This is a genomic window from Comamonas trifloxystrobinivorans, assembly GCF_043359985.1.
GTDB lineage: Bacteria > Pseudomonadota > Gammaproteobacteria > Burkholderiales > Burkholderiaceae_C > Comamonas > Comamonas trifloxystrobinivorans.
Genome location: NZ_JBHZGV010000005.1, coordinates 113,282 through 226,227 on the forward strand (window position 1 = coordinate 113,282; position 112,946 = coordinate 226,227).

The following is a 112,946-nucleotide window of genomic DNA, read 5'->3' on the forward strand; positions in this document are numbered from 1 at the left end:
GATGAACGGCGGCTACGCCTCCACTGTGGCCTGGCTGGCGCCGTTCTACCAGGGCCATGGCTGGTCGGCCACGCAAAGCGGTTCGCTGCTGGCCATTTTGTCGGTGGCGCAAGCGGCGTCGGCCTTGCTCATGCCTGCGCTGGCGCGCCGCAACCCGGACCGGCGCCGCTGGTTGCTGCTGGCCTTGCAGCTGCAAACCCTGGGCTTTGCCGGCCTGGCTTTGTGGCCTGATGCCTGGCCCATCAGCAACGCCATTGTGCTGGGCTTGGGCCTGGGTGGCGGCTTTGCGCTCTATATGCTGGTGGCGCTGGACCACTTGCCGCAACCCACACAAGCAGGCGCGCTGAATGCTTTGATGCAAGGCGGCGGCTTTATCTTGGCCGCGTTGGCACCGCTGGTGATGGCGCAACTGCACCAGCTCAGCGGCAGTTGGCTGGCCAGCTGGCTCTACCAGGCCGGCGTGGCTGTGTTGGTGGCTTTGCTGGTGCTGCGCTTTGTGCCCAAGCACTATGCGCGGGTGATGCAGGTACCGCTGAGCATGCGCTAAAACGCAAGTCGGGCATCACCGATATGATCGGTGCTGCCCTCTTGTTTTTGGTTTGCTGGTTTTTGCATGTCTGTGTTTCCGTTCTCCCGGCCCGATGAGCGCCGGGCTCCTTGGCTTTGGATTGCCGCGCTCGCCCTTTTGGTGGTGGTGACGCGCATGCTGATGTCGCCCGCCGTGTCCTGGGACCAGAACGAGCAACTCGTCTGGTCGCAAGAGCTGGCGCTGGGCTATGGCCCGCAACCGCCGCTCTACACCTGGCTGCAGTGGGCGCTGAACCTGGTGCTGGGGCCGAGCACGCTGTCGGTGGTGCTGCTCAAAAACCTGCTGATCGCGCTGAGCTTTGTCTTCATGCTGCTGGCGGCCCGCCAGGTGCTGCCAGCCCGTACGGCCTGGCTGGCAGCGGCCGGCATGGCCTGCCTGCCCGGCATCGGCTGGCAGTTGCTGCGCGACCAGACGCACACCGTCATGCTCACTTGCGCCATCTGCGCTACCTGGTGGCTGGTGCTGCGCCAGCTGCGTGCGCCCACGCCCATCGGCTTTGTCTGGATAGGGCTGGCGGCCGCCTGGGGCATGTTGTCCAAATACAGCTATCTGATGGTGGTGCTGGCCTTGCTGGGCGCTGCGCTCAGCCTGCCTGCCACGCGCCGCGCCCTGCTCTCCAAAGGCTGGTGGCTGGCGCCGCTGATCGGCGTGCTGCTGGTGGCACCACACGCCTGGTGGGTGCTGGAGCACTGGCAGCAAGCCAGCAGCGCCACGCTGAACAAGCTGCAACCGGCACAGACAGTTTCGCGCTGGCACGGCCTGGCCACGGGCAGCGGCTTTCTGCTCAGCTTTTTGGCGCTGGCCGTGTTGCCCTGGTTGGCGGTGGCGGCGCTCAGTTTTGGCAAGTTTTGGCGTGCGCCGCGTGGTGATGACGCTGCATGCACGCCAGCGTGGTTGCTGCCGCTGCTCAAGCGTTATGTGTTGCTGGTGGCCCTGGGCCTGGCCTTGGTGGTGCTGGGTGGCGCCTCCAAACTCGACGGCCGCTGGATCCAGCCTTTGCTGCTGGTCGTGCCTTTGTGGCTGCTGGCACGCTGGCCCGCCATGGGCAGCAACAGCGCGTGCGCACGCCGCTATTTGCGGATTTGCCTCTTCCTGTTTTTACTGGTGTGGTCTGTCGCGCTCTACGCTCCGCTGCACAAGGCCCGCGCCGGCCACGCCGACCGGCTGAACTGGCCGTTGGAGCAAATCGGCGCCACCTTGCAGCATGGCGGTTTCCAGGGCCAAGGCGTGGTGATTGCCGAGCACCACACCACCGCTGGCGTGCTGCGTTTGCTGTTTCCCCAAGCCCGCATCGTGGTCTGCGATATGCTGCTGGCCAGCGCCGATGGCTGCGTGGCACAAAGCATGCAAAAAGCGCGGGCACAGCGCCAGATGGTCTTGCTGATCACCAGCGACGACCCGGCGCCAGACTCCTGGTGGCGCGCCTCCACCACCGACCGCAGCGTGCCCGCCACCACCGAGGTACGCCTGCCTTTCCGCTGGACCGACCCGGCCAAAGCCGCACTGATTCTGGAATACTTTGTCACCGACACCGCCCAACCATGACCACTGCTGAGAGCCGCACCCAATCCCACTGGATCCGCTTGCCCCGAGGGCGCATGTTCGCCCAATCGTGGACGCCAGCCACGCCAAGCACACAAGGGTCGCTGCCACCGCTGGTGCTGATGCACGATTCGCTGGGCTGCGTGGCCATGTGGCGCGATCTGCCCGAGCTACTGGCGCAGGCTACCGGCCGCACCGTCTACGCTTACGACCGGCTGGGCTACGGCCAATCAGATGCAGTGAGCGAGCCACCGGGCACGGATTTTGTCGCCGCCGAGGCCGAACAATCCTTCCCCGCCGTGCGCGAGCAATTGGGGCTGGAGCGCTATGTGCTGCTGGGCCACAGCGTGGGCAGCGGCATGTCGTTGGAGATTGCAGCACGCGCTGCCGTCGCATGCGAAGCCGTGGTCACCATTGCCGGCCAGGCCTTTGTCGAAGAGCACACGCGCAGCGGCATCCGCGTGGCGCGTGAGCAGTTCCAGAACCCCGAGCATCTGGCGCGGCTTGCCAAATACCATGGCGACAAGGCCCGCTGGGTGGTGGATGCCTGGACCGAAACCTGGCTCAGCCCCGAGTTTGCCAACTGGTCGGTACAAGCAGCGTTGCCACGCATCCACTGCCCGGTTTTGGCCATGCACGGCGAGCTGGACGAATACGGCACGCCCGAGCACCCGCAACGCATCGCAAGCGGCGTTAGCGGCCCAGCGCAGGCGCTCATCATCCCGGGCGCGCACCATATGCCGCACCGCGAGATGCCAGAGCTGGTGATAGAGCAGGTCGTGCGCTTTCTGGCGCAGTTGCCCGGTTGATCTCTGCACTGTTGCCAGCCAGCGCTGGCAGCTGACCGGTTGGCGGCCTGCTTGCTGACAGCGCTGCGGAGCCACTCTGGGCAAGATGCCCGCCACAACCTACAAGCACTGCCACCATGCCCGAAACCCTGCTGATACCTCCGCTCAAGAGTTTCACCATCGCCATCGTGCTGATGTTTGTGGGCCTGAACCTGGGCAAGCGCCTCGCGTTTGTGCAGCGCTACAGCATTCCCGAGCCGGTGGTGGGCGGCTTTCTATGCGCCGCCGTCGTGGGCCTGGTGTATTGGTGGGCAGGTGTGCGCATCGTGTTCGAGCTGCCCATGCTCAACACCTTGCTGCTGTACTTTTTTGCGGCCATCGGTCTGAACGCCGACATCAAAACCCTGCGCCAAGGCGGCAAACCGATGGTATTGCTGCTGGTGCTGGCTTCGGTCTTCATCGTGCTGCAAAACCTGCTTGGCATGGGCATGGCCAGCCTGTTTGGCCAGCCGCACCAGGCGGGGCTGATGACCGGCTCAGTCTCGCTGACCGGCGGCGTCGGCACCACCCTGGCCTGGGCGCCCACCTTTGTGAGCCAGTTGGGTATTGGCAACGCGGCCGAGCTGGGCATGGCCAGCAACATGGTGGGTTTGATTGCCGCCTGCCTGGTGGGCGGCCCGATCGCCAGCTATTTGCTGCGCCGCCACCACATCACCGACAGCCACGCACAGCCGCTGGATGTGGGTGTCTCCGCCAAGCTGACCCAGGCACCGCTCGATTATTTTGGTGTGCTGCGCGCCTGGCTGTGGCTGAACGTGGCGCTGATTCTGGGCGACTTCATCACGCCCGTGTTCCAGGCGCTGGGCTTGCGCCTGCCCAGTTTTGTCGGCTGCCTGATGGCCGGGATCGTGCTACGCAACAGCATCGGCCTGTGGCTGCTGCGCCCCAACGGCAACCCCTGGGCCCAGCAACACTGGCAAACCATGCAAGCCGGTCTGGCCTTGATCTCAGACCTGTGCCTGGGCCTGTTTCTCACCATGGCCTTGATGGGCCTGCAGCTATGGGTGCTGCAAGGCTCGCTGGTGTTTGTGGGCACGGTCTTGGCGTTGCAGATACTGCTGGCCGTGGGCTACAGCATCTTGGTGGTCTTCCGTTTTACTGGCAAAGACTATGAGGCCGCTGTCATCTCAGCCGGCTTTGGCGGCATTGCGCTGGGCTCCACCGCTACCGCCATCGCCAATATGACGGCCGTCACGCGCCAGCACGGTGCAGCGCACCGCGCCTTCATCATCGTGCCGCTGGTGTGCGGGTTTTTTATCGACTTGGTGAATGCGCTGGTGATTCAGACTCTGGCGCGCTAGCTCGGAAAAAAGCTGCCAGCGGCCCAGCCAAGGCGCTGGCTGTTCTCTATCAATAAGCCACGGTAAAGCGCGCCTTGAGGTGCGCTTTCTTCTCCAGCGCATCGACCAAAGCCACAGCCAGGTCTTGCACCGAGATATCGCCAGGCTTGCCGTCAGCCTGCATCAAAGGCTCGTTCTGGCCGCTGCGGTACTGGCCGGTGCGGCCTTGGGCTTGGGCGGCCGAGCCGCCGTGGAAGCCAACGGGCGGGCTCAGCAAAGTCCAGTCCAGTGAGCTCTCGCCTTGCAGCTCGGTAAACATGTCACGCGCAGCGCTGGCGCCGGGTTTGATGGCGGCGGGGAAATCGGGCGAATCCACCAGTTGCTGGCCGTTCACATACAGGCTGCCAGCGCCGCCCACCACCAGATAGCGCGAGATGCCAGCGGCCTTGACGCCTTGCACGATGGCCCGCGAACCGCGCATGAAATCGTCGTAAATATTGGGGTTGGTCCAACCGGCGTTGTAAGCGCTCAGCACGGCGTCGCTGCCAGCCACAGCCTTTTGCACGGCGGCGGCATCCAACACATCGGCCTGCACCGCACGCAGATGCGGCTGGGCAGCGATTTTTTCGGGCTGGCGGGCCAAAGCCACCACCTGGTGGCCGCGTTGCAGCAGTTCATTCAATACGGCAGCGCCGACAAAACCGGTAGCGCCAATCAGTGCGACTTGCATGTTGTTTCCTTTTTCCCAAAGTGTTTGCGATGGGTGCTACTGTAAAACGCGCCGATTCATTTGATAATCCTGCCAATCCCACAATCACTTTGAAGCACAGCTTCACAATTACCCGATGGAAGACCTGAACCGCATGGCCGTGTTTGCCGCCGTGGTCGAGCAAGGCTCGATGAGCGCCGCCGCCCGCCTGCTGGGCATGACAGCCTCGGCGGTGAGCCAACACATCCGCCAGCTCGAAGCGCAATCGGGCGTGCCGCTGATGCACCGCACCACGCGCAAACTCAGCCTGAGCGAGGCCGGCCAGCGCTTTTATGCGCAATGCGCGCTGATGCTACAGGCCGCCCGCCAGGCCCGCGCCGAGCTGGAAGCCGAGCGCGAAGAACCCGTGGGCGAGCTGCGCATCGCCGCCGTGCTGGGCCTGGCCGCACCGCTGGGCAGGGCACTGGCACCGCTGCTGCACGCCTACCCGCAACTGCGCCTGCAGTTGCTGCTGGACGATGCGCACACCGACCTGGTGGCCGAGCGCGTAGACATGGCCATCCGCCTGGGCTCACTGCCCGATTCGAGCTGGGTCGCGCGCCCCTTGGCCCGCCTGCCCTGGTGGATTTGCGCCGCCCCCAGCCTGCTGGCCAGCCACGCCAAGCCCCAGCACCCGCAGCAATTGCTGGCCCTGCCCTGGATAGCCCGCAACACCGGCGTCAGCATTACCAGCAAGCTGCACTTGCAAGCGGCCAGTGGCGAGAGCGTGCAACTGCACACCACGCCGCGCATCATCTGCAACCAGCAACAAGGCTTGCAGCAACTGTGCAGCGAAGGCCTGGGTCTGGCCAAACTGTTCTCGCTCGACGTGGCCGAGCCGGTCGCCAACGGCCAGTTGCTGCGCCTGCTGCCCGAATGGGACTGCGGCAGCCTCGACATCTGGGCGCTCACCCCACAGCGCGACGCCTTGCCCGCCCGCGTGCGGCTCGCGCTCAAAGCTCTGCAGGCGCAGTTTGCGCCGTTGGCGGCGTAGGCAAGCAGCCGAGCGCAAGGCCACTGAGCAGCCGACCGCCGGCGCCGCTCTCGCAGGCTGTGGGCTGTTCGGGCCACTCACTCGCCCTTCAGCCAGCTCCCACGCAAAAGGCGTATCTCCCAACGCAGGAATCCCCGCCCTCTACAATCTGCGCCTCAGTGGTCGGTGTACCACCTATGGTCAGTCTTATCGCCCTGCGTGCTCAGTTTGTGCGTGCAGGGCCAACTAAACCGCCGTGTATCCGGACGGCGGTGGCTTTTTGAACGGAACCACCATGACAACTTCATTCGCACGCCGCGCAGCGCTGCGCGGCTTGGCCGTTGCTGCTTTTGCCTCTTCCACGCTGCTGGCCAGCGCCCATGCGGATACGCCTGCGGTGCTCAAGGTCTCGGCCATTCCCGACGAAGCGCCTACCGAGCTGCAGCGCAAGTTCAAGCCCCTGGGCGAATACCTGTCGCAAGCCACCGGCATGAAAGTGGTGTTCACACCCGTGTCGGATTACGCAGCCGTGGTGGAATCGCTCGCTACCAAAAAGCTCGACTTGGCCTGGCTCGGCGGCTTCACCTACGTGCAGGCCAAGATCCGCACCAATGGCACGGCCATCCCCATCGTGCAGCGCGCCGAAGATGCGGTCTTCACCAGCCAGTTCATCACGGCCGATCCCAACATCAAAACCCTGGCCGATCTGAAAGGCAAAACCTTTGCCTTCGGCGCGCCCTCGTCCACCTCGGGCAGCCTGATGCCACGCTACTTTCTGCTCAAGGACGGCCTGAACCCCGAGAAGGATTTCAAGACCGTGGCCTACTCTGGCGCGCACGACGCGACCGTGGCCTTTGTGGCCGCCGGCAAGGCCGAAGCCGGTGTGCTCAACACCTCGGTCTGGGACAAGCTGGTCGAATCGAAAAAAGTCGACACCAGCAAAGTGCGCGTGTTTGCCACCACGCCCCCCTACTTTGACTACAACTGGACGGTGCGCGGTGATCTGGACCCGGCCATCATCAAAAAGCTGACCGACGCCTTCCTGGCGCTCGACCCGGCCAAGCCCGAGCACAAGGCGATCATGGATTTGCAGCGCGCCTCCAAGTTCATTCCCACCCAATCGTCCAACTACGACGGCACCGAAACCGCTGCCAAATCGGCTGGCCTGCTGAAGTAAAGCCCAGCGTTCGTGTCTGCTGCCGGTGCTGAGCCGGCAGCCCTGTTTTCCCTCAGAGATACCGCCCATGAGCTTCGTGCTGGACGATGTGGGCCTGACCCAAGACAACGGCTTTGTCGCCCTCTCGGGCATTTCGCTGTCTGCGGCGCAAGGCGAGAGCATTGCGCTCATCGGCCCGTCCGGCGCGGGCAAAACCTCGCTGCTCAGCACCATCGGCACCGGCTACCTGCCCAGCAGCGGCCGCCTGCAAGTGCTGGAGCAAAGCGCGTCGGCGCAGTCTTCGGCGCGCGAGCTCAAGGCGCTGCGCAGCCGCATTGGCAGCGTCTACCAGGCCGCGCCGATTCCGCTGCGCCAACGCGTGGTCACGGCCGTACTGGCCGGCAAACTGGGCCAATGGCCGCTGTGGAAAGCGCTGGCTTCGCTGGCCTATCCGCAAGACATTCCCGGCGCTGCCGAAGCCTTGGCCCGCGTGCAATTGCAAGACAAATTGTTTGCGCGCTGCGACCAGCTCTCCGGCGGCCAATTGCAGCGCGTAGGCATTGCCCGCGTGCTCTACCAACAGGCCGAACTGATACTGGCGGACGAACCCGTCTCCGCGCTCGACCCCAGCCTGTCGCTGGCCACCGTGCAGCTCTTGGTGCAAGAGGCCGCTGCCCGCCAAGCCACGCTGGTAGCCAGCTTGCATGCGGTTGATCTGGCCTTGGGCTGCTTTGCGCGCATTGTCGGCATTCGTGATGGCCGCGTAGCTTTCGATCTGCCTGCCGCCCAGGTGAGCGATGCGCAACTGCAAGCGCTCTACGCCAATGCCGATGGCAGCACCGCGGCGCTGCCCACTTTGCACAATGCCGTGCCACCAGCCGCTGCAGCGCTCGGCGCAAACCTGCCAGCGGTGATCGCATGCCGGTAAGCGCTGAAGCCTCTGCCGCCGTTGCCTTGCACAGGCGCGACCCGGCTGCACGCGGGCGGCTTACTTGGCTGCTGCTGGCGCTGGTGCTGCTCTGGCCTTTGCTGCAAACCTCGGGCTTCACGCTCCGGCCGTTTTTTGATGCAGACAACCTCCAGGTCATCGGCAATTTTCTGCGCCAGTTTCTGCCGCCAGAAACCGGCAGCGAGTTTTTAGGCTACCTGGCCGAGGCCAGCTTGCAAACGCTGGCCATCGCCACGGCAGGCATGGCGCTGGCTTTTGTCATTGCCGTGCCCATGGCCTACCTGTCTACCGGCGCAGCCCGCGAGCGCGTCACGCTCAACCCCATTGCACGCGGCGTGCTCACCATCTTGCGCGGCGTGCCCGAGCTGGTCTGGGCGCTGGTGTTTGTGCGAGTGTTCGGTTTGGGCCCGGCCGCTGGCGTGCTGGCGCTGGCGCTCACCTACGGCGGCATGCTCGCCAAGGTGTACGCCGAGATTCTGGAATCCACCGACCCGGCGCCCGCCCGCGCACTGCGTGCCAGCGGCGCCGGGCGCGTACAGGCGCTGCTCTACGGCCTGCTGCCGCAAGCGGCCAAGGAGCTCACCTCGTACACCATCTACCGCTGGGAATGCGCTATCCGCGCCTCGGTGGTGATGGGCTTTGTCGGCGCTGGCGGCCTGGGCCAGCTGATGGACCAGGCCATGAAAATGCTCAATGGCGGCGAGGCCGCCAGCGTTCTGCTGGCCTTCATGCTGCTGGTGACCGCTGCCGATCTGCTGTCCTGGTGGCTGCGCCGCGCGCTCGACAGCGCACTGGCCGAGCGCGCCCTGCCCTTTGGCTGGCGCACTGCGGCCTTTGTGCTGGCCTTGGGTGCTGGCTTGTGGGCCAGCCTGCGCTTGCTGGACATGGATTGGGCCGCGCTGTTCACACCACAAGCGGCGCAAAGCATGGGCGATTTTGTGCGCGGTTTTTTCCCACCCGATCTGAGCCAGCCCTGGCTGCTGAAAGTACTGCGCGGCGTGTGGGAAACGCTGGCCATCTCCATCGTCGGCACCTTGCTGGCCGCTGCCGCCGGCCTGCTGCTGGCTCTGCCGCGCTGGCGTGCACCATGGAACCTGCTGCTCAATGTGCTGCGCTCGGTGCCCGAGCTGGTCTGGGCCACCATCACCGCCTTGGCCGTGGGCCTGGGCCCGTTTGCCGGCGCTCTGGCACTGGCTTTGCACACGGCCGGCGTGCTGGGCCGCCTGTACGCCGAAGCCTTGCAAAACGCGCCCGCCGCGCCTGCCCGCGCCCTGCGCCTGGCCGGCAGCAACCGCTTGTTGGCCTTTTGCTATGGCACCTTCGCCGGTGCCGCGCCGCAGCTGCTCGCCTACACCTTGTACCGCTGGGAAATGAATATCCGCATGGCCGCCATCCTGGGCTTCGTCGGCGCCGGTGGCCTGGGCCAGCTGCTGTACTTCGAGCTCTCGCTCTTTCACTACGCGCAGGCCAGCACGGTCATCATCGCCATGCTGCTGCTGAGCATGGCAGTGGACTGGAGCAGCGCTGCCTTGCGCCGGGCCATGCGGTGAGCAGCACACTGCAGCGCTTCTGCGCCGCAGTGACAGCCGCCAGAAATCAGCCCTGGTATGCAGACTATGATGGCCGCTTTTTAAGAGCGTGTTTACGATCTCAACGCAGTCGCGTTGTGCTGCAATCGCGTCCGAGTTCGCTGTGATGGGTTGCAGAATGCACCCATGTGCATTCAATGCCCAGCGCTGCGAAATCGGCCGATTTCAGTGCAACCCTTGTGGACAGTGGTTTTGCGATGCTCGAGCACGGCAGCAAGATGGGATCTTGGCCGCTGCAAAGGCAAACCTCACCAACAAGCAGCTACTTCGCAAAACCGCTGTCGCGGCGCGAGGAGATCGTAAACACGCTCTAAAACTTCAAACATTGCCATGATCACCTGCTACCTGCGCTACGTTATCGACCCGTACAAGCTCGCGGAATTCGAGCACTACGGCAAGCTTTGGATTCCCCTGGTCGAGAAATTCGGCGGCCAACACCACGGCTACTTTCTGCCCTCGGAAGGCGCCAACAACATCGCCTACGCGATGTTCAGCTTCGCCAGCCTGGCAGCCTACGAGGCCTACCGCACGGCCTCGGCCAGCGATGCAGATTGCCAGGCCGCTTTCCGCTATGCAGAAGAAACGCGCTGCATTGTGAGCTATGAGCGCAGTTTTCTCCGGCCGGTGTTTCGTTGATTTTGAAAAATTACTCAGCGCCGAATTGCAAGCTCTGAGTAAACGGGAGTTTATTGCGGGAGTTTAGTGACGCAGCTCTCGCAGGCTGTTCGGCTGTTGGCTGCCCACCTCCCTTTCAGCCAGCGCCTGCGATCGCAGCAAATGCCGGCGGTTTGGCTGCCGCAGGACAGCCAAACTTCGTGAACTGACTTGCGCCAGCTGTTTGAACGCAGCGCCTTGGCGCGGAGTGAGTTTTGGCGCACGCCGGTATTTGCTGTGAGCGCAGGTTGCCCCGAAAGATTCGCTACGCGAAGCTTTCGGGGACGCTGGATGTGGGCACGCTTCTTTGCTTACTTTCTTATCGTGCGATAAGAAAGTAAGTCGCCCGCCGGGGCGAGACCCGGCCAGCTGCTGCAAGCAAAGCAGCACAACGCCAGTTGAAAAGCTGCCTCAACTTCAATCATTGACCAATAACCGCAGACCATGTGCCTCGGTCGGCAACGGCACCTCCCATTTATGCAACATGCCCAGCAGCGCTGCATTGCTCAGCGTGGTGTCGCGGTTGCTGTTGCGCGACAGCAAGGTTGCGCGGCTGGCCTCGATATGCACCAGCTCTACCTGCGCGCCATAGGCCAAACACAGATCGAGCGTCTTGCCGCGCATCTGGCGTGACAAATGCGTGGCGTTCCAAACGAACGGTGCCTTGGCGCGCAGCAAAACTTTGGCCTTGTCGACGGCGCGGTGCGCGGCAGCACCTTCGTTCTCGCCGTGGCGCAAGCCCAGCTCGGCACGCGCATCGTCAAACGACACCACCGGCAAATCGCCATGGTGGTGCGCCACCCAGGTGTTTTTGCCCGATGCAGGTAAGCCGCACATCACGATGACCGATGATCCCGCTTGCTCGTGCAAGGCGTAATCCGGGTGCAACTCCGCACCGCGAAAATAGCGCACGGCCGTTTCTGCCGAGGCAAATTGGCGCGGTGTACGCAGACAATTCTCTTCCAGCGCCAGCTCGCGAAACAGCTCGATATTGAGCAGCACGCCATCCACATCCGGGCAGATGCGGCCGCGAATATCGGCCCGCGCCAACAGCACCAGCAATTGCAGATCCACCTGCCAAGACAGCTCACGCACGATGAACTCGGGTGAGACGCCTCGGCGCGAATCCGCAAACGCGAAAAACGGCACCTGGTGCACGGCGATCAAGCGGCAAATGGCTTCGCGCTGGGCCACGGGCGCACCCGCTTGCCACAACGCCAAACGCGCATCGAGCGCACCACGGCGCGAATGGCCGGGCTGCGAAATACGGCCTTGCGCATCCACTTGCGTGGTCGAGCATTTGGCCACATCGTGCAGCAGTGCGGCCAGAAAAACCGTCTCGCGCTCGCTGCGGCTCAGCTGCGCGTAATCGGCATCGGCCAACAGCTCGCGCAGCACCATCTGCGTATGCGTCCAGACATCACCTTCGGCGTGGTAGACCGGGTCTTGCGGCGTGGTCTTGGCCAGTTCCAATTGCGGAAAAGCATCCAGGCAAGCGGCCCAATCCACCTCGGCGCTGGCGCCTTGCGGCACCAGGGCCGCCATCTCTTTCCAGCTCCACATATAAAACTCCTTTCTCGCCACCGCCCAGCGGCAGTGGCCATGCGGGCATCCAGGCTTACCAGCCTTTGTGAATGCGCTCCGCAAAAATATCGACACCTCGGCGCAAGCCGTTGGCGATGATGGGCCGCTCGCTGTGGTGCGAGCCCGAGTCGAGAATCGTCTGCACAAAGTCGGAGCGCACAAACTTGTAGCGCGCCACGGTTTGCCCCGCTTCCTCGACCTTGATGTACAGGCCTTCGGCCAGCTCCGAAGCATCGGTTTGCTGCCACACTAAAGGCGCGTGCAGTTGCTGCTTGGCCGCTTGCTGCTCCAACACCGTGCGCCACTGCGCAGTGCGCGCCAGCGAAGGCGCCAACAGCGCCAGCAAATCCTGCAAGCGCTGCGGCGCCACGCCGCTGTAGAGCACAGGCACCGACACCACAGGCACGCCAGCCAGCAAGGCATGGCGGCACGGCGTATCGAGAAACTGCTGCGCCGAGCGGTCCCACACGTCGAACTCGCAAAACCAATGCGGCAGCGCGTCGTAATACAGCGAATGCTTGGCATACAGCCACTCGCCAAACACGATGTAGCGGTCGTCGAGCAGTTGCATCAGCGCCGCTTCATGCGCTCGCGCCCACTGCTTGTAGGCGTTGAACTGACGCTCGCGCCCGCCCATCTGATCGGCTTGCAGATAGTGGCCGCGCGATTGCAGCAGCAAGCTGCCGTCGCTGGCAAAGCTCAGCGCGGCATTGGCGCCGTCGAGCTTTTCCTCGACCACGATATGCCGGCCGGCCAAGGCCGCATAAGGCACGTCGTCCGCCGAATCACCGGCTTGTAAACGCGAGCCGCGCAGATGCGGCGTGCGTGGGTATTTGAGAATCTCCAGATTGAATAGATGTTGCGAAGTCATGGTGTGCTTTCGAGCAATGGCAAAAGCCCGGGCGGCGAACCACCCCAGGCAGGAAAGCCGACGACAACGACCAGCGCCGCAATGGAGCAAAGACAGGCCATGCTCTGCGCGCCATAACCGCGCACATCAGAACAAGGCAGGAACCGGGTAGAGAGAGAAGATGGACAGGCGAGGAGCCAAGCCCGCCAGCCGTATTTCCGAGAGCAGAGGCCTCGGACAACCCACCACCACGCACCGCAGCGCACACGCTCTAAGAGCGTGTGACGAAGTCGTTCAGCAAAAACGAGTGCGGCGAGACATGGTGCACCTCAGCAGGTGAAGGTTGAAAAAAGGAAAAACGAGTGTAGTGGCAGCTGCCGCCATTGGCTACTTTGGGCGCGCAGCTTGTTGCATGCTTGCATCAGGATGTTTGCCCAAAGCCTGTCGCTCAAGGCCACGATCCAGGCAGCACAAGCTGAAAGAATGAAGCATCGCCACACAGGCTCAGCAACAGGAGACCCCATGATCCAACACCAAATGTGCGAGCAGCGCTATTTTGAAGATTTCCAACTGGGCGAGAAGTTTCTGCTGCCCTCGCGCACCATGACCGACGCGCTGTTTGCCGCCTTCCAGTTGGCCAGCGGCGACAACCACCCGGTGCATTACGACGTGGAATATTGCCGCGCCCACGGCATGCCGCATATGCTGGCCCACGGCTACCAGGTGGTGATACAGACGGCTGCCGGTGCCGGGCTTTTTCCGCACATGGTGGAAGAATCGCTCAAAGGCTTTCTGGAACAAGGCAGCCGCTTTCTGTACCCGGTGTTTGTGGGCGATACCTTGTATTGCACGCTGACCGTGTCCGAGCTCAAACCCGGCAACACCACCGGCGTGCTGAGCTTGAGCACCGAAGTGAAGAACCAGAAAGGCGTGGTGGTGATGGACGGTTTTCAGCGCTATCTGCTGCGCAAGCGCCAGCCTGCAAACGCTAAACCGGCCTGAACCAAGCCACGCTTGCCCACAAAAAAACCTGTGATGTCCGTCACAGGTTTTTTGCTTTACACCGGCTTGATCTGCGCCACCGGCGGAACAAAGGTGCTGCGCGAAGAGCAGCTCCATCCATGTCACAAAGCACTACCGACTGCATCACAATGCACCGCCATGTGGACAAAAGACAACGTCTTACTCAGCCCAAGCAAAACAACGACCACATATATTTCAACAAGTTAGCGAGAAAAAAGGTGGCATTCAATCATAGTCAACGCAGCAATTTAGTCGAACATTCATAGTTGTAAGCAATGCGCAAAGTTGGTGCAGCAATAATCAAAGTGTTGCAAAAAATGTCTGATTTCAGGGGTTTACCATGCGTTTGCCACTTTCCATGGCGTCGGGAGCAGTTCTGCTTTCGGCTCTTTTTTTGAGCGGCTGTGCCGTTCAAACACCGCCTGTCGAAGCCAAGGATGCTGCGCCATCCAACGCAGCCCAAACCGCTGCCCAGCAGCAGGTGCTGAACCAGGCGCCAGCGGCGCCCACCCTCAAGCGCAAGATTGCGCTGGGCCGCATCTCCAACGAAACCTCTTATGGCCAATCGCTGTTGCGCGACAAGCAAGGCGATCCGCTGGGCAAGCAAGTCACGGATTTGTTCAGCAAGGCTCTCACGGAGTCGGGCGCCTATCTGGTCTTTGAACGCCCCGACATTGGCCGCCTGGAATCTGAAAGCCAGCTCAGCCAGCAGAAGCTCAACCTGGTGGGTGTGGATGCCTTGGTGATTGGTTCGCTCACCGAGTTCGGCCGCAAAACGCTGGGCAGCTCGGGTTTCGCCTCGTCCAGCAAGCGCCAGGTGGCCTTTGCCAAGATCGACATCCGCGTCGTGGACGCCAAGACGGGCCATGTGTTCTTTGCCACATCCGGTGCCGGTGAAGCATCTACGGAAACTTCTTCCACTTTTGGCTTTGGCTCACGTGCGGGCTACGACGGCACGCTGAACGACACGGCCATTCGCCAAGCCGTGTCTGAGGCCGTGAGCAAGCTGTCTGCTGAGATGAACCGCCGCCCCTGGTCCACTGCCATCCTGAAACTGGAAGGCGACCGCGTCTTCATCAGTGGCGGCGCCTCGCAAGGCCTCAAGCCCGGTATGCGTCTGGCGGTACAAACCGCTGGCGAGCAGATCAAATCGCCACAAACCGGTGCCATGGTCACACTGCCAGGCCGCGAAGTGGCACAGATTCAGGTGGAGTCGAGCTTTGGCGACAACGAGCTCAACGAAGGCTCGGTAGCCCAGGTGGTGGGCGGCAGCCTCAAAGGCAGCTCCCTTGACAAGCTGGTCGTGATTTTCGGAGGCCAAAAATGAAGCAGCACCGTTTTTGCAGCGCTCTGCTCGCTGGCGTACTGGCCAGCCTCTCGCTGAGCGCCTGCGTGCAAATGCCTACGGAAAAGCAGCAAGTGGTGGATTTGAAGGCGCAGGTCTCCTTTGCCTATACCAACGCCGCCCTGGCCAATGCCCAAGTGGTGGTAGACGGCCTGCCCATGGGCGTTGCCGGCAGCTACCAAGCCGGTGTGGCAGCCCTCAAGCTCAAGCCTGGCACGCACCACATCCAGGTCAACCTCGGAGCCCAGCGCCTGCTGGACGAGAAAATCTACGTCGGTGACGGCGTGAGCAAAACCTTCGATATCCGTTGAACCCATGTCTCGCAAATTTCCACTTCAACGTCCGCTCGCGCTGCTGGCCTTGGCCGGATTGAGCACCATCCTCAGCGGCTGCGCCAACAACCAGGCCCTGTACCAATGGGGCGGCTATAACTCTGCGCTGTACTCGTCGTACAAAGATCCCGAGCAAGTGGCCGCGCTGCAGACCAAGCTCGAAACGCATATCGCAGCCATGAACAGCAGCAACCAGAAGGTGGCCCCTGGCCTGTATGCCGAGCTGGGGTCGCTCTACCTGCAAACGGGCAAAACCAGCGAAGCCATCAGCCAGTACAAGAAAGAGCGCGAACTGTGGCCCGAGAGCCGCGGCCTGATGGATGCCATGATTTCCACATTGGAAAAACGCCAAGCCAACGGCAGCAAGGGATAAGCCATGATTTCTCGTCTTTTCAGTATCGCTTTGGCTGGCTGCGCCGTGTTTCTGGCCGGCTGCCAGGCCACAGCCCCTCAAAAACGCGATGTCGCTGCTTTTGAAGCTGCAGCCCCACGCTCCATCGTGGTGGTACCCGTCGTCAACAAATCCCTGGACGTGGATGCCCCTAACTATGTGTTGGCGGCCTTGCCGATTCCCATTGCGGAGAAGGGCTACTACGTCTTCCCGGTCAACACGACCAAGATGGTGCTGGAGCAAGAGGGCTTTTACGAAAGTGATCGCATCCACCAGCAGCCCGCCGAGAGCATAGCCAAGCTGTTCGGTGCCGATGCCGTGCTGTTTGTCACCATCAACCGCTGGGACGCGCAATATGCCGTGCTGTCCACCACGGTAACGGTGAGCTTCGACTACCGCCTGGTGAACAAAACCGGTGAAGAGCTGTGGCATAACACCCAACAGATGCAGTACTCGCCTTCGCAATCGTCGGGCTCACCCATGGCCATGCTGATCTCGGCGGCCATCAATGCGGCAGTTGCGCGTGCCGCGCCCAACTACATGCCGCTGACAGAGCAAGCCAACACCTATGCCCTGCAGTCCGGCCCGAATGCCTTGCTTGACGGCCCTTATCGCCCCAAGAAACCCTGAACTCGCTCGCGCTCATGCCACAAAAAAACCTGTGATATCCGTCACAGGTTTTTTTGCTTTATACCGGCTTGATCTGTGCCACTGGCGGCACAAAGGTGCTGCGCCAGTACCAGCCGGCAAAGGCGCACCAGAGCACGCCGACAATGGCGATGCTGCCGCCAACCGGGCCCAGCCATTGCAGGCCGGCGTGGGTGCCGATCTGGCTGCCCAGCAAGGCGCCGGCGCCGATGCCCACATTGAACAAGCCCGAGAACAGCGACATGCCCACATCAGTCGCATCCGATGCCAGGCGCAGCACCTTGGCTTGCAAAGGCAGCACCATGCACAAGATGGTGACGCCCCACACTGCACACACCACGTACAGCGCCAACGGCCAGCGTGCGCTGGGCAGCAGCAGCCACAGGCACGCGGTCAGCGCAGTCATGGCCGTCAGCAAAAAGCCGCGTGGCCAGCGCATGCCGAAAGCGCCAAAGCAGATGCTGCCCAAGATGCCCATGCCGCCGTACAGCAGCAAAACCCAGGTGGTGACGTCGTTCGACAAACCTGCCTGGCGCTGGATCAGTGGCTCGATGTAGCTGTAGACGGTGAACTGCGCCGTCACCATCAAGATCAGCAAGGCATAGGTGGCAGCCAGCGCCGGGCGCTTGAACAACACCGGAATGCTGCTGGCCGAGCCCGCGTTTTCGCTGGGCAGCAATGGCAGCAAGCGCCACAGCACCATCATCACGGCCAGCGCAACCAAACCGATGCCGCCAAAGGTGGTGCGCCAGCCCAGCGCCTCGCCCACCACGCGGCCCAGCGGAATACCCAGCACCATGGCCAAGGTGGTGCCCGTGGCCAGCAAGCCCAGTGCTTGCGGGCGCTTGCCTTCGGGCGCAATGCGCACCGCCAGCGAGGCGGTGATGGACCAGAACACCGCATGCGCCAGCGCAATGCCCATGCGGCTGAGCAGCAGCACCGGGTAGTTCCAGGCGATGGCCGACAAGCCATGGCTCACAACAAACAGCGCGAACACGCCCATCAGCAGTTTGCGCCGCTCGACGTTTTTGGTGAGCAGCATGCAGGGCAGCGAGGTGAGCGCCACGATCCAGGCGTAGATCGTGAGCATCAGGCCGACGCGCTCGGTCGTCATGCCAAAGCTGCCGCCAATATCGGACAGCAGGCCCACAGGCACGAACTCGCTGGTGTTGAAAACAAAAGCGCCCATGGCCAAAGCGATCACGCCCAACCAAGCCTGACGGCGGGTCAAAGAAGAAGAATCAGTCATTGAAAACAACAAGGGTTCATTGCGGATTTCCGGCTGCGCAAGTGCAGTGACCACAGCGGCAGCAGTGCCGGTGTTGGGAGTCTTCGTCTGAAGGTTGCGTCAACAACACCCAGGCCCGCTACGCTGCCAACGCAGCAGCTCCGACATCCCTACGTCGTTCCGCGATGAACAACAAAAAAGCCGCTGCTCCAAGACGGAGAGCGGCTCGCCAGTGTGCCAAAAATCGACGCTGTACAGCGCCATGGCAGCCAAAAGCCCCACTGCCAAGGCTTGTGCAGTGGCGCGGCCCTGATCAGGCAGCCAGGCTTTGCTGGGCTTGTGCCTCTAGCGTGCGGTGCAGCGCGATGGTGGTGGCGCAGGCGTTGGCCAGTTCGGCGCCCTTTTTGACGAAGTGTTGGTGGAAGAAGTCGTGGTGCTCTTGCGAGTCGTGGAAATCACGCGGCGTGAGTACGGCCGAGAACACGGGTACGCCGCTGTCCAGCTGCACGCGCATCAGGCCGTCGATGACGGCAGTGGTGACGAATTCGTGGCGGTAGATGCCGCCGTTGACGATGAGCGCGCAAGCCATCAGGCCAGCGTAACGGCCGCTGTCAGCCAGGCGCTTGAGCACCAGCGGGATCTCCAGCGCGCCGGGCACGTCGATGAGATCGATCTGGTCGCGGCGCCAGCCTTGTTCGAGCAGACCGGTAATGGCGGCGTCGCGTGCCTGGTGCACGATGTCGGCGTGCCATTGCGCGCTGACGATGGCCAGGCGTTGCGCTTTGCTGATGGAGAAAGTGGAGGAGTGGGTCTGATTCATGGTCAAGAGTTCCAAAGTTACCTGAATCAGGGCACGCGCACGGGCCCGCACGCACCCACACAGCCCGCAAAAAACGGCTGCGCCGGCGCTTGCCTGCCCGCGCGCGATTCTCTTTCATCCGGACTGTGACCGTCGGCTCTGGCATCGCACCAGATCTGCTGACCCTGGCAAACATGCATGCCGCCAGGCGCTCGCGGGCTGCTGCAACCCAGCATTGCTGGCCACAGATACCGCCGGTGGGGAATTGCACCCCGCCCTGAGAATTGCGTTGTTGCCTTGCGTTGCACTGCAACAACCCTGCCATTGTAGGCGCGCACGCAACACCCGCCCGCGAGTGGTGTCACCGAAGCGAAAGTCCCCTATGCCACCTGTTGCAGGGCCCTAAAGAGGAAAAATATCTTCTCGTATTTATAGGGAAGACCCGAGCTTGGTTGACGGGTATTCAAACTGCACCATTTTGCAGAGAAGCGTGCGCTGGAAACGCTCGCCCCAATGGCGAGATAGCCGCTTAGGCGCGGCGTCGGGGGCGCAGACAGTACCTTGGTACGGCAAGCCCCCGCAACAAAGCATAAGCGGCTATATCGTCATCCCAAAACGAAGACTGCCAACACAGGCATTACAGCTGGTTTCGTCACCACGCTTGCGCATCTCAGTACCCATGAAAATACCAAAAAGCCCGTAGACCGAGGTCTACGGGCTTGCACACTCCAGTGTTGCTGTTGGTTTATTCGCCGATCGGGGTCTTCTTGCCGGCCACGTAGTTGCTCAGCGTGTACAGAGGCACCTTCAGCTCGCCGTTGTCTTGGAAGGCGATCTTGGCGGTGACGCCGTTGTATTCGGACTTCTTCAGCTCGGGCAGGAATTTCTTCGGATCGGTGGAGTCAGCACGCTTCATGGCGTCGACGATCAGCATGGTCGCGTCGTAGAAGTAAGGGCTGTACACCTGGAACACGCCAGGGTTCTTGGCGTCGTAGCGCTTCTTCCACTCGGTGCCGCCTGGCATCTTGGCCAACGATGCACCGCCGTCGGCGCAAACCACGTTTTCCAGCGTCTTGGAGCCGGCGGTCAGCTTGGCCAGTTCGGCCGTGCAGATGCCGTCGCCGCCGAAGAACTTGATGTTCGTCATGCCCAGCTGCACCATCTGGCGCAGCATCGGGCCGGCTTGGGCGTCCATGCCGCCGTAGAAGATCGCGTCAGGCTTTTTTGCCTTGATCGAGGTCAGGATGGCCATGAAGTCGGTGGCCTTGTCGTTGGTGAACTCCGAGGCAACGATGTTCACGCCCTTGGCGCCCGCGTCCTTCTTGAACACATTGGCCAGGCCTTGGCCGTAAGCGGTGCGGTCGTCGATCACGGCCACATTCTTGAGCTTGAGCGTATCGGCAGCGTAGCCAGCCAGTGCAGCGCCCAGGGCGTTGTCGTTGGCGATGATACGGAACACGCCTGGGTAGCCAGGGCGGGTCAGCTCAGGGTTGGTGGCAGCGCCGGTGATGAAGGGCACGCCGCAGTCGTTGAACACCTTGGACGAGGGAATGGCCACGCCCGAGTTCAGGATACCCGCCACAGCCGCCACCTTTTCGTCGCACAGTTTTTGTGCGGCAGCGGTGCCTTGCTTGGGATCGGCGCCATCGTCTTCGGCTACCACTTCGAACTTGATCTTCTTGCCGCCGATCGTCACGCCCTGGGCGTTCAGATCTTCTACCGCAAAGCGCACGCCAGTGACGTTGTCCTTGCCGTAGTGGGCCTGGGGGCCGGACAGAGGGCTCATCGTACCGATCTTCACCACCTCTTGCGCGCTGGCTGCGACTGCGACACCCGCCACCAGCATTGCCACTGCAGCTTTGATACCTTTATCCATTGCGTAGTACTCCATCATCCGTTGATCGCCACCACTGCCCGGCTGCGCTGCAAGCACCATGCCAACAGCTGCGCCGGGATTTCCGATCGCGTGGGCCACATTCTTGATCTGCCGGTACCTGCACCGGTATTAGGACAACTCCGGTAAAAAAAGCGACACCGAAACAAAAAAAATCGCGTATAAACCGCACGCCTGCGTGCTTTGCGCGTGATTGGTGCAGCGCAGCATTTGATCAACAAAAGTCAACCGCACTTGGCTGCCGCCAGCGCCTGCATCGGCGCTTGAATACCGGCAAATCCCCCTCATCTGTAGACAAAACCCCACGTTCCGGCTTCCGTAAAGTTCGGCAAACCTGGCCTGTAGCGCACTGCCAAAGTCAACCCCCGCCGGGCCTGAAACGTCTTTAGAGGCACGGCGAATGTTCGCCAAGCCCGTGGCGGAGCGGGTAGCATGGAGGCAGGCGGCGCTTGCAGCCCGTCACCGAACCGCCCCGCCACCCGCAAGAAAGGTCTATGTCTATGAATCGTCGTCACCTGTTGAGCCTGGCCGCCATTGCTGGCACCGCGGTACTCACCTCGGGCTGCGTGGCTACGGCCAGCGATGGCTATTACGGCGACAGCGGCTATGGTGGCTATGGTTATGGCTACAGCCGCCCGGCCGAAACCGTCTACTACCAGAACGATCCCTACTACAGCCGCCCTGGCAGCACCATCTATGTAGAGAACGACCGTTACTACCGTGACCGCGATCGTGAGCGCGACCGCGATCGCCAGGCCCGTGAAAGAGAGCGGGAGCGTGATCGCCAAGCCCGCGACCGTGAGCGCGACCAACGCGCCCGCGACGCCGACCGCCGCCGCGACCTGGAGCGCCAGGCCCGCGAGCGCGACCGCAACAACCGCGATCGCAACCAAGGCGGTCTGTTTGGCCGTTCGTCCTCGCACCAGGCCGAGTGCGACCGCTACGCCAACCAAGTGCGCTCGGGCGGCGATATCGTCAACACGCCCTCGCGCCCCTGCTGAGCCGGGCTGATTCGCTGGCGGGTTTTATCGGCTTGAGTGCCGAAAGGAGAAACAAGAGATGACCATTGCACGTTTGAGCGCCCTGGCAGCCACCGTGGCCAGCGCCGTGCTGATGACGGGCTGTGTCGTCGCACCCGCTGACGGCGTGTACTACGGTGACGCCTACTCCACCTATTCCACGGGCTACGGCTACGGTTATGGCAGTGGTTACAGCTATGGCGGCTATCCGTACTACGGCGGCAGCTCGCTGGTAATTGAGAGCTCGCCCACCTATGTGTATGGCGGCGGGCGCCCTTATTACCGACCCGGCGGCTACTACCGCCCTGGCGGAAGCTACAGCAACAACCGCCCCAACAATCTGGGCCGCCCCGGCATCCAGGGCAGTCGCCCCACGCAAATCTCCCCTGGCAGCGGCGCTGCGCTGGGCCGGCCTCTGAACAATGGCGGCGCCCGCCCGGCACCGCCCTCGCGCCTGACCGACGACGGCCGCGGCCGCCTGTTCCAGCGCTAGTTACCGGCCATGACGAGGACAGCCACCCGCTTTGCCCCCGGCAGCCCGCTGCCTCGCATGCTGCGGTGGCTGGCGCTGGCAGGCTGTGCCGTGTTGTGCCTGGGCGCACAAACCGCATCCGCCCAGGTGGTGCGTTGCACTGATCCGGTCTCTGGCCGCGTCACCTATACCGACGGCGAGTGCGCTCGCGGCAGTGCCGGCACCGAGATTGAGCGACGCCGCACCAGCGAAGAAATTGCAGCCGATCAGGCCCGAGCTGACGCCGCTTTGCGCGCCAAAGCCGAGAGGCGCGAACAAGCGCTGGAAAAACGCCGCTTAGAGGCGCAAGAAAGAGCGCTGGACGCTGCCGCCAACCCCACGCCACAGCAGCCCAGCCGAAACGACTACGCCAATTCCCAGGCCTGCCAGCAATCGCGCGAGCGCTATACCGAGGCCAGCGACGAGGCGGCTGACCGCATCATGGGCAGCCGCGAGCGGGCAGAAAATGCCAAGCGCCAGATGGAGTTGGATTGCATGGGCCCCGATGCTTACAGCCGCCTGGAGGCCAGCCGCCCGGCGCCCACCATCGTGCGCCAGGTCGATCCGTATTGGTACGGCCCGGTAGTGCGCCCTCGCCCGCAGCGCCCGTACCCGGAGCGTCCCGTTGATCCGCCGCCTCGCCCCCGCCCGCCCGTGGCGCAGTGCGAAGGTGCCCATTGTGCTGGCACCGTCAAGCCGCCCGCCAGCAAACCCCGCCCACGCCCGCAAGAAGAAAGCAGCCAGCCCAGCACCTCGCCACGCCCGGCCCAAAGCGGCCTGGGGCGGCCCTGCCGCAACCCTGGCGGCTCGCCGTGCTGATCAGCGCCTGAGGGCCAGCGCAGCTGCCAAGCCCTCGTGTACGGTCGGGTAGCGCAAACGCAGCCCCAGTTCTTTTTGCATGCGCTGGTTGCGCAGGCGGCGCGATTCAGACATGAAACTCAGTAACATCGGGCTCAGCAGTTGCTCCGCCTCGGCCCGGCTCACGCGAGCCGGGCGCGGCAGCTGCCACAGGTCAGCAGCCAGATCGAAATAATCGCCCATGCGCAGGCTGGAGTCATCGCTCACATTGCTGCTGCGCTGCGGCTTGCCACGCCACAAAGCCAGCGCCACGGCGCGCGCCAGATCATCTGCATGGATATGGCTGGTATACACATCGTCTTCGCGCCGCAACACCGGCGTGCCGCGTTGCAAGCGAGCCACGGGTGTGCCGCCTTCACGATCGCCCGCATAAATGCCGGGAATGCGCAGCACATGCACCCGCGCAGCGCTGGCCACAAAACGGCGCGCCCATTGGCGCAATTGGGCTTCGGCATCCACCCGGCGCAAAGCCCGCGCCGTGCTGGCCCGCAGCGGCCAGGTCTCATCCACCCACTGGCCCTGGCAATCGCCGTAAACACCGGTGGTGGAGCCGTACACCAGCGTCGGCATCTGCAAGCCCAGCGCCAACACCCGCAACAGCCTTTGCGTACGCAGATCGCGGGCCGCAGCAGCCCCTTCGGCAATGGCCGCAGGCGGCGCCAAGTGCACTACACGTTGCCCCAAACCGGCCAGGCGGCGCAGGCTGCGCGCATCGTCCAGATTGCCCAGCAATGGCGTAATACCTTGCGCACGCAAGGCGGCACGCTTGTCGAGCGACGAAGTCAGCGCCCGCACCAACGGCAGGCGCGACGCACCCGCGCCTTGCCACAAGCGGACCACGCGCTGGCCCACATCGCCGCAGCCGATGATCAGCACCCTTTGGCGCTTGAAACGGGCGGGCAGCGAGCGGGGGCGCCGCATAGCACTCTGCGGGCTTTGAATTGAGGGCACAATCAACCTTTCCGGGGTGGGCGCCGCCAAAGTGGCGCCAAGGCAAAACCAGGCAGCAGTCTAGCGCCTGACCAAGCCAGCACCCACCATTTGAACCGGGCGCTGGCAGCAGCGCCCTTGTTGTGTTTCGATAAGGAATTTTGGTGCAATGAGCTCTTCTCCCAGCGCGTTTCAAATCTCGGTACAGCCCAGCGGACGCGCCTTTGTCACCCAAGCCTCGGAAGCCATTCTCACCGCCGCCATCCGCAGCGGCGTCGGCCTGCCCTACGGTTGCAAGGACGGCGCCTGCAGCTCCTGCAAGTGCAAGAAGCTCAGCGGCAGCGTGGTCCACGGCCCGCACAGTGAGCGCGCACTGAGCGCCGAAGAAGAAGCGGCCGGCCTGATCCTGCCTTGCTGCGCCGTACCTACCTCGGACGTGGTGATCGAGTCGCGCCATGTCACCGACGAGAGCTCGTTCCCGATCAAGAAAATGCCGGTGCGCGTGCAGGCACTGGAAAAGCTCTCGCCCGATGTGATTCGCCTGCGCCTGCAGTTGCCGGCGGCCGACAGCTTCCGCTACCACGCGGGCCAGTACATCGAGTTTTTGCTGGCGGGCGGCGCACGCCGCGCCTACTCGATGGCTGTGGCCCCGCACCAACAGGAAACCGCGCCAGGGCTGGAGCTGCATATCCGCCACATGCCCGGCGGCCTGTTCACCGACCATGTCTTCAGCGCCATGAAAGAGCGCGAGATTCTGCGCATCGAAGGCCCGTTCGGCAGCTTCTTCCTGCACGAGAGCGACAAGCCCATCGTGCTGCTCGCCTCGGGCACCGGCTTTGCGCCCATCAAGGCCTTGATCGAGCATATGCAGCACAAGGGCATTGAGCGCCCGGCCGTGCTGTACTGGGGCGGCCGCCGCCCGCAAGACCTGTACATGAGCGATTGGGTGGCTGCGCGCTGCGCCGAAATGCCGCAATTGCGCTATGTGCCTGTGGTGTCCGACGCTTTGCCCGAAGACGGCTGGACTGGCCGCACCGGTTTTGTGCACCAGGCCGTGCTTGATGATTTTGCCGATCTCTCGGGCCACGAGGTCTATGCCTGCGGCGCCCCGATTGTGGTGGACTCCGCCCGCGCCAGCTTCAGCGCCGAGCGCGGCCTGCCCGAGGACGCCTTCTTCGCCGATTCCTTTGTCAGCGAAGCCGACAAACAGGCCTGAAGCCCACGGGCACAAAAGCTGCTTGGCTGAGCCCGCTCACCCCTTGTCATGGCCCTGTCCCGGCCGGCCGCTACACTCTGGCAACGGAGCGAAGGCCAGCGGGGCTGGTGCCGCCCCCTTTTTTACAGCAACCAAGAATTAGCATGCAACGCAGAAATATCTTGTTGTCGGCCGTGCTGGCCGCATCCACCTTGGCAGCGCCCGCTGCCTTTGCCGCCGAGCCGGTGATCCGCCTGGTGGTTCCCTACGCGCCTGGCGGCCCGCTGGACGTGACCTCGCGCGTGCTGGCCGAGCGTGTCAAAGACAGCCTGGGCGCCGTGGTGGTAGACAACAAGGCCGGAGCCGGTGGCAACATCGGTGCCGACATCGTCGCCAAGGCTGCGCCCGATGGCCTGACCATCGGCCTGTCGGCCACCGCCACGCACGCCGTCAACCCCTGGCTCTACAGCAAGATGCCGTTTGACGCCTCCAAGGACTTTGCCGCCATCACGCAAATGGTGCGCGTGCCCAACGTGCTGGTGATGAATGCCCAGCGCGCGCAAGAGCTGCACATCAACAGCGTGGCCGACCTGATCGCCTACGCCAAGAAGAACCCCGGCAAGCTCAACTACGGCAGCGGCGGCAACGGCAGCGCTGGCCACCTGGCCGGTGAGATGATGAAGCGCCAGGCCGGCATCTACGCCGTGCACGTTCCCTACCGCGGCGCCAACCCCGCGCAGCTGGCGCTGTTGTCGGGCGAGGTCGATTTCAACATCGACAACCTGGCCGCCGCTTCGGCCAATATCCACGGCGGCAAGCTCAAGGCCCTGGCCGTGACCAGCCTGCACGAGAGCCCCATGCTGCCCGGCGTGCCACCTTTGGCCAACACGCTCAAGGGTTTTGAGATCGACACCTGGTGGGGCCTGGTGGCCCCCGCCGGCACGCCCGCCGACGTGATCAACCGCCTGAACAAGGCATTCACCGACGCGCTCAAGGACCCTGCTACCAAGACCAAGTTCGCCAGCCTGATGGCCGAGCCCGTGCCCACCACGCCCGCGCAGTTTGACCGCTTCATGGCTGCCGAGCGCAGCAAGTACGAAGCCGTGGTGAAGATGTCGGGCGCCAAGGTCGACTAAGAAACCCGCCACATCCCACCGAACCAGCCTATGGCTTGCCATGGGCTTTTTCATGCGCGCAAGCACAGTGTGGCGGCACTGCTCCGAGCGAGTTCTGGCTGAAGCACTGCACGCCGATTGCTGGTTATGATGCGATAGCTTTTTGCCATAAGCATCGCCAACAGCGTGCAACCAGAACCGGAATGACCGCCACCCCGCCCCAGCCACACAACAACGCGCCGGCACCGGCCAGTGCCGACGAAAAAGCCCTGCACGAGCTGCGCCACCGCAGCATCACGCTGGCCTTGATCGGCATGACCGGCCTGTTTCTGGTGTTTGTGCTGGGCGATCTGATGGCGCGCGCGCATTACGCCTGGATGCAGGCCACCTCGGCCTACCTGTTCTGGTTTGGTGTGGTGCTGCTGGTGTTTTATGTGGTGGCCTATATCGGCCATTCGCCACTGTCCAAGATGGTGGGCGGGCAGTGGTCGTCGCAGGCCGCACTGGCGGTGTTTGTCTGGTTCATGTACACGCAGGCTTCCATGCAGGCCGGCATTTTGCTCAACAGCGTGTACGGCGTGGACCCGTCGGTGTTCAGCAGTTCCTCGCAGATTCTCACCTTTGTGCAGATGTTCATCCTCAGCCGCCCGCTGATGGTGATCGCCGTACTCTGGAGCCTGGTGCACGTTCTGCGCTACGTGCGGCAAAACCGACACCAGCGCTCGCCGGTGTCCAAACTCAAGGCCGCCATCATGCTTTCGGGCGCCTTGATTGGTTTGCTTTCGCTGCTCTTCATCCACCTGCGCTTTAGCGACGACCTGATGGCAAAGAAAAGCTATCTGATCGCCAAAGAACAGGATTTCAACCCGCGCGTGCGCTGCGGCAATGCCGATGTGCCGGGCATTGGCCTCTTCCTCGGCCCCATGCAAAACCGGGTGTTGATGGACAACACACCGTCCACCATGTCTTGGACGGCGTCGATTTACGCCACCAGAGAAGACCTGGCACAGCTGCAGTTGCCCAAGGATTTTCGCATTCTCGATTGCCCGGCGCCTGCAGCGCCAACAACACCGATGGCGCCTGCCAGCGCCGGTTAAGCCGCCGCGAATCCAGCCCAGGCCGGGCCTTGCGCAGGCGCAACGCCTTGCTCCAGCAAGGGCTGCAATTGCTCTGCGCTGACCCAGGCGGGCTGCAGCTCTTGCAAAGGCGCCAGGACAAAAGCACGCTGCCACATGCGCGGATGCGGCACCAGCAAATCAGGCATGGCAATGGCTGTATCCCGGCTGGCGTACAGCAGCAGATCGAGGTCCAAAGTACGTGGCGCGTTGCGGTACGGGCGCTCGCGGCCAGCATCCAATTCCAGCCGCTGCAGCACCAGCAAGAGCGCATGGGCCGAGAGCGTGGTGGTCAGCTGCGCCACCGCGTTCAGGTAGTCTGGCCCATCCGAATCTACCGGCTTGCTGGCGTACAGCGATGACACTTGTGCCACCGCTACACCGGCCTCTTGGTGCAAATGCTGCAATGCCTGGCGCATGGCCAAGCCACGGTCGCCCAGGTTGGCGCCCAGGCCAATCCAGGCACGCACAGCCTGACCGGGCGCAGGTGCTGCATCGCCAGCGTCTGCGGGCAGAGCCAAGCTGGCTGCTTCAATGTTTTGGGGAATCATGGTTTTGCAAGCTGCCAACGCCCGCCCAGCAAGCGTTGGCAACAAAGGCCTGGGCTGGCTTACTCAGCCGCAGCGCCAGCGCTGCCCGCGCCATTGGGCTTGCGGCGGCGACGGCGGCGCTTTTTGGCGGGAGCATCGAGCGGACTGCCATCGTCCAGCGCGTTCTGCACCACCGCGTCCAAATCGCCGCTTTCGGCATCGGCGCTCGGCGCCTTGGCAGGAGCCGCTTTCTTGGCGGGGCGCTTGGTGCCGCCGCCAGCGCTTTTTTGTTTGGCGCGTTGCTCTTCGCGCACCTGGGCAATCAGGTCTTCGCGGCGCGCTTCGTCGGCCTGCTGGAACTCTTGCCACCAGTTGGCCAGGGCTTCGTCCACCTCGCCCACATCGGCGCGCAGGCGCAGAAAATCAAAGCCGGCGCGGAAGCGCGCTTGCGCAATCATGCCGAACGGCGTGCTGCCGGTGCGCTTTTCAAAGCGCGGCTGCATCACCCAGATCTCGCGCATGTCGGCGGCCAGCTTGCCACGGCCCGACACATCGCCGATGCGGTGGTTGAACACATCGTCAATCGCGTCTTGCAAGGCCGGATACGGATGTTCGCCCCGGTTCATGCGCGAATCCCAGCCGGCCTTCACGTCTTGCCAGAGCACGCAGGCCAGCAGGAAGCTCGGCGCCACGCTCTTGCCTTCGCCCACGCGGCGGTCGGTGTCCATCAGCGCGGCTTGCACAAAGGGCAGATCGGCACGCTCCACCACCACATCGAGCAGCGGATAAATGCCTTTGGCCAGACCCAGGCCGCGCAGTTGCTCGATCGAGGCCAGCGCGTGACCCGTCTGCAGGAGCTTGAGCATTTCGTCGAACATGCGGCTTTGCGGCACTTCTTGCAGCAAGGAGGCGCACTCGACCAGCGGCTTGGCGGTTTTGGGATCGATCGTGAAGCCCTTTTTGCTGAGCTTGGCGGCAAAGCGCACCGCGCGGATGATGCGCACCGGGTCTTCGCGGTAGCGCGTGGCCGGGTCGCCGATCATGCGCAGCACGTGTTTTTGCGCGTCGCGGATGCCCTTGTGGTAATCGACCACGATCTGCGTCTGCGGGTCGTAGTACATGGCGTTGACGGTGAAGTCGCGCCGCGCCGCATCTTCGTTTTGCGGGCCCCAGACGTTGTCGCGCAGAACGCGGCCGCTCTCGTCCACCGCCAGCTTCATGCCGGCCAGTGCGGCCTTGCTGGTTTTCTCATTGCCCTGCACATGCTCGGCCTTGGAGCTGTCGAGGAAAGCGCGGAAAGTGGTGACCTCGATCACCTCGTTCTCGCGTCCACGGCCATAAACCACGTGCACGATGCGAAAGCGCCGACCAATGATGAAGGCACGGCGGAACAGGTTTTTCACCTGCTCGGGCGTGGCGTTGGTGGCCACGTCAAAATCCTTGGGGCGCAGGCCCAGCAGCAGGTCGCGCACGGCGCCGCCCACGATGTAGGCCTCAAAACCTGCTTCCTTGAGCGTGCTGCACACATCGATGGCGCGGCGATCTACCAGCTTGGGGTCAATGCCGTGCACTTCGACCGGCACTTCCTCGCGCTTGCCAAACGGGTTTTTCGGTTTGGCAGAAGCCGTGCCTTTGCCCAGCAGTTTGTCGATGATGGTCTTGATCATGCTTGCGGCTCCAGCAAATCCAGTACGCGCCAGCCGCGTTCGGTGGCCAGTTGGCGCAGACGCGCGTCGGGGTTGGTGGCCACGGGTGTGTTCACTTTTTCGAGCAGCGGCACGTCGTTCATCGAATCGCTGTAGAAAGTGCTTTCCACGCCGTCCCAATCCAGGCCGCGCTCGGCCAGCCAGGCGTCCATGCGCGTGACTTTGCCCACACGCATGGTGGGCACGCCCACGATCTCGCCGGTGATCCAGCCCGATGCATCGCGCTCCAGATCTACCGCCAGCAAGTGCTCCACACCCAGCGCCTTGGCGATGGGGCGGGTAACAAACTCATTGGTGGCCGTGACGATGACAATGGTGTCGCCCGCATCGCGGTGCTGCTGCAGCAGCGCACGTGCAGCGGGTTGAATATTGGGCTCGATCACTTCGCGCATGAACACTTCATGCGCAGCGTCGGCCTGTTCGCGGCCCAGCTTGCGAATGGCTTCGGTGGCAAAGCGCACGTACTCGTGGATGTCGAGCGTGCCTTTTTGGTAGTCGGCAAAGAAAGCCGCGTTGCGGCTGCCGAACTCTTGCTTGTCGCACCAGCCTTGGCGCAGCGTGAACTCGCCCCACTCGTAGTCCGAATCAAGCGGCAGCAGGGTGTGGTCCAGGTCGAACAGCGCGAGCCGTGGGCGGGTACCAGCAGTGGTATTCATCAATTCATCTCGGTTGGGCCGGGGCCGGAATCATTCCGTCTCCAGCATGTCTTTGAGCAATGGGATCGTCAGAGCCCGTTTGTTGCGCAGCGCAAAATTGTCCAGATGGTCGAGCAGCTGCATCAGGCTGCCCAGGTCGCGCGAGAACCGCTTGAGCATGTAGTCCATCACATCGTCGGGCAGAGTCAGCCCACGCTGTTGCGCCTCGTCCTTGAGCACGCCCCGGCGCTGCTCCTCGGTCAGCAGGTGCAGCTGGTAAATCTCGCCCCAGCCCAGCCGGGTGCGCAGATCGTCGCGCAGCTTCAGGTCCGAAGGCGGCAACTCGCCCGCCGCCAGCACCCAGCGCCGCGCGCCAGTGGCCGGGCTGGTGGCGTTGACGAACCAGTTGAAGGCCGCCGCCTGCTGCACCGGGTTGTAAAAATGCACCTCGTCCAAAATCACCGCCGACCAGCGCTCGTTGAAAGCACTGGGGAAACGGGTCGAAGCATCGAGCCAGCCCACGCTGCCGCCCTGCTCACGCAAGGCTTCGGCCACGGCACGCAGCAAATAGCTTTTGCCGCAACCGGTCTCGCCCCACAGATAAGTAGGCACCGGCGAGCGCGGCATGCCCCAGCCTTCGCCCACCTGCAGGCGCAGGTGCTCCAGCGCCGCCTGGTTGGAGCCGGGGAAAAATCGGCTCAGGCTCGGCCCGGGGGCCAGTCCCAGATCCAGAGCCATTTGCTTCATGCCCGCGCTCCTGCATGGCACACAGCCCCCTGCAAGGCAAGGCCTGCACGGGCAACAATGGGCAAAGCGAATGGAACACGCATGAAAGCGTTGATGAACAGCGGTAAGGTCAATCGGGGCGCGAGCCGGCCAGCGGCTGCACGCAAACCCGTTGATTTTAGACGGATGCGGGCCGCCACCAAGGCAAAAGGCCGATTTCCGTGGCGAAAGCGGGGCCGGCGCGGCGATCCGCACACATTGCACGGGCTTGTGCTGGCATAGGGTATGCCCGGCGGCATAGAATCGCAGCTTCGGGCCCGCAACCGACGGGATTCCGCCATTTTGCCTTTGTTGTTGCCTCCATGAGCTCCTCTACTACCTCTACCCCTCTCTCGTACAAAGATGCCGGCGTTGATATCGACGCAGGCGACGCGCTGGTGGAGCGCATCAAACCGCTGGCCAAGAAAACCATGCGCGAAGGCGTGATGGCCGGCATCGGCGGCTTTGGCGCCCTGTTCGAAGTGCCCAAGCGCTACAAGGAGCCGGTGCTGGTGTCGGGCACCGACGGCGTGGGCACCAAGCTCAAGCTGGCTTTTGAGTGGAACATGCACGATACGGTGGGTATCGACCTGGTGGCCATGAGCGTGAACGACGTGCTGGTGCAAGGCGCCGAGCCGCTGTTCTTTCTGGATTACTTCGCCTGCGGCAAGCTCGACGTGGACACGGCAGCCGCCGTGGTGGGCGGCATTGCCAAGGGTTGCGAGCTCTCGGGCTGCGCACTGATCGGCGGCGAAACCGCTGAAATGCCCGGCATGTACCCTGATGGCGAATACGACCTGGCCGGCTTTGCCGTCGGCGCAGTCGAAAAGAGCAAGATCCTGAGCGGCCAGAACGTGCAAGCCGGCGACGTGGTGCTGGGCCTGGCCTCGCACGGCGTGCACTCCAACGGCTTCTCGCTGGTGCGCAAGTGTATCGATCGCGCCGAAGCGCAAGGCAGCATTCCTGCCACGCTGGACGGCAAGCCTTTCAAGAACGCCATCATGGAGCCCACCCGCCTGTACGTGAAAAACGTGCTGCAGGTGCTGGCCGAGCAGCCCATCAAGGCGCTGGCCCACATCACCGGTGGCGGCCTGCTGGAGAACATTCCACGCGTGCTGCCCGAAGGCCTGGGCGCGCAACTGATCAAGGGCAGCTGGCCCCAGACCGAGCTGTTCGCCTGGCTGCAAAAGACGGCCGGCATCGACGATATCGAGATGAACCGCACCTTCAACAACGGCATCGGCATGGTCGTGGTGGTGTCCGCTGAGAGCGCAGAAGCCGTGAAGCAAGCCTTCGCCGCGCTGGGCGAGCAGGTCTACACCATCGGCAGCATCGGCCCCCGCGGCGAAGGCGCTGCCGTCACCGTGCGCTAAGCTGCGCGCCACCGGCAGGCGGCTGAAAAGCCACCTGCCCCGGTGGGCTGGCCGCATCCAGCCCACGACCTTTATCTTGGCAACCATGCATTTGGATTCCGCCGTGCCACCCACTCCTCCCACCGGCAACCTGCCCAGCAGCGGCATGGCCGAGGCGCATGAGAGCCCGCATTTCTGGCGCCCGCCGCCGGCCCATTGGGGGGTCCGCCTGGCGTCCTATCTGCTGATGGGCGGTGCGCTGCTGCTGATCATGCTCAATGGTTTGCTGGTCGGCCTGCTCGCTGCCTGCGTAGGCTATACGCTGACCCAGTTTCTGGTGCGCAAAATCATCGAGCTCAGCCGCCAGCCCCGCTCTTTGCATGTACCGCCGCCGCGCTGGACCGAGTATCTGGCCGTTACCCTGGTGCTGGTGGTGCCCGTGGTGCTGGTCACGCTGGGCCTGATCCACTCGCAAGGCTATCTGCTCAATGCGCCCGCACAGTACCGCGAAATGCTCGACTCCATGTCCCGCACCTTGCTGGACCTGCGCGGCAAGCTGCCCCCAGAGATAGCCAGCATCCTGCCCGACGGAGCGCAAGAGCTGCAGCAGCGCGCAGCCGAATACCTGAGCACCAAAGCCGGCGCCATTGCCATCATGGGTCGCTCCTGGCTGGCCGGTTTGCTCTACGCTTTTGTCGGTTTGCTCATTGGCTCCTTGGCCGCCGTGCGCCACGGCCGCCATTCGCATGCGCCGCTCTCTTACCAATTGCAGTTGCGCGTGCAGCGCTTTGGCGATGCTTTCCGCCAGATTGTGGCCGCCCAGTTCTGGATTGCCGCTTTCAACACGGCGCTGACTGCCATCTTCCTGCTGGCCATCTTGCCCATGCTGAACATGCGTCTGCCCTACAGCGGCGCGCTGATCATGCTGACCTTTTTTGGCGGCCTGATCCCCATCGTCGGCAACCTGATCTGCAATGCCGTCATCACCACCGTCGGCCTCTCAGTCTCGCCGCTGACCGCCGTGGCCTGCCTGGCTTTTCTGGTGCTGATCCACAAGGCCGAATACCTGATCAACGCCAAAGTGGTGGGCGCCAAAACCCATATGGGCGTGTGGGAGCTGCTGAGCGTGATGTTCGTCGCCGAAGCCATTTTTGGCCCCGCCGGCCTGGTGGCGGCGCCACTGTTCTACGCCTACTTGAAAAAAGAACTGTTTGCAGCGCGGTTGATTTGAGCCACCGAGCAGCTTCCAGCAGCCCCAAACAAAACGCCTCGTCACTTGACGAGGCGTTTTGCTGTGCAGCTGCTTAAGCCAGGCAGGCTCAATAAATCTCAGGCACGTACATCGAGGCGGGCACCGGCTGGCGCGTGTAATCGGGGTGGCGTACACGGTCGGGCAGCACCACGTTTTCGTGCTCCACCTCTTGGTAGGGCACTTGCGACAGCAGGTGGGCAATGCAGTTGAGGCGGGCCGTTTTCTTGTCGTCGGCATGCACCAGCCACCAAGGCGCTTCGGCGATGTGGGTGCGCTCCAGCATCACCTCTTTGGCCTTGGTGTACTCTTCCCAGCGTACGCGGCTTTGCAGATCCATCGGCGAGAGCTTCCACTGCTTGAGCGGGTCGTGGATGCGGCCCAAAAAGCGCAGGTGCTGCTCTTCATCGCTGATCGAGAACCAGTATTTCACCAGCCGGATGCCTGAGCGCACCAGCATCTTCTCGAACTCGGGCACGGAGCGGAAGAACTCTTCGTACTGCTCGCTGGTGCAAAAGCCCATGACTTTTTCTACGCCAGCGCGGTTGTACCAGCTGCGGTCAAACAGCACGATCTCGCCGGCCGCCGGCAAATGCGCCACATAGCGCTGGAAATACCATTGCGTGCGCTCTCGGTCGTTGGGCGCGGGCAAGGCGGCCACGCGCACCACGCGGGGGTTGAGGCGCTGGGTGATGCGCTTGATCACGCCGCCTTTGCCGGCCGCATCGCGCCCTTCAAACAACACCACCACTTTTTGGCCGGTGTGCTGCACCCAGTCTTGCAGCTTCACCAGCTCGCCCTGCAGGCGCAGCAGCTCGCGGAAATACTTGTAATCAGCTTCGCCCAAGCTGGCAGCGAACGGCGCGCCAAGCAAGCCGTCTTCCATCTCCAGCTCCAGCGACTCGTCGTAGTCGTCCATGACATCACGCGCAATTTTGTGCATGACATCTTCCGGTGCAATTCCAAATCGGTCCTTCATAGCAGCACTCATTTCCCCTGATGGCAGCTATATTGCCGTTTTTGCATGACAGATACATGACAGTCTCATGTCAAAAAACCGGCGTTTGTTACATTCGTTGTAACTCCAGCAAGGCGGCGCGAATTTGCGCTGCATCCTCGGGTGCGCCGCTCTGGTTCAGGTATTGCTGCAGGTCTTCGCGCGCCCGGTCGTGCACGCCCAGTTCGGCATAGGCCAGACCGCGGTCGCGCAATTCCGTCCACTCGGTCGGTTGCAAGATCACCAATCGGTTTTGCACCTCGATCAGCTTGGCCCAGGCCTTGTCACTGCGGTAGATTTCTTTGAGGTTGGCCAGCATGCGCACCAGAATGTCGCGCGAGCTGGCCGCCTGCAGATACAGGCCCAGCGGCACATCGTCCTCATCGACGCGGTGGAAAGCCTTTTGCATGGGCTCGAGCATTTCAGCCAACATGCTGCTGGAGAAAGACTGGCCCGAGAGCGGATCGAGCACAATCTGCCCTTCGGCCACGCTGACCTTAAGCAAGAAATGACCTGGGAAGCAGATGCCATGCGCCGGCAACTGCAGCTCGGCCGCCAGCTCCAGCCAGATCACCGCCAGCGACACCGGGATGCCACGGCGGCGGTGCAGCACCGCGTTCAGGCAGCTGTTGTCGGGTGCATAGAAATCATTGGGATTGCCTTGAAAGCCCCAGTCGGCATAGAAATGGTGGTTCAGGGCTTTCAGGCGGGTCAAGGCGCTGCGGCTGTTGGCGTCACGGCTGGCGCGCAATTGGCCGAGCAACTGGTCGACCTCGTTGACCACTTGCTGAATATCGAGTTGCGGATACTCGATGCAAGCCACGGCCGCCGCCGCTTCGAGCAGCGGGAAATGCTCGTCGCTTTGCACCAGCGACTCGAAATGCTCCAACGGGGTGGGGACGGAAAAGCTGAAATCCATAGACATCCCAACTGCAGCGCCCCGGTGCCATCACCGCTTGCTGGCGCGCCTGCTGCGCTGCTTGCGCCATAGCCACAATGTATAGCATCGCATGCGCAGCCGAACGCGACAACTGTCACCAACTGTTGCGTGCGCGCCCCATCCAGCGCGCTGGGTACGCGGTTCAGCGCTTGAGCAGGCTGCGCAATTTCATGCCCGACAAGGCCAGCACGCCAAAGTACAGCAGCACCGAGCCACCCAGCCACAGCACCAGCCAACCCACGCGCTTGAGCCGCTCGGCGCCCAGCGCCACCCAATCGAGGGTTTGCGCGCCCCAGAGCAAAAAGATGGCCAGCAGCGCCGCTGCCAGCACCACGCGAGCAAAAAAGATGGCCCAGCCTGGCTGCGGTTGGTAGCTGCCGCGACGGATCAGGCCGAACAGCAGCCACAGCGCGTTCACAATGGCGCCCAGGCCGATCGACAGCGCCAGACCGGCATGCGCAAAGCCCGGCACAAGGGCGATATTGAGCAGCTGGGTGATGACCAGCACGCAGATGGCGATCTTCACCGGGGTGCGAATATCCTGGCTGGCATAAAAGCCCGGCGCCAACACCTTGATGGCCACCATGGCCAGCAGGCCGATGCCATAACCTTGCAAAGCCAGTGCAATCTGACCTACATCAGACGCCTTGAGCGCGCCGTAATGGAAAAGCACCGCCACCAAGGGCTTGGCAAATGCCAGCAGACCCACGGCACAAGGCATGGCCAGCAACACCACCATACGCAAGCCCCAATCGAGCATGGCGCCATAGCGCGCATCGTCGCCGGCCGCCTTGGCCGCCGAGAGCTGCGGTGTCAGCACCACGCCCAAAGCAACGCCCAGCAAGGCGGTGGGAAACTCCATCAGGCGGTCGGCATAGAACAGCCAGGTGACACTGCCCGGCGTCAAATAAGAAGCGATCTGGGTGTTGATCATCAGCGAGATCTGCGCCACACCCACGCCCAGCAAGGCCGGCGCCATCAGCGCCAGAATGCGGCGCACGCCGGCATCGCGCCACGCCTCGCGGATTACCGATGGGCGGCACGACACACGCGGCAGCATGGCGATTTTGCGCAGCGCCGGAAACTGGATGGCCAGTTGCAGCACGCCGCCCACCATCACGCCCACCGCCATGGCATAAATGGGCTCGATACCGCGGCTGCGCATCCACGGCGCCAGGGCCATGGCGGCCACGATCATGCTCACATTGAGCAGCACCGGCGTGAAAGCCGGCACCACAAAGCGCTTCCAGGTGTTGAGCACGCCAGCGGCCAGCGCCACCAGCGACATGAAGCCGATGTACGGAAACATCCAGCGCGTCATCTGCACGGCCGCGTCGTAGCTTTCCGGGTTTTTGCGCAAACCGCTGGCCAGCAGCCACACCAAAGCAGGCGCGGCCACCACACCCACAACGCAGGTGACCACCAGAATCCAGAACAGGACCGTGGCCACGCTGTAGACCAACTGGCGCGTGCGCTCTTCGCCTTCTTTGGCCAAAGTGGTGGCCAGCACCGGCACAAAGGCTTGGCTGAAAGCGCCTTCGGCAAACAGCCGCCGGAACAGATTGGGAATGCGAAATGCCACATTGAAGGCATCGGTCAGCGCGCTGGCACCAAACATGGTGGCCATCAGCAGATCGCGGGCGAGCCCGGTCACGCGCGAGAGCAGCGTGAACAAGGAGACGGTGGAGGCGGCTTTGAACAGAGACACCCGCGCAGTGTAGCCGGGCAGCGTGGGGTTATCAGCAGGCTTCTGGAAATCTGTAGTGTGGCGCGCTATAATCGCAGGCTCTCTGTCATCATCCACAGACTTAAACAAGGAATAGAACATCATGGCATCTAAGCCAGTCAAGAAGAACCCCCGCCTGGCATCTGGCCGCAAGCGCGCCCGCCAGAACGTCAAGCTGAACGCAGCCAACACCTCGCTGCGTTCGAAGTACCGCACCGCAGTGAAGAACGTGGAAAAGGCTGTTGCCGCTGGCGACAAGACCAAGGCCACCGAACTGTTCGCGAAGGCTCAATCGGTGATCGATACCATCGCCGACAAGGGCATCTTCCACAAGAACAAGGCCGCTCGCGATAAGAGCCGCATTGCCGCCAAGGTGAAAGCCCTGGCCCTGGCCGCCTAATCACTTAGGCCATCGCTCGGGCAGGACCCCTGCCCGCGTTTGACCGGGTGCGCTGACAGATACGAAAAAGCCGTCGAAAGACGGCTTTTTTCATTGGGGCTCGGGAATACTGGATGCAGAGCGCTACATCCACCAAGTCATGCTGGTCTTTCAAACTCACCCAAGAAAAGGCACTTCCCGAATCGCCGGTGAAGACAAGTCCTCCATAACCCGGTATTCAAACAACATCGCTTTGCAGTGAAGCGGGCACTGGAATCACCCACCACAGTGGTGAGATGGACCCGTAGGCGCGACGTCTGGCGGGGCCGGCCACCCGGGCGCAGACAGTACATCTGTACGGCAAGACCAGGATGGCCTGCCCCGCAGCAACAAAGCATACGGGTTCATATCACCAACCCAAAACGAAGACTGCCCAAATAGGCATTGAGACCGACTTCGCCGCCACACTTGCGCGCCCCAGAAATCCTTGAAGCGCCTAAAAAAACGGCCTGACGGATCAGGCCTTGGTGACGGGGGTTTCTTCGGGGATCAGGCAGGCCTCGCTGGTCTGCAAATCATTGTCGCGGGCAAAGTTCATCACAAAATCCCAGGCCATGGGCTCGTGCGCCTGCAACTCGCGCTTGACGATGACGCACTTGGCGCCGTTCATCGTGGTGGGAATGCACCAGGGCGAATAGCCCAGATGGCTGCCTGGGCGGGCGCCGCCGGGACGAAACTGGCTCATCACCCCCGCCAAGCGCTCCGCCCAGTCGCTGGGGCGGAATGTCTTGCCATTTTGGGTGATGCCCAAAATGAAAACCTCTGGAGATGACGGAGAAACCATGTGCCGGGAGCCTCTATAGTGACCTGCAAGACAGGATCGCTGCCTTGGGGGAAAGTGCTATTTTAACTCTTATATAAGAGATAAGCATACAAGGTCTATAAGACCAGAACATGACGAAATGCAAGTCTTGCATAGATTGCATGGACAACAGAGCGCTCTCGCTCGCCACCCTCCATCATCAGAGCCCAGGCCCGCACCATCTACACAATGGGCGGATGCCGCCGGGCTTTATTGCCGCACAGCGTATAGACACCACAAAAAGCACTTGCGCAATGCAGTGATGCGCATTCTTCACTAGTGCAAGCCCGGTCAGCCCCTAGAATGGGTCATCCGCTGGCAGTCAGGGCCGCATTGTGCCGTCTCCGGCGGATTTTTATTCATTTTTTTGTGGAGATTCCCCATGAACGACATCGTCAAGCCTTCCGAGCCCCATGTGATGACTACCTATGGCCGCGTGCCAGTCGCACTGGAGCGAGGCCAGGGCGTGCGAGTCTGGGACGTGAACGGCAAGGAATACCTCGACGCCCTGGGCGGCATTGCCGTCAACACCTTGGGCCACAACCATGCCAAGCTGGTCGCAGCGCTGCACGACCAGATGACCAAGCTGATCCACACCAGCAACTACTACTACGTGCCCGGCCAGGAAAAGCTGGCCGCCCTGCTGGTGGAACGCTCGAAGATGACCAACGCCTTCTTCTGCTCCACCGGCCTGGAAGCGAACGAAGCGGCGATCAAGATCGCGCGCAAGTTCGGCGTGGACAAGGGCATTGAAAAGCCGGTGATCGTGGTGTTCGACCACGCTTTCCACGGCCGCTCCATGGCCACCATGAGCGCCACCGCCAATCCCAAAGTACGCAACGGCTTTGGCCCGCTGCTTGAGGGCTTTTTGCGCGTGCCCGCCAACGACATTGGCGCACTGAAGGATGCCACCGAAGGCAATCCCAACATCGTCGCCGTGATGATGGAGCCCATCCAGGGCGAAGGTGGCCTGCACCCCATGCGCGCTGATTTCATGAAGCAGGTGCGCGAGCTGTGCGACGCCAAGGACTGGCTGTTCGTGGTGGACGAAATCCAGGCCGGCATGGGCCGCACCGGCAAGTGGTTTGCCCACCAATGGGCAGGCATCCTGCCTGACGTGATGTCGCTGGCCAAGGGCCTGGGCTCGGGCGTGCCTATCGGCGCGGTTGTGGCAGGCCCACGTGCTGCCAAGGTGTTCCAGCCTGGCAACCACGGCACCACCTTTGGCGGCAACCCGCTGGCCATGCGCGCTGGTGTCGAAACCATCCGCATCATGGAAGAAGAAAAGCTGCTGGAAAACGCCACCAAGGTGGGCGACTATCTGAAGGCCGCGCTGAACAAGGCGCTGGCCGGTACCGACGGTTTTGTGGAAGTGCGCGGCCAGGGCCTGATGATCGGCGTGGAGCTGAACAAGCCTTGCGGCGAGCTGATCACCCGCGGCGCGGTCGAAGCCGGTCTGCTGTTCAGCGTGACCGCCGATACCGTGATCCGCCTCGTGCCTTCGCTGATCCTGACGGAAGCCGAAGCCGACGAAATCGTGGCCAAGCTGGTGCCACTGGTCAAAGCATTTTTGGCAGGCAAATAATCAGAGCCTGAGCCTTATGAAACACTATCTGCAATTCCAAGACTTCACCGCCGACGAGTACGACTACCTGCTCAAGCGCGCAGCGCTGATCAAGCAAAAGTTCAAGGGCTATGTGACCCACCACACGCTGGCGGACCGCACCCTGGCCATGATTTTTGAAAAGGCCAGCACCCGCACGCGCGTGAGCTTTGAGGCTGGCATGTACCAGCTCGGCGGCTCGGTCGTGCACCTGACCAGCAACGACAGCCAGCTCGGCCGCTCCGAGCCGATCGAGGACAGCGCCCGCGTCATCAGTCGCATGACCGACCTGGTGATGATCCGCACCTTCGGCCAAGACCGCATCGAGCGTTTTGCCGAGTTCTCGCGCGTGCCCGTCATCAACGGCTTGACCAATGAGTTCCACCCCTGCCAGATCCTGGCCGACATCTTCACCTATGTGGAGCACCGCGGCTCGATCGCCGGCAAGACGGTGGCCTGGGTGGGCGACGGCAACAACATGGCCAACACCTGGCTGCAGGCGGCCAACCTGCTGGGCTTCAAGGTGCACGTGAGCACGCCCAGCGGCTACGAGATCGATGAGAAGCTGGCCTTCAGCGGCCGTGCCCACAACAAGGATTGCTACCAGATCTTCGACAACCCGATGGACGCCTGCAAGGACGCCGATCTGGTGACCACCGACGTCTGGACCAGCATGGGCTACGAAGAAGAGAACGAAAAGCGCAAAAAAGCCTTTGCCGACTGGTGCGTAGACCAGGAGATGATGGCCGTCGCCAAGAAGGACGCGCTCTTCATGCACTGCCTGCCTGCCCACCGCGGTGAAGAAGTGATGGCCAACGTGATCGACGGCCCGCAGTCCGTCGTCTGGGACGAAGCGGAAAACCGCATGCACGTGCAAAAGGCGCTGATGGAGTATCTGCTGATCGGCAAGCAAGGCTGATCGCGCCCTGCTCTCACGTACCTAAACGGCCTGCGGGCCGTTTTTTTGCGCCTGTGCTTCCGGTGCCGCAAAAAAAAGGGCTGCAAATCTGCAGCCCTGAAAAGAGTGTGTTTATGCCTGTTTCGACCGCTGCCAGCACGCCCTCAAAGCATGCCCGGCAGCTGCCTCTGCCTTAGTGGCGAATCAGGTGGTCAAAGGCCGACAGTGCAGCGGTGGCACCAGCGCCGGCAGCGATGATGATCTGCTTGTACGGCACGTTCGTGCAGTCGCCAGCCGCAAACACGCCGGGTACATTGGTTTCGCCCCGGGCGTTGATCTCGATCTCGCCAAAACGCGTCAGGTTGACCGTGCCCTTGAGCCAATCGGTGTTGGGCAGCAAGCCGATTTGCACAAAGATGCCTTCCAGCGCCACGTGCTTGATCTCGTCGTTGGTGCGGTCCTTGTAGGTGATACCGTTCACCTTTTTGCCGTCGCCGTTCACTTCGGTGGTTTGGGCGTTCAGGATCACCTTCACATTGGGCAATGTGGCCAGCTTTTTCTGCAGCACCGCGTCGGCCTTGAGCTCGGGAGCGAACTCCAGCACCGTCACGCTCTTGACCACACCGGCCAGGTCGATGGCCGCCTCGATACCCGAGTTGCCGCCACCGATCACCGCCACATCCTTGCCCTTGAACAGCGGGCCGTCGCAGTGTGGGCAGTAGGTCACGCCCTTGGTGCGGTACTGCTCTTCACCGGGCACATTCATGTTGCGCCAGCGGGCACCGGTCGAGAGGATCACGGTCTTGGCCTTGAGCGTGGCGCCGGTCTCGGTCTGCACTTCGATCAGGCCGCCTTCGGTGCTGGCAGGCGTCAGCTTGGCGCCGCGCTGCTGGCCCATGATGTCCACTTCGTAATCGCGGATATGGTTTTCCATGGCGGCAGACAGCTTGGGGCCTTCGGTCTTACTGACCGAGATGAAGTTCTCGATGTCCACCGTGTCCAGCATCTGGCCGCCAATGCGGTCGGCAGCGATACCGGTGCGGATACCCTTGCGCGCTGCATAAATGGCAGCCGCTGCGCCAGCAGGGCCACCGCCGATGACCAGCACGTCAAACGCCTCCTTGGCGGAGATTTTGGCGGCTTCACGGGCAGCAGCACCGGTGTCGACCTTGGCCACGATCTCGGCCAGTTCCATGCGGCCTTGGCCGAAGTTCTTGCCGTTCACGAACACGGTGGGCACGCCCATCACGCCACGCTCTTCCACTTCTTTTTGGAAGATGCCACCGTCAATCGCGGTGTGCGTGATCTTGGGGTTGAGCACGGCCATCAGGTTGAGCGCCTGCACCACGTCCGGGCAGTTGTGGCAGGACAGCGAGTAGTAGGTCTCGAAATGCAGCGGCGTGTCGATGTTCTTGACTTGCTCGAGCAGATCGGCCGATTCCTTGGATGGGTGGCCGCCCACATGCAGCAGCGCCAGCACTAGCGAGGTGAATTCATGGCCCAGCGGCACACCGGCGAAACGCACACCGGTATCGACGCCAGGGTTGGTGATCAAGAAAGACGGCTTGCGCTCGTCGGCGTCGTTCTTCTCGACCACGGTAATTTTGTCGCTCAGTTCCTTGATGTCGGCGAGCAGCTCGCGCACTTCTTGCGACTTGGCGTCATCGCCCAGGGTTGCCACCAGCTCGACGGGCTTGGTCAGACGCTCCAAGTACGCTTTCAATTGGGTTTTCATGGTGGTGTCGAGCATGGATCTTCCTTTGACTTTTCTACGAACGGACAGTGATTTCTAGTTTTTTGAAAAAACAAAGCCCGGGCGCCAGGCACCCGGGCGTCAATAGCTACTTACGGAATAGCTGTGCGTAAACGCTTAGATCTTACCGACCAGGTCCAGCGAAGGAGCCAGGGTCTTCTCGCCTTCCTTCCACTTGGCGGGGCAAACTTCACCAGGGTGCGAAGCCACGTACTGAGCTGCCTTGACCTTGCGCAGCAGGTCGTTGGCGTCGCGGCCAATGCCTTCGGCGGTGATTTCCATGGCTTGGATCACGCCTTCTGGGTCGACGATGAAGGTAGCGCGGTCTGCCAGACCTTGGCCTTCACGCAGGCAGTCGAAGTTCTGAGCGATTTGCCAGGTAGGGTCGCCCAGCATGGTGTACTGGATCTTGCCGATGGTTTCCGAAGCGTCGTGCCATGCCTTGTGCACGAAGTGGGTGTCGCAGGAGACGGAATACACTTCCACGCCCATTTTTTGCAGTTCTGCGTAGTGATCAGCCACGTCGCCCAGTTCGGTGGGGCACACGAAGGTGAAGTCAGCAGGGTAGAAGAAGAACACGGCCCACTTGCCCAGGACGTCCTTCTCGGTCACTTCGATGAACTTGCCGTTCTTCAGGGCTTGCGCGGTGAATGGCTTGATTTTGCTGTTGAGTACGGACATTGCTGTTTCCTTCTGGTTAGTAAAAACGTTTGACAGGGATTAGTGTAGGGAAAAGCAGAAAATTAATCTATTCAATTAAATTGATTACATTAATTTGTAAAAGCTATTTTCAAAATCACCAAGCCCAGCAGCTTTCTATATGGGGGCGCTTGCCAAATTTGCAAGCCTGCACGGGCCGCTGCGGCCTGCGGTGCAAGTTAGCACAACGCTGTGACAGCAGGATTGCTTTTTGACAAACCACGGCATCATGCAGGCGCGCCTGCGCACTGTCAAATGAGAACACGACTCAGGCTTACACGCAGCCCAACCGCCAGCCTGCGGGATTAGGCGGCGCGCGGTTTGGCGCACGGCGTTTTCAGCCGCACAATAGAGCCCATTCCCAGAACCCCCAACGAGAAGGAGTCCTCCATGAAAGGCGATCCCAAGGTCATCGGCTTTTTGCAAGCCCAGCTGAAAAACGAACTCACCGCCATCAACCAGTACTTTTTGCACTACCGCATGTACAAGCACTGGGGCTTTGACAAGCTGGCCAAGAAGGAATACGAAGAGTCGATCGGCGAGATGAAGCACGCCGACTGGCTGATGGACCGCATCTTCATGCTCGACGGCCTGCCCAACCTGCAAGACCTGGGCAAGCTGCAGATCGGCGAAGACGTGCCCGAAGCCCTGGCCTGCGACCTGCGCCTGGAGCTGGCCGCGCAAGCCACCATCAAGGACGGTATCCAGCACTGCGAATCGGTGCGCGATTATGTCTCGCGTGATCTGCTGCAAAAGATCCTGGACGACACCGAAGAGCACATCGACTTTTTGGAAACCCATATCGACCTGATCGAAAAGGTCGGCGTGCAGAACTTCCTGCAGTCGATGATGGGCGAGATCGAGTAAGCCAGCAGCAAGCGGCAATTGCCAACCGGCAAACAGCCGCTGCCAACAGCACAAAGGGCGCACCAGGCGCCCTTTGCTTTTTTCTGCCCTGCTTGGACTTATTGGTCGGAGGTCGCCAAAAAATCAGCGCTGATGCGGCCACCCAGCGCGTGAACGCGTTCCAGAAAATGCACCAGATAAGCGTGCAAGCCGGTAGCCAGCAGCTCGTCGATGCGGCCGTATTGCAGCTCGGCCAACAGCAAGCCGGCCTGGCGCTGGGTTTCGGCCGAGTGGTCGTTGGCCACGGCCTCCAGGTTTTGCACCACCTCGGCCATGCAGGCATGCAAGGAGCGCGGCATGTCGCGCCGCAGAATCAGCATCTCGGCCACCCGCTCGGGCGTGATGACGTTGCGGTAAACCTTGCGGTACACCTCGAATGCCGAGACGCTGCGCAAGATGGCGCTCCAGTGGTAGAAGTCAAACTGCGCATTGCCTTTGCCCGGCAAGTGGTTGCCGTGGTAGTCGCTCTTGATGGCATGAAAGCGCACATCCAGCAAGCGCGCCGTGTTGTCGGCCCGCTCCAGGAAAGTGCCCAGGCGCACAAAGCGGAAAGCATCGTCTTGCAGCATGGTGCCCAAAGACACGCCACGCGAGAGGTGCGAGCGGTACTTCACCCACTCAAAGAACTTGGCCGGATCAGTCTCGAACTTCTTGGCCTTGAACAGGCGGTTCATATCGAGCCAGGTCAGGTTCTGCGTCTCCCAGACTTCGGTCGTCAGCGCGCCGCGCACGGCGCGGGCGTTCTCGCGTGCCGCCTGCAGGCAGCAGTAGATGGACGAGGGGTTGGTCTCGTCGCGCACCATGAAGTGCAGCACGCCTTCCAGCGTTACCTCTTCATGGCGCTGGTAATAGGCGGGCAGCAGCTCGCTGATCGAAAGCACGCTCTGCCAAGCCTTGGTGGCAGCAGAAGCAGACTGCGGCAGCATCGAGGTTTCGTAGCTGACGTTCAACATGCGAGCGGTATTCTCCGCTCTCTCCGTATAACGAGACATCCAATAAAGGTGGTCAGCGGTTCTACTCAGCATAGGCAAATTCTTTCTGTCTTCTTGTATGTTGGCGGGGGTGGCAACAGGCCCTGGGCTTATTGCGGCCCGCCCTCCCATTCGCTGTAATCGTCGTCCGGGCTGCGCAACACCCAGGTGTCTTTGGTGCCGCCGCCCTGGGACGAGTTGACGACCAGCGAGCCCTCTTTGAGCGCAACGCGCGTCAGGCCGCCGGGGACCATTTGCACCTGTTTGCCGCTGAGCACAAACGGGCGCAGGTCGATATGGCGCGGCGCAATGCCGCTTTCCACATAGGTCGGGCTGCTCGACAGGCTGAGCGTGGGCTGCGCAATGTAGCCGCTCGGCTTGGCCAGCAAGGCAGCGCGGAACTCCTCGATCTGCGCACGCGTGGAAGCTGGGCCGATCAGCATGCCGTAGCCGCCGGCGCCGTGTACTTCTTTCACCACCAGCTCGTCCAGGTGGTCGAGCACATAGGCCAGATCGTCGGGCTTGCGACACATCCAGGTGGGCACGTTTTTCAAGATGGCTTCTTCGCCCAGGTAGAAGCGAATCATGTCCGGTACATACGGGTAAACCGATTTGTCGTCCGCCACACCCGTGCCCACTGCATTGCAGATGGCGACATTGCCCTTGCGGTAAGCCTGCATCAGGCCGGCGCAACCCAAGGTGGAATTGGGGCGGAACACGGTCTGGTCGAGAAAATCGTCGTCCACTCGGCGGTAGATCACATCGACCCGCTGCAGACCTTGCGTGGTGCGCATGTACAGCACATCGTCGCGCACCACCAGGTCTTGGCCTTCCACCAACTCCACGCCCATTTGCTGGGCGAGAAAGGCGTGCTCGAAATACGCACTGTTGTACATGCCCGGCGTCAGCACCACCACCGTCGGGTTGTTGACGGCATGCGCCGGCGCGCTGGCACGCAAGGTGTCCAGCAGCAAATCCGGGTAGTGGGCCACCGGCGCCACTGCGTGGCTGCTGAACAGTCCGGGGAACAGGCGCATCATCATGCGGCGGTTCTCCAGCATGTAAGACACGCCGGAGGGCACGCGCAAGTTGTCTTCCAGCACATAGTAGGTGCCGCTGCCATCTGCGTCGGCGGCGCGCACGATGTCGATGCCGGCAATGTGCGCGTAAATGTCGAGCGGCACGTTCACGCCCTGCATCTCGGGCCGGTACTGGCTGTTGTCCAGCACCAGATCGCGTGGCACGATGCCGGCCTTGAGAATCTCCTGCTCGTGGTAGACGTCGTGGATAAAGCGGTTGAGCGCGGTCACGCGCTGCACCAGGCCTTTTTGCATCTGCGCCCACTCGTGCGCGGGGATGATGCGCGGAATCAGGTCAAACGGAATCAGGCGCTCGGTGCCCGAGCCGTCCTCGTCCTTTTCGCCGTACACCGCAAAGGTGATACCTACCCGGCGGAACACCAGCTCAGCCTCTTCGCGCAAGGCCTGCATCCGGTCGAAAGGCTGCTGCTGCAACCACTTGGCATAGCTCTGGTAATGCGCCCTCTCCGCGCCCGCTGCGTATGGCAGGCCCTGGTACATCTCGTCGAATTTCTGCATCGGCTTGTCCTTTCTCGCCCAAAGAGCTTAGCAAGTTTCAGGCCAGCCGCCGGTAGGTACTAACCTTCATCGTCCTGCAAAGCAGGATTGAAATTAACAATTTCCGACACAGGTGTTGCGTGCACAGCACCACCTTGGTGCACGCCCTGCTCTGGTGCCAACTGGTGCTGCCAGTAGTGGCGTCGCTGCCAACGCTGGCACTGCAAGGCTTGCGGCTCGTCCGAGCGCCACCATGCCGCACCACACTGCACTGTGCTGGTGAGCGGAATCTGCGCGTCGGCATAGCGCTGCACTATTTTGGGCGTTGGGTGGTTGAAGCGGTTGCGGTAGCCGCTTTGCACCAGTGCCCAGCGCGCCTGCACGGCCGCCAGAAAAGCAACGCTCGACGAGGTGTTGCTGCCATGGTGCGGCACCAGCAAAAAATCAGCGCGTAAAGCCTGGCTTGCAGCCTCTGCTTGCTCTGCCTGGGCAAGCAACAATGCACGCTCTTGCGGCGCTTCCAAATCGCCCACTAGGAGCGCCACAGACCCCGCCTGGCTTGGCGTGGCGGGGGCAGCTTGCACGCGCAGCACACAACTGCTGCCATTGCCGGAGCGCAGGCCATCGCGCCCGCGCCGGGCAGCCCCTGCCTCGCCAGCCGGCGGCTCCACCTCGGGCAAGACACTGAATGGGTGCAGCACCGAGAACCGCACGCCATCCCAATCCCAGGCCATGCCGGCCACGCAATCCTGCCAGGGCCGCAGTTGCGCCAGCCCCAGGTGATCGCGCTCGCTGGCCAACAACGAGCCCATGGCTTGCACCGGTTTGAGCTGTTCCAGCACTGCCGCAGCGCCGCCAGTGTGGTCGGTATCGGCATGGCTGAGTACCAGCATGTCGAGCCGGCCCGACGCCGTGGCTTCCGCGCCCACGGCACGCAAGGTGGGCACCACCACGCGGTCGCCCGCATTGCTACTGGGGCCATAGGCAGGGCCGGCGTCGTACAGCAAGCTGTGCCGGGCGGTTTGCACCAGCACGGCCTGGCCCTGGCCTACATCGAGCGCCAACAAGCTGAACTGGCCAGGCGCCGGCCGCAGCGGCTGCCACCACAGCGCTGGCAACAACAAAGGCAAGCCCAGACAACGCAAACGCCAAGGCTGCGGCAAGGCCATCCACACGCCACCCAGCACCGCTGCCGCTGCGGCCCACCAGGGCGCCACCGGCAACCAAAGCGCTGCATGTGGCCAGCTGGCAAACCACTGCAAGGCGGCCATCAAAGGTTGCATGGCAAGCGCTGCCGCATCCCACAACACGGGCACGGCAACGCCCAGCAAAGCCAACGGCGTCACCACCCAGGTGACCCAGGGAATCGCCAGCAGATTGGCCAGCAAGCCCACCACGGACAACTGCCCGAACAACAGCAACGACAAAGGCGTGATGGCCACCGTGACAATGCCTTGCTCGCGCAGCAAGCGCCGCATGGCGCCCCAAGTCGCCTGGCGCAGACCTGCATCAGCGCGCGCCAGTTGCGACACATCGGACGCAAACAAAATGCCCACCGCCAAAAAACTGAGCCAAAAGCCCGCTTGCAGCAAAGCCGCAGGCTGCACCAGCACCACACACGCGCAGGCCAGCAGCCAGGTCACAGTCCAAGGCCATTGCCGGCCGCTGAGCCTAAGCGCCACCACGACGGCCAGCATCAACACCGTGCGTTGCGCCGGAATGCCCCAGCCGCTGAAAACCGAATACGCCAGCGCAGCCAGCACGCCGCCTACCAAAGCTACGCGCGGCGCTGGCAGCCACAGACACAGCCGCGCACTGCGCCGCCAACCCCAGCCCAGTACCGCCGTAGCCACCCAGGCAAAAAGCGTGATGTGCAGGCCCGAGATGGCCATCAGGTGCGCCACGCCGGTAATGCGAAACACCCGCCAATCGTCGCGGTCGATGGCGCGCTGCTCGCCCGTCACCAAGGCCACCAGCACGCCGGCAATGCGGGCTTGCTCACTTTGCGGCGGCGTGGCCTCTGGCAGCAAGCGCTGCACCATCGCATCGCGCACCCGCTGGCGCAATTGCTCTACCGGATATTCCGCCGTGCTGGCCAGCAGCTGCGGCTGCGGCGCCTCGGCCTGGCGCGGCATGCGAACGTAGCCGGTGGCTTGCACGCCCTGGTCCCACATCCACAACTCGTAGTCAAAACCATGCGGATTGGCGCTGCCGTGCGGCGCTTTCAAGCGCACGGGCAAGCGCCAGCGCTGCCCAGCAGAAAGGCGCGGCAGCTCCGCCGGTTCCGCATCGTCGCCCACTGCGGTGCGGCTGCGGTACCAGGCCAAATCCACCAGCGGCGGCACCGCCACGGCTTGGCCCTGCATTTGCGCGCCCGTGACCGCCAGGCGAAAACGCTGGCCGATGGCGATGGGCAATGGCATGGCCACTACCGTCCCCTCCAGCACCAGATCCACGCCTTCCAGGGCCGGCTCCAGCACGGTTTGCATCTGCAGCTCTGCCCGCCAACCCACCTGGCCCAGCGCCAACACCGCTGCGGCAGCCAGGCACAGCAGCCGATCAGCAACAGCGCTTTGCACCGCAGGCCGCAACAGCAAAAGCAAAAGCACGCTGAGCAAAACGCCCAAGGCCAAGCAGCCGATATAGATAAACGCAGGCCACAATGCTGCTTGCTGCAACTGCCAGGCCGTTCCCAGCAACAGCCCGCACAGCCAGAAGGTTGGCCGCCAATACGCACGCACCGGGGCGAAGGGGTGCGCGTACGCAGGCAAAACAGGCTCGGTTAAAGGCATGAGCCATGCTAGTGGGGGCCGCAGCGCCTCACTTTGCGCCAGTTGGGCATGCGGCGCTTTTTATGCCACACTCGCAGATCCGCATTCCACCACCGCCGCTCTGCCGGCGCAGCCTTTTGAGGAATCCATGAGCGTTTACGACAAACTCCAAGCCCTGAACATTTCCCTGCCGCCGCTGGCTGTGCCCGCTGCCGCCTATGTGCCCTACGTGCAGACGGGTAACACCGTGTTCCTGAGCGGCCACATCGCCCGCAAGGATGGCAAGCCCTGGGTGGCCCAGTTTGGCCGCAACATCACCACCGAAGAAGGCAAGCTGGCCGCACGCGCCGTGGCCATCGATCTGCTGGGCACGCTGCAACACGCCTGTGGTGGCGATCTGAACCGCGTCAAGCGCATCGTCAAACTGATGAGCCTGGTCAACAGCACCGGTGACTTCACCGAGCAGCATCTGGTCACCAACGGCGCCAGCGAGCTGTTCGCCGAAGTGTTTGGTGCCGACAAGGGCGCCCACGCCCGCAGCGCTTTTGGCGTGGCACAAATCCCCATGGGTGCCTGCGTCGAGATCGAGCTGATCGCCGAGCTGGCCTGACAGCGCCCCACCCCGCCACTGCGGCGCCAATGCCTAACCGGCATGGCGCCGCTGCTTTTTTGCATAGCGCCAACGCCGTTGGCGCTGCTAGGATCGGCGCTTCGCGGCCCGAGCGACAGCCATCGCTTGGTGCCAGCCTCTTTAGCCCTGATCCGAGACAAGCCATGAGCGTTTACGACCAACTCCAAGCCCTGAACATCACCCTGCCGCCCGTGCGCACGCCGGCTGCCGCCTACTCGCCTTTCGCTCAAACTGGCCAGCTGGTTTTTATCAGCGGCCACACCGCCAGCAAAAACGGCCAGCCCTGGACGGGCAAGCTGGGCAAGAACATCAGCACCGAGGAAGGCCAGCAAGCTGCGCGCTCGGTGGCCATCGATCTGCTGGGCACCTTGCAAGCCGCCGTGGGTGGCGATCTGAACCGCGTCAAGCGCATCGTCAAGGTCATGAGCCTGGTCAACAGCACTGAAGACTTCACCGAGCAACACCTGGTGACCAATGGTTGCAGCGAGCTGCTGGCCCAGGTCTTCGGCCCCGAAAAAGGCGCCCACGCCCGCAGCGCCTTCGGCGTAGCGCAAATCCCCCGCGGCGCCTGCGTCGAGATCGAGCTGATCGCCGAGGTGGAATAAGCCCGCCGGCCATCGCTCCTTCGCACAACGCGCCGCTGGCGCGTTTTTTCATGCCCGGCAGATTGTCTTTTGAGTGACAAAGTGTTTCCCCGCTGCCTCCCACAATGGCTGTCTGCTTTGCTGCACCCACGCTGAGGTCTCCATGAACGCTCCCCTGCCTGCCAACACACAGCTGCTGGCCGCCGTCGAACAGATAGCGCCCGAGTTCGTCTCCATCCGCCGGGCCATCCATGCCCACCCCGAGCTGGCCTTTGAAGAGCGCCAAACCAGCGATCTGGTCGCGCAAAAGTTGGAACAATGGGGTTACCGCGTGCACCGCGGCCTGGGCACCACCGGCGTCGTCGGCCAACTGGTCAAAGGCAATGGCAGCAAGCGCATCGGCATCCGCGCCGACATGGATGCGCTGCCCATCCAAGAGCGCACCGGGCTCGATTACGCCAGCACCTTGCCGGGCAAAATGCACGCCTGCGGGCACGACGGCCACACCGCCATCTTGCTGTGCGCGGCCAAGTACCTGGCCGAGTCGGTCGATTTCGATGGCACCTTGAACCTGATTTTTCAGCCCGCCGAAGAGAACGAAGGCGGCGCACTGCGCATGGTTGACGAGGGCCTGTTCGAGCTCTTTCCCTGTGACGAGATCTACGCCTTGCACAACGCGCCTGGTTTGCCGGTGGGCAAAATGGCCATCAGTGCCGGCCCGGCCATGGCCTCGTTCGACCGCGTTACCGTCACCCTGCGCGGCCGCAGTGCGCACGGCGCCATGCCGCACCATGGCATTGATTCCATGCAATGCGCCGCCAGCATCGTGCTCGGCCTGCAAGCCATCATCACCCGCGAGATAGACGCACTGCACTCCGCAGTCATCACCGTGGGCTCCATCCAGGCCGGCGAGGTCTATAACATCGTGCCGGAATCGGCCTTGCTCAAAATTGGCGTGCGTACGCTCGATCCTGCCGTGCGCAGCCTGGTGGAAAAGCGCATCCGCCAGTTCATCGAAGGCCAGGCCCAAAGCTACCAGCTCAGCTGCGAGATCGACTACCAGCACAAATACCCGGTGCTGGTGAACCAGCCCGCCAAAACCGAGTACGCCCGCCAGGCCGCCATTCGCCTGCTGGGCGCAGACAACGTGAGCGAACGCACGCCCACCATGGGCAGCGAAGACTTTGCCTACATGCTGCAAAAACGCCCCGGCGCCTACATCCGCCTGGGCAATGGCGTGGGCGAAGACGGCGGCTGCATGGTGCACAACCCTTTGTACGACTTCAACGACAAGGCGCTGGCCATTGGTGCGGCTTTCTGGGCGCACCTGGTGCAAAGCTATCTGCGCTGAACTACACCAACCGCACTGCGCAAGGATTGCCATGCCCACATTGAACCGCCGCCATTTTGTCCAGAGCCTGAGCGCCAGCGCGGCGCTCTCGGCGCTGTCCTCATCCGTCTGGGCGAGCGATGCTTTCCCCAGCAAGCCACTGTCGCTGGTGGTGCCCTACCCCGCTGGCGGAGCCAGCGATGTGGCAGCGCGCATCTTTGCCGAATCGATGAGCAGGACGCTGCAGCAGCAAGTGATTGTCGAAAACATCGGCGGCGGCACCGGCTTGCTCGGCGCCGGCAAGGTGCTCTCGGCGCCCAACGACGCCTACACCTTCTTCCACGGTTCGGCCAATGAGGTCTTTCTGGCCCCGATGCTCAACCCCGCCGCCCGCTACAAGCCGCAAGACTTCAGCTTGGCCTGCCCCACGACCGAGGCGGTGATCGTCCTGATGGTGAAGAATGACATCCCGGTCAAAACCTATGACGAGTTCATCGAATTCGCCAAAAAGCGCCAGGACAAGCCGCTCACCTATGCCACGGTAGGCATCGATTCCATGTACAACCTGATGGGCGACGCCTTGGCGGCGCAGCTCCAGCTGCCTTTTCTGCATGTGCCCTACAAGGGCGCAGCGCCGGCTTTGCAAGACGTGGCCGGTGGCCAGGTGGACTTTGCCATCCTGCCGTACCAGACCAGTTTTGACGGCATGCAGCAGCAAGGCCGCTTGCGCATTCTCACCAGCTTCTCCAAATCGCTGCCCGAACCCATCAAACACCTGCCGCTGATCTCCGCAAGCCGCTACAGCCCCGATTTTGAGCACACCATTGGCGGCGGCTACTTTGTGCGCAAAGGCGCGCCGGCCGAGCGCGTGGCGGTGCTGCGCAAAGCCATATCAAGCGCCTTGGCGACGCCGGAAATTCGCAACAAGCTCGAATCCGAAGGCCGCAACGTGCGCCAACCCATCAGCACACAAGCGCAGGCAGATGAGGTGTTTCAACAGCAATACCAGCGCCTGCAAAAGCTGATCCAAACCGTAGGCCGCAAAGCCCTGGCCTGAACCCGATCAGGCCCTGGATAAGCCGCAGCGATGCGGCTTTTTCTTGACCAGTATCATGGTCACCATGAGTGACCGACCACCCCCTTCCTCCGCACCAGCCACCAGCACAAGTACCTCCCGCAGCGGTTTTCAGCGCCTGCGCAGCGGCTGGCTGGTAGCCACGGCCTGCTCGGTGGCCGCATGCGCCGCAGGGCCGGATGCCGACAGCCTGCGCCGCTACCAGGCTTCGCCGCAGTATTCGGAGCAATACAAGCGCTTTCGCAATGCTCCCAATCCCGATACCAAGCCGCATGCCGGCGGGTTCCAGATCTGGTCGCGCTTTTTGTTTGGCGATAAGACCGGCACCGTGCCGCAAGACCCGATTCCGGTGCGGCAGGTCACGCCCGCGCAACTGCAGGCTTTGCCTGCTGATGCCAACCACCTGATCCGCCTGGGCCATTCCTCGCACCTGCTCAAGCTGCAAGGCCAGTACTGGCTGATCGACCCGGTGTTTGGCGAGCGCGTCTCGCCGTTCAGCTTTATCGGCCCCAAGCGCTTTCACCCCACGCCGCTGGCCTTGCAAGACCTGCCGCCCATCGCCGGCCTGGTGCTCTCGCACGACCACTATGACCACCTGGACGAGCCGACCATCCAGTTTCTGCACGGCAAGGTAGAGCGCTATTTTGTGCCGCTGGCCGTGGGCCAGCGTTTGCGCGCCATGGGCGTGGCGCCCGAGCGCATCACCGAGCTGGACTGGTGGCAAGCCGAGCAGCATGCCGGCGTTACCGTTACTGCCACGCCCTCACAGCATTTCTCCGGCCGCACACTGAGCGACCGCAACAGCACCTTGTGGGCATCGTGGGTGCTGCAAACAGGCGGGCAGCGCATTTTCTACAGCGGCGATTCCGGCTATTTTCCCGGCTTCAAAACCATTGGCGACACGCTCGGCCCGATGGACGTGGCACTGATGGAAAACGGTGCCTACGACGCCTATTGGCCCTCCGTCCACATGACGCCCGAAGAAACCGTGCAAGCCTTTGTCGATGTGCGCGGCCAGTTGCTCTACAGCGTGCACAACAGCACCTTCGCCCTGGCCATGCACGCTTGGCGCGAGCCGCTGGACCGTTTGTCCGCACTCACTGCCCAGCGCGGCCTGGCTTTGGCCACGCCCGAGATTGGCGAGGTGCTGACCGTTGGCCAGCCACGCGAGAACGCTTTGTGGTGGCAAGGTTTGCGGTAGATTTGGCGCGGCAGCGCCTGGCTTGCCGTTTACAGCGGGCAGTTTATCTAACTGGCGTTGGCTGCTTTGCTTGCCGCAGCTGGCCGGGTCTCGCCCCGGCAGGCGACCGTCTTTCTTGCTGCACGGCAAGAAAGTCGGCAAAGAAACGTGCCCTACATCCAGCGACCCCGAAAGCTTCGCAAAGCGAATCTTTCAGGGCAACCTGCGGCCACAGCAAACGTCGGCGTGCAGACGAACTCACTCCGCGCCAAGGCGCTCCGTTCAAACAGCGTCTGCAAGTCAGAGCACGAAGTTTGGCTGTCCTGCGGCAGCCAAAGCGCCGCCGTTTGCTGCGTCCGCAGGCACTGGCTAAAGGGGTGGAGAAACAGCCAACAGCCTGCGAGAGTTGCGCCGTTTGACTACCCTACATGGCGCTGGAGTAGGCTGCCTGTGACCTTGCATCTTGGATGCTCCAAACGGTTAGTGCCACTCCAACGCCACGCACCAAGCACTCAGCACTCAGCACTCCGTAACGGTGCCAACAAAAAGACCAGCACAAGACAGGTCTTGGCTGGTCTTCATGTTCAGACTCAAGCGTCAGGCTCTTATTCCAGCCGCTCGATACCCGTCGGCTTGAAGGTCCAGCCTGTGGCCTTGCCCTTGCTGGCGCGCTTGCCGGCGGCATTGTTGAGGCTGCGGATCTCCAGGGTTTCTTCCTTTTCCTTGCCGCCTCGGCCGGTGCCGCTGATCTGCACGCTGCGGGTGTAGGCGGCAGCGCCGGCCAGCGTGTCCTTGCCTTCCAGCTTCATCAGCTGCAGGCCGCGGCCGCCGGTCATGGTTTTGAGCTCGGACAGCGGGTAGGTCAGCACATTGCCGCCGGTGGACAGGCAGGCCACGTGCGTGGCTTCGGCCAGCTCCACGCTGCCGTTGGTGCCGCCGATCAGCGATGGCTGGCACAGCGTGTCGCCCTCGTTCAGCGTGACAAAGGCCTTGCCCGCCTTCTGGCGCGAAACCATGCTTTCGACCAAGGCCACAAAGCCATAGCCGGCGCTGCTGCTGACCAGCAGACTGGCGCTGACCGGGCCGGCAAAGTAGAACTGGATTTGCGTGCCCGCTTCCAGGTCCATCATCGTCGTGACCGGCTGGCCGTCGCCGCGCCCGCCGGGCAAGGCGGACACCGCGATCGAGTAGACGCGGCCATTGCTGCCGAACACCAGCAGCTGGTCGACCGTGCGGCATTCAAAAGTGCCGTACAGGCTGTCGCCGGATTTGAAGCTGAAGCTGCCCGCCTCATGGCCATGGCCGGTGCGCGCACGCACCCAGCCTTTTTCCGAGACCACCACGGTGACCGGCTCGTCGACCACCTTCACTTCGGCCACGGCTTTTTTCTCTTCTTGGATCAGCGTGCGGCGGGCGTCGGCGAACTGCTTGGCATCGGCCTCGATTTCCTTGACCATCACGCGCTTGAGCGAGTTCGGGTTGGCCAGAATGTCTTCGAGCTTGCCCTTTTCATCGCGCAGCTCTTTGAGCTCTTGCTCGATCTTGATGGCTTCCAGTCGTGCCAGTTGGCGCAGGCGGATTTCCAGAATGTCTTCGGCCTGGCGTTCGCTCAGGTCAAAGCGCGCCATCAGCGCCGGCTTGGGCTCGTCGCTGGCGCGGATGATGGCGATCACCTCGTCGATGTTCAGCAAGATGAGCTGGCGGCCTTCGAGGATGTGGATGCGGTCCAGCACCTTGTTCAGGCGGTGCTGCGAGCGGCGCGTGATGGTGTGCTGGCGGAACTCGATCCACTCTTCCAGCATCTGGCGCAGCGATTTTTGCGTGGGCTTGCCGTCGATGCCGACCATGGTCAGGTTGATCGACGACGAGGTCTCCAGGCTGGTGTGCGCCAGCAGGCAGGTGATCAGCTCGGACTGCGGCGTCTTGCCCGTCTTGGGCTCGAACACCAGGCGCACGGCCGCGTCCTTGCTCGATTCGTCGCGCACGCCGTCCAGCACCGACAGCACCGTGGCCTTGAGCTGGGTTTGCTCTTGCGACAGGGTTTTCTTGCCGGTCTTGACCTTGGGGTTGGTCAGGTCCTCAATCTCTTCGAGCACTTTTTGCGACGAGACACCGGGCGGCAGCTCATTCACCACCAACTGCCACTGGCCGCGCGCCAGCTCTTCAATCGTCCAGCGCGCGCGCACTTTGATCGAGCCGCGGCCGCTGCGGTAGGCATCGGCAATGTCCTTGTCGCTGCTGATGATCTGGCCACCGCCAGGGTAATCCGGGCCGGGAATGATGGCGTGCAGATCGGCATCCGTCATCGCCGGCTTTTTGATCAGCGCCACGCAGGCGTCGGCCACTTCGCGCAGGTTGTGGCTGGGGATTTCGGTGGCCAGACCCACGGCAATGCCGCTGGCGCCGTTGAGCAGCGAGAACGGCAGGCGCGCTGGCAACTGGGCCGGCTCTTCTTCCTTGCCGTCGTAGTTGGGCACAAAGTCCACCGTGCCCATGTCGATCTCGTCGAGCAGCAAGGTGCTGATCTTGGCCAGACGCGCTTCGGTGTAACGCATGGCAGCGGCGCCGTCACCGTCGCGGCTGCCGAAGTTGCCCTGGCCATCGACCAGCGGGTAGCGCTGCGAAAAATCCTGCGCCATGCGCACCATGGCGTCGTATATGGCCGAGTCACCGTGCGGGTGGTACTTACCCATGGTGTCGCCCACCACGCGGGCGCTCTTGGCCGGAGCCGCGCCGTGCGTGGCGTTGGCGCCCGAGAAGCCCAGGCCCATGCGGCCCATGGTGTAGAGAATGCGGCGCTGCACGGGCTTTTGGCCGTCGCAGACATCGGGCAGCGCCCGGCCTTTGACGACCGAGAGCGCGTATTCGAGGTAGGCGCGCTGCGCGTAGTTGCCCAGGTCCAGGCTGTCGCCGTTGCCCGGCGGGGTGGTGGAGGAGAACTCCAGACCGGTTTGTTCACTCATCTTGTGCTAGCTTTCTGTGCTTGCTGGCGAGCCAGGTGCTGCGCTTGTGCTTTGCTTTTTTGCAGCAGCAGGGCCACCAACGGGCTTCGCTTGGGTGTGTTGGGTAGGTGGGCCTCAGATGTCGACGTCGACCTCGTTGCCGTGCAGCTCCATCAGGTCGCGGCGCGCAGCGGCTTCGCCCTTGCCCATGAGCTGGCCCATGACCTGCCGGGTCTGGTCCAGATCGGTCTGCGTCAGCAGCACCGGTTGCAGGCGGCGGGTGTCGGGGTTAAGCGTGGTGTCCCACAGCTGCTCGGCGTTCATTTCGCCCAGGCCCTTGAAGCGGCTGACCTTGCATTTGTCGCGCGCCACGCCGTCTTTGGCGGTTTTCTCGAAAATGCCTTTGAGCTCGGCCTCGTCCAGCGCGTAGACCTTGGCGGCCGGCTTTTTGCCACGCGCCGGCACATCCACGCGGAACAGCGGCGGCCGCGCCACATACACATGGCCTTGGTCGATCAGCTTGGGAAAGTGCTTGAAGAACAGCGTCAGCAGCAACACCTGGATGTGCGAGCCGTCCACGTCGGCATCCGACAAGATGCAGATCTTGCCGTAGCGCAGGCCGCTCAGATCGACCTCGTCGTCCGGGCCATGCGGATCGACGCCGATGGCCACCGAGATGTCGTGGATTTCGGTATTGGCGAACAGGCGGTCGCGGTCTACTTCCCAGGTGTTGAGCACCTTGCCGCGCAAGGGCAGCACGGCCTGGGTTTCTTTGTCGCGGCCCATCTTGGCCGAGCCGCCAGCCGAATCGCCCTCGACCAGGAAGACCTCGTTGTAGGCGATGTCGCGGCTTTCGCAATCGGTCAGCTTGCCGGGCAGCACGGCCACGCCCGAGCCCTTGCGCTTTTCCACCTTCTGGCCGGCGCGCTGGCGCGTTTGTGCGGCCTTGATGGCAATTTCTGCCAGCTTCTTGCCGTATTCCACGTTCTCGTTGAGCCAGAGCTCCAGCGCCGGGCGCACCATGCCCGAGACTAGGCGCACCGCGTCACGCGAGTTCAGCCGCTCCTTGATCTGGCCTTGGAACTGCGGATCGAGCACCTTGGCGCTGAGCACATAGTTGGCACGGGCAAACACGTCTTCGGGCATGAGCTTCACGCCCTTGGGCAAGAGCGAATGCAGCTCGATAAAGCTTTTCACGGCCTGGAAAAGGCCATCGCGCAAACCGCTCTCGTGCGTGCCACCAGCGCTGGTGGGGATCAGGTTGACGTAGCTCTCGCGCACCGGCTGGCCTTCTTCGGTGAAGGCCACGCACCAGGCCGCGCCTTCGCCTTCGGCAAAGTGGTCGTCGTGCTTGCCGGCAAAGCCTTCGCCTTCGAACACCGGGATCACCGGATCGACCGGCAAGGTCTGCAGCAAATAGTCTTTGAGGCCGCCCTTGTACTGCCAGGTCTGCGTGTCGCGGGTTTTGTCGTTGGTCAGCACCACGCTCACGCCCGGCATCAGCACAGCCTTGCTGCGCAGCAGGTGCACCAGCTCGCCCATCGGCAAGTTGCTGGACTCAAAGTATTTGGGATCGGGCCAGGCGCGCACCGTAGTGCCCTGCTTGCGGTCGCCGCTGGTCAGAGCGCGCACCTTGAGCGGCTCCACCACATCGCCACCGGCAAAGGCCAGCGTCGCCACCGAACCATCGCGGTGCACCGTGACTTCCATGCGCGTGGACAGCGCGTTCGTCACCGACACGCCCACGCCGTGCAAGCCGCCCGAGAAGCTGTAGGCGCCGCCCTGGCCCTTGTCGAACTTGCCGCCGGCATGCAGTCGGGTAAAGACCAGCTCCACCACGGGCGCATGCTCTTCGGGGTGCAAGCCGAACGGGATACCACGGCCGTCGTCCTCGACGCTGATCGAGCCGTCGGTGTGCAGATAGACGCGGATTTTCTTGCCATAGCCAGCCAGGGCCTCGTCGGCGGCGTTGTCGATCACCTCCTGGATGATGTGCAGCGGGTTGTCCGTGCGGGTATACATGCCCGGGCGCTGCTTGACCGGCTCGAGCCCCTTGAGGACGCGTATCGAGCCTTCTGCGTATTCACTGGTAGACGTGTTTTTGCTTGCCATAACTTTCCATTCTAGCGGCTGCAATTGTAATTAGCTGTATGTAATCACAGGTAGAACTTGTTGACGATTGGGCATGGCTGCAACGCCAGGCGCTGAAATGGGCTTGAAATGCTGCGGGGCAATATGCGAGCGACAGCCGCCCAGCGGGCTTGCAGTAACAATTCTGTTATCACGAGACAGTCTATGCATATGCAAAACAACAACGCACAACCATTGTCCCTGGCCCGCGTCCTGCTTTGTGGCGGAGCGGTGGTCACCTTGGCCATGGGCATCCGCCACGGCTTTGGCCTGTGGCTGCAGCCTATCACGCAGGAAATGGGCTGGACGCGCGAGTCCTTCGCCCTCGCCCTGGCCATCCAAAACCTCAGCTGGGGCCTGATCGGCATCTTCACCGGCATGCTGGCCGACCGCTTTGGCGCCACCAAGGTGCTGATTGCCGGCGCGTTGCTCTATGCGCTGGGCCTGGCCGGCATGGCCTGGGCGCCGAACACCATCATGTTTGCACTGACGGCGGGCCTGCTGATCGGCATGGCGCAAACCGGCACCACCTATGCCGTGATCTACGGCGTGATCGGGCGCCAGATTCCGGCCGACAAGCGTTCCTGGGCCATGGGCGTGGCGGCGGCGGCAGGCTCGTTTGGCCAGTTTTTCATGGTGCCGGTGGAAGGCCAGTTGATCGCCAGCCTGGGCTGGCACAACGCGCTGGTGGCCTGCGCGGTGCTGGTGCTGATCATCATTCCGATGGCGCTGGCGCTGCGTGAGCCCAATTTCCACGCGCTCAAAAACGCCAGGTCTGGCGGCCAGCAGCAAACCATTGCGCAGGCCGTGGCTGAAGCCTTCAAAAACCCGAGCTTTCTGTTTTTGACCGCAGGCTATTTTGTCTGCGGCTTCCAGGTCATGTTCATTGGCGTGCACATGCCCAGCTACCTGAAAGATTTTGGCCTGCCGCCGCACGTGGCGAGCTATTCGCTGGCTCTGATCGGGCTGTTCAACATCTTCGGCACCTACCTGGCCGGCTCGCTGGGCCAGCGCGTGGCCAAGCGCTACCTGCTCTCGGGCATTTATTTCATCCGAGCGCTGGCCATCATCGTCTTTTTGCTGGTGCCGCTGTCGCCATGGTCGGTGTATGTGTTTGCGGCCGTGATGGGCTTTTTGTGGCTCTCGACCGTGCCGCTGACCAACGGCGTGATCGCCCAGGTGTTTGGCGTGCAGCATTTGTCCATGCTCAGCGGCTTTGTGTTCTTCAGCCACCAGATCGGCAGCTTCCTGGGCATCTGGCTCGGCGGCTATCTGTACGACCACACCGGCAGCTACGACGCCGTCTGGTACGTGTCCATTGCACTGGGCGTGTTTGCCGGCCTGGTAAATCTGCCGGTCAAGGAAGCGCCGGTGCAGCGCCGGCCCGTGGCCGCTTGAAAACGGTTTTGTTTAAACTAAGCGCCATGCCCAACACCGCCAGCAAGAGCTTGCCCACCGTCCAACCCAGCCGTCCATGGCTGCGCGTGGTGCTGTGGGCGCTGATTGTGGCGGTGCTGGCAGCGGTCTTCATGCTGTACACGCAGCCCGAGTTCATGGTGCGCATGGCAGACCATGTCTGGGCTTGTTTTTGAAGCCAGCGCTCTGCGCATGCAAGCCTCGCCCTGGATTACCCGCTTTGCACCGCTGCTGCCCGCCAACAGCCGGGTGCTGGACGTGGCTTGCGGCAGCGGCCGCCATGCGCGCTATTTGCAATCGCTGGGCCTGCAAGTGACGGGCGTGGACCGCGACCGCACAGCCATCGAAGATCTGCAAGCGAGCCTGTCCGGCCAATGGCTGTTGGCCGATATCGAAAACGCGCCCTGGCCGCTGCCCGGCCAGCAGTTTGACGCGGTGGTGGTGACCCACTATTTGTGGCGCCCGCTGTGGCCGCAGATTCTGGCCAGCGTAGCGCCCGGCGGCTTGCTGCTCTACGAAACCTTTGCTACTGGCAACGAAGCTTACGGCAAGCCCTCGCGCCCTGATTTTCTGCTGCAACCCGGCGAGCTGCTGCGCGTTTGCGCGCATTGGCACACGATTGCTTTCGAGCAAGGTCTGCTGACCGAGCCAGAGCGCGTAGTGCAACGTATCGCCGCCCGCAATACCGAAGGCAGCGTGGTGGCTGCCTACCCACTCTCGCCCGCCTCCAGCTGATCAAGCGCCGCATACGACACGCGGCTTTGCATTACTTTGCGCCGACGCTTGGCAAGCCAAACGCCGTCAAAACACGCCATGGGCTGCGCAAAGCCCGACAGTTGCGGGCATCGCCAAGCTTTTGCGCTTTGTCACAAGCTCCACGACTTCCCCCAATTTCCTCCCAGTTTGGCTTCTACAGTCACTGTATTGGCTCTGCCGCCCGCTGCAAGACACACTCCAGTCCTTCTGCCCTCCAGCAGATCGTTTTTCAACCTCCGGCAGAGCCATCTTTTGACTGAAAGGAAAGCCATGAAACCCATCGAACTCAGCTGCCTGCTTCTGTCCGGCGCGGCCCTCAGCGGCGCCTTGCTGCTTGGCGGCCTGTCTGCCAGCGCCCATGCGGCCAGCCCCAGCCAAGCGGCAGCGGATGCTGTTGCCGCTTGCCAAGGTAAAAAAGAAGGCGATACCGTGGAACTGAAAGTAGACCAGGGCAAAACCGCCAAGGCCGTGTGCCGCAAAGAAAAAGGGCAATTGATCGCCAAACGGACGGCCTCGGTTGGTCCGTTCTAAACGGGTTGGCTCGGACTCTGCACCTGTCCACGTACGGTGTAAGACAATAGTTGGGCAGGCATTGAGTCTGCCCGTTTTGTTTTCTCAACACTCCCCACATTCACCCGTGCCTCTGCGCTTTACCCGCCTCCAAACCCGCGTCCTGCTGGCCATGGTCCTGCTGCTGCTCGGCCTGCTGCTGGGCTTTGCCGGCTTTTCTTACTGGAGCCTGCAACGCGGCCTGGCGCCCTATGTGGCGCAGGTGGAGCTGGGCCGGCTCGAATACTTGGAAAGCCAGCTCAAGCGTGAGTACGCCAAAGCACAAAACTGGAGCGGCTTGAGTGCCGAGCGCTGGAACGCGCTGACCCGCTTTGGCGCGCAAGCAGCCGTGCCTGCCGCTCCATCCGTTGAGGAAAGCAAACCCAAAGGGGCCAGCGTTGGGCCGATTGTGCCAATACCCGATTTGCGCCCCATAGAGCGCCACCCTTTGCACGAGCGCCTGGGCCTGCTCGATGCCCAGGGCCAGCTGATCGCCGGAGTCAAAGGCCCGCGCGGCAGCGCCACCAATCCGCTGTTCAATAGCGACCACCAGCTCATCGGCACCCTGACTTTGGGGCCGCCTGCTGATTTGAAGAACCAGATCGACAGCGCTTTTCTCAAAGAGCACATGTTGTTCTTGGTGGTGGCGGCTGCGCTGGGCTTGCTGGTAGCCGGCGCTCTGTCTTGGTGGCTGAGCCGGCGCTGGATCCGTCCGATCGAAGCGTTGTCGGCCGGTGCCAAAGCATTCGGCCAGGGCCAGCTCGATTACCGCATCTCCGCAGTTGGCGACGACGAACTCGGCCAGCTGGCGCGCCGCTTCAACCATATGGCCGAGCAACTGCACACAGCACAAACACAACAAAACGAATGGCTCACCCAGGTGGCGCACGAGCTGCGCACGCCGCTGGCCGCCGTGCGCGCCGAGATAGAAGCCATCCAGGACGGTATCCGCCAGTTCGACAGCCACACCGCCGAACGCCTGCACCGCCAAACCATGCGCCTGACACAGCTGGTGGCCGACATGCGCGCCACTATCCCCAGCACGCTGGTGGTGCAACCCGAAGAAGCCGCGCCCGTGCTGCAGCTGACGGCACCCAACGCAACGGCGGCCCAGGCGCTCGATCTGCGGGCGCTGATTGTGGAGGCCGTCGACGCCGTGCAAATGCGTTTTGTGCAAGCACAAATTGCCTTGCCAGCAGCCAGCACACTGGCCAACACCTTGCCTTCGGCCTGGGTCCAAGGCAATGCCGCGCAACTGCACCAGGTGCTGGGCAATATGTTCGAGAACAATCTGCGCTACACCGATGCGCCGGGCAGCGTGGCCATCAGCGCCCAGGTGCAGCAAACCGGCACCGGTGCCGCACGCCAGCGCTGGATAGAGCTGCATATCGACGACAGCGCACCGGGCGTGCCAGCCGCCGATCTGCCCCGCATTTTTGAACGCTTTTACCGCGTGGAAGCCTCGCGCAACCGCGCCAGCGGCGGCTCGGGCCTGGGCCTGGCCATCTGCAAAAGCATTGTGCAAGCCCATGGCGGCCAGCTGCAGGCGCAGGCCTCAGCGCTCGGCGGCTTGCGCATCACCCTGGTTCTGCCTTTGATCGAGGCCCCTGTATGACTTCCCCTGCTCCCCGCATTCTCTACGCCGAAGACGAGGCCGATATCGCCTCGGTGGTGATCGACTATCTGCAACACGCCGGCTTTGAGGTCGAGCACCACGCCAATGGCTCACAAGCCCTGGCCGCATTGATAGCGCGCCCGCCCGCACTGGCCATTCTGGATTTGATGCTGCCCGGCACCGACGGCCTGACGCTGCTGCGCGAATGCCGCGCACGCCAGCTTTGCCCGGTGATCTGCCTGACCGCCAAGGTCGAAGAAGTGGACCGCCTGGTGGGCCTGGAAATGGGCGCAGACGACTACATCTGCAAACCGTTTTCGCCGCGCGAGCTGGTGGCCCGCGTGAAGGTGGTGCTGCGCCGCAACCAAGGAGTCGGCAGCACCCTGGCCGAGCCCGCCTGCGTCTGGAACCTGGACGAAGCCACCTGCCAGGCCAGCTGGCGCGGCCACGATCTGGGGCTGACCCGGCGCGAATTCACGCTGCTGCACATTCTGCAGCGCCACCCCGGCAAGATCTACCCGCGCAGCCAGTTGCTGGATCTGGCCTATGCCGATGCGCTGGAAGTGAGCGACCGCGCCATCGACAGCCACATCAAAAACCTGCGCAAAAAACTGCGCGCCGTGATGGGCGACGAAGCCGAATGCATCCGCTCGGTCTACGGCGTGGGCTTTGCGTTTGATGCCTGAACTGGGGCCCCATCAGTCGCGTGTGCTCGGGCTCCAATAGGCTTGGTTGATACCCGGGCGCGAGCCCAGCTGCTGCATCAACGCGTCGAGCTCTTCACCGTGCACCGATTGCACCGCCAGCGTGGCCTCGATCACCACCTCGGCCTCACCGAAGGGCTGGATATCGATGTCACCGGGCGGCAAACCATGGCGCTCCAGCGTGTCTTGCAGCATGGCCAGCGCCAGCCGCTGGTGCCTGCGCTCGGCCACCACGAACACGGCATTGGTGACCTCGGTGGCCTCGACATCCAGGGGCTTGCGGTTGATGGTGTTCACCAGCGGGCGCAGCAAGGTATTGGCAGCCAGCACCAGCACTGTCCCCATCACCGCCTGGACGATCAAATCAGCCCCCGCAGCCGCACCGACCGCAGCCGATCCCCACAGCGTGGCCGCGGTGTTCAAACCGCGCACATTGCCCTCTTCGCGCATGATCACGCCCGCGCCCAGAAAGCCGATACCTGAGACCACGTAGGCCATCACCCGCACGGCGCCATCGGCGCCCGCAATCGTGTTGGCGCTGTCCACAAAAATAGCCGCGCCCACGGCCACCAACACATTGGTGCGCAATCCGGCTGTGCGCTGGCGGTATTGGCGCTCCAAGCCTATGGCGCCGCCCAGCACAAAGGCGGTGACCAGGCTGATCAAGGTATTGAGCAGCGAATCGGGCTGCATGAACTTCAAGGCTTCCACATCGTCCCCTTCGGTTTGAGCAATACAAAACGGGCAGGCCTACTGCCAGCCATAACGCCGGATATACCAGCGCTTCATGACCTGCGTAAGACCCATATAGGCCAGCACGATCAGTACCAGGTAGACAAAATAGCTGCCAGGCAGGGGTTGCAGCTTGAAGTAAGGCGCCAGCGGCCCCATCGGCAAAAAGATGCCCATGGCAATCACCGCCCCCGTCATCAAGGCCACCGGCCAGGCCGCCCGGCTTTGGAGGAACGGAATCTTGGCGGTGCGGATCATGTGCACGATCAGCGACTGGGTGAGCAGCCCCACCACAAACCAGCCTGACTGGAACAGCGTCTGCTTGTCTGGCGAGTTGGCGCCAAATACCTGCCACATCAGCACAAAGGTCGCCACATCAAACACCGAGCTGATCGGGCCGAAAAACACCATGAAGCGCCCCACATCGGCCGGGTTCCAGCGCTGCGGATGCGCAATCAGTTCTTCGTCCACATGGTCGAAAGGTATCGCCGTTTGCGAGACGTCGTAAATCAGGTTCTGCACCAGCAGCTGCAGCGGCAGCATGGGCAGAAAGGGGATGAAAGCACTGGCGATCAGCACCGAGAACACGTTGCCAAAGTTGGAGCTGGCCGTCATCTTGATGTATTTGAGCATGTTGGCAAAAGTGCGCCGCCCCTCTTGCACGCCCTGCTCCAAAACCATCAGACTCTTCTCCAGCAAAATAATGTCGGCCGCCTCCTTGGCCACATCCACCGCCGTGTCCACCGAGATGCCGATATCGGCCGTGCGCAGCGCCGCCGCATCGTTGATGCCATCCCCCAGAAAGCCCACCACATGGCCGTTGGCCTTGAGCATGCGCACAATGCGCTCCTTGTGCGCGGGGCTGAGCTTGGCAAAAATATTGTGGCTCTCCACCACTTTTGCGAGCTCGGCATCGTCCATCTGCTCGATCGCACCGCCCAGCACCAGTGCCTGCTGGGTCATCCCCACTTCTTTGCACACCTTGGCCGTCACCGCAGCGTTATCTCCGGTCAGCACCTTGATATTCACGCCATGCTCGGTCAGCGCTTGCAAAGCCGGTGCCGTGCTCTCTTTGGGCGGGTCGATGAAGGCCACAAAACCGCACAACACCATGTTGGCCTCATCGGCCACGCCATAGCTTTGCTGGCTCGATGCCGTGTCACGGGTCGCCACGGCCACCACCCGCAAGCCCTGGCCGTTGAGATCTTCGGTCACCGCCGTGATGCGGGCGCGCAAGCCTGCGTCCAAGGCGATAACGCCCTCCGCTGCACGCACCGAGGTGCATACATGCAAAATCTCCTCCACCGCGCCCTTGGTGATCAGGGTATGGCAGGCATCCCCTTGCGTCACCACCACCGACATGCGACGGCGAACAAAGTCAAACGGAATCTCGTCCACCTTGGCATGGCGCTCCACCACCTGCTGGAGCTCGGCATGCTCCAGCACGGCGACATCCAGCAGGTTCTTCAAGCCGGTCTGGTAGAAGCTGTTGAGGTACGCCAGGTCCAGCACATACTGCGATTCGTCGCCCCAGGCATCCAGATGCTGGGCCAGAAAGATCTTGTCTTGCGTCAGGGTGCCGGTTTTGTCGGTGCACAGCACGTCCATGGCACCAAAGTTCTGGATCGCATCGAGGCGCTTGACGATGACTTGCTTGCGCGAGAGAAACACCGCCCCCTTGGCCAGCGTGGCGGTCACGATCATCGGCAACATCTCGGGCGTCAACCCCACCGCCACCGACAGCGCAAACAGCAAGGCCTCGGTCCAGTCGCCTTTGGTAAAACCGTTGAGCACAAAGACCAGCGGCACCATCACCATCATGAAGCGGATCAGCACCCAGCTGACTTTGTTGACACCGGTCTGAAAAGCCGTGGGGGCACGATCCATGGCGGTGGCGCGGCCTGCCAAAGCCCCCAGGTAGGTATGGTTGCCCGTGGCCACCACCACGGCAGTCCCCGCACCCGAGACCACATTGGTGCCCATGAACACGATATTGTCCAACTCCACCGGATTGCTGGCATCGCCCCCTTGCAAGCTGGCGTATTTCTCCACCGGCATGGATTCACCGGTCATCGCCGACTGGGCCAGGAACAGGTCTTTGGCCAGCAGCAAACGGCAGTCGGCGGGCACCATGTCGCCGGCCGAGAGCTTGATGACATCACCCGGCACCAGCTCGCGCACGGCCAGCTCCAGCGCTGCATACACTGTGGGAAATCCCGAAGGCCGGGCATCACGGGCAACATCCAGCTCCGCATCCTCCTCCACCGTCAGCGCCTTGCGGCGCAGCACGGTGGCAGTGTTCGACACCATGGCCTGTAGGGCGGCGGCCGCTTTGTTGGCCCGCCCCTCCTGCCAAAAGCGCAGCACGGTGGCCAAGAGCACCATCGAGCCGATCACGATGGTGGCCTTCATGTCTTCGGTCACCCACGAGACCATGGCCAGCAAGGTCAGCAGCAGGTTGAAGGGCGTGCGAAAGCACAGCCACAAATGCTCTGCGGCCGACATGGGCTTGTCCTGGGCGATGGTGTTCCAGCCAGCGGTGACACGAATCGCCTCGACGCTTGCCACATCCAGGCCATCGCTGGAGCTGCCCAGGTCGTGCAGCAACTGCGCCGGCTCGGCCGTCGCGGCCGCGCGCAAGCGCTCCCCCAAGGCCGGAGGAATACGCAGATCGGTTGGCGTCCGGGCCAGCTGATCGAGCATGGGAATGCGGCGGAAATGCGTGGCCCAATGGCGCGAGCGCAGAAAGTCGACGAAATGGTTTTTCAGCGTAGCCAACATGGCTTGCCCTCCAATAGGCAGTGGCGTCCGGGCCCTGCCTGGTGATCATGTGAACGCGGGGATCCGGCCGGCACTGCGCATGCGCGCAGCACGACACCGGGCGAGGATCAGCACGCTCGACTGAAGGGGTCCATGGGCGCCAGCTTTTGCGCTGGCGAAAAAAATACCTGGCGCCTGCGCGAAACGCGGCTCCATCCATGCAGCAAGTTCATGGTTTGCATCTCATGCTCCCCGCCTGCCAGCAGCCGTGCCGCCGCGCAGGTTCTCAGTGGTTGGGGGGAGGCAGCGGAGGCGGTGGCTACCGCTCCGATTGCTGCCTGCCTGGGTGTTCAGGCCAGGCAGCGACCAGCGCGACGCTGGTGTTTACCTTGCCTGTGGTGCGTTGGCGGCGAGCCAACAACTCGGTGAGTCCACAGCAAGTCTCCTGTTGAAAAGGGTTGGCGCGGATTCTAGTGCGCTACGCACCAGAGAGGAAGTGGTTTTCCGCAGTATTACCAAAGCTTCATGAAAAGCGCGGCGCCGGTGGCCGCACTCAGGCCCTCAGTAGGCCGGAATATGCTGCTGCTCCACAATCTGCTGCACCTGCTGGCGCGTCTGGCCAATCAGCCGCGCAAACTCGGCCGGGCTGCCCGGCATGGGCTGCACACCCAGCTTGGCCAACTGCTCTTGCACGGCGGGCTGCTCCAAAGCTTGCCGCACGGCAGCGGCCAAGCGCTCTTGCACTGGTTTGGGCGTGTGCACAGGCGCCACCACACCCAGCCAAGTAATGGCCAACTGGTTGAGCTGCGGGTAGCCGAGCTCAGCCAAAGTGGGCGTTTGCGGCAAGGCGGGCAAGCGCCGCTCGGCCGCTACGGCAAACGGCACCAGCTTGCCCGATTGCACCAGCTGGCTTGACGAAGGGTACTGATCACTCAGCACCTGGGTTTCGCCCGCCAGCGCGCTGTTGACCACCGGCCCCTGGCCTTTGTACGGAATGTGGCGCATCTGGATACCCAGGGTCTGGTTCATCGACGCAGCAATCAAATGGCCGATCGAGCCCACGCCGGACGAGCCGATCGTGTAGTGCTCAGGCCGGGCGCGCATGGTGGCGACAAAGGCCGGAAAATCTTGTACCGCCAGGCTCGGATGGGTGGAAAACACCGAAGGGATTTGTGCCACGGTGCTGATGGGCGCCAGCTCTTGCAAGGGATCGTGCCGCGCTGCTTTGAGCATGACGGTGTTGACCGCGAGCGTGCTGATGGTGCCCACACCCAAGGTGTAGCCATCGGGCTGCGCCCGCACCACGGCCTCGGTGCCAATCAGTCCGGCAGCGCCCGCTTTGTTCTCCACCACCACGGCCTGGCCCAGAATGCCGTGCAGCGCTTCGGCCAGCAGCCGCGCCACAATATCGGTCGAGCCGCCAGGGGCAAACGGCACAATCAGCTTGATCGGCTGCTGCGGATAAGCGGCCGCAGCCTCTTTGGCCTGCGCGGCCTGCGGCCCTGCAACACCCAGCGCCAGCAAGGCCGCAGCACACAGCGCCCGCCGGCGCAGAGCAAACAGCGAGGACAAACGAGAGGGCATGGGCAAAACTCCGGCGGCTGTGGCAAACGCAGGCATTATCCCCAGCGTTGCACACCCGGGTTGGCAAGCGTGTTTATGGGGCCGATCCCGGCGGCGGCCTCAGCGCTGCGCTTGTCAAACAGCTGCAGCGCACTCGGCCTGCAGCTCTGGCGCCAGCTCACGGCTTTGCGCGTAGGCCTGGCCCCAATCGCGCATAGCCGTCAGCACGGGCTTGAGGCTCTGGCCCATCTCGGTCAGCTCGTAATCCACCCTGGGTGGTACCTCGGCGTGCACGGTGCGGGTCACCATGCCGGCCTCTTCCAGCTCGCGCAGTTGCAGGGTCAGCATGCGCTGGGTCACATTGGGAATGGCGCGCGCCAGCTCGCTGAAGCGCTTTTGGCCGTGCAACAGGTGGAAAAGCACAATCGGCTTCCAGGTGCCGCCCATCACCGACAAAGTCACTTCCACTGCGCATCCGCTCTTGCTGTTCAGGCGTTTCATACCGTCCTCCTGGGCCCATGATTTGCCTGCCATGCTAGCCGCAAGCCAAGCCCTGTGCATGACTACCCTTTTTAATACTGGCCCACAAATATGTTGGTTCTGGCCGAAAAGCCGCTGGCTTGGCATCATGCAGCGGTCGGTTGCGCATTGCAGCCGCAGATTGCCACTCTCCATTCCACAAGGATTGCCATGAAAGCCATTCAACTCGCCGCACCCGGCGGCCTGGACCAACTCCGCCTCGCCGACCTGCCCGCGCCTGCCGCTCCGCAGGCGGGCGAAATCCAAGTGCGCCTGCATGCCAGCTCGCTCAACTACCACGACTTGGCTGTGGTACTGGGCCGTGCACCCACCGCTGACGGCCGCATTCCCATGGCCGATGGCGCAGGCGTGGTGACCGCCGTAGGCGCTGGCGTGAGCGAGTTTGCGGTGGGCGATGCCGTGGTGTCTTGCTTCTTCCCTTTGTGGCAAGCGGGCCGCAACGTGCCTTACACCTTTGCCACCGTGCCCGGCGACGGTGTTGACGGCATGGCCCGAGAGCTGATCACCACAGCGGCCAACGCCTTCACCCACGCACCTGCCGGCTATACGCACGAAGAAGCCGCCACCATCACCACCGCCGGCCTGACCGCCTGGCGCGCCTTGGTGGTGGACGGCCAGATCCAGGCCGGCGACACGGTGCTGGTGCTGGGCACGGGCGGTGTCTCCATCTGGGCGCTGCAACTGGCCAAGGCCATGGGCGCACGCGTGATCGCCACCACCTCCAGCGCCGCCAAGGCTGAGCGCCTGCTGGCACTGGGAGCCGACCAGGTCATCAACTACCGCGACCAACCTGAATGGGGCGACGCCGTGCTCGCCGCCACCGGCGGCCGTGGCGCCGACATTGTGGTGGAAGTAGGCGGCCCCGGCACCTTGCCGCAGTCCATCCGCGCCTGCGCGCCTGGCAGCCATATTGCACTGATTGGTGTGTTGACCGGATTTGCCGGCGCTGTGCCCACCGTGGAGCTGATGCGCAAGCAGCAAACCCTCAAGGGCCTGATCGTTGGCAGCCGCGAACACCAGCAAGACATGGTGCGTGCGCTGAACCAGTTGCCGCTGCGCCCGGTGATCGACAGCAGCTACCCGCTGGAGCAAATAGCCGAGGCTTTTGCCCACCAGGTGAGCGCCCAGCACTTTGGCAAGATTTGCCTGCGCTGGTAAACGCCACGGCTGGGCGGGCGCGGCCCAAGAACGTGTTTACGATCTCCTCGCGCCGCGACTGCGTAGAGATCGTGAACACGTTCTAATCGCTGATCTTGCCCAGCTTCATCAAACGGGCGCGAATGGCGCCTCGGCTGCGCTCGTGCGTGATAGCCAGCTCCTTGATCGCCGTGCCCGCATCAAAGGCCTGCGCCAGTTGCTCATCCTCATCAGTGGCCCAGCCCTTGCCTGCCTTGGCCGGGCGCTGGCGCGGCACTGCAGGTGCGTCCGCTACCACAGCGGGTTCATCGAGCTTGCGGCCATCGCTCACCAAAGCCAGCGCCCGCGCGCCCATGAACAGCGCCCGAATCACCTGCGGTGCCTCCAGTGCCTCGCTGGCCGGCAGGGCTTGCAGCGTTTGCGGGTGCAGGCCCTGGGCCAGCAGCTCCAAAGTGTGTCGTGCTTCGGTGGGCGTCATGCAAAAACTCCTGCTCAGTGACCGGGCTTGAAGAAGCACAAATTCTCAGCAAGCCTGCTTGAAAGCAGCTTGCTTTGGAACAAAAAGCAAATAATTACCCACACCACCCCAAAAGAGCATGCAGGGCGACTTTATGGCTGGATCGCAGCGCACCAGTTGCTCCACATGGTCGCCTCAGAGACAAGCCTATCAAGTGAAGTTTTTGAGCCAGTGCTTCAGACTCAGGAAACGCTTGTATAAAGGCGCTAAATAGATCTGTGTCTTTTGATTTACCGCTGAGAGGCTATCCCAGCGCTACAGCAGGCGCTTCATAGCTTGCAATGGCAGTGAACCACGAACACTTTCAAGCTTCAGCCTCGACACCCGGCAATATCTGCCAATCGCTGTCATCTTGCTTTCAGGTGGCCGCGTTGCATATTTCAAAGCGACCGCATGGATTCCAAATAAAACACAAGCACGGAGCGACCAATGGCGATTCTTGAAAAGATCAGGGCTGACTTGGCAGAAATCAGTGGTTCAGACGAGCACGATATTCAAGAAACCGTAGCGCAGATCGCACTGACCGAACCCGTCACCGTCGTCGTCAAGCAGTCCGTGGTATTCGAGATCGAGAAGGACACGCAGCCGGGAAAACTCCCCGCCAACATCTCACCCGTCGCCGACCCAGCGGCTTTTTCACTCCAATTGGGCATCTCCCTTTTCGCGCTCCAACATGACCGCCCCAAACGCCTGAGCGACTGGGCCCACAGCAGCGACGGAACTTATCGCCGGCTGCTCAAACCGGAAGCTTTTCTCTCTAACCAGGGCCGAGCCATCGGTTACGAGCGGGTCTGCCAGGCCTGTGAAGGCGCCTGCCATCTGCAATGCCAGAAATGTGCGGGGCATGGCAGTCTGCGCTGCGGTGATTGCGGCGGCCACGGGCGCTACACCTGCGGTGCCTGCAATGGCACCACCAGCCTCACCTGCCCAAGTTGCCACGGCAAGCCGATTCGCTATGAACATGTTCAGGAATCGGTCTGGAACCCGCAGACCAACAGCTTTGAATCACGCGCCAGGCCGGTTGACTACCGCTGCCAGACCTGCAATGTGACTGGACGCGTGCGCTGCCAAAATTGCCAATCCGATGGCCAAGTTACCTGTGGCGGCTGCGGCGGTAACGGCAGGGTGGACTGCCGCAACTGCGGCACCACCGGAACAAGCCAATGCAAGCAATGCGGGGCCACCGGCTGCGAGCATGTCACAGGGCGCATCACCGCCACCGTCAACCTCAGCGAAGAGATGTTCGGCAACGTGCAGGACAAGAAGCTGGAAAAACTCATCGGCCAGAAAATACCCATCCGCTCCGTTGCCCAGTATGGAACCATGTCGGGATGCAGCCATGAGGCGGGAGAATCCGAAGTCACCAGCACCTACCAGTTCGATCTGAGCATTCAGAAAGCGACGCTGAAATATGCTCGCGCCTCCCACACCCTCTTCAGTTTTGGTGAGCAAGGCGAGATTCTGGACCACGGGGATATTTTTTCCCAAATCCATGACACCAACACCAAGGACTTTGAGAAACAGGTGGACTCGGGTTATCCATTCAGCCCCCATCGCGCCAACAAACTGCTGACAGGCTTCGACAAATTTCAAAAGAATGCCTATGCCAAGACATTTTCTACCTACCCGGACGCCTCCCCTGAAAAGGTCAAGGAAGCTGCAGAGGCCGCACAAGGCCAAATTACTTGGCTGGCAGGCCTCAATATCACTTATGTGACCCAGCGCTTTATTCGCGCACTCTTCAACACCTATACCCTCAAATGGGTGGCGCTCATTCTTGCCGCCAGTGTGGCAATGTTTTTCTACAAAACGAGTTCCGCGTTTTCCATATGCGCCTGGAGCCACCGGGCCTGGACATTCGTCTTTGCCGCGGTGCTGTTGCTGTTACTGGAATTCATCACCCAACAACGCGTGATAGGCGTTCTCACAGGCAGAGTCGAGAAAAGCCATGTCGAATCGGTCATCAAGGACCATCGCCTGCGCTGGCGGATCGGCGTGCTACTGACTGCGCTGCTCGTTGTCTGGGCAAGCGTCTACATCAAGGCCTTTGTCTATTGGCAGATGTACAGCAATTCCTTCCCCTGCCTGCGCGAGTGAGTGGACAAAGCCGCAACTGCGCAAAAAACAAAAACTGCCGAATCCCTGAGGATTGCGGCAGTTTCCAGACGGTGATCATGGCAGCTGGTCTGCAACGCGGTTCAGAACGATTACTCGCCCCCTACCGCACTGCAGGCACGGCAGTGCGGTCGTCAATCAGTCGTCCAACAGCGTCACGTCGCGCACGGCGCCCTTGTCGGCCGAGGTCACCAGCTTGGCGTAAGCCTTGAGCGCAGTGGATACCTTGCGGGGGCGTGGCTTGCTGGGCTTCCAGCCGGCGGCGTTTTGCGCTTCGCGGCGCTTGGCCAGCTCTTCGTCGCTCACCAGCACGTTGATGGTGCGGTTGGGGATGTCGATGCGGATGCGGTCGCCGTTTTGCACCAGGCCGATATTGCCGCCAGCAGCAGCTTCGGGCGAGCAGTGGCCGATCGACAAGCCCGAGGTACCGCCCGAGAAGCGGCCGTCGGTCAGCAAAGCGCAGGCCTTGCCCAAGCCCTTGGACTTGATGTAGCTGGTGGGGTAGAGCATTTCCTGCATGCCGGGGCCACCCTTGGGGCCTTCGTAGCGCACGACGACCACGTCGCCTGCTTTGACCTTGTCAGCCAGGATGTTTTCCACGGCTTCGTCTTGCGACTCGACGACGTGTGCAGGGCCTTCAAACACCAGAATGGAATCGTCCACGCCGGCGGTCTTCACCACGCAGCCGTCCAGCGCGATGTTGCCCTTGAGCACGGCCAGGCCGCCTTCTTTGGAGAAAGCGTGGTCATACGAGCGGATGCAGCCTTCGGCGCGATCCGTGTCGAGGCTGGGCCAACGGGTGCTTTGGCTGAAAGCCACTTGCGTGGGGATGCCAGCAGGGCCAGCCATGTAGAAGGTCTTGACGGCTTCGTCACTGGTGCGGGTGATGTCCCACTGCTCGAGCGCGTCCTTCATGGTCTTGGCATGGACGGTGGGCACATCGGTGTGCAGCCTGCCAGCGCGATCGAGCTCGCCCAGGATGGCCATGATGCCGCCTGCGCGGTGCACGTCTTCGATGTGGTACTTGTTGGTGTTGGGCGCCACCTTGCACAGCTGCGGCACGGTGCGCGAGAGGCGGTCGATATCGGCCATGGTGAAGTCGATACCGGCTTCTTGCGCAATCGCCAGCAAGTGCAGGATGGTGTTGGTAGAACCGCCCATGGCGATATCCAGCGTCATCGCGTTCTCGAAAGCCTTGAAGCCGACTGCGCGTGGCAGCACGGTTTCGTCTTCCTGCTCGTAGTAGCGCTGGCACAGTTCCACGGCCAGACGGCCGGCGCGCTTGAAGAGTTGCTCGCGGTCCGAGTGCGTTGCCACCACGGTGCCGTTGCCTGGCAGCGCCAAGCCCAGCGCTTCGGCCAGGCAGTTCATGGAGTTGGCGGTGAACATGCCCGAGCACGAACCGCAGGTGGGGCAAGCGGAGCGCTCCACTTCGGCCACATCGGCGTCGCTCACCTTGCTGTCGGCGGCCATCACCATGGCGTCGATCAGGTCGAGCTTCTTGATCTGGATGGTTTTGCTGCCATCAGCAGCAGGCACGGCCAGGCGCACCTTGCCCGCTTCCATCGGGCCACCGGAGACGAAGACCACGGGAATGTTCAGGCGCATGGCAGCCATCAGCATGCCGGGGGTGATCTTGTCGCAGTTGGAGATGCAAACCATGGCATCTGCGCAATGTGCGTTGACCATGTATTCCACCGAGTCTGCAATCACCTCGCGGCTGGGCAGCGAGTACAGCATGCCGTCATGGCCCATGGCGATGCCGTCGTCCACGGCGATGGTGTTGAACTCTTTGGCAACGCCGCCCGCCGCCTCAATCTCGCGAGCCACCAGCTGGCCCAGGTCCTTGAGGTGCACGTGGCCGGGCACAAACTGGGTGAACGAGTTGACAACGGCAATGATGGGCTTGGAGAAGTCGCCATCCTTCATGCCGGTGGCGCGCCACAGCGAACGGGCACCAGCCATATTGCGGCCGGCGGTAGAGGTTTTGGAACGGTATGCGGGCATCGTGGTGATGGATCAGATAAACAATAAGAAACAAAGCCAGTCTTGCACGGTGCCAGTGGCGGCGGTGAACCACCCGCCAGCGGGGCAAGTCGGCGGGTACCTCTTGAGTGCGCGCCAGGTTGTGGGCAATTATGGCGCACTGCGTACAGCCTGCGAGACACTCAGGTTCCTGTGCCCCTGCCCGCTTCGGGAAAGCCGCAATGAAAAAACCGCCCAAGCGGCGGTTTTACCAGGGTTTTATCAGCACTCAGCGGCGGCGGTGCAGGCCTTGGCCCATGGCGTCCTTGGCTTTGGCGATGCGGGCCGCCTTTTTGGCATCTTCTTTTTGCATGGCTTTGCGCTTGGTATAGCCCGACCAGTCGGCCCAGGCCCACCACAGCACGGCCAGCCCGAAAGGCGCCAGCACCATCCACCAGGCCCACAGGGCCACCGGGCCAATTTCCAGGTACTTCAGTGCGAGCAGCACCACGCCCAGTATCAAAAACAGCATTGCAATTTCCTCCTACACGCGAAATCCCTCGTCGCGGGTATGTTCCCCCCAGGGCACATTAGAATCAAATGTACCTTAAACGATGGAGATCGCACGATGAAAAGTATCCTGCTTGCCACGGCTCTGGCCCTCGGTGCCAGCGCACCGGCGTGGGCAGATCAGGCCCTGGCCCAAGCCAAGAATTGCATGGCCTGCCATGCTGTCGACAAAAAGGTGGTGGGACCTTCGTTCAAGGATGTGGCCAAGAAATTTGGCGGCCAGGCCGGCGCCGCCGACATGCTGGCGCAAAAGATCCAAAAAGGCAGCTCCGGCGTCTGGGGCCCCGTGCCCATGCCCGCCAACACCCAGGTCAACGAGGCCGACGCCAAGGCGCTGGCCAACTGGGTGCTGTCGCTGAAGTAAGCAGTGCGCGCCTGCGGCCGCGAGTTACAGCGGCCTGCTTATAAATAGCAAAGCGCAATCTGCCAGCAGCCCAAATAACAAGAGCTACCGCATGCGGTAGCTCTTGGTGTTTCTGGATGACAGAAGCGGTGCTTCAGAAGCCGCTGCGCGTTCCGGGCTCGCCGTGCTTGATGCGGTCTTCCAGCTGACCAATATAGGCTGCATTGCTGTTGTCGGATTCTTGCACGCGGGCGATCAGGTGCGATTCCAGCTCGCCCATGCGCGCCATCAGTGCCGCCTGGCCTTCGGCGTGTTGGCGCTCCAGCACCTGGCGCAGCTCGGTAAAGCGCGAGGCTTCGGCCTTGTCGGCCAGCTCGCGCTGCGCCGTCATCTCTTTGTTGTGGCGGCGCGCCTCCAGCATCACCGAGCCTTGCAAAGACAGCACGTAGGCAATAAAAAGCACGCACAGCAGCACCGTCAGCCCGAGCATCAGAATGCCCAATGGCGCGTGGATGGTGCTCAGGCCCAGGTTCACTTCGGAGGGCGCCGACAGAACTTCCCAGTTCAGCGCCGCCAGGCCGCCGATCAGCACGGCAATGATGAGTAAAAGTATGGTTCGCATGGCAGAACAGCCTTGTTGTTGTGCAATGCGCGCACCTTACCACGCACAACAGGCCGCCGTTGTCAGCCGACACAGGTGTTTGCAAAGAATGCTTGCTATGGTTTTTATGCCTCTCAGCGCTGCCGGGTGGGCGCTGGCCGCTGATGGAGCAGACAAAAAAGCCCGGCGAAGCGGGCTTTTGTTTTGGGGCAAGGGATCGGGATCGGAGGGACTGGATGGAGGTGAGCGCATCACATGGCACTGTGCCAAATGAGCAATCCCCTCCCTGCAAAGCTGCAAGCGCGCAGCGGTGCACTTGGATCAGTTGTTCTCCGACAACTGATCCAAGATCGCTGGGTTTTCCAACGTACTCGTGTCTTGGGTGATGGCTTCGCCCTTGGCGATGGAGCGCAGCAGGCGGCGCATGATCTTGCCGCTGCGGGTTTTGGGTAGGTTGTCGCCGAAGCGGATGTCCTTGGGCTTGGCGATGGGGCCGATTTCCTTGGCTACCCAGTCGCGCAGCTGCTTGGCGATTTGCTTGGCTTCGTCGCCGGTGGGGCGGCTGCGCTTGAGCACCACGAAGGCGCAGATGGCTTCGCCCGTCATGTCGTCGGGGCGGCCCACCACGGCGGCTTCGGCCACCAGGTCGGTCTTGGCGACCAGGGCGGATTCGATTTCCATCGTGCCCATGCGGTGGCCCGAGACGTTCAGCACGTCATCAATGCGGCCGGTGATGCGGAAGTAGCCGCGGTCTTCGCTGCGCACCGCGCCGTCGCCGGCCAGGTAGATGCTGCCACCCATCTCTTCAGGGAAATACGATTTCTTGAAACGCTCCGGGTCGTTCCAGATGGTGCGGATCATCGACGGCCAGGGCTTGGAGATCACCAGAATGCCGCCGGTGCCGTTGGGCAGTTCCTTGCCGGTTTCGTCGACGATCTTGGCCATGATGCCTGGCAGCGGCAGCGTGCAACTGCCCGGCACCAGCGGCGTGGCGCCTGGCAGCGGGGTGATGACGTGGCCGCCGTTCTCGGTCTGCCAGAAGGTGTCGACAATCGGGCAGCGCTCGCCGCCGATGTTTTTGTAGTACCACATCCAGGCTTCGGGGTTGATCGGCTCGCCGACCGAGCCCAGAATGCGCAGGCTGCTCAGGTTCCAGTTCTTGGGGTGCACCTTCTCGTCCGAATCGGCCGCCTTGATCAGCGAGCGGATAGCGGTAGGCGCGGTGTAGAAAATGCTCACGCCATGGCGCTCGATCATCTGCCAGAAGCGGCCCGCATCCGGGAAGGTGGGCACGCCTTCAAACACCACCTGGGTCGCGCCAGCGGCCAGCGGGCCGTAGGCGATATAAGTGTGGCCGGTGATCCAGCCGATGTCGGCCGTGCACCAGAAGACATCGCTGGGCTGGACGTCAAAGGTCCACTCCATCGTCATCTTGGCCCACAGAATGTAGCCGCCCGAGCTGTGCTGCACGCCCTTGGGCTTGCCGGTGGAGCCGCTGGTGTACAAGATGAACAGCGGATGCTCGGCGTTCACCGCCACTGGCGCGCAATCGTTGCTTTGGCCAGCCAGGGCTTCGGCAAAGGTCACATCGCGGCCGGCCACCTTGTTCCAGGCCGAGGCGGTGCGCTCGAACACCAGCACTTTCTTGACCGAATCGCAGCCGCCCATGTCCAGCGCTTCGTCCACGATGGACTTGAGCGGCAGCTCCTTGCCACCACGCATCTGGTAATTGGCGGTGATGATCAGCACAGCACCGGCATCAATAACCCGCTCGTTCACCGCCTTGGCCGAGAAGCCGCCAAACACCACCGAGTGCGTGGCACCGATGCGGGCGCAGGCCTGCATGGCGACAATGCCTTCGATCGTCATCGGCATATAGATCAGCACGCGGTCGCCCTTTTGCACACCTTGCGCCTTGAGCGCATTGGCAAACGCGCTGACGCGCGCCAGCAGCTCTTTGTAGGTGACCTTGGTGACGGTGCCATCGTCGGCTTCAAAAATGATGGCGGTCTTTTGCTCGACCGGCGTGCCCATGTGCTTGTCCAGGCAGTTGGCGCTGACATTCAGCTCGCCGTCGTGGAACCACTTGAAGAAGGGTGGGTTGCTCTGGTCCAGCACCTGGGTGAAGGGCTTGGTCCACTGCACATGTTGCTTGGCGCGTTGGGCCCAATAGCCTTCGAAATCCTGCTCCGCCTCCTGGCACAGCGCCTGGTAAGCTTCCATGCTGCCGATGCGCGCGGTGCGCGACAGGCTGGCGGGAGGCGGGAACACGCGGTTCTCCACCAATACGGATTCGATCGTGCCTTGGTTGTTGGCTGTCATCGCTCAGTCTCCTTTTGCAAGCATTGTAGGTATGAAATTTGGTGCTACTGTGGACTGCCGCACTTACAACCGTCTGACAATGGCGCTGCCCGCCGGGCCACAGAATCAGCAAAATTTATAACACCCCAGACGCGGGCTGCAGCCGCCAGCGTCCAAAACACGGATTAACCCTATGAGCCATTTCGACACCGAAGCCCAGCGCTGGGACCAGCGCCCCACCAGCCAGCAACTGGTGGTGGTACCGCCGCGCCTGCTGGAGCGCGTTGCCTTTGCAGCGGACGACCAGGTGCTCGACTTTGGCGCCGGCACCGGCTTGCTAGCCACCGCCATTGCGCCGCATGTAGCCCAGGTAACGGCGCTCGATCTGTCCGAGCCCATGCTGCAGGTACTGCAAGGCAAAGGCCACGCCAACATCCAAACCGTGTTGGCCGATGTGATGGACTACGCACCCGCGCACGCCGGCCAGTACAACGCCATCGTCAGTTGCATGGCGCTGCACCATGTGCCTGACACCGCGGCGCTGCTGCAGGCCTTTGCCCGATTGCTGAGCCCAGGCGGCCAACTGGCCCTGGTCGATCTGTATGCCGAAGACGGCAGCTTCCACGGCAGTGCCGAAGAGAATGCCGCCAAAGGCGTACACCACCACGGCTTTGCGCCCGCCGCCCTGCAAGCACTGGCCGAGCAGGCCGGCTTTGGCGCCATCCGCTTCAGCGAAATCACCCAAATCCAGCGCCCCAGCGGCCGCAGCTACCCGCTGTTTTTGCTGCAGGCGCGCAAAGCCTGACTGCCATCTGCTGCAACCAAAGCACGGGGCGAAACAGGTAGAAAAAATTTCCAGTTACTCGCGCTTACAAGCCGATGAACCCCGCTACAATGCGCCGCTCTTTTGCGGCATGTTCCAGCGGGCCAGGCTTGGCACTCCAGGCCGGAGACAGGCTTTTGCCAGCCCGCTGCTCCAAAACCGACTCCACTGTTCAGGCCAGCGAAGGAAGTTTTCTGCAACTTCAGCCCACTCGCATGTCCAACCACCCATCGAACGCGCCTCTGCGTCCCTTGCCCGCCCTCATCTTTGCCAGCCGCTGGCTGCAACTGCCCTTGTACCTGGGCCTGATCGTCGCCCAGCTGGTCTATGTCTGGCACTTTCTGGTCGAGCTGCTGCACCTGGTGGAAGCCGCTTTCGGCAACCAGGAGGCACTGCGCATCCTCGTCACCGCCGTGGGCTATTCGCCCGACGTGCAGATCCACTCGCTCAACGAGACCATCATCATGCTGGTGGTGCTGGGCCTGATCGACGTGGTGATGATCTCCAACCTGCTGATCATGGTGATCGTCGGCGGCTACGAAACCTTTGTCAGCCGCATGCACCTCAACGGCCACCCCGACCAGCCCGAATGGCTGGGCCATGTCAACGCTTCGGTGCTCAAGGTGAAGCTGGGTCTGTCGATCATCGGCATCAGCTCCATCCACCTGCTGAAAACCTTTATCAACGCAGCCAATTACAGCGAAAAAGTGCTGATGTGGCAGACCATCATCCACATCGTCTTTCTGCTCTCGGCCCTGGCCATTGCCTGGACCGACCGCATCCTGCACCCCGAAGGCAGCTCTCACAAAGCGCACCACTGAGCCCCTCAGCCCTGCGCCACAGCCCCGCTCGCGGGGCTTTTTTGCGCCTGGAGCGAGGCTCGCAATCCGCCTTTTGCAGCTACGGTTGGCAAAACGCAGCAAACCCCATTCATTCGCTGCCAAGCGCTCGCTTCAGCCAACACACAGGGCGAAGCAGCAGTTTCAGACAGCTCGATGCATAAAAATTTGTAACAAAATTAACACCAACTGCGCACCCAGGTCAGTAACAACTCACCTCACCCGATACGACCATATAAGGTCAGAAAACACTATCAAAAACGGAGCAAGTGGCAAGCCCTGCACCGATCAATACAAGCTATTTTGAGCGACATTTGCCCGGATAGAACCCGAATATCTTTGATTTTTTCGGACGCTATCTTTATACTGTTGCGGTGTTTTACAACCTGCCACGCAGGTAATCACCGTGCTGCCCGCTTGCAGTGCGGTTCGTCTCCGTCGGGTCTTTGGCGCCATGCCAGAGTCCGTCAAATCGGCCGGATTGTCCCGGCCCTGATGCCCCGGCGTGGTGGCCTTTTGACAGTGCCCACCGCGCTCGCGTAGCGCCAAGTCCTCCGAGACCGGACCTCTTGGCGCACGCACGAGAGACCTTGTACCCTGGGCTCGACCCTTGCGCCGCTCCTGCCGAGCGCCGAACGCATGGCATGCACGCCCGGTACAAGCCAGAAATAGTTGGTCACATTTGTGTCCCGCCCCTCACACGAGGGCTTGCCACGGCTGCCGCATTCGGCGGCCGGGCGGAGCTGTCGGCATCAGGGTTCAGGAAATCACGGTCCCGTGCTGGACTGCGCGCCTTGCTGCGCGTCCGGCGTTGTAGCCATTACAACCAGGGAGGTGCCACTATGGCCAAACAAATCCGTATCGAACATGTCTACAAGGTGTTCGGCGATTCCCCCAAAGCCGCGCTGGAGCTGATCGCCCAGGGCGCCAGCAAAAAACAGGTGCTCGAGCAGACCGGCCAGTCGATCGGCGTGTTCGACGCCAATTTCACGATCGAAGCCGGCGAGATCTTTGTCGTCATGGGCCTATCGGGCTCGGGCAAATCCACGCTCGTGCGCATGCTCAACCGCCTGATCGAGCCCACCAGCGGCGCCATCGTGGTGGACGGGCAAGACATCAGCCTGCTCAGCGACCGCGCTCTGCGGGCCTTGCGCCGCAAGGACATCAGCATGGTCTTCCAATCGTTCGCGCTGATGCCGCACCTGACCGTGCTCGACAACACCGCCTTTGGCCTGGAGCTGGCCGGCGTAGGCCGCGCCGAGCGCCTGGCCGCTGCCGCAACCGCGCTGGAACAAGTGGGCCTGGCCGGCTGGGGTGCCAGCTACCCGGACGAGCTTTCCGGCGGCATGCAGCAGCGCGTGGGCCTGGCCCGGGCGCTGGCGGCCGACCCGTCGATTCTCTTGATGGACGAGGCCTTCTCCGCGCTCGACCCGATCATCCGCACCGAGATGCAGTCCGAGCTGCTGCGCCTGCAAGAGGTCAAACGCCGCACCATCGTCTTCATCTCGCACGACCTCGACGAAGCCATGCGCATTGGCGACCGCATCGCCATCATGAAAGACGGCCAGGTGCAGCAAGTAGGCACGCCCGACGATATTTTGCGCAACCCGGCCAACGACTACGTGCGCACCTTCATCCAGGGTGTGGACGCAGCGGCCGTGTTCAAGGCCGGTGACATTGCGCGCCGCGCCATCACCTTCGTCAAGGAAAACGATGTGCGTGGCTCACGCGCCGCGCTGCAACTACTGCACGACGAAGACCGCGACTTCGCCTATATCGTCTCGCCACGCCAGCAGTACCTGGGCACCGTATCGGCCGAATCGCTGCGCAACGCGCTGCACGGCCATGTGGGCCCGCTGGGCTTGCAGCACGCTTTTATCGACCAGGTAGAGCCGATTGCCGCGGACGCGCCCGTGGCCGACCTCTTTGGCCAGCTCGCGCAAGCGCCCTGCCCGCTGCCGGTGGTCAAGCCCAATGGCCAGTTTGCCGGCGTCATCAGCAAAAACACCTTGCTGCGCTTTCTTGACCGCGACACACCACCGGTGCCCCCTACCGACCCGGCCGTGATCGCCGCCATGACCACACAAGCCGCCGCCCAGAACCAACCGAACAACAACGAGAACAGGACCGCCGCATGAGTACCACCAGCAACCCGACCAGCACCGTCATCGCCCAGAACAGCGCCGAGGCTGACCCGTGGGCAGACACCGCCGCCAGCAGCAACGTCGACGCCGCTGCACCATGGACCAGCAGCTCCACCGCCATTGACACCAGCGCTGCACAAGCGAGTGCAGCCCCCGTACCGGTCAGTGACGACCCGTGGGTCGCTGTGGGCAATGTCTCCGGCAACACCGATTGGCTGGGCGGCCCCGATGCCGTCGCCAACGCCGCCCAAGCGCTGGACCCGGCCGCCGCCACGCATGCCATGGCACAAGCCCAACAAGCGCACGACAGCGGTTTTCAGCTGCAGCAACTGTGGGATGGCACGCTGCCCGTGCAAGACTGGATCAACAGCGGCCTGAGCTGGGTGGTCACCCATTTCCGCCCCTTCTTCCAGACCGTGCGCGCGCCGATTGACGGCACGCTCACCGGCGTGGAACACCTGCTCACCGCCGTGCCCATGCTGGCCATGGTGGTGCTGCTCGCCCTCATCGCCTGGCAATTTGCTGGCGGCGTCCTGGCCATTGGGGCCGTGGTGTCGCTGCTGGTCATCGGCATGCTCGGCATCTGGCACGAAGCCATGGTCACGCTGTCGCTGGTGCTGACCTCGCTGGTCTTCTGCATTGTCATCGGCCTGCCGCTGGGCATCTTGCTGGCCAGCAGCGAGCGGGCGCAGAAAATCTTCCGCCCGGTGCTCGACGCCATGCAAACCACGCCGGCCTTCGTCTACCTGGTGCCCGTGGTGATGCTGTTCGGCATTGGCAATGTGCCCGGTGTGGTGGTGACCATCGTGTTTGCGCTGCCGCCGCTGGTTCGATTGACGAACCTCGGCATCCGCCAGGTGCGCCCCGATCTGGTCGAAGCCAGCCGCGCTTACGGTGCTTCGCCCCTGCAACTGCTGTGGAAAGTGCAGCTGCCGCTGGCCATGCCCTCCATCATGGCCGGCATCAACCAGGCGCTGATGCTGTCGCTGTCGATGGTGGTGATCGCCTCGATGATCGCCGTGGGCGGCCTGGGCCAGATGGTGTTGCGCGGCATTGGCCGCCTCGACATGGGCCTGGCCACCGTGGGCGGCCTGGGCATCGTGCTGCTGGCCATTCTGCTCGACCGCATCACCCAAGCCATGGGCCAGCCACGCCGCGGTGTGCGCCACTGGTGGCAAACCGGCCCGGTCGGCATGCTCAGCCGCGCTCTGCAACGCCCTGCCGCACCCGTTTCCGCCAAAGCAACCGAGCCAACGGCGGACAAAGCCGCCGACCAGGCCAAGGCCGCCTCTACCGGCAACGCAGGCCAAGTGGCGGAAGTGGCTGGCGCGCACTAAAGCGCCTGCCAGTCACGCTTCAGGGCGCTCTGCCGCCCTGCATAAACAACCGCTGCCAGCGCAGCAACCAGCCACTGCGCTGGCAGCCAAACAACAAGGAGTTCCCCATGTCCCCATCCACCACCAGCGCCGCACCTCGGCGCCTGGCCCAACACCTGCTGGCTGCCGGCGTACTCGCCATCGCATCAGTTGCAGCGCTTGCCACGGCCAGCCAGGCGCATGCACAAGATCTGCCCGGCAAAGGCGTGCAGGTTCAGCCCTTGCAAAGCTCGATCGCAGAAGAAACCTTCCAGACCTTGCTGGTCAGCAAAGCACTGCAAAAGCTGGGCTACAACGTGCAGCCGATCCGCGAGGTGGAATACGCAACCGCCCACGTCGCCATTGCCAACGGCGATGCCACCTTCATGGCCGACCACTGGGACCCGCTGCACGCCGACTTCTACAAAAACGCCGGCGGTGCCAGCAAGCTTTACCGCGAAGGCGAATACTCGACCAGCGCCGTGCAAGGCTATCTGATCGACAAGAAAACCGCCGATGCGCACCAGATCACCAACATCGAGCAGCTCAAAGACCCGAAGATTGCCGCGCTCTTCGACACCAATGGCGACGGCAAGGCCGATCTCACCGGCTGCACGCCGGGCTGGGGTTGCGAAGCCGCCATTGAGCACCAGCTCTCGGCCTACCAACTGCGCGACACGGTCACCCACGTCACCGGCACCTACGCCGCACTGATGGCCGACACCATCACCCGCTACAAAGCCGGCAAGCCCATCCTCTACTACACCTGGACGCCGTACTGGGTGAGCGCCGAGCTGCGCCCCGGCCGCGACGTGGTCTGGCTGCAAGTGCCCTTCACCGCCCTGCCCGGCGACCAGGCCGACACCCAAACCGCGCTGCCCAATGGCAAGAACTACGGCTTTCCGCTGAACACGCAAAAAATCGTGGCCAACAAAGCCTTCACCGACGCCAACCCGGCTGCCGCCAAGCTGTTCGCCACCATGAAGCTGCCGGTGGCCGACATCAACGCGCAAAACCTGGCCATGAAAGACGGCCAGAACAAGCCGGCCGACATTGAACGCCACACCGACGGCTGGATCAAGGCGCACCAGGCACTGTTCGACGGCTGGATCGAGCAAGCCAAAGCCGCCGCCACTGCGGCCAAAGCCCCATAAAACTGGACGCCTCCACGGCGCTCGGCAACAGCCGATGCGCCGTTTTATTTCATTCCCCCAAAAGAGACAACACCATGCAACAAAACCCACTCCGCCTCAGCCTGCAACCGCTGCGCCGCGCCCTGCTTTGCAGCGCAGCCATTGCCGCCTTCAGCTTCAGCCATGCCGTGCCCGCACAAGAGCTGCCCGGCAAAGGCGTGCAAGCGCTGCCGCTGCTGGGCACGGTGGACGAGGAAATGTTCCAGACCCTGATCGTGGTGCGAGCGCTCGAAAAGCTCGGCTACCAGGTGCAAGCGCCCAAGCCGCTGGAAAACGGCACCGAGCACGTGGTGGTAGCCAATGGCGACGCCACCTTCATGGCCAACCACTGGTTGCCGCTGCACCAAAGCTTTTACGACCGCAACGGCGGCGCCAAAGCTTTCTACCGCGCCGGCACCTTCTCCACCAACGCAGCGCAAGGCTATCTGATCGACAAGGCCACGGCCGACAAGTACCAGATCACCGACATCATGCAGCTCAAAGATCCGAAGATCGCCGCGCTGTTTGACAGCGATGGCGACGGCAAGGCCGACCTCACCGGCTGCAACCCCGGCTGGGGCTGCGAGCTGGCCATCAACAAACACCTCAAAGGCCTGGGGCTGGAAGCGAGCATCAACCACCGTCAAGGCAACTACGCCGCGCTGATGGCCGACACCATTGCCCGCTACCAGGCCGGCAAGCCGGTGCTCTACTACGTGTGGACGCCGTACTGGGTGAACGGCGTGCTCAAGCCCGGCAAAGACGTGGTCTGGCTGCAAGTGCCCAACATCCCCGGCGCCACCGGCGACGACGACACGCGCCTGCCCAACGGCAAAAACTACGGCTTCAAGGTGAACACGCAATACATCCTGGCCAACAAAAAATGGGCCGAAGCCAACCCGGCCGCTGCCCATCTGTTTGCGAACATGCGCGTACCGATCGAAGACATCACCGCGCAAAACCTGCTCATGCGCAACGGCGAAAACAAACAGGCCGACATCGAACGCCACGTAGCCAGCTGGATCCAGGCGCACCAGGCCCAGTTTGACGGCTGGGTGAAGGATGCGGCAGCCGCCGCCAAGCCCTGAGCGAGGCTGAGCCAGCCACGAACCAGATGGCGCCAGTCAGGAAAAAACCAGGCCTGCGGTGGGCCTGGGAGCGGAGAAATTACAATGCGCTCCCGTTTTTTCCCGACTCGCCATGTCTCACCCCTGCCTGTCTTGCGGCGCCTGCTGCGCGAGCTTTCGCGTTGATTTCTCGGTCTACGAATCCGAGGCCCAAGGTGGCAGAGTACCCGCTGGCCTGGCCGAAGCAATCAACGACCACACCTGCCGCATGCGCGGCACCGACTACGCCCGCCCGCGCTGCGCCGCGCTCACCGGCACCGTAGGTGAAAAAGCGGCTTGCGGCATCTACGAATGGCGCCCATCGCCATGCCGAGAGTTTGCCGCCGGCAGCGAAGCCTGCAATAAAGCCAGAGCCAGGCACGGCCTGGCAGAACTGGAAAGCGGCCTGTACTAGGCCGCTTTTTTATTCGTCATGAATTTCCGCTGGAGTGCAGGCTTGATGACGAAGCAGGCTTCGCAAGCATCGCCAACCGCGCAGTAGCAACAAGCTGCCTCCCGAGCACCGCCGCGCCCGGCAAAAATCTACAACGCCGCTATCCTCACCACCGGCGCCGAAGCCGTCTCCACGCTGATCCGCAGTGGCAAAAACTGCTGAATCACTGCGATATTCGTGCGCAGATGCTGCGTCACTTCGCTGCAGCTGAAAGCCGCTCGCTCGCCGCTTTGCCATACGGCCAAAGCCAGCAGCAGCACCAGTTGGTCGGCCAGGTGCGCGTCTACGGCGGCGTCGGGCTTTTTCTGGTAATCGCGCAATTCCTGGCACAGCCTGCGCGCTACGGCCTCCGAAGTCAGGCCATGCGCGCCCAGGCTGCTGAACAGCTCGGTGACATGCTCGTAGCGCAAGGTGGCGAGCAAGATATTGCCCGGCCCTTCGTCCTGCCGCACGGGTACCTGGTGCATGGCACTGCGATCCCAGGCGGTCAAACGCGCCAGCTCGTCCAGCTCGCGCACGGCCACGTTCTTGGGCACCGCTGCGCACACAGCCTCGGCATGCACTTGCAGCAACTCGCCACGCGCCAGCAGATCAAAAGGCTGCAAGCGCGCAGGCGCAGGGGCAATGCGCGCCAGCACTTCGCCGCCGCCCGCCGGGTAAAAACCAAAGCGGCGCAGCGTCAGATCCAGCTGCGCGCCCAGGCGTACCACCAGCGGCGCAAATGCACGCTCGACAAAGTGAACGCTCGGAGCCATCGGGTTGTGCGTGCCGCCCGACAGATGCACCCTGCTTTCGCCCGGAGCCAGCAGCAATGCGGGCAACACGGTTTGCAGCACCAGCATGGAGCTACCCGCGCCCGAGATGGGGAAGCGGTATTCGCCCGCCTGCAGCTTGCCGGGCACAAACTCCAGCTCGGTCGCGCCCACAGCCACTGCCGATATCTGCGCGTTGCTGATGGCTTGCGCTGCATGCACACAGGCCAAGTGCTGGCGCATCAGGCCGGGCTTGGGCCGCTTGGCGCGGATGTTGTGCACCGCCAAAGGCTTTTGCGTGATGACGGACAGCGCCAGCGCCGTGCGCAAAATCTGGCCGCCGCCTTCGCCTTGCGAGCCGTCTATTTCTACTTGCGACAGCTCGGCGGCTGTCTGGGTGTTCTCTAAGGTCATGGTCTCTATCTCTTGTTTCTTGTTGTTCTCTGTAGCATGAAGCCGCCAAACTAGCTCGGCACTCTCGGCCCCAATTGTTCCAGCACCGAGGCTTCGTCGTAAATACAGCCACTCAACATGGTGCGGGCCTCGTCGTCACTCATGCGCTCCCAAATCGAGGCAAAGTGCATATAGGCCTCGTTGCTAAAGGCCCAGGTTTGGAGCACTGCACCCAACCACTGGCAATCGTCACCAAACCCGCGCAACTGGCCTCCACAGCTATCCAATCTCGCCAGCAAAACACCAAACTGAACCGCAGCCCACGCACTATGGCAATGCTGCCAGCGCTGCAAAAACGGATGTATGGTCAACCCCGCCTTGGCAAACATGAGCAGCATCGATTCCGCATCCTCGTACCACAAGGGAAAATGCTGCTTGCTGGCCGGTTCAGCCTCCAACCACCATTGCCACAAGGCCAAGGCCCAGTGCTCAATCGCCTGCTTTTCTGACGGGCTGAGCAGTGCATGGTCAAAGCCCCCTAAACGCTGCAATGCGATCTCGGTGGAATGGCGCACCAAACCGGTATCGCCGTGCGATATCAGCTCAGCCACCTTGGGCAGGAAGTGCAGATACTCATCCGCATCTTGCTCCCGGTCGTGCGCTGCGTCCTGGTATTCGTAGATGTGCTTGGCCGTTAACGAGCGCAAATCCCAATCACACATCTCGCGCGCCAGTTTTTCATCCATACAGCAGTCCGTGCAAGCGTTCAACGGCCAAGTAGCGCGGCGCGTAGAACAGGCCTCGTACAGCGCGCGCACTGCCGCCACCACTTCGCTAGGAACGCCGGCCGGAAAAGTGCTGGCGTCCGGCAGATAGGTTTTCTCGCGTTTGCGCATCATCAGCTCCTTGTACTGCGTGGCTTGCTATAGCGCTTAGGCGTTGGCCGGTAACGTGTTCGCCGCACGGCACACGTGCTGCACACCAGGGCGCAGCTCCAGCTCACCATCCAAAATTCGGTGGATACGCGGCGCCCAGGATTTCTCCAGCTCCGTTTCTTCCAGCCGTTCAAAGGCAGCTTTGTCTTCAAACTGCATCCACCACCAGGCCAACGCTTGCGCCGCCAGGCAACGGATGGCAGGGTCGTTCGATGCCAATGCACGCGCTACCCGCTCACGCGCAGCACGATCGGGCCGCTCAAGCCACAAAGCACGCAAAGCGGTCATCTCGGGCGCATTGCAATGCGATTGCCGCCAAGCACGAAACTTGGCGTTGCAAGGACGGCAACGGTTGGCCACCGAATCCAGATGGGCTTGCGCTTGTTCGTACCACCACTTCTGGTCTCGGGCCGTCCACACACAATCGGCACCGCAGTCGCGGCAACGATAAACGCGGTCTTCGTAGTAACCACGGTGCCAGAAGCACGAACCGTTGAGCTGCGCCAAGCGCTCCATATCGGCCTTCAGCACACCGGCCGGCAGCAGCTTCAGTTTGGGTTTGGCCGCTTCACGCTGCGCTTCCTGGCGCTGCCAGCGGCGCAGCTTGATCTCGGACTTGCGTTGTTTATTGCTTTTCATCGCCCTTCTCCTTCGATATTCATTCTGGGGAGACAGGGCGAGCGCCCTGTCTTCTCTAGCCTTTCACACACACCACCTGTTTGAGCGTGTACACCACTTCCACCAGGTCGCTCTGCGCGGCCATCACGGCGTCGATGTCCTTGTAGGCCATCGGGATCTCGTCGATCACGTCGGCGTCCTTTCGGCATTCCACGCCTTCGGTGGCACGCACCTGGTCTTCCACGCTGAACAGCTTTTTCGCCTTGGTTCGGCTCATGGTTCGACCTGCGCCGTGGCTGCAGCTGTTGAAGCTGTCCGGGTTGCCTTTTCCGCGCACGATAAAGCTCTTGGCACCCATGCTTCCGGGGATGATTCCCAGCTCGCCAGCGCGTGCGCTCACCGCTCCCTTGCGGGTGACGAAAACCTCTTCACCAAAGTGCGTTTCGCGTTGCACATAGTTGTGGTGGCAGTTCACCGCTTCCAGGTGCGTCTCGAACGGTTTGGTGATCACTTTGCGCAGCGCGTTGATCACGCGGACCATCATCACCTCGCGGTTGGCGCGGGCGAATTTCTGCGCCCAACCGACCGCTTTCACGTAGTCGCCAAAGTAGGCAGCGCCTTCTTCGAAGTAAGCCAGATCCTTATCGGGCAGGTTGCGCTGGTGCAGTTCGGCATCCTTTTTGGCCAGCTCGATAAAGTGCGTACCAATGGCGTTACCCACACCGCGCGAACCCGAGTGCAGCATGATCCACACCGCCTGGTTTTCGTCCAGACACACCTCGATGAAGTGGTTACCGGTACCCAGGGTTCCCAGGTGCTTGTAGTTGTTGGTGTTCTTGATGCGCGGGTGCGCCTCGCAAATCTCGTCGAACTCTTGCACCAGCTGCGTCCAGGCCGCATCGGTTTCCTCGGGCGGCGTCTCCCAGCTGCCTTTGTCTCGGCCGTAGCGCTTGGGCGTCAGACCCACGGGCACGGCACGCTCGATGGCAGCGCGGATGGGCGCCAGGTTGTCGGGCAGATCGCTCGCGCTCAGCGTGGTTTTGCACGCCATCATTCCGCAACCCAGGTCCACACCCACCGCAGCCGGAATGATGGCCTTGATGGTGGGCACCACCGAGCCGATCGTGGCACCAATTCCCAGGTGCACATCGGGCATCACAGCCACGTGCTTGAACACCACAGGCAGGCGCGAGATGTTGGCCAGCTGGTTTTGCGCCTCGGGCTCCACCGGTACGCCCTGGGTCCACATCTTCACGGGCACGCCGTTGGGCACTTGCATTTCTTGGTATTGAGACATATTGACCTCTCTTTTTTTCTATCGTTGCTGCTGTGCAGCTTTAAGCGTTGCTGGAGATGAGTGCCCCGCTGCGACAAGGGTTTGGTGAAACATGGCCGGGGCTCTACCACTGAGCTACAGCGCTTTCGCAAGCGCTGGCGGGATTCGAACCCGCGACAACTGGATTAAATGTAGTTCCACCTGCATTCGCAGCAAGTCACCCAAAACTAGGCAAATCTATAAACCATCAAAGCTGCGCGACCAGGGTCTGCAAGACAGTGCCACACCGTTAGCCAAGGCTTGGCTTTTCGGCTGAGGAGTCGAACCCCCGGCGTTCCATGGAGTCCTGCAAGCATTCGCGCAAAACCATCAAAACCGATCCAGATGAATGCCCTGCTGCAACCAGGGATGGTGAAATCATTTCGCGCTCTATCCGACTGAGCTACAGCACTTTCGCAAGCGCTGGCAGGGTTGCTCGTGCTGCGCACTCGGCCTTCGGCCCGGAGCTCTCGCTCCGTCCAGTGCTGCTGTGCATCACTGAGCGAACCTGCGACCTCGAGCATTTCAAGCTGTAATTTCACCGGCATTTGCAGCAAGCCATTCAAACCTTTGTGATCTCTTTCAAAAAATACCTGCTGCTGGCGACCAGGGTTTGGTGTGACGGGACAGTTTGGAATGTAGTCACACCGGCATTCGCCAACAACAGATAAACCTCTCACGCTTTACTGGGCGGCGAGCACGATCTGCTCGATCTCACCTACCCAGTGCTCGGCGTCCAGCTTGCCGTCGGCAAAACGGGCCACCACATCGAACACCGCGTCGCTGAAGCCTCCGACATTCAGGATGTCAGCACGCTCTTGCGCCTGCGAGCTGGCATAAGGCTGGATGTCGATGCACACCAGCTTGGCTGCCGGGTTGCGCTGGCGGATACGAGCCCATTGCTTCATGGTCTCGGTCGCGCCGCTGCGCTTGCCATCGACCCAGGACTCGTTGTCCGAGACCAAGATCACCAGATCCACCTGCGCCTTCTCGTCCGCCAACTGCTTGAGCGGTGCGCTGCAGTTGGTACCGCCGCCACCAATGCTGGCCAGCTGCGCTGCATTGCTCAGCACCGAGTCGCGGCTGTTGAGCTTGAGTGCCACCACTTTTTGCTCAAAAGGCAGCACTCGCGCTTCGCGGTTCTTGCGCAGCACGGCGGCAGCCATCAGGCCCGCCACATCGATACAGCGCACGCTGCTCGTAGCACCGGCACGGTAGCCCGTGACCGAAGAGCTCATCGAGCCCGACACATCGGGGCACACCACCACGCGGCCTGCAAACACAGGCACGTTGGCCGTTGCGTGTTCCATGGCGTCTTGCAAGGCCTCGGTCACCACCGCTGGCACTTGCGCACCAGCCGCCTTGTAAGCCGCCAGCAACTGGTAGGGCATGGCGCGGGCCTTGGCCACCGCCTGCGCATCCTGCAGCTTGCGTTCCACCAGTTCGGCCATGCCAGGCAACGCGAACACACCATGCCGCGCAAAGGTGTTCAGGTTCTGGCGCACCATCTGCCAAGAGCCGTTGCGTGCAATCTGCGCCCATTGCTGGGCATTCAGGTTCAGCGCGGTCAGCATCTGGAAAGGCACCTCGGGCACCTGCTCCGGCACCAGGCCTTGGGCCACATCGCGTTTGAAGCTTTCAAACGCCAAGGTGATGGGCGGCAGCTTGGCCTCGTCGTGCGGCTTGCCGATCAACCAGGCAAACCAGGCGGCGCGCCATTCCTCTTGCGGCTTGGGGTGCACCATCTTCACCACATCGGCCAGCGAAGGCTGGTTGCCAATGGCGGCGTTGAGCAGCTGCTTTTCCGTCGCCGTCAGCAGCCACTGCTGCACCAGCTTCTTGGGGCGCGAGCCCAGCGATTTGCGGCCCATCGCACCGCTGCGCAGAATCTGCACAAAGTTGCGCAGCATCTTGCCGTTGTCCACCACACGGGGGAACACTTGCACCAGCAGCTCCACATCGCGCACCGCCAAGGCAGCGGCCAAAGTGGCAGGCATGTCCTTCATATAGCCACGCTCGCGGGCATAGACCGCCGTCTTGGCCACAAAGGGCGACTCCACCTTGGCCACCAGCTCGGCCACTTGGCCCAGCTGTTCTTCGGCGCTGGCGTAAAAGGTCTGACTCAGGCAGCCGGTCAGCGCCATTTGTGCCAGCTGGTGACGCGGGCCCAGGCTGTATGCCGCTGCGCCCTCGTGGTTGTGCTTATCGGCAGCGGGCAGCAAAGCGCCCTTGAGCGTTTGAAACAATTGCAGGTTGACCATGGTTGTTCTCTTTCTTGGCATTCAACCGGTTGCCCGGTGGGAAAGCAGAGTCCCTGCCCTGCTTCCCCCAACTCACGCCACACGGCGCTTGCCTATCTCTTTGCCAGAAGCGTGCCAACTTGACACCAACGGCGCACCAAGAACTTAAACCATTGATTTTTAATAAATTAAATTCTTCAATGTTATTCCCCAGCTCTAGAGCACCTCTTTATTTTTATCTTATTAGATAGCTCATTTAGAATTTGGAATCATGCCATTCAGCACGCGCCCTGCAGCAGCCCCGCAACCCATTACCGTCATCGGCTTTCTCGGCACCCAGCTCGACAGCGGGCGCGGCGCCGGCCGCTGGAGCAAATGGCGGCCATCGGTGGCCATCACCCAGCATGAAGACATGGTGGTGGCCCGCATGGAGCTGCTCTACACGCGCTCGCACGTTGATCTGGCGCGCCTGGTGAAAGCCGATATCGCCACCGTCAGCCCCGAGACCGAGGTGAACCTGGTGGAGCTGAGCATCCAGGACCCCTGGGATTTTCAGCAGGTCTACAGCGCGCTGTACGACTGGGCCAGCGCCTATCCGTTTGACAGCGAGGGCGCGCAATACTGGCTGAACATCACCACCGGCACCCACGTCGCGCAGATTTGCCTGTTTTTGCTGGCGGAGTCGCGCACCATGCCGGGCGTCATCTTGCAAGCCTCGCCGCCCAAGCGCCAGACCGATGGCGCCGCCGGCAACTACACGCTGATCGATCTGGATTTGTCGCGCTACGACGCCATCGCCACGCGCCACGCCCAAGCGCAACAAGACGGCGTGGCCTTTCTCAAAAGCCATATCGCCACGCGCAACCCGCGCTTCAACCGCTTGATCGAAGAGATCGAGCAAGTGGCAGGCCGCTCGCAAGCGCCAATGTTGCTGGTCGGCCCCACCGGCGCAGGCAAATCTTTTCTGGCGCGCCGCATGTACGAGCTGAAAAAAGCGCGCCACCAGGTGAGCGGCGCCTTTGTCGAGGTGAACTGCGCCACCTTGCGCGGCGACAGCGCAGCCAGCACTTTGTTTGGCCACAAGAAAGGCGCTTTCACCGGCGCCGCCACCGAGCGCGCCGGCCTGCTGCGCACGGCCGACCAGGGCGTGCTTTTTCTTGACGAGATCGGCGAGCTGGGTGCCGACGAACAAGCCATGCTGCTGATGGCGATTGAAGAAAAGCGCTTCTACCCCATGGGCTCGGACCGCGAGGTGACGAGCGATTTCCAGCTCATCGCCGGCACCAACCGCGATCTGCGGCTGGAGGTGAACGCCGGGCGCTTTCGCGAAGACCTGTTCGCCCGCATCAACCTCTGGACCTACAACCTGCCCGGCCTGGCACAGCGCGGCGAAGACATCGAGCCCAATATCGACCACCTGCTGGCCTTGCATGCGCAGCAGACGCACCGTGTCGAGCGCTTCAATGCCGAGGCGCGCAAACGCTATCTGCAGTTTGCGCAAAGCCCGGCTGCGCTGTGGACGGGCAATTTCCGCGATCTGCACGCCAGCGTGACGCGCCTGGCCACCTTATCCAACGGCGGCCGCATCACTGAAGACCAGGTCAACGCAGAAATCAGCCGCCTGGAATGGCTCTGGCAGCGCCCCGAAGACCTGCAGACACGGGCCAGCACCGGTGCTGAGCCGGCGCTGGAAGAGCTACTGCCCGCCGAGGAGCTGGCCGCCATCGACCTGTTCGACCAGCTGCAGCTCGCCTCCGTCATCCGCATCTGCCGCGCCAGCAGCAGCCTGTCAGACGCCGGCCGCCAGCTCTACCAGGCCTCGCGCGCGCAGCGCAGCGTGGTGAACGACGCCGACCGCCTGCGCAAATACCTGCACAAGTTCGGCCTCAGCTGGGAGCGCATCACGGGCTGAGTTCTCGCCAGCCCGCCGCCCCTGGCGCAGTAACCACGCACACTGCCACAGCACCGCTTTAGTCCGATACTTGGCGGTTTTTCTTTGCAGGGGATACGACAAATGGGTGACTTTGGCAGCATCCAGCGCCGCGAGAGCGGGCTGATGCAAAAGCTGTCGGCCGCGCAGATGACCATGATCGCCATCGGCGGCGCCATCGGCACGGGCCTGTTCATGGGCAGCGCTTTTGCCATTGGTTTTGCCGGCCCCAGTGTGCTGATCAGCTACGCGATTGGCGCGCTCATCGGCCTGCTGCTGATGGGGTGCCTCGCCGAGATGACGGTGGCCCACCCCACCAGCGGCTCGTTTGGCGCCTATGCCGAGCACTATCTGGGCCCGCTGGCCGGCTTTGTGGTGCGTTACGCCTATTGGGCGGCCGTGGTGCTGGCGGTGGGCATGGAAGTGACCGCCGTGGGCAAGTACATGAAGTACTGGTTTCCAGCCGTCGAGCAATGGATTTGGGTGGCACTGTTTTCGGTGGTGCTGGCCGCTGTCAACGCCACCAGCGTCAAGGCTTTTGGCCAGATGGAATATGTGTTCTCCATGGTCAAGGTGGTGGCCATCTGCGCCTTCATCCTGATCGGCGCTTACGTGGTGTTTGGCTCGCGCCCGGCCGGCGTGGGCTTTGCCAATTACACGGTCGATGGCGGCTTTTTCCCCAATGGCTGGTGGGGCACCTGGGTGGGCGTGATCGTGGCCATCTTCAGTTACCTGAACCTCGAATCCATTGCCATCGCCGCCGGCGAGGCCGAAAACCCACGCCAGGCCGTAACCTCGGCCTTCAAAACCACGGTCTTGCGCCTGGTGCTGTTCTACCTGCTGTCGCTGGCGCTGATGCTGGCCATCGTGCCCTGGAGCCACGCCAGCACCGACAAAAGCCCCTTCGTCAAGGTGATGGAGATTGTCGGCATTCCCGGCGCGGCAGGCGCGCTCAATTTTGTGGTGCTGGTGGCCAGCCTCTCAGCCATGAACGCGCAGCTCTACGTGACCTCGCGCATGATGTTCAGCCTCTCACGCGGCGGCTACGCGCCCGCAGCGCTGGGCAGGGTGAATGCGCGTGGCGTGCCCATGGGAGCGATTGCCGTGTCTTGCCTGGGCATGGCGGTGGCCATGGTGGTGAACGCGCTCAAACCTGAGGAATCGCTGGCGCTGATGATGTCGATCGCCATGTTCGGCGCCATGTTTGCCTGGTTCATGATTTTCGTCACCCACCTACGCTTTCGCCCGCGCTGGCAGCGCGAGCACCCCGGCGAGCGCTTGCAGTTCCGCATGTGGGGCTTTCCAGTGTTCACGCTGCTGGGCGCAGCGCTGATGCTGGCCGTCATCGTCACCACCTACTTCACCGATGTGTTCCACATGACCGCCCTGGTGGGCGTGCCCATGCTGCTGGTGCTGGCAGCGGCCTACCAGTTCTGGTACCGCCAGCGCGCCGCTTCGGCCAGCAACAACCAGGCTTGAGCATGGTGCGCAGCGCCGGGCTCAGGCCTGGCGCTGCGCCGGTGCCACACGCATCAGCAGCAAAGCCGCAAACGCGCTCAGTGCCAAGCCGGACGACAACCACAGCGCCCCGCTGCCCCAGCGCCCCACGGCCATGCCAAACAGAAAGGGCGAGCCCGCCTGCACAATGCGCGCCGGCACCATGAGCCAGCCCTGGCGCTGACCGTAGCCCTGGGCACCAAACACTTTGAGCGGCAAGGTGCCAATGGCGATGGTGAGAATGCCATTACCGAGCCCGTGCAAAACCGCAAACACGCTGATGGCCGGCGCACCCAACAAGCCCAGGCACAGTGCTGCCAACGGATGCGCCAGAATCGCCAACCGCGCTGATAGCAAGGGATGTGCGTTTTTCAGCAAGCTGTACTCCAGCACCCGGCCCGCCACTTGCGCCGGCCCCACCAGCGCAGCAGCAGCAATGGCGGCCGCCAGCGCTGCACCGCTGCTTTGCAGAATTTGCGGCAAGTGCGCAGCCATGGCGGTGCTGATGAACCACGAAGCCGCGAACACATAGGCCATCAACCAGGCGATGTGGCGCAGCCGGGCGCTGTCTGCCTGCCTGGCGGCTGGCGCCACATCGGCCGCTGGCGCTGCTTCCGGCTCTGCAGGCCGCTCTTGCCGGGCACCCGCCAAAGCCGCATTCAAAGGCAGCGCCAGCAACAAATGCAAAGCCGCCCACACCATGCAGACCACACGCCAGCCGTATTGGCTGTCCAGATAGCTCGACAAAGGCCAGCCCACGGTGCTGGCAAAGCCGGCAAACAGCGTGATGCCGGTGATGGCCGGGCGCGCATTCTGCCCATACAAATGCACCACCGTGGCAAACGCGGCCTCGTACAAGCCGCTGCCCATGGCCACACCCATCAAGGCCCAGCCCAGGTAAACATGCCAGATCTGCGTGGCCTGGCTCAACACCAGCAACCCGGCAGCGAACACCAGGTTGCTGACCATGAGCACGGGCCGGCCGCCGTAGCGGTCTATGCAACGGCCCGCCACCGGCCCGGCTGCTGCGGCCACCAGCAAGGCCAGCGAGAAAGCACCAAACACCAGCGAATACGAGCCGCCCAGCGCCGCACTGATGGGCCGCGCCAACACAGCCGGCAAGTAATAAGACGACGCCCAGGCCAAAGTCTGGGCAATGCCCAGCATGATGGTGACGTGCGTTCGGTTCAAGGCCATGGTTTGGCAACCATGCTAGCGGTGTTTTCCGGCCAACTGCCGCCAGCGCAGCCACCGTTGTACAAAACGCGACAAAGCTCGGCACGCCCGCCGGACGCTCGCAGGCCACCGCGCTGCTGCTACATTGCTTGCCTATGCCAAACACGCCCCACAAAGAGCCCCGCATCTGGGATATTTCGCCGCCGGTTTACGAAGGCATGCCGGTTTTCCCTGGCGACACGCCTTACCAGCAGCAATGGGCCGCCACCATTGGACCAGGCTGCCCGGTGAACGTGGCCAGCATCACCAGCACGCCGCACGCGGGCGCGCATGCCGATGCACCTTTGCACTACGCGCCCGGTGGCGCTGCCATTGGCCAGGTGGATTTGTCGCCCTACCTCGGGCGCTGCCGCGTGATCCATGCCATCGCCTGCGGGCCGCTGATCGAGTGGCAGCACCTGGAGCACGCCATCAGCGCCGATCTGCCCGAGCGCGTGCTGGTGCGCACCTACCAGCGCATGCCGCAACACCAGTGGGACGCCGCGCTGACCGGCTACGCCGCTGCTACCGTGGAGCGCCTGGCCGCGCTGGGCGTGCGCCTGATCGGAATCGACACTGCCAGCATCGACCCGGCTGACAGCAAAGCGCTGCCCAGCCACCAGACCATTCGCCAGCACGACATGCGCGTGCTGGAAAACCTGGTGCTCGACGAAGTGGCCGAGGGCGACTACGAGCTGATCGCGCTGCCGCTGAAACTGGTGCAGGCCGATGCCTCGCCCGTGCGCGCCATTCTGCGCAGCTTGTAAACAGCCAAGCCGTACAATCGCCCGCATTCCAAACCCATAATTTGATAGCTGCTGGCGCTTGATGGCTCAACGCTGGCGCGCTGTTTCACCGAAAGAGACTGGCCATGACCACCTTGGAAGCCTGCCGCGAAGTCGATCTGCAAGAACCGCTGGCGCCGCTGCGCGACTGGTTCGATCTGCCCGCCGGCGTGATCTACCTCGACGGCAATTCGCTCGGCCCGCTGCCCAAGGCCACCGCCGCCCGCGTAGCCGATGTGGTGCAGCGCGAATGGGGCCAAGGCCTGATCCGCAGCTGGAACGAGGCCGGCTGGATCGACCTGCCGCAGCGCCTGGGCGACCAGTTTGCGCCCTGGATCGGCGCCCGCGCGGGCGAAGTGGTGTTCACCGACACCACCTCGGTCAACCTGTACAAGGTGCTGAGCGCAGCCATCCGCCTGTCGCAGCAAGAGTTCTCCGACCCGGCCCCGCGCACCAAGGTCATCAGCGAACGCAGCAACTTCCCTACCGATCTGTACATTGCCGAATCGCTGTGCAAGCAATACGGCCTGGATCTGGTGCTGATCGAGCCCGAAGAGCTGCCCGCTTGCCTGAACACCGACGTAGCCGTGCTGCTGCTCAGCCACGTGAACTACCGCACCGGCCACATGCACGACATGGCGCAGGTCACCCGCGACGCGCATGCCCAGGGCATTTTGACGATCTGGGATCTGTGCCACGCCGCCGGTGCCGTGCCGGTGGACCTGAACGGTGCCAACGCCGATTACGCGGTGGGCTGCAGCTACAAATACCTCAACGGCGGACCGGGCGCGCCCGCTTTTGTCTGGGTCAATGCGCGCCACACCGACAAGTTCTGGCAGCCGCTGTCGGGCTGGTTCGGCCATGCCGAGCAGTTTGCTTTCACCAGCGATTACCAGCCCGCCGCCGGCATTCGCCGCTACATGTGCGGCACGCAACCGATGATCGCCTTGTCCGCCCTGCAATGCGGGCTGGACGTGTACACCGAGGCCGAGAAATACGGCGGCATGGTCTCGCTGCGTCGCAAATCGGTGGCGCTGACCGACCTGTTCATTGAACTGGTGGAGCAGCGCTGCGCCGGTTACGGCCTGGGCCTGGCCACACCGCGTGATATTTTTGCGCGCGGCTCGCAAGTCTGCCTGACACGCGACGAAGGCATGGGCGTCGACGGCGTGGGCAGCGGTGCCTACGCCATCATGCAAGCGCTCATCGCCCGCGGCGTGATCGGCGACTTCCGCAAAGGCGACGGCGGCCAAGGCCCGCACAAAGACATTCTGCGCTTTGGCTTTACCCCGCTCTACACCCGCTTCGAAGACGTCTGGAACGCCGTCGAACACCTGCGCCAGGTGCTGGAATCGGGTGAATGGAAAAAGCCCGAGTTCAACCGCATCAACGCCGTGACCTGATGCCCGAACGCATCGCCATTCTTGACTTTGAAACCACCGGCATGAGCCCGGCGCAAGGCGCGCGGGCGGCCGAGGTGGGGATTGTGGTGGTGGAAGGCGGGCGCATTGTCGACCGCTACCAAAGCCTGATGAACGCAGGCCAGCGCATGCCCAGCTTCATCACCCAGCTGACGGGAATCACCTCTGCCATGCTGCAGTCAGCACCGCCCGCTGAAGTGGTGATGCGCGAGGCCGCCCGCTTTGTGGGCAGCGCGCCGCTGGTGGCACACAATGCATCGTTCGACAGCAAGTTCTGGCTCGACGAGTTGCAGCGTGCCGGCTGTGCACCTGCGCAAAGCATGGACAGCCTGTTTGCCTGCACGGTGCTGCTCTCGCGCCGGCTCTACCCCGAGGCGCCCAGCCATTCGCTGGGCAAGATCGTGCGCCACCTGCAATTGCCACCCGCAGACAAAGCCCACCGCGCCTTGGCCGATGCCGAGATGACCGCCCATTTGCTGCTGCGCATGCAGGCCGATCTGCGCGACCGCTGGTTTATCAGCAACCCGGCGCACAGCCTGCTGCACGGCTTGCAGCGCTGCCAGAAAAAGCACTTGCCGCGCTGGCTGCAAGAGGCTGCTCAGCAGTAAAAGAGCTGCACCCCTAGATCAACCCAAACTCGCCCCACGCGCAAGCTCAGCGCATGAGCAGCGCCGCTATGGCAACTGGCCAAGTGACTGCGGCCGCACGGCTTTGCGGCATTCCTTGGCCATGGTTGCCCAGTCGGTGCCAATCTGCACGCCATCGGATTCGGCCAGCAAAGTGACGTTGCCGCACACCACGGGAAAATCGCGTGCAGCCACCGTCTCGCGCTGGTGCACGCGGTAATAGCGCTGCAGATACTCTTGCGCCTTCAGCGACTGTTGCGCATGCGTGTTCATGTAGTCGGCATACTCTTTGTACACCGGCTGACTCATCTGCCATTCGCGCCAATAGCGAAAACCAAAAAGCAGCGCCAGCACCACCGCTGCATAGCCCGCACCGAGCAGCCAGCGCTTGTGGTTGCGCGCGGCTGCTCCATTCTTTGCTTGCTCATTCACATCCATAGCTCGGATGCTAATACGTCTTGGCCGACAGGCTGGCCCACAGGTGTGCAGCCACCAGGGCGCGCCAAGGCTGAAAGGCAGAGAGCCACTGCTCGGCCTCGGCTTGCGAGACGCTGGGCAGCTCCAGCAAGCGGGCCAGTGCGTTGCGCACCGCCACATCGCCGTGCAAACTGCCATCGAGCCAGCCAAAGCCGCGCAGCAAGGCGTAATGCACCGTCCACGGGCCAATGCCTTTGATGGCGAGCAACGCCGCTTCTATCGCCTTGGCATCGTCGGGCTGCAAGGGCTGTTGCGCCCACTGCTCCAGCGGCAAATCGCCGGCCAGCACAGCCGCACAAACGCGCTCCAAGGTGGCGATCTTGCTGACCGAGAAACCGGCGGCGCGCAGCTGCTCGGGCGTCAGCGCGGCCAGCGCAGCGGCATCCGGGTGGCACAGCATGCCGCTGCTGTGCTGCAAGTTGGCCGCTTCGATCAGACGGCGGCGCAAGGCAATCGCAGCGGCCACGCTGATCTGCTGGCCGGTGATGGCCCAAACCAAGGCTTCAAACGGTGTGCTGCTAGCGGGCACGCGCAGGCCCGCTTGGCTTTGTAAAAGTTTGCCCAGCACCGGGTGCTTGGCATGCTGTTGCTCGAACTGCTCCACGCCTTCGCTCAGGCCCAGCATGCGCACCAGCATGGCCTGCAAAGCCTGCTGCGCTTGCTCCGAAACATCGGCGCCCGGCTCCAGCGCCAGGCTGGCCCAGGCCTCACTCGGTTGCAGCTGCAGTTGCAGCAGCGCTGGTTGGCCCTGCCAGCTCAGACCTTTGGTGATCGTGAAATCTTCTACCTTTTCGGCGCGTTGCTGCGCGTCGCGCGCGTGCAGCGCCAACACGTCCTGCGGCCGAAAGCGGGCAGGCAGCGCAATGTGCGTAGTCAGAACCAGGGACATGGTGGGGCGCAGACGGAGATGGTTATTTTTTGGGCAGTCAGCCTTGCACTATAGAGGAAGATAGCAAGCTGCTTTTGTCAAAAATATTTTGATAGCTATCAGCGCCAACCAAGCAAGGGATTTCAAGTATTGCGGTGCTACAAAGCGTCGTGAAACACCACACCCAGCGTATGGCGAGCACCACGCAATACGGTCGATACGCCATGCCGGTGCTGCACCCGGTAACTGCCGCGCGCACCTTGCACAGGCCGCTCGCGCACGGTGATGATGACCGCATCGCCTTGCTGCAGCTGCAACACCTGCACCCGCGACTGCATGCGCGGGCGCTGCTCGGTCAGCACCAGCTCACCGCCGTCAAAATCTTGCCCCGGCTGCGAGAGCAAAACCACCACTTGCAGCGGGAAAACCAGCTCGCCATACAGATCCTGGTGCAGGCAGTTGTAATCGCCCGCGCCATAGCGCAGCAACAAGGGCGTGGGCCGCCATTGGCCGGCTGCATGGCATTGCGCCAGCAAGCCGCTGTGCTTGGTCGGCCAAGGCAGGGCATCGGGTTGCAACACAAGGCGCCATTGCTCGGCCAGCGGCTGCAAGCGGGCGTACAAGCCCGTGCGCAAATGCTGCAACGTAGGCGGCAGCGGGTAGGCAAAGTACTGGTATTCGCCTTGGCCAAAAGCGTGGCGCTGCATGATGATGCGGCTGCGAAAGCGCTCTGGCTCGTCGTACTGCGCGGCCAGTTGCACACATTGCCCTGCACTCAGCAAGCCCGGCAAACGGCCCCAACCTTGTTGTTGCACCTGGGCCAAGACCTCCGGCCAGGCGTAGCCGTCCAAGCGCTTTTGCACCGTGCTGGCTTCGGCAGAATCAGTTAACACTGCGCTTTGTTTGGGGCTTGCCGGCCGCTGGTTCGGCGGGCTGGTTTCCAGGGCCAGAGGCAGCTCGGTCTGCAAGCTCTCACGCATGCTGCGCCACCCGCTGTGCATGCGGTGCCAGCTCTGCCTCGTGCTGCAACAAGGCGCGTTTGCGCTCTACACCCCAGCGGTAGCCAGAGATAGCGCCATCGCTGCGCACCACCCGGTGGCAGGGAATAGCCACTGCCAGCGCATTGGCGGCGCACGCGCCCGCCACGGCGCGGCTGGCTTGCGGCTTACCCAGCTTGTGCGCCAGCTCCGAGTAACTTACCGTGCTGCCCACCGGAATGCGCTGCAGCGCCTGCCACACCTGTTGCTGGAAGGCGGTGCCGCGCACGTCCAGAGGCAAAGCGAGGCCCCGCGTGGGCTCATCAACAAAGCCGATGACTTGCGCCATCCACTGCTCAAAACTGCGCTCGCCGCCTACCAGCTCGGCTTGCGGAAAGCGCTCTTGCAGGTCTTGCACCAGCGCATTGGCGTCGTCGCCCAGCAAGATGGCGCAAATGCCCTGGCTCGTGGCGGCCACCAAAATCGGGCCCAGGCTGCACTCGCCCACGCCAAAGCGAATCTGCAAGGCCGCGCCACCCTGGCGGTATTGGCGCGGCGTCATGCCCAGTACGGCATGGCTGTCGCGGTAAAGCTGGCCGCTGCTGGCGAAGCCGGCATCGAAAATCGCGTCGATAACGCGCGGCGCCTCGCCCTGGTCGTCCAAGGCGGTTTGCAAGCGGCTGCGGCGTTGCGCCTTGGCGTAGGCCTTGGGCGAAACACCGACTGCCGCCTTGAAGACGCGCTGCAGATAAAACGGGCTCATGCCTGCGCGCTCGGCCAGCTCGGCGAGGCTGGGCTCTTCTTCGGCCGTGGCTATCCACTGGCACAAATCGGCCACCAGTTCGGCATGTGAAGGCGCAGCCTGCGCCGTGGGCGTGCAGCGCTTGCATGCGCGAAAACCTGCTGCTTGCGCCTGCGCGGCGGTGCTGAAGAACTGCACGTTTTCAGGCTTGGGCTGGCGCGAGCTGCAAGACGGGCGGCAGAACACGCCCGTGCTGCGCACCGCGTAAAAAAACTGGCCGTCGGCGCCGCGATCGCGCTGCTGCACCGCTGCCCAGCGCGGGTCGGATTCGGTGGCGCGGGCTGCTTGCGCGGCCTTGGCTGTCTTGGCTGTCTGGCCGGCCGGTGCGGCAGTGGAAACTGGCGATTTCATCGAGAGGCTCCTGGGTACAATCGGTGGCCCTACTGTAGGCAGCGGCCCCGGCTTGCGCAGTTCAAATCTTGCGCTGCAATTGGGCCGCCCGCGCCCACTCTACACCGATCCAGCCCCATGCCCGATACCCCACAACGCCCCGAATCCATCGTCCACGAGGAGCGCGCCCAGCTCGATTTCAGCCGCGACATGAGCTATGGCGACTACCTGCACCTGGACCAGATTCTGAGCGCCCAGCACCCGCTGTCGCCCGCGCACGACGAAATGCTGTTCATCGTGCAACACCAGACCAGCGAGCTGTGGATGAAGCTGATGCTGCACGAGCTGAACGCCGCCATCAGCGCACTGGCCAACCCGCAGGCCAACACCAAGCCCGAAGCTTTCAAAATGCTGGCGCGGGTGTCGCGCATCATGGAGCAACTGGTCAACGCCTGGACCGTGCTGTCCACCATGACCCCGCCCGAGTACACCGCCATGCGCCCTTACCTGGCCAACTCCAGCGGTTTCCAGAGCGCGCAATACCGCTGCATCGAGTTCTCGTTGGGCAACAAGAACGCGGCCATGCTCAAGCCCCATGCCCACCGCGCCGATCTGCTGGCCCAGGTGCAGGCCGCCTACGAATCTCCTTCGCTTTACGACGTGGCCTTGCAACTGCTCGCCCGCGAAGGCATTGCCGTGCCCGCCGACCGCCTGCAACGCGACTGGACCCAGCCCTACGAGGCCAGCGAGGGCGTAAAGCAAGCCTGGATCACCGTCTACCGCGATCCGCACCAGTACTGGGATCTGTACCAGCTGGGCGAAAAGCTGGCCGATATCGAAGACGCCTTCCGCCTGTGGCGCTTCCGCCACCTGACCACGGTCGAGCGCGTGATCGGCTTCAAGCGCGGCACCGGCGGAACAGGCGGCGTGAGCTACCTGAAGAAGATGCTGGATGTGGTGCTGTTCCCGGAAATCTGGAGCCTGCGAACGGAACTCTAACCCCCCTGAGACGCTGCGCGCCTTCCCCCCAGGGGGGCGTGCGGGCTCCCGACGGCATCTTCGCTGCGGGGCCGCCCTTGCTCGTTGCCACTTGGCTGGGCCGTGCTTGGGCGTGGAGAGTGAGTCGTTTTAGCTTTGGTTGGGAGCCGCTTCGCTTCCCCGTGGTGGGGTTGGGACACTGAACCATTTTGCCTTTGCCGGAGCCCAGTGGAGGAATTCAGTCCAGGTACAGACCAGCGGAATACCCGATTGACAGCGTGCCGCAAGCGACAGACTGGTCTGCGCGCAAGACAGCTCTCGCCTATAGTACGAATGTGCACTTGCAGCATGCCTCGGGCAGCCCTGCCCGTCTGACAAGTGCTGGCGGCCCCGCTCGTACCTCTGTGACCATGCAGCCTGGCCGCCGCCCTGCCTGCCCAAGCCATGCCTTCTGACCAAGCTTCTTCTGCCGCCACTGACACAGCGGCATCTCCGGCCACCGCCAGCGCGAGCAGTGCGCCGCCGCCACGCCTGCTATGGGTAATGCTGCTGACGCTGCTGTCGGCCTTTGCGCTGAGCCAGGCCTTCCGCACCGTCACCTCGATCATCGCCGACGGCCTGCGTACCGACTTTGGCCTGTCGGCCCAGTCGCTGGGGGCTTTTGCCGGCTTGTTCGGCCTGTCGTTCGGCGTCACCCAGCTGTTCATGGGCGTGGGCATGGATTTGTATGGTCTGCGCAAAACTGTGCTGGTGGCTTTTCCGCTGACGATTGCCGGTTCGGCCATCTCCGCCATCGCGCCCAGCTACCACTGGCTGATGCTGGGCCAGCTGCTGATCGGCGTGGGCTGCTCGCCCGCCTTTTTGGCCTGCACCATGTTCATCGCCCGCCATTTCCCGACCGACCGCTTCGCCTTCATGCTGGGCGTGGGCCAAGGCGTGGGCGGCCTGGGCCTGCTGTTTACCGGCACGCCGCTCGCCTGGCTGGTGCAACACCAAGGCTGGCGCTGGGGCTTTGGCCTGCTGGCCGTGCTGTGCGCACTGTCGTGGCTGGTCATCTTCTTGCGCGTGCACGAGCCGCACCTGGCCACCGACGACCTGCCCAAACCCAGCTGGCTCGAAGCCGTCAAAGGCTTTGGCGCCCTCTTTCTGGTGCCGCACACCTGGGCCATCGTCATCATGGGCATGGTCGGCTACGCCTCCTTCCTGACCGTGCGCGGCCTGTGGCTCAGCCCCATGCTGATCGACCGCTACGGCTTCAGCCTGGTAGCGACCGGCAACGTGGCGTTGATCGTGTCGGTGATCTCGCTTTTCATGCCCTCAATCTTTGGCCGCCTCGACCCCGGCCCGGCCAAGCGCCGCCCGCGCATCATCATTGGTGCCACGGTCATGGCCGCCATCTTCTGCGCGCTCGGCCTGGTTCACCACGCCTTTGCCACCGTGGCACTGATTCTGTTGATGGGCGTGGCCGCCGGCTACTCCGTGCTGCAATACGCCGACGTGCGCAGCTCCTACCCCCGCGAAACCACCGGCCGCGCCCTCTCCGTCTACACCATGGCCATGTTCCTGGGCGTGGCGCTGATGCAGTGGCTCTCGGGCGTGGTGGCAGCCTACGCACAACACCGAGGCGGCGAGGTCTACGAATACGTGATGCTGTTCGTGGCCGCCATGCTGATGCTGGGCTGCCTGGCGTTCCGGTTTTTGCCCAAATCGCCATTGTTGGAGAGTTGAGCTTTGTTCAGAGGCTGAACGGGCTGGCGTCTGTTTTAGCAACTGGCGTTCGGCTAGCACCTGGCTATTAACGCATCCTCCATCTGACCTGAGAAGGCCTTTATCGGCGCCATCCTCGCCGGCTGTTGGCTGTTCCTCCACCCTTTCAGCCAGCGCTGGATGTAGGGCACGTTTCTTTGCCTCCTTTCTTCTGGGCCGGCACACCGGACGTGCAGCAAGAAAGGAGGTCGCCTGCCGGGGCGAGACCCGGCCAACTGCAGCAAGCAAAGCAACTGAACGCCAGTTAGACCAACACCCTATGGCAAGCAAACACCACGCCCCCGCGCGACCCACCACCAAGTGACGCACCCCAAAAAACACCCCAAAAGCCAACATCCAGCTTTTGGGGCATCCGTCTCTCGCTCCGCTGCCGGGCTTTGCCGCAGCAGCGGATAACCGGGTGACGAAGCTTAGTTCGTCACGCGGGTGATCTTGGCGCCTTGCAGCGACACGCCGGCCTCCAGGCCCACATTGTTCAGCACAAAGCTGCTCACCGGTGCTTGGGCTGAGGTGGTGTCCACACTGCCGTTGGCGCCAATGCGGCCAGCGGAGACGGTGGCGTCAGCGCCTACCGACCAGCCATTGCTGTTGCGGAACTTTTCCAGTGCTTCGTTGGTGTTGAAGACGTAGATCACCGCGCGCGACTGGCCGCCGGCTTGCCAACCGATCGAGGCACCGGTGGTGCTGTATTCGCTGACGTTCTTGCCGCCCACGCGCAGCACGCCGCGGCCGTGTTCCACACCCACCACAAAGCTGCCGCCCACCACCGAGGGGAACACCAGCACGCCCTTGGCGTTTTGCACCAATTCTTTGGAGCCGGGGGCGGTGGAGTACAGGCGCTCCAGCGCTGCATCAGCACGGGTGGAGACAGTGGTGGAATCAGCGCGAGGCGCGCTGGCGGTGTCGTGCTTGGTGACGGTGCAAGCGGTCATGGTGAACACACCGGCCGCCATCGCAGCAGCCAAACCAACAGTACGCAGAGACATAGAACGCATGGAGTTTTCCTTTCTGGCGCTGGTGCGCAAACATTTCAAAATCAATTCCGCGAAAGAGCAAAACGCGCATGGACAGGCGCTCTGCGAGCGGGGTGACTGAAATGCTAGGCCGAGCGTAGCCCAAAAACCGGCGCCGCCAAGACAGGCGAACTTGACCTACAGCACAGATGCAGCGAATGCGCTGTGTTCCCACAGCACTGTAGGAATTCGGCCTGCTGCTTGCGCACGATCGCCGGGCAGCGCCGCCTGCCCGGGCTGCGCTTGCCACTGACACTGCTGCTGCCAAAACCTGCTGGTTTTGGCGCACGCTCTCCAGCTCAGGAGCCGCGGTAGGTGGAGTAACTCCAGGGGCTGACCAGGAGCGGCACGTGGTAGTGCTGGTCGGCGTGGGCCACACCAAAATCCAGGCTCACCTGGCCCAGAAAATTGGGCTCGGGCAGTTGCACGCCCTTGGCGGCAAAGTAGCCTGCCACATCGAAAGTGAGGCGGTAGGTGCCGGGCCGCAGACTGGCGTTGTCGAACAGTGGCGCGTTGGTCCGGCCGTCGTGGTTGAGGGTTTCGCGCTTGACCAGGGTGGCGCGCTCGCCATCGGTGGCGTACAAGGCGATTTGCATGCCGGCAGCGGGGCAGCCGTTCATCGTGTCGAGGACGTGGGTGCTCAAGCCCATAGGGATATCTCCTGATGGTTGTGGTGAAGATCGGACTGGTGATGTGCACCGAAAGTGTATACACTTTTTGTCAATCCATCTATCATCCCCGTATGGAATCCACCTCAACGTCCACCATCGCCCAGGCGCTCACCCGCGCCATCGTGGAGCACAAGCTGTTGCCCGGCACCAAGCTGGCCGAGCAAAAGCTGGCCGACCACTTTGGCGTCTCGCGCACCCTAGTGCGCCAGGCGCTGTTCCAGCTGTCGCAAAACCATCTGGTCACGCTGGAGCCGGCACGTGGCGCCTTTGTCTCCACGCCCTCGGTCGAAGAAGCGCGTCAGGTTTTTGCCGTGCGCAAAATGCTCGAAGCCGAGATGACGCGCAGCTTCGCCCAGAACGTGACGCAAAAGCAGATCAAGGCGCTGCGCGAGCACGTCAAACAGGAAGCCGCCGCCGTAGACCGTGCCGATGTCCCCGGCCGCACCGAGCTGCTCGGTGATTTTCACGTCCGCATGGCCGAGCTCATGGGCAACGATGTGCTCGCACAGCTGCTCGGCGATCTGATCTCGCGCTGCGCCCTGATCACGCTGATGTACCAGTCGGCCAGCGCCGCCGCGCATTCGCACGAAGAGCACGAAGCCATCGTGCAAGCCCTGGCCGCCAAAGATGCCGAGCGCGCCGTGCAGCTGATGCTCGAACACCTGGAGCATGTCGAGCAAGGGCTGCAGTTCGAGCGCGAGATTCCCAGCAACGATTTGTCCATGGCTCTTTCCACACTTCCGGTATGACATACGACGCCACCGCCTCCTACCCCCGCGATCTGGTCGGCTACGGCCGCAACCCGCCCCATGCGCAATGGCCGAACGGCGCACGCATTGCCGTGCAGTTTGTGCTGAACTACGAAGAAGGCGGCGAAAACAACGTGCTGCACGGCGACCCGGCGAGCGAGCAGTTTCTGTCGGAAATGTTCAACCCGGCGGCCTACCCCGACCGCCACATGAGCATGGACGGCATCTACGAATACGGCTCACGCGTCGGTGTCTGGCGCCTGCTGCGCGAGTTTGAAAAACGCGGCCTGCCGCTCACCGTTTTCGGTGTGGCCACCGCTTTGCAACGCCACCGCGAACTGGCCCAGGCCTTTGCCGATCTGGGCCACGAAGTGGCTTGCCATGGCCTCAAGTGGATCCACTACCAGAGCGTGCACGAAGAGATCGAGCGCGCCCACATGCAGCAGGCCATGGATATTTTCAAATCCATCTATGGCAGCCGCATCCAGCACGGCCTGGGCTGGTACACCGGCCGTGACAGCCCCAACACGCACCGCCTGGTGGCTGATTTTGGCGGCTTTGCCTACGACAGCGATTACTACGGCGACGACCTGCCTTTCTGGATGAAGGTCGGAAAAAGCGACGGCAGCAGCGCGCAGCAGCTGATCGTGCCTTACACGCTCGATTGCAACGACATGCGCTTTGCACTGCCGCAAGGCTACTCGCACGCAGACCCCTTCTTCCAGTACATGAAGGACAGCTTTGACGTGCTGTATGCCGAAGGCGATCCGAACGGCGACAACAGCCCCAAGATGATGAGCATCGGCATGCACTGCCGCCTGCTCGGCCGCCCGGGCCGCATCACCGCGCTGCAGCACTTTTTGGACCATATCCAAAAGCACGACAAGGTCTGGGTGTGCAAGCGCATCGACATTGCGCGCCACTGGGCGCACCACCACCCAGCCACCAAGGCATGAATAGCGCCGGCCCGCCGCGCCGGCAACACCACCGAATGAACCGATTGGAGACCCCGCCGTGTCCCTGACCTTAGAACAACTCAATGCCGCCAGCGCCGAGCAAGCCGCGCACATGCTCGACGGCCTGTACGAGCATTCGCCATGGATCGCCGAGGCCGCGTTGGCGCAGCGCCCTTTCCAATCGCTGGCGCAGCTCAAGCACGCCATGGTGAGCGTGCTGGCCGCAGCGCCGGTTGATGCGCAACTGGCGCTGATTCGCGCCCACCCCGAGCTGGCTGGCAAAGCCATGGTGGCCAAGTCTTTAACGGCCGAATCCACCAACGAGCAAAACAAGGCCGGCCTCACGCAGTGCACGCCCGAAGAGTTTGCGCGCATCCAGCAACTCAACGCCGATTACAACGCGCGCTTTGGTTTCCCCTTCATCCTGGCGGTGCGCGGGCCACGCGGCCTGGGCCTGCCCAAGCAGGAGATCATCGACACCTTTGCGCGCCGCCTCAGCAACCACCCCGATTTTGAGCGCGCCGAAGCCCTGCGCAACATCCACCGCATTGCCGAGATTCGCCTGAACGACAAGTTCGGCTACGAGCCCGCGCTGGGCAACGATGTCTGGGATTGGCAAGAGCGCCTGGCCCAGCACAGCGACGAAGGCTTTGCCGAAAAAGGCCAGCTCACCGTCACCTACCTGACCGACGCGCACCGCGCCTGCGCCCAACGCATCAGCCACTGGATGCGCGACTGCGGCTTTGACGAGGTAGAGATTGATGCGGTCGGCAACGTCGTGGGCCGCTACAAACCTGCCAGCGCCGATGGCAAATACCTGCTCACCGGCAGCCACTACGACACCGTGCGCAACGGCGGCAAATACGACGGCCGCCTGGGCATCTTTGTACCCATGGCCTGCGTGCGCGGGCTGCACCGCGCCGGCAAGCGCCTGCCGTTCGGCATTGAGGTAGTGGGCTTTGCCGAAGAAGAAGGCCAGCGCTACAAAGCCACCTTCCTCGGCTCGGGCGCACTGATTGGCGATTTTGACCAACGCTGGCTGGAGCAGAAAGACGCCAACGGCATCACCATGCGCGAAGCCATGCAACACGCCGGCCTGTGCATTGACGATATTCCCAAACTCCGGCGCGACGCCGCTCAGTACCTGGGCTTTGTCGAAGTGCACATCGAGCAAGGCCCGGTGCTCAACGAGCTGGATCTGCCGCTGGGCATTGTCACCAGCATCAATGGCAGCTCGCGCTACGTCTGCGAAATGATCGGCATGGCCAGCCACGCCGGCACCACGCCCATGGACCGCCGCCGTGATGCCGCTTGCGGCGTGGCCGAGCTCATGCTGTACGCCGAAAAGCGCGCCGCACAAGACGGCGATTCAGTGGCCACCGTCGGCATGCTCGAAGTGCCTTCCGGCTCTATCAACGTGGTGCCCGGCCGCTGCAAATTCAGTCTGGACTTGCGCGCCCCAACCGACCCGCAACGCGACGCCTTGGTGCGCGACGTGATGGCCGAACTCGCCGCCATAGCCGAGCGCCGCGGCCTGCGCTACAGCGCCGAGCAAACCATGCAAGCCGCTGCCGCGCCCAGCGCCGCGCCCTGGCAAGCGCAGTGGGAAAAAGCCCTCACCACCTTGGGCGTGCCGCTCTACCGCATGCCCAGTGGCGCAGGCCACGACGCGATGAAGCTGCACGAAGTAATGCCGCAGGCCATGCTCTTTGTGCGCGGCATCAACAGCGGCATCAGTCACAACCCCTTGGAATCGACCACCGCTGACGACATGCAGCTGGCCGTCGACGCCTTCTCCCAAGTCCTCCAACAACTCGAGCAAGAGACAAAATGAGCAACACCACCTACGCCGCGCTGGATGCGTGGATCGACCAGCACTTTGACGAGCAGGTGCAGTTCTTCCAGAAACTGGTGCAAGTGCCCACCGATACGCCGCCCGGCAACAACGCGCCGCACGCCGAGCGCACGGCCGAGCTGCTCCAGGAGATGGGCTACCAAGCCGAAAAACACGTGGTGCCCGAAGCCGATGTGCAGGCCTACGGCATGCAGTCGATCACCAACCTGATCGTGCGCCGCCCCTTTGGCAGCGATGGCTCCGCCGGCACCGGCCGCACCATTGCCCTCAACGCCCACGGCGACGTCGTGCCGCCCGGCGAAGGCTGGACGCACGACCCGTATGGCGCAGAAATTGTGGACGG

101 protein-coding genes and 1 riboswitch (2 of these 102 running past the window's edge) are annotated in these 112,946 nt (G+C 62.7%); of the genes, 58 read left to right on the forward strand and 43 right to left on the reverse strand.

Annotation, left to right across the window (positions count from 1 at the left end; genetic code table 11):
- The 4 genes from ACFIQF_RS06935 to gltS form a co-directional block, all read left to right on the forward strand.
- Positions 1-547, forward strand: partial view of a cyanate transporter gene (locus tag ACFIQF_RS06935; protein WP_393941722.1) — the 3' portion only. It extends 665 nt beyond the left edge of the window; the window shows 547 of its 1,212 coding nt (coding positions 666-1,212); the start codon falls outside the window, past its left edge; it ends in the stop codon at positions 545-547.
- A gap of 66 nt (positions 548-613) precedes the next feature.
- Positions 614-2,134: an ArnT family glycosyltransferase gene (locus ACFIQF_RS06940; RefSeq protein WP_393941399.1), complete on the forward strand. Its 1,521-nt coding sequence runs from the start codon at positions 614-616 to the stop codon at positions 2,132-2,134.
- Entirely contained in the window at positions 2,131-2,940 is an 810-nt protein-coding gene (locus tag ACFIQF_RS06945) for an alpha/beta fold hydrolase (protein ID WP_393941401.1), read from the forward strand. Before ACFIQF_RS06940 ends, ACFIQF_RS06945 begins: the two co-directional genes overlap by 4 nt.
- A 116-nt stretch (positions 2,941-3,056) precedes the next feature.
- Positions 3,057-4,280: a sodium/glutamate symporter gene (gltS, locus tag ACFIQF_RS06950; RefSeq protein WP_393941403.1), complete on the forward strand. Its 1,224-nt coding sequence runs from the start codon at positions 3,057-3,059 to the stop codon at positions 4,278-4,280.
- Positions 4,281-4,329: 49 nt separating this feature from the next.
- On the opposite strand, the gene ACFIQF_RS06955 is transcribed toward gltS, so the two are convergent.
- On the reverse strand, positions 4,330-4,989 hold the full coding sequence (locus ACFIQF_RS06955; RefSeq protein WP_393941405.1) for an NAD(P)-dependent oxidoreductase: 660 nt from the start codon (positions 4,987-4,989) through the stop codon (positions 4,330-4,332).
- A gap of 115 nt (positions 4,990-5,104) precedes the next feature.
- Between ACFIQF_RS06955 and ACFIQF_RS06960 the strand changes: the two genes are divergently transcribed.
- From ACFIQF_RS06960 to ACFIQF_RS06980, 5 genes are all read left to right on the forward strand, one after another.
- Positions 5,105-6,001 carry a LysR substrate-binding domain-containing protein gene (locus ACFIQF_RS06960; protein WP_393941407.1) on the forward strand — a complete coding sequence of 299 codons (897 nt, stop codon included), beginning with the start codon at positions 5,105-5,107 and terminating at the stop codon, positions 5,999-6,001.
- Between the two features lie 274 nt (positions 6,002-6,275).
- Positions 6,276-7,157, forward strand: coding sequence for a putative selenate ABC transporter substrate-binding protein (locus ACFIQF_RS06965; RefSeq protein WP_393941410.1), 882 nt, complete (start codon positions 6,276-6,278; stop codon positions 7,155-7,157).
- A 67-nt stretch (positions 7,158-7,224) separates the two neighbouring features.
- The gene (locus tag ACFIQF_RS06970; protein ID WP_393941411.1) at positions 7,225-8,064 is read left to right on the forward strand and encodes a phosphonate ABC transporter ATP-binding protein; all 840 of its coding nucleotides are present in this window, start codon (positions 7,225-7,227) and stop codon (positions 8,062-8,064) included.
- Positions 8,055-9,635 carry a phosphonate ABC transporter, permease protein PhnE gene (phnE, locus tag ACFIQF_RS06975; RefSeq protein ID WP_393941413.1) on the forward strand — a complete coding sequence of 527 codons (1,581 nt, stop codon included), beginning with the start codon at positions 8,055-8,057 and terminating at the stop codon, positions 9,633-9,635. Before ACFIQF_RS06970 ends, phnE begins: the two co-directional genes overlap by 10 nt.
- Before the next feature lie 369 nt (positions 9,636-10,004).
- Positions 10,005-10,310, forward strand: coding sequence for an NIPSNAP family protein (locus ACFIQF_RS06980; protein ID WP_393941415.1), 306 nt, complete (start codon positions 10,005-10,007; stop codon positions 10,308-10,310).
- A 435-nt stretch (positions 10,311-10,745) separates the two neighbouring features.
- Here the strand turns inward: ACFIQF_RS06980 and ACFIQF_RS06985 are convergent, their stop codons facing one another.
- Positions 10,746-11,891 carry an AAA family ATPase gene (locus ACFIQF_RS06985; protein ID WP_393941417.1) on the reverse strand — a complete coding sequence of 382 codons (1,146 nt, stop codon included), beginning with the start codon at positions 11,889-11,891 and terminating at the stop codon, positions 10,746-10,748.
- 55 nt (positions 11,892-11,946) lie between these two features.
- Complete coding sequence (locus ACFIQF_RS06990; protein WP_393941419.1) at positions 11,947-12,783, reverse strand: RNA ligase family protein; 837 nt, start codon at positions 12,781-12,783, stop codon at positions 11,947-11,949.
- 501 nt (positions 12,784-13,284) lie between these two features.
- On the opposite strand from ACFIQF_RS06990, the gene ACFIQF_RS06995 reads away from it, so the two are divergent.
- From ACFIQF_RS06995 to ACFIQF_RS07015, 5 genes are all read left to right on the forward strand, one after another.
- A complete protein-coding gene (locus tag ACFIQF_RS06995) occupies positions 13,285-13,764 on the forward strand; it encodes a MaoC family dehydratase (RefSeq protein WP_393941421.1) in 480 nt (159 codons plus the stop codon).
- Positions 13,765-14,179: 415 nt separating this feature from the next.
- Positions 14,180-15,112, forward strand: a complete 933-nt coding sequence (locus ACFIQF_RS07000) for a CsgG/HfaB family protein (RefSeq protein ID WP_393941423.1) — start codon at positions 14,180-14,182, stop codon at positions 15,110-15,112.
- Positions 15,109-15,441 carry a hypothetical protein gene (locus ACFIQF_RS07005; RefSeq protein ID WP_393941425.1) on the forward strand — a complete coding sequence of 111 codons (333 nt, stop codon included), beginning with the start codon at positions 15,109-15,111 and terminating at the stop codon, positions 15,439-15,441. The genes ACFIQF_RS07000 and ACFIQF_RS07005 overlap by 4 nt, the downstream gene beginning before the upstream one ends.
- 4 nt (positions 15,442-15,445) lie before the next feature.
- Entirely contained in the window at positions 15,446-15,835 is a 390-nt protein-coding gene (locus ACFIQF_RS07010; protein WP_393941427.1) for a DUF4810 domain-containing protein, read from the forward strand.
- A 3-nt stretch (positions 15,836-15,838) separates the two neighbouring features.
- Entirely contained in the window at positions 15,839-16,483 is a 645-nt protein-coding gene (locus tag ACFIQF_RS07015) for a DUF799 domain-containing protein (RefSeq protein WP_393941429.1), read from the forward strand.
- A gap of 58 nt (positions 16,484-16,541) precedes the next feature.
- Here the strand turns inward: ACFIQF_RS07015 and ACFIQF_RS07020 are convergent, their stop codons facing one another.
- The 3 genes from ACFIQF_RS07020 to ACFIQF_RS07030 form a co-directional block, all read right to left on the reverse strand.
- Positions 16,542-17,750, reverse strand: coding sequence for a sugar transporter (locus ACFIQF_RS07020; protein ID WP_393941431.1), 1,209 nt, complete (start codon positions 17,748-17,750; stop codon positions 16,542-16,544).
- A 292-nt stretch (positions 17,751-18,042) separates the two neighbouring features.
- The gene (locus ACFIQF_RS07025; RefSeq protein WP_393941433.1) at positions 18,043-18,549 is read right to left on the reverse strand and encodes a 6,7-dimethyl-8-ribityllumazine synthase; all 507 of its coding nucleotides are present in this window, start codon (positions 18,547-18,549) and stop codon (positions 18,043-18,045) included.
- Positions 18,550-18,651: 102 nt separating this feature from the next.
- Positions 18,652-18,817: riboswitch (FMN riboswitch) on the reverse strand.
- Between the two features lie 456 nt (positions 18,818-19,273).
- A complete protein-coding gene (locus ACFIQF_RS07030; protein ID WP_393941435.1) occupies positions 19,274-20,404 on the reverse strand; it encodes a branched-chain amino acid ABC transporter substrate-binding protein in 1,131 nt (376 codons plus the stop codon).
- A gap of 512 nt (positions 20,405-20,916) precedes the next feature.
- Between ACFIQF_RS07030 and ACFIQF_RS07035 the strand changes: the two genes are divergently transcribed.
- Genes ACFIQF_RS07035 through ACFIQF_RS07045 form a run of 3 tightly spaced genes read left to right on the forward strand, consistent with a single transcriptional unit; the run spans position 20,917 to position 22,771 of the window.
- Positions 20,917-21,423, forward strand: coding sequence for a hypothetical protein (locus ACFIQF_RS07035; protein ID WP_393941437.1), 507 nt, complete (start codon positions 20,917-20,919; stop codon positions 21,421-21,423).
- Positions 21,424-21,481: 58 nt separating this feature from the next.
- On the forward strand, positions 21,482-21,934 hold the full coding sequence (locus tag ACFIQF_RS07040) for a hypothetical protein (protein WP_393941439.1): 453 nt from the start codon (positions 21,482-21,484) through the stop codon (positions 21,932-21,934).
- Positions 21,935-21,943: 9 nt separating this feature from the next.
- Positions 21,944-22,771 carry a DUF4124 domain-containing protein gene (locus ACFIQF_RS07045; RefSeq protein WP_393941441.1) on the forward strand — a complete coding sequence of 276 codons (828 nt, stop codon included), beginning with the start codon at positions 21,944-21,946 and terminating at the stop codon, positions 22,769-22,771.
- Here the strand turns inward: ACFIQF_RS07045 and ACFIQF_RS07050 are convergent, their stop codons facing one another.
- Positions 22,772-23,761, reverse strand: a complete 990-nt coding sequence (locus ACFIQF_RS07050) for an NAD-dependent epimerase/dehydratase family protein (RefSeq protein ID WP_393941443.1) — start codon at positions 23,759-23,761, stop codon at positions 22,772-22,774.
- A 148-nt stretch (positions 23,762-23,909) separates the two neighbouring features.
- On the opposite strand from ACFIQF_RS07050, the gene ACFIQF_RS07055 reads away from it, so the two are divergent.
- The 3 genes from ACFIQF_RS07055 (at position 23,910) to ACFIQF_RS07065 (ending at position 27,147) form a co-directional block, all read left to right on the forward strand.
- The gene (locus tag ACFIQF_RS07055; RefSeq protein ID WP_393941445.1) at positions 23,910-24,956 is read left to right on the forward strand and encodes a CDP-6-deoxy-delta-3,4-glucoseen reductase; all 1,047 of its coding nucleotides are present in this window, start codon (positions 23,910-23,912) and stop codon (positions 24,954-24,956) included.
- A 143-nt stretch (positions 24,957-25,099) separates the two neighbouring features.
- Positions 25,100-26,071 (forward strand): tripartite tricarboxylate transporter substrate binding protein, encoded by a 972-nt coding sequence (locus ACFIQF_RS07060; RefSeq protein ID WP_393941447.1) that lies wholly within the window; start codon positions 25,100-25,102, stop codon positions 26,069-26,071.
- 182 nt (positions 26,072-26,253) lie between these two features.
- Positions 26,254-27,147, forward strand: coding sequence for a hypothetical protein (locus ACFIQF_RS07065; RefSeq protein WP_393941449.1), 894 nt, complete (start codon positions 26,254-26,256; stop codon positions 27,145-27,147).
- Here the strand turns inward: ACFIQF_RS07065 and folK are convergent.
- From folK to hda, 4 genes are read right to left on the reverse strand one after another with little or no spacing between them, the layout of a single operon-like run.
- Positions 27,144-27,716: a 2-amino-4-hydroxy-6-hydroxymethyldihydropteridine diphosphokinase gene (gene folK / locus ACFIQF_RS07070; protein ID WP_393941451.1), complete on the reverse strand. Its 573-nt coding sequence runs from the start codon at positions 27,714-27,716 to the stop codon at positions 27,144-27,146. The genes ACFIQF_RS07065 and folK overlap by 4 nt on opposite strands.
- A gap of 59 nt (positions 27,717-27,775) precedes the next feature.
- The gene (gene pcnB / locus ACFIQF_RS07075; protein WP_393941453.1) at positions 27,776-29,362 is read right to left on the reverse strand and encodes a polynucleotide adenylyltransferase PcnB; all 1,587 of its coding nucleotides are present in this window, start codon (positions 29,360-29,362) and stop codon (positions 27,776-27,778) included.
- On the reverse strand, positions 29,359-30,057 hold the full coding sequence (locus ACFIQF_RS07080) for a histidinol-phosphatase (protein WP_393941455.1): 699 nt from the start codon (positions 30,055-30,057) through the stop codon (positions 29,359-29,361). Before ACFIQF_RS07080 ends, pcnB begins: the two co-directional genes overlap by 4 nt.
- A gap of 30 nt (positions 30,058-30,087) precedes the next feature.
- Positions 30,088-30,783, reverse strand: a complete 696-nt coding sequence (hda, locus tag ACFIQF_RS07085; RefSeq protein WP_393941457.1) for a DnaA regulatory inactivator Hda — start codon at positions 30,781-30,783, stop codon at positions 30,088-30,090.
- Positions 30,784-31,124: 341 nt separating this feature from the next.
- Between hda and purM the strand changes: the two genes are divergently transcribed.
- Together purM and ACFIQF_RS07095 are read left to right on the forward strand one after the other, a co-directional pair.
- Positions 31,125-32,174, forward strand: coding sequence for a phosphoribosylformylglycinamidine cyclo-ligase (gene purM, locus ACFIQF_RS07090; RefSeq protein WP_393941459.1), 1,050 nt, complete (start codon positions 31,125-31,127; stop codon positions 32,172-32,174).
- 145 nt (positions 32,175-32,319) lie between these two features.
- Entirely contained in the window at positions 32,320-33,384 is a 1,065-nt protein-coding gene (locus tag ACFIQF_RS07095) for an AI-2E family transporter (protein WP_393941723.1), read from the forward strand.
- Positions 33,385-33,472: 88 nt separating this feature from the next.
- Here the strand turns inward: ACFIQF_RS07095 and ppk2 are convergent, their stop codons facing one another.
- The 3 genes from ppk2 to murJ all read right to left on the reverse strand — a co-directional run bounded on the left by ppk2 (position 33,473) and on the right by murJ (position 37,047).
- A complete protein-coding gene (gene ppk2 / locus ACFIQF_RS07100) occupies positions 33,473-34,381 on the reverse strand; it encodes a polyphosphate kinase 2 (protein WP_393941461.1) in 909 nt (302 codons plus the stop codon).
- An 88-nt stretch (positions 34,382-34,469) separates the two neighbouring features.
- Complete coding sequence (locus tag ACFIQF_RS07105) at positions 34,470-35,324, reverse strand: SirB1 family protein (RefSeq protein ID WP_393941463.1); 855 nt, start codon at positions 35,322-35,324, stop codon at positions 34,470-34,472.
- 157 nt (positions 35,325-35,481) lie between these two features.
- The gene (murJ, locus tag ACFIQF_RS07110; RefSeq protein ID WP_393941464.1) at positions 35,482-37,047 is read right to left on the reverse strand and encodes a murein biosynthesis integral membrane protein MurJ; all 1,566 of its coding nucleotides are present in this window, start codon (positions 37,045-37,047) and stop codon (positions 35,482-35,484) included.
- Between the two features lie 121 nt (positions 37,048-37,168).
- On the opposite strand from murJ, the gene rpsT reads away from it, so the two are divergent.
- Positions 37,169-37,465: a 30S ribosomal protein S20 gene (gene rpsT, locus ACFIQF_RS07115; protein ID WP_393941466.1), complete on the forward strand. Its 297-nt coding sequence runs from the start codon at positions 37,169-37,171 to the stop codon at positions 37,463-37,465.
- A 496-nt stretch (positions 37,466-37,961) separates the two neighbouring features.
- Here rpsT and ACFIQF_RS07120 read toward each other — a convergent pair whose 3' ends face one another.
- Complete coding sequence (locus ACFIQF_RS07120) at positions 37,962-38,288, reverse strand: DUF3579 domain-containing protein (protein ID WP_393941468.1); 327 nt, start codon at positions 38,286-38,288, stop codon at positions 37,962-37,964.
- Between the two features lie 400 nt (positions 38,289-38,688).
- On the opposite strand from ACFIQF_RS07120, the gene ACFIQF_RS07125 reads away from it, so the two are divergent.
- A complete protein-coding gene (locus tag ACFIQF_RS07125; protein WP_393941470.1) occupies positions 38,689-39,891 on the forward strand; it encodes an aspartate aminotransferase family protein in 1,203 nt (400 codons plus the stop codon).
- 16 nt (positions 39,892-39,907) lie between these two features.
- Complete coding sequence (gene argF, locus ACFIQF_RS07130) at positions 39,908-40,828, forward strand: ornithine carbamoyltransferase (protein ID WP_393941472.1); 921 nt, start codon at positions 39,908-39,910, stop codon at positions 40,826-40,828.
- A gap of 172 nt (positions 40,829-41,000) precedes the next feature.
- Here the strand turns inward: argF and ahpF are convergent, their stop codons facing one another.
- Entirely contained in the window at positions 41,001-42,557 is a 1,557-nt protein-coding gene (gene ahpF, locus ACFIQF_RS07135; RefSeq protein ID WP_393941474.1) for an alkyl hydroperoxide reductase subunit F, read from the reverse strand.
- A 120-nt stretch (positions 42,558-42,677) separates the two neighbouring features.
- A complete protein-coding gene (ahpC, locus tag ACFIQF_RS07140) occupies positions 42,678-43,241 on the reverse strand; it encodes an alkyl hydroperoxide reductase subunit C (RefSeq protein WP_393941476.1) in 564 nt (187 codons plus the stop codon).
- Positions 43,242-43,649: 408 nt separating this feature from the next.
- Here ahpC and bfr point away from each other — a divergent pair, with 408 nt between their 5' ends.
- Entirely contained in the window at positions 43,650-44,126 is a 477-nt protein-coding gene (gene bfr / locus ACFIQF_RS07145) for a bacterioferritin (RefSeq protein WP_393941477.1), read from the forward strand.
- Positions 44,127-44,224: 98 nt separating this feature from the next.
- On the opposite strand, the gene ACFIQF_RS07150 is transcribed toward bfr, so the two are convergent.
- Genes ACFIQF_RS07150 through ACFIQF_RS07160 form a run of 3 tightly spaced genes read right to left on the reverse strand, consistent with a single transcriptional unit; the run spans position 44,225 to position 49,505 of the window.
- Complete coding sequence (locus ACFIQF_RS07150; protein ID WP_393941478.1) at positions 44,225-45,190, reverse strand: alpha-E domain-containing protein; 966 nt, start codon at positions 45,188-45,190, stop codon at positions 44,225-44,227.
- A 56-nt stretch (positions 45,191-45,246) separates the two neighbouring features.
- On the reverse strand, positions 45,247-46,734 hold the full coding sequence (locus ACFIQF_RS07155; RefSeq protein WP_393941480.1) for a circularly permuted type 2 ATP-grasp protein: 1,488 nt from the start codon (positions 46,732-46,734) through the stop codon (positions 45,247-45,249).
- 59 nt (positions 46,735-46,793) lie between these two features.
- Positions 46,794-49,505: a DNA internalization-related competence protein ComEC/Rec2 gene (locus ACFIQF_RS07160; RefSeq protein WP_393941482.1), complete on the reverse strand. Its 2,712-nt coding sequence runs from the start codon at positions 49,503-49,505 to the stop codon at positions 46,794-46,796.
- A 127-nt stretch (positions 49,506-49,632) separates the two neighbouring features.
- On the opposite strand from ACFIQF_RS07160, the gene ACFIQF_RS07165 reads away from it, so the two are divergent.
- The 5 genes from ACFIQF_RS07165 (at position 49,633) to ACFIQF_RS07185 (ending at position 54,305) form a co-directional block, all read left to right on the forward strand.
- The gene (locus ACFIQF_RS07165) at positions 49,633-50,094 is read left to right on the forward strand and encodes a RidA family protein (RefSeq protein ID WP_393941484.1); all 462 of its coding nucleotides are present in this window, start codon (positions 49,633-49,635) and stop codon (positions 50,092-50,094) included.
- A 164-nt stretch (positions 50,095-50,258) separates the two neighbouring features.
- Entirely contained in the window at positions 50,259-50,720 is a 462-nt protein-coding gene (locus ACFIQF_RS07170) for a RidA family protein (protein WP_393941486.1), read from the forward strand.
- A gap of 142 nt (positions 50,721-50,862) precedes the next feature.
- Entirely contained in the window at positions 50,863-52,050 is a 1,188-nt protein-coding gene (locus ACFIQF_RS07175) for a M20 aminoacylase family protein (protein WP_393941488.1), read from the forward strand.
- A 31-nt stretch (positions 52,051-52,081) separates the two neighbouring features.
- Complete coding sequence (locus tag ACFIQF_RS07180) at positions 52,082-53,086, forward strand: tripartite tricarboxylate transporter substrate binding protein (protein ID WP_393941489.1); 1,005 nt, start codon at positions 52,082-52,084, stop codon at positions 53,084-53,086.
- 64 nt (positions 53,087-53,150) lie between these two features.
- Positions 53,151-54,305, forward strand: a complete 1,155-nt coding sequence (locus tag ACFIQF_RS07185) for an MBL fold metallo-hydrolase (protein WP_393941490.1) — start codon at positions 53,151-53,153, stop codon at positions 54,303-54,305.
- 584 nt (positions 54,306-54,889) lie between these two features.
- Here ACFIQF_RS07185 and parC read toward each other — a convergent pair.
- Complete coding sequence (gene parC, locus ACFIQF_RS07190) at positions 54,890-57,247, reverse strand: DNA topoisomerase IV subunit A (protein ID WP_393941493.1); 2,358 nt, start codon at positions 57,245-57,247, stop codon at positions 54,890-54,892.
- Positions 57,248-57,361: 114 nt separating this feature from the next.
- A complete protein-coding gene (locus ACFIQF_RS07195) occupies positions 57,362-59,338 on the reverse strand; it encodes a DNA topoisomerase IV subunit B (protein WP_393941495.1) in 1,977 nt (658 codons plus the stop codon).
- Positions 59,339-59,521: 183 nt separating this feature from the next.
- On the opposite strand from ACFIQF_RS07195, the gene ACFIQF_RS07200 reads away from it, so the two are divergent.
- From ACFIQF_RS07200 to ACFIQF_RS07225, 6 genes are all read left to right on the forward strand, one after another.
- Positions 59,522-60,754, forward strand: a complete 1,233-nt coding sequence (locus ACFIQF_RS07200) for an MFS transporter (RefSeq protein WP_393941497.1) — start codon at positions 59,522-59,524, stop codon at positions 60,752-60,754.
- A 26-nt stretch (positions 60,755-60,780) separates the two neighbouring features.
- Positions 60,781-60,948, forward strand: coding sequence for a hypothetical protein (locus ACFIQF_RS07205; RefSeq protein WP_393941499.1), 168 nt, complete (start codon positions 60,781-60,783; stop codon positions 60,946-60,948).
- Positions 60,929-61,507, forward strand: a complete 579-nt coding sequence (locus tag ACFIQF_RS07210) for a class I SAM-dependent methyltransferase (protein WP_393941501.1) — start codon at positions 60,929-60,931, stop codon at positions 61,505-61,507. The genes ACFIQF_RS07205 and ACFIQF_RS07210 overlap by 20 nt, the downstream gene beginning before the upstream one ends.
- A 48-nt stretch (positions 61,508-61,555) precedes the next feature.
- Complete coding sequence (locus ACFIQF_RS07215) at positions 61,556-62,059, forward strand: hypothetical protein (RefSeq protein WP_393941502.1); 504 nt, start codon at positions 61,556-61,558, stop codon at positions 62,057-62,059.
- 106 nt (positions 62,060-62,165) lie between these two features.
- Positions 62,166-63,692, forward strand: a complete 1,527-nt coding sequence (locus ACFIQF_RS07220; protein WP_393941503.1) for an ATP-binding protein — start codon at positions 62,166-62,168, stop codon at positions 63,690-63,692.
- Complete coding sequence (locus tag ACFIQF_RS07225; protein WP_393941504.1) at positions 63,689-64,378, forward strand: response regulator; 690 nt, start codon at positions 63,689-63,691, stop codon at positions 64,376-64,378. The genes ACFIQF_RS07220 and ACFIQF_RS07225 overlap by 4 nt, the downstream gene beginning before the upstream one ends.
- 12 nt (positions 64,379-64,390) lie before the next feature.
- On the opposite strand, the gene ACFIQF_RS07230 is transcribed toward ACFIQF_RS07225, so the two are convergent.
- The 4 genes from ACFIQF_RS07230 to ACFIQF_RS07245 all read right to left on the reverse strand — a co-directional run bounded on the left by ACFIQF_RS07230 (position 64,391) and on the right by ACFIQF_RS07245 (position 69,952).
- Entirely contained in the window at positions 64,391-65,107 is a 717-nt protein-coding gene (locus ACFIQF_RS07230; RefSeq protein ID WP_393941506.1) for an MgtC/SapB family protein, read from the reverse strand.
- Between the two features lie 39 nt (positions 65,108-65,146).
- Positions 65,147-67,909 carry a magnesium-translocating P-type ATPase gene (gene mgtA, locus ACFIQF_RS07235; protein WP_393941508.1) on the reverse strand — a complete coding sequence of 921 codons (2,763 nt, stop codon included), beginning with the start codon at positions 67,907-67,909 and terminating at the stop codon, positions 65,147-65,149.
- Positions 67,910-68,449: 540 nt separating this feature from the next.
- Positions 68,450-69,472, reverse strand: a complete 1,023-nt coding sequence (locus tag ACFIQF_RS07240) for a Bug family tripartite tricarboxylate transporter substrate binding protein (RefSeq protein ID WP_393941509.1) — start codon at positions 69,470-69,472, stop codon at positions 68,450-68,452.
- A gap of 114 nt (positions 69,473-69,586) precedes the next feature.
- Positions 69,587-69,952, reverse strand: coding sequence for a winged helix-turn-helix transcriptional regulator (locus tag ACFIQF_RS07245; RefSeq protein WP_393941511.1), 366 nt, complete (start codon positions 69,950-69,952; stop codon positions 69,587-69,589).
- A 189-nt stretch (positions 69,953-70,141) separates the two neighbouring features.
- Between ACFIQF_RS07245 and ACFIQF_RS07250 the strand changes: the two genes are divergently transcribed.
- Positions 70,142-71,149 (forward strand): zinc-dependent alcohol dehydrogenase family protein, encoded by a 1,008-nt coding sequence (locus ACFIQF_RS07250; protein WP_393941513.1) that lies wholly within the window; start codon positions 70,142-70,144, stop codon positions 71,147-71,149.
- Between the two features lie 82 nt (positions 71,150-71,231).
- On the opposite strand, the gene ACFIQF_RS07255 is transcribed toward ACFIQF_RS07250, so the two are convergent.
- On the reverse strand, positions 71,232-71,606 hold the full coding sequence (locus tag ACFIQF_RS07255) for a hypothetical protein (RefSeq protein WP_393941514.1): 375 nt from the start codon (positions 71,604-71,606) through the stop codon (positions 71,232-71,234).
- A 468-nt stretch (positions 71,607-72,074) separates the two neighbouring features.
- On the opposite strand from ACFIQF_RS07255, the gene ACFIQF_RS07260 reads away from it, so the two are divergent.
- Entirely contained in the window at positions 72,075-73,742 is a 1,668-nt protein-coding gene (locus tag ACFIQF_RS07260; protein ID WP_393941515.1) for a DnaJ-like cysteine-rich domain-containing protein, read from the forward strand.
- Between the two features lie 156 nt (positions 73,743-73,898).
- Here ACFIQF_RS07260 and ilvD read toward each other — a convergent pair whose 3' ends face one another.
- A complete protein-coding gene (gene ilvD, locus ACFIQF_RS07265; protein ID WP_393941516.1) occupies positions 73,899-75,767 on the reverse strand; it encodes a dihydroxy-acid dehydratase in 1,869 nt (622 codons plus the stop codon).
- Between the two features lie 247 nt (positions 75,768-76,014).
- Positions 76,015-76,257, reverse strand: coding sequence for a TIGR04438 family Trp-rich protein (locus tag ACFIQF_RS07270; RefSeq protein ID WP_393941518.1), 243 nt, complete (start codon positions 76,255-76,257; stop codon positions 76,015-76,017).
- 96 nt (positions 76,258-76,353) lie between these two features.
- Between ACFIQF_RS07270 and ACFIQF_RS07275 the strand changes: the two genes are divergently transcribed.
- On the forward strand, positions 76,354-76,659 hold the full coding sequence (locus ACFIQF_RS07275) for a c-type cytochrome (protein WP_393941520.1): 306 nt from the start codon (positions 76,354-76,356) through the stop codon (positions 76,657-76,659).
- Between the two features lie 133 nt (positions 76,660-76,792).
- Here ACFIQF_RS07275 and ACFIQF_RS07280 read toward each other — a convergent pair whose 3' ends face one another.
- Complete coding sequence (locus tag ACFIQF_RS07280; protein WP_393941521.1) at positions 76,793-77,260, reverse strand: LapA family protein; 468 nt, start codon at positions 77,258-77,260, stop codon at positions 76,793-76,795.
- Positions 77,261-77,560: 300 nt separating this feature from the next.
- Positions 77,561-79,561, reverse strand: a complete 2,001-nt coding sequence (gene acs / locus ACFIQF_RS07285; RefSeq protein WP_393941522.1) for an acetate--CoA ligase — start codon at positions 79,559-79,561, stop codon at positions 77,561-77,563.
- A gap of 172 nt (positions 79,562-79,733) precedes the next feature.
- Between acs and ACFIQF_RS07290 the strand changes: the two genes are divergently transcribed.
- From ACFIQF_RS07290 to ACFIQF_RS07320, 7 genes are all read left to right on the forward strand, one after another.
- Entirely contained in the window at positions 79,734-80,345 is a 612-nt protein-coding gene (locus ACFIQF_RS07290; RefSeq protein ID WP_393941523.1) for a class I SAM-dependent methyltransferase, read from the forward strand.
- Positions 80,346-80,578: 233 nt separating this feature from the next.
- Positions 80,579-81,184 (forward strand): TIGR00645 family protein, encoded by a 606-nt coding sequence (locus ACFIQF_RS07295; protein ID WP_393941524.1) that lies wholly within the window; start codon positions 80,579-80,581, stop codon positions 81,182-81,184.
- Between the two features lie 860 nt (positions 81,185-82,044).
- Complete coding sequence (gene proV / locus ACFIQF_RS07300; protein ID WP_393941526.1) at positions 82,045-83,340, forward strand: glycine betaine/L-proline ABC transporter ATP-binding protein ProV; 1,296 nt, start codon at positions 82,045-82,047, stop codon at positions 83,338-83,340.
- The gene (proW, locus tag ACFIQF_RS07305) at positions 83,337-84,683 is read left to right on the forward strand and encodes a glycine betaine/L-proline ABC transporter permease ProW (protein WP_393941527.1); all 1,347 of its coding nucleotides are present in this window, start codon (positions 83,337-83,339) and stop codon (positions 84,681-84,683) included. The genes proV and proW overlap by 4 nt, the downstream gene beginning before the upstream one ends.
- 107 nt (positions 84,684-84,790) lie before the next feature.
- Positions 84,791-85,855 (forward strand): glycine betaine/L-proline ABC transporter substrate-binding protein ProX, encoded by a 1,065-nt coding sequence (gene proX, locus ACFIQF_RS07310; RefSeq protein WP_393941529.1) that lies wholly within the window; start codon positions 84,791-84,793, stop codon positions 85,853-85,855.
- 74 nt (positions 85,856-85,929) lie between these two features.
- Positions 85,930-86,961, forward strand: a complete 1,032-nt coding sequence (gene proX, locus ACFIQF_RS07315; RefSeq protein ID WP_393941531.1) for a glycine betaine/L-proline ABC transporter substrate-binding protein ProX — start codon at positions 85,930-85,932, stop codon at positions 86,959-86,961.
- 112 nt (positions 86,962-87,073) lie between these two features.
- Entirely contained in the window at positions 87,074-87,394 is a 321-nt protein-coding gene (locus ACFIQF_RS07320; protein WP_393941533.1) for a YkgJ family cysteine cluster protein, read from the forward strand.
- Between the two features lie 128 nt (positions 87,395-87,522).
- Here the strand turns inward: ACFIQF_RS07320 and rtcA are convergent, their stop codons facing one another.
- The 5 genes from rtcA to ACFIQF_RS07345 form a co-directional block, all read right to left on the reverse strand.
- On the reverse strand, positions 87,523-88,599 hold the full coding sequence (rtcA, locus tag ACFIQF_RS07325) for an RNA 3'-terminal phosphate cyclase (RefSeq protein ID WP_393941535.1): 1,077 nt from the start codon (positions 88,597-88,599) through the stop codon (positions 87,523-87,525).
- A gap of 50 nt (positions 88,600-88,649) precedes the next feature.
- On the reverse strand, positions 88,650-89,477 hold the full coding sequence (locus ACFIQF_RS07330) for a hypothetical protein (RefSeq protein ID WP_393941537.1): 828 nt from the start codon (positions 89,475-89,477) through the stop codon (positions 88,650-88,652).
- 33 nt (positions 89,478-89,510) lie between these two features.
- Positions 89,511-90,152: a zinc-ribbon domain containing protein gene (locus ACFIQF_RS07335; protein ID WP_393941539.1), complete on the reverse strand. Its 642-nt coding sequence runs from the start codon at positions 90,150-90,152 to the stop codon at positions 89,511-89,513.
- A 55-nt stretch (positions 90,153-90,207) separates the two neighbouring features.
- Positions 90,208-91,428, reverse strand: a complete 1,221-nt coding sequence (locus ACFIQF_RS07340; protein ID WP_393941541.1) for an RtcB family protein — start codon at positions 91,426-91,428, stop codon at positions 90,208-90,210.
- A gap of 701 nt (positions 91,429-92,129) precedes the next feature.
- Positions 92,130-93,707 carry a vWA domain-containing protein gene (locus ACFIQF_RS07345; RefSeq protein ID WP_393941543.1) on the reverse strand — a complete coding sequence of 526 codons (1,578 nt, stop codon included), beginning with the start codon at positions 93,705-93,707 and terminating at the stop codon, positions 92,130-92,132.
- A gap of 250 nt (positions 93,708-93,957) precedes the next feature.
- Between ACFIQF_RS07345 and rtcR the strand changes: the two genes are divergently transcribed.
- Together rtcR and ACFIQF_RS07355 are read left to right on the forward strand one after the other, a co-directional pair.
- Positions 93,958-95,598 carry an RNA repair transcriptional activator RtcR gene (rtcR, locus tag ACFIQF_RS07350; protein ID WP_393941545.1) on the forward strand — a complete coding sequence of 547 codons (1,641 nt, stop codon included), beginning with the start codon at positions 93,958-93,960 and terminating at the stop codon, positions 95,596-95,598.
- Between the two features lie 102 nt (positions 95,599-95,700).
- Positions 95,701-97,095 carry an amino acid permease gene (locus tag ACFIQF_RS07355; protein WP_393941547.1) on the forward strand — a complete coding sequence of 465 codons (1,395 nt, stop codon included), beginning with the start codon at positions 95,701-95,703 and terminating at the stop codon, positions 97,093-97,095.
- A 21-nt stretch (positions 97,096-97,116) separates the two neighbouring features.
- On the opposite strand, the gene ACFIQF_RS07360 is transcribed toward ACFIQF_RS07355, so the two are convergent.
- Entirely contained in the window at positions 97,117-98,310 is a 1,194-nt protein-coding gene (locus tag ACFIQF_RS07360; protein WP_393941549.1) for an MFS transporter, read from the reverse strand.
- Between the two features lie 134 nt (positions 98,311-98,444).
- Here ACFIQF_RS07360 and kynB point away from each other — a divergent pair, with 134 nt between their 5' ends.
- From kynB to ACFIQF_RS07375, 3 genes are all read left to right on the forward strand, one after another.
- Complete coding sequence (kynB, locus tag ACFIQF_RS07365; protein WP_393941551.1) at positions 98,445-99,095, forward strand: arylformamidase; 651 nt, start codon at positions 98,445-98,447, stop codon at positions 99,093-99,095.
- Positions 99,096-99,199: 104 nt separating this feature from the next.
- Complete coding sequence (gene kynU, locus ACFIQF_RS07370; protein WP_393941553.1) at positions 99,200-100,516, forward strand: kynureninase; 1,317 nt, start codon at positions 99,200-99,202, stop codon at positions 100,514-100,516.
- Positions 100,516-101,142 (forward strand): 3'-5' exonuclease, encoded by a 627-nt coding sequence (locus tag ACFIQF_RS07375; RefSeq protein ID WP_393941555.1) that lies wholly within the window; start codon positions 100,516-100,518, stop codon positions 101,140-101,142. The genes kynU and ACFIQF_RS07375 overlap by 1 nt, the downstream gene beginning before the upstream one ends.
- A gap of 66 nt (positions 101,143-101,208) precedes the next feature.
- On the opposite strand, the gene ACFIQF_RS07380 is transcribed toward ACFIQF_RS07375, so the two are convergent.
- The 4 genes from ACFIQF_RS07380 to ada all read right to left on the reverse strand — a co-directional run bounded on the left by ACFIQF_RS07380 (position 101,209) and on the right by ada (position 104,635).
- The gene (locus ACFIQF_RS07380; RefSeq protein WP_393941557.1) at positions 101,209-101,592 is read right to left on the reverse strand and encodes a hypothetical protein; all 384 of its coding nucleotides are present in this window, start codon (positions 101,590-101,592) and stop codon (positions 101,209-101,211) included.
- Between the two features lie 16 nt (positions 101,593-101,608).
- Complete coding sequence (locus tag ACFIQF_RS07385; RefSeq protein WP_393941559.1) at positions 101,609-102,526, reverse strand: DNA-3-methyladenine glycosylase family protein; 918 nt, start codon at positions 102,524-102,526, stop codon at positions 101,609-101,611.
- A gap of 137 nt (positions 102,527-102,663) precedes the next feature.
- On the reverse strand, positions 102,664-103,398 hold the full coding sequence (locus ACFIQF_RS07390) for a 2OG-Fe(II) oxygenase (protein WP_393941560.1): 735 nt from the start codon (positions 103,396-103,398) through the stop codon (positions 102,664-102,666).
- A 79-nt stretch (positions 103,399-103,477) separates the two neighbouring features.
- A complete protein-coding gene (gene ada, locus ACFIQF_RS07395; protein WP_393941562.1) occupies positions 103,478-104,635 on the reverse strand; it encodes a bifunctional DNA-binding transcriptional regulator/O6-methylguanine-DNA methyltransferase Ada in 1,158 nt (385 codons plus the stop codon).
- Positions 104,636-104,752: 117 nt separating this feature from the next.
- On the opposite strand from ada, the gene kynA reads away from it, so the two are divergent.
- On the forward strand, positions 104,753-105,613 hold the full coding sequence (kynA, locus tag ACFIQF_RS07400) for a tryptophan 2,3-dioxygenase (RefSeq protein ID WP_393941564.1): 861 nt from the start codon (positions 104,753-104,755) through the stop codon (positions 105,611-105,613).
- Positions 105,614-106,036: 423 nt separating this feature from the next.
- On the forward strand, positions 106,037-107,320 hold the full coding sequence (locus ACFIQF_RS07405; RefSeq protein WP_393941566.1) for an MFS transporter: 1,284 nt from the start codon (positions 106,037-106,039) through the stop codon (positions 107,318-107,320).
- Positions 107,321-107,769: 449 nt separating this feature from the next.
- Here ACFIQF_RS07405 and ACFIQF_RS07410 read toward each other — a convergent pair whose 3' ends face one another.
- Both ACFIQF_RS07410 and uraH read right to left on the reverse strand, forming a co-directional pair.
- Positions 107,770-108,354 (reverse strand): BPSL1445 family SYLF domain-containing lipoprotein, encoded by a 585-nt coding sequence (locus ACFIQF_RS07410; protein WP_393941568.1) that lies wholly within the window; start codon positions 108,352-108,354, stop codon positions 107,770-107,772.
- Positions 108,355-108,671: 317 nt separating this feature from the next.
- On the reverse strand, positions 108,672-109,022 hold the full coding sequence (gene uraH, locus ACFIQF_RS07415; RefSeq protein WP_393941570.1) for a hydroxyisourate hydrolase: 351 nt from the start codon (positions 109,020-109,022) through the stop codon (positions 108,672-108,674).
- A gap of 92 nt (positions 109,023-109,114) precedes the next feature.
- Between uraH and ACFIQF_RS07420 the strand changes: the two genes are divergently transcribed.
- The 4 genes in view from ACFIQF_RS07420 to ACFIQF_RS07435 are tightly spaced (at most 58 nt apart) and all read left to right on the forward strand, a layout consistent with a single transcriptional unit that may run on beyond the window.
- Positions 109,115-109,792, forward strand: a complete 678-nt coding sequence (locus tag ACFIQF_RS07420) for a GntR family transcriptional regulator (RefSeq protein ID WP_393941572.1) — start codon at positions 109,115-109,117, stop codon at positions 109,790-109,792.
- The gene (gene puuE, locus ACFIQF_RS07425; protein ID WP_393941574.1) at positions 109,789-110,748 is read left to right on the forward strand and encodes an allantoinase PuuE; all 960 of its coding nucleotides are present in this window, start codon (positions 109,789-109,791) and stop codon (positions 110,746-110,748) included. Before ACFIQF_RS07420 ends, puuE begins: the two co-directional genes overlap by 4 nt.
- A 58-nt stretch (positions 110,749-110,806) precedes the next feature.
- On the forward strand, positions 110,807-112,582 hold the full coding sequence (gene uraD, locus ACFIQF_RS07430; RefSeq protein WP_393941576.1) for a 2-oxo-4-hydroxy-4-carboxy-5-ureidoimidazoline decarboxylase: 1,776 nt from the start codon (positions 110,807-110,809) through the stop codon (positions 112,580-112,582).
- Positions 112,579-112,946, forward strand: the beginning of a protein-coding gene (locus tag ACFIQF_RS07435) for a M20/M25/M40 family metallo-hydrolase (RefSeq protein WP_393941578.1). It continues 907 nt past the right edge of the window; the window shows 368 of its 1,275 coding nt (coding positions 1-368); the start codon lies at positions 112,579-112,581; its stop codon lies off the right edge, out of view. The genes uraD and ACFIQF_RS07435 overlap by 4 nt, the downstream gene beginning before the upstream one ends.

What these genes read in the sequence shown, in the direction of transcription:
- ACFIQF_RS06940 (WP_393941399.1), top strand. Translation starts at nt 614, where the DNA reads ATGTCTGTGTTTCCGTTCTCCCGGCCCGATGAGCGCCGGGCTCCTTGG.
- ACFIQF_RS06945 (WP_393941401.1), top strand. Translation starts at nt 2,131, where the DNA reads ATGACCACTGCTGAGAGCCGCACCCAATCCCACTGGATCCGCTTGCCC.
- gltS (WP_393941403.1), top strand. Translation starts at nt 3,057, where the DNA reads ATGCCCGAAACCCTGCTGATACCTCCGCTCAAGAGTTTCACCATCGCC.
- ACFIQF_RS06955 (WP_393941405.1), bottom strand. Translation starts at nt 4,989, where the DNA reads ATGCAAGTCGCACTGATTGGCGCTACCGGTTTTGTCGGCGCTGCCGTA.
- ACFIQF_RS06960 (WP_393941407.1), top strand. Translation starts at nt 5,105, where the DNA reads ATGGAAGACCTGAACCGCATGGCCGTGTTTGCCGCCGTGGTCGAGCAA.
- ACFIQF_RS06965 (WP_393941410.1), top strand. Translation starts at nt 6,276, where the DNA reads ATGACAACTTCATTCGCACGCCGCGCAGCGCTGCGCGGCTTGGCCGTT.
- ACFIQF_RS06970 (WP_393941411.1), top strand. Translation starts at nt 7,225, where the DNA reads ATGAGCTTCGTGCTGGACGATGTGGGCCTGACCCAAGACAACGGCTTT.
- phnE (WP_393941413.1), top strand. Translation starts at nt 8,055, where the DNA reads ATGCCGGTAAGCGCTGAAGCCTCTGCCGCCGTTGCCTTGCACAGGCGC.
- ACFIQF_RS06980 (WP_393941415.1), top strand. Translation starts at nt 10,005, where the DNA reads ATGATCACCTGCTACCTGCGCTACGTTATCGACCCGTACAAGCTCGCG.
- ACFIQF_RS06985 (WP_393941417.1), bottom strand. Translation starts at nt 11,891, where the DNA reads ATGTGGAGCTGGAAAGAGATGGCGGCCCTGGTGCCGCAAGGCGCCAGC.
- ACFIQF_RS06990 (WP_393941419.1), bottom strand. Translation starts at nt 12,783, where the DNA reads ATGACTTCGCAACATCTATTCAATCTGGAGATTCTCAAATACCCACGC.
- ACFIQF_RS06995 (WP_393941421.1), top strand. Translation starts at nt 13,285, where the DNA reads ATGATCCAACACCAAATGTGCGAGCAGCGCTATTTTGAAGATTTCCAA.
- ACFIQF_RS07005 (WP_393941425.1), top strand. Translation starts at nt 15,109, where the DNA reads ATGAAGCAGCACCGTTTTTGCAGCGCTCTGCTCGCTGGCGTACTGGCC.
- ACFIQF_RS07010 (WP_393941427.1), top strand. Translation starts at nt 15,446, where the DNA reads ATGTCTCGCAAATTTCCACTTCAACGTCCGCTCGCGCTGCTGGCCTTG.
- ACFIQF_RS07015 (WP_393941429.1), top strand. Translation starts at nt 15,839, where the DNA reads ATGATTTCTCGTCTTTTCAGTATCGCTTTGGCTGGCTGCGCCGTGTTT.
- ACFIQF_RS07020 (WP_393941431.1), bottom strand. Translation starts at nt 17,750, where the DNA reads ATGACTGATTCTTCTTCTTTGACCCGCCGTCAGGCTTGGTTGGGCGTG.
- ACFIQF_RS07025 (WP_393941433.1), bottom strand. Translation starts at nt 18,549, where the DNA reads ATGAATCAGACCCACTCCTCCACTTTCTCCATCAGCAAAGCGCAACGC.
- ACFIQF_RS07030 (WP_393941435.1), bottom strand. Translation starts at nt 20,404, where the DNA reads ATGGATAAAGGTATCAAAGCTGCAGTGGCAATGCTGGTGGCGGGTGTC.
- ACFIQF_RS07035 (WP_393941437.1), top strand. Translation starts at nt 20,917, where the DNA reads ATGTCTATGAATCGTCGTCACCTGTTGAGCCTGGCCGCCATTGCTGGC.
- ACFIQF_RS07040 (WP_393941439.1), top strand. Translation starts at nt 21,482, where the DNA reads ATGACCATTGCACGTTTGAGCGCCCTGGCAGCCACCGTGGCCAGCGCC.
- ACFIQF_RS07045 (WP_393941441.1), top strand. Translation starts at nt 21,944, where the DNA reads ATGACGAGGACAGCCACCCGCTTTGCCCCCGGCAGCCCGCTGCCTCGC.
- ACFIQF_RS07055 (WP_393941445.1), top strand. Translation starts at nt 23,910, where the DNA reads ATGAGCTCTTCTCCCAGCGCGTTTCAAATCTCGGTACAGCCCAGCGGA.
- ACFIQF_RS07060 (WP_393941447.1), top strand. Translation starts at nt 25,100, where the DNA reads ATGCAACGCAGAAATATCTTGTTGTCGGCCGTGCTGGCCGCATCCACC.
- ACFIQF_RS07065 (WP_393941449.1), top strand. Translation starts at nt 26,254, where the DNA reads ATGACCGCCACCCCGCCCCAGCCACACAACAACGCGCCGGCACCGGCC.
- folK (WP_393941451.1), bottom strand. Translation starts at nt 27,716, where the DNA reads ATGATTCCCCAAAACATTGAAGCAGCCAGCTTGGCTCTGCCCGCAGAC.
- pcnB (WP_393941453.1), bottom strand. Translation starts at nt 29,362, where the DNA reads ATGATCAAGACCATCATCGACAAACTGCTGGGCAAAGGCACGGCTTCT.
- ACFIQF_RS07080 (WP_393941455.1), bottom strand. Translation starts at nt 30,057, where the DNA reads ATGAATACCACTGCTGGTACCCGCCCACGGCTCGCGCTGTTCGACCTG.
- hda (WP_393941457.1), bottom strand. Translation starts at nt 30,783, where the DNA reads ATGAAGCAAATGGCTCTGGATCTGGGACTGGCCCCCGGGCCGAGCCTG.
- purM (WP_393941459.1), top strand. Translation starts at nt 31,125, where the DNA reads ATGAGCTCCTCTACTACCTCTACCCCTCTCTCGTACAAAGATGCCGGC.
- ACFIQF_RS07095 (WP_393941723.1), top strand. Translation starts at nt 32,320, where the DNA reads ATGGCCGAGGCGCATGAGAGCCCGCATTTCTGGCGCCCGCCGCCGGCC.
- ppk2 (WP_393941461.1), bottom strand. Translation starts at nt 34,381, where the DNA reads ATGAAGGACCGATTTGGAATTGCACCGGAAGATGTCATGCACAAAATT.
- ACFIQF_RS07105 (WP_393941463.1), bottom strand. Translation starts at nt 35,324, where the DNA reads ATGTCTATGGATTTCAGCTTTTCCGTCCCCACCCCGTTGGAGCATTTC.
- rpsT (WP_393941466.1), top strand. Translation starts at nt 37,169, where the DNA reads ATGGCATCTAAGCCAGTCAAGAAGAACCCCCGCCTGGCATCTGGCCGC.
- ACFIQF_RS07120 (WP_393941468.1), bottom strand. Translation starts at nt 38,288, where the DNA reads ATGGTTTCTCCGTCATCTCCAGAGGTTTTCATTTTGGGCATCACCCAA.
- ACFIQF_RS07125 (WP_393941470.1), top strand. Translation starts at nt 38,689, where the DNA reads ATGAACGACATCGTCAAGCCTTCCGAGCCCCATGTGATGACTACCTAT.
- argF (WP_393941472.1), top strand. Translation starts at nt 39,908, where the DNA reads ATGAAACACTATCTGCAATTCCAAGACTTCACCGCCGACGAGTACGAC.
- ahpF (WP_393941474.1), bottom strand. Translation starts at nt 42,557, where the DNA reads ATGCTCGACACCACCATGAAAACCCAATTGAAAGCGTACTTGGAGCGT.
- ahpC (WP_393941476.1), bottom strand. Translation starts at nt 43,241, where the DNA reads ATGTCCGTACTCAACAGCAAAATCAAGCCATTCACCGCGCAAGCCCTG.
- bfr (WP_393941477.1), top strand. Translation starts at nt 43,650, where the DNA reads ATGAAAGGCGATCCCAAGGTCATCGGCTTTTTGCAAGCCCAGCTGAAA.
- ACFIQF_RS07150 (WP_393941478.1), bottom strand. Translation starts at nt 45,190, where the DNA reads ATGCTGAGTAGAACCGCTGACCACCTTTATTGGATGTCTCGTTATACG.
- ACFIQF_RS07155 (WP_393941480.1), bottom strand. Translation starts at nt 46,734, where the DNA reads ATGCAGAAATTCGACGAGATGTACCAGGGCCTGCCATACGCAGCGGGC.
- ACFIQF_RS07160 (WP_393941482.1), bottom strand. Translation starts at nt 49,505, where the DNA reads ATGCCTTTAACCGAGCCTGTTTTGCCTGCGTACGCGCACCCCTTCGCC.
- ACFIQF_RS07165 (WP_393941484.1), top strand. Translation starts at nt 49,633, where the DNA reads ATGAGCGTTTACGACAAACTCCAAGCCCTGAACATTTCCCTGCCGCCG.
- ACFIQF_RS07170 (WP_393941486.1), top strand. Translation starts at nt 50,259, where the DNA reads ATGAGCGTTTACGACCAACTCCAAGCCCTGAACATCACCCTGCCGCCC.
- ACFIQF_RS07175 (WP_393941488.1), top strand. Translation starts at nt 50,863, where the DNA reads ATGAACGCTCCCCTGCCTGCCAACACACAGCTGCTGGCCGCCGTCGAA.
- ACFIQF_RS07180 (WP_393941489.1), top strand. Translation starts at nt 52,082, where the DNA reads ATGCCCACATTGAACCGCCGCCATTTTGTCCAGAGCCTGAGCGCCAGC.
- ACFIQF_RS07185 (WP_393941490.1), top strand. Translation starts at nt 53,151, where the DNA reads ATGAGTGACCGACCACCCCCTTCCTCCGCACCAGCCACCAGCACAAGT.
- parC (WP_393941493.1), bottom strand. Translation starts at nt 57,247, where the DNA reads ATGAGTGAACAAACCGGTCTGGAGTTCTCCTCCACCACCCCGCCGGGC.
- ACFIQF_RS07195 (WP_393941495.1), bottom strand. Translation starts at nt 59,338, where the DNA reads ATGGCAAGCAAAAACACGTCTACCAGTGAATACGCAGAAGGCTCGATA.
- ACFIQF_RS07200 (WP_393941497.1), top strand. Translation starts at nt 59,522, where the DNA reads ATGCATATGCAAAACAACAACGCACAACCATTGTCCCTGGCCCGCGTC.
- ACFIQF_RS07205 (WP_393941499.1), top strand. Translation starts at nt 60,781, where the DNA reads ATGCCCAACACCGCCAGCAAGAGCTTGCCCACCGTCCAACCCAGCCGT.
- ACFIQF_RS07210 (WP_393941501.1), top strand. Translation starts at nt 60,929, where the DNA reads ATGTCTGGGCTTGTTTTTGAAGCCAGCGCTCTGCGCATGCAAGCCTCG.
- ACFIQF_RS07225 (WP_393941504.1), top strand. Translation starts at nt 63,689, where the DNA reads ATGACTTCCCCTGCTCCCCGCATTCTCTACGCCGAAGACGAGGCCGAT.
- mgtA (WP_393941508.1), bottom strand. Translation starts at nt 67,909, where the DNA reads ATGTTGGCTACGCTGAAAAACCATTTCGTCGACTTTCTGCGCTCGCGC.
- ACFIQF_RS07240 (WP_393941509.1), bottom strand. Translation starts at nt 69,472, where the DNA reads ATGCCCTCTCGTTTGTCCTCGCTGTTTGCTCTGCGCCGGCGGGCGCTG.
- ACFIQF_RS07245 (WP_393941511.1), bottom strand. Translation starts at nt 69,952, where the DNA reads ATGAAACGCCTGAACAGCAAGAGCGGATGCGCAGTGGAAGTGACTTTG.
- ACFIQF_RS07250 (WP_393941513.1), top strand. Translation starts at nt 70,142, where the DNA reads ATGAAAGCCATTCAACTCGCCGCACCCGGCGGCCTGGACCAACTCCGC.
- ACFIQF_RS07255 (WP_393941514.1), bottom strand. Translation starts at nt 71,606, where the DNA reads ATGACGCCCACCGAAGCACGACACACTTTGGAGCTGCTGGCCCAGGGC.
- ACFIQF_RS07260 (WP_393941515.1), top strand. Translation starts at nt 72,075, where the DNA reads ATGGCGATTCTTGAAAAGATCAGGGCTGACTTGGCAGAAATCAGTGGT.
- ilvD (WP_393941516.1), bottom strand. Translation starts at nt 75,767, where the DNA reads ATGCCCGCATACCGTTCCAAAACCTCTACCGCCGGCCGCAATATGGCT.
- ACFIQF_RS07270 (WP_393941518.1), bottom strand. Translation starts at nt 76,257, where the DNA reads ATGCTGTTTTTGATACTGGGCGTGGTGCTGCTCGCACTGAAGTACCTG.
- ACFIQF_RS07275 (WP_393941520.1), top strand. Translation starts at nt 76,354, where the DNA reads ATGAAAAGTATCCTGCTTGCCACGGCTCTGGCCCTCGGTGCCAGCGCA.
- ACFIQF_RS07280 (WP_393941521.1), bottom strand. Translation starts at nt 77,260, where the DNA reads ATGCGAACCATACTTTTACTCATCATTGCCGTGCTGATCGGCGGCCTG.
- acs (WP_393941522.1), bottom strand. Translation starts at nt 79,561, where the DNA reads ATGACAGCCAACAACCAAGGCACGATCGAATCCGTATTGGTGGAGAAC.
- ACFIQF_RS07290 (WP_393941523.1), top strand. Translation starts at nt 79,734, where the DNA reads ATGAGCCATTTCGACACCGAAGCCCAGCGCTGGGACCAGCGCCCCACC.
- ACFIQF_RS07295 (WP_393941524.1), top strand. Translation starts at nt 80,579, where the DNA reads ATGTCCAACCACCCATCGAACGCGCCTCTGCGTCCCTTGCCCGCCCTC.
- proV (WP_393941526.1), top strand. Translation starts at nt 82,045, where the DNA reads ATGGCCAAACAAATCCGTATCGAACATGTCTACAAGGTGTTCGGCGAT.
- proW (WP_393941527.1), top strand. Translation starts at nt 83,337, where the DNA reads ATGAGTACCACCAGCAACCCGACCAGCACCGTCATCGCCCAGAACAGC.
- proX (WP_393941529.1), top strand. Translation starts at nt 84,791, where the DNA reads ATGTCCCCATCCACCACCAGCGCCGCACCTCGGCGCCTGGCCCAACAC.
- proX (WP_393941531.1), top strand. Translation starts at nt 85,930, where the DNA reads ATGCAACAAAACCCACTCCGCCTCAGCCTGCAACCGCTGCGCCGCGCC.
- ACFIQF_RS07320 (WP_393941533.1), top strand. Translation starts at nt 87,074, where the DNA reads ATGTCTCACCCCTGCCTGTCTTGCGGCGCCTGCTGCGCGAGCTTTCGC.
- rtcA (WP_393941535.1), bottom strand. Translation starts at nt 88,599, where the DNA reads ATGACCTTAGAGAACACCCAGACAGCCGCCGAGCTGTCGCAAGTAGAA.
- ACFIQF_RS07330 (WP_393941537.1), bottom strand. Translation starts at nt 89,477, where the DNA reads ATGATGCGCAAACGCGAGAAAACCTATCTGCCGGACGCCAGCACTTTT.
- ACFIQF_RS07335 (WP_393941539.1), bottom strand. Translation starts at nt 90,152, where the DNA reads ATGAAAAGCAATAAACAACGCAAGTCCGAGATCAAGCTGCGCCGCTGG.
- ACFIQF_RS07340 (WP_393941541.1), bottom strand. Translation starts at nt 91,428, where the DNA reads ATGTCTCAATACCAAGAAATGCAAGTGCCCAACGGCGTGCCCGTGAAG.
- ACFIQF_RS07345 (WP_393941543.1), bottom strand. Translation starts at nt 93,707, where the DNA reads ATGGTCAACCTGCAATTGTTTCAAACGCTCAAGGGCGCTTTGCTGCCC.
- rtcR (WP_393941545.1), top strand. Translation starts at nt 93,958, where the DNA reads ATGCCATTCAGCACGCGCCCTGCAGCAGCCCCGCAACCCATTACCGTC.
- ACFIQF_RS07355 (WP_393941547.1), top strand. Translation starts at nt 95,701, where the DNA reads ATGGGTGACTTTGGCAGCATCCAGCGCCGCGAGAGCGGGCTGATGCAA.
- ACFIQF_RS07360 (WP_393941549.1), bottom strand. Translation starts at nt 98,310, where the DNA reads ATGGCCTTGAACCGAACGCACGTCACCATCATGCTGGGCATTGCCCAG.
- kynB (WP_393941551.1), top strand. Translation starts at nt 98,445, where the DNA reads ATGCCAAACACGCCCCACAAAGAGCCCCGCATCTGGGATATTTCGCCG.
- kynU (WP_393941553.1), top strand. Translation starts at nt 99,200, where the DNA reads ATGACCACCTTGGAAGCCTGCCGCGAAGTCGATCTGCAAGAACCGCTG.
- ACFIQF_RS07375 (WP_393941555.1), top strand. Translation starts at nt 100,516, where the DNA reads ATGCCCGAACGCATCGCCATTCTTGACTTTGAAACCACCGGCATGAGC.
- ACFIQF_RS07385 (WP_393941559.1), bottom strand. Translation starts at nt 102,526, where the DNA reads ATGTCCCTGGTTCTGACTACGCACATTGCGCTGCCTGCCCGCTTTCGG.
- ada (WP_393941562.1), bottom strand. Translation starts at nt 104,635, where the DNA reads ATGAAATCGCCAGTTTCCACTGCCGCACCGGCCGGCCAGACAGCCAAG.
- kynA (WP_393941564.1), top strand. Translation starts at nt 104,753, where the DNA reads ATGCCCGATACCCCACAACGCCCCGAATCCATCGTCCACGAGGAGCGC.
- ACFIQF_RS07405 (WP_393941566.1), top strand. Translation starts at nt 106,037, where the DNA reads ATGCCTTCTGACCAAGCTTCTTCTGCCGCCACTGACACAGCGGCATCT.
- ACFIQF_RS07410 (WP_393941568.1), bottom strand. Translation starts at nt 108,354, where the DNA reads ATGCGTTCTATGTCTCTGCGTACTGTTGGTTTGGCTGCTGCGATGGCG.
- uraH (WP_393941570.1), bottom strand. Translation starts at nt 109,022, where the DNA reads ATGGGCTTGAGCACCCACGTCCTCGACACGATGAACGGCTGCCCCGCT.
- ACFIQF_RS07420 (WP_393941572.1), top strand. Translation starts at nt 109,115, where the DNA reads ATGGAATCCACCTCAACGTCCACCATCGCCCAGGCGCTCACCCGCGCC.
- puuE (WP_393941574.1), top strand. Translation starts at nt 109,789, where the DNA reads ATGACATACGACGCCACCGCCTCCTACCCCCGCGATCTGGTCGGCTAC.